At 46.4% G+C, this 115,343-nt stretch carries 100 protein-coding genes (2 of these 100 cut by a window edge); 61 read left to right on the forward strand and 39 right to left on the reverse strand.

The window, feature by feature from the left end; all coding sequences use genetic code 11:
- On the forward strand, nucleotides 1-1,756 hold the 3' portion of the coding sequence (locus SEDOR53_RS0107540; protein ID WP_232214734.1) for a VCBS repeat-containing protein. The gene continues 1,562 nt to the left of window position 1, outside the view; the window shows 1,756 of its 3,318 coding nt (coding positions 1,563-3,318); its start codon lies off the left edge, out of view; its stop codon occupies nucleotides 1,754-1,756.
- 6 nt (nucleotides 1,757-1,762) lie between these two features.
- Here SEDOR53_RS0107540 and SEDOR53_RS0107545 read toward each other — a convergent pair whose 3' ends face one another.
- The 3 genes from SEDOR53_RS0107545 to SEDOR53_RS0107555 form a co-directional block, all read right to left on the reverse strand.
- Nucleotides 1,763-2,695: a hypothetical protein gene (locus SEDOR53_RS0107545; protein ID WP_026769174.1), complete on the reverse strand. Its 933-nt coding sequence runs from the start codon at nucleotides 2,693-2,695 to the stop codon at nucleotides 1,763-1,765.
- Between the two features lie 69 nt (nucleotides 2,696-2,764).
- Nucleotides 2,765-4,081 carry a vanadium-dependent haloperoxidase gene (locus SEDOR53_RS0107550; RefSeq protein ID WP_026769175.1) on the reverse strand — a complete coding sequence of 439 codons (1,317 nt, stop codon included), beginning with the start codon at nucleotides 4,079-4,081 and terminating at the stop codon, nucleotides 2,765-2,767.
- An 11-nt stretch (nucleotides 4,082-4,092) separates the two neighbouring features.
- Nucleotides 4,093-7,650, reverse strand: coding sequence for a VCBS repeat-containing protein (locus SEDOR53_RS0107555; RefSeq protein WP_037361798.1), 3,558 nt, complete (start codon nucleotides 7,648-7,650; stop codon nucleotides 4,093-4,095).
- 128 nt (nucleotides 7,651-7,778) lie between these two features.
- Between SEDOR53_RS0107555 and SEDOR53_RS0107560 the strand changes: the two genes are divergently transcribed.
- From SEDOR53_RS0107560 to SEDOR53_RS0107575, 4 genes are all read left to right on the forward strand, one after another.
- Nucleotides 7,779-9,821 (forward strand): glycoside hydrolase family 65 protein, encoded by a 2,043-nt coding sequence (locus SEDOR53_RS0107560; protein ID WP_026769177.1) that lies wholly within the window; start codon nucleotides 7,779-7,781, stop codon nucleotides 9,819-9,821.
- A gap of 23 nt (nucleotides 9,822-9,844) precedes the next feature.
- Nucleotides 9,845-10,405, forward strand: a complete 561-nt coding sequence (locus SEDOR53_RS0107565; protein ID WP_026769178.1) for a hypothetical protein — start codon at nucleotides 9,845-9,847, stop codon at nucleotides 10,403-10,405.
- Nucleotides 10,406-10,482: 77 nt separating this feature from the next.
- Nucleotides 10,483-11,808: a vanadium-dependent haloperoxidase gene (locus SEDOR53_RS0107570; RefSeq protein WP_026769179.1), complete on the forward strand. Its 1,326-nt coding sequence runs from the start codon at nucleotides 10,483-10,485 to the stop codon at nucleotides 11,806-11,808.
- Between the two features lie 38 nt (nucleotides 11,809-11,846).
- Nucleotides 11,847-12,929 (forward strand): transporter, encoded by a 1,083-nt coding sequence (locus SEDOR53_RS0107575; protein ID WP_026769180.1) that lies wholly within the window; start codon nucleotides 11,847-11,849, stop codon nucleotides 12,927-12,929.
- A gap of 9 nt (nucleotides 12,930-12,938) precedes the next feature.
- Here SEDOR53_RS0107575 and SEDOR53_RS0107580 read toward each other — a convergent pair whose 3' ends face one another.
- Entirely contained in the window at nucleotides 12,939-13,988 is a 1,050-nt protein-coding gene (locus tag SEDOR53_RS0107580; protein WP_026769181.1) for a LacI family DNA-binding transcriptional regulator, read from the reverse strand.
- A gap of 127 nt (nucleotides 13,989-14,115) precedes the next feature.
- On the opposite strand from SEDOR53_RS0107580, the gene SEDOR53_RS0107585 reads away from it, so the two are divergent.
- The 4 genes from SEDOR53_RS0107585 to SEDOR53_RS0107600 all read left to right on the forward strand — a co-directional run bounded on the left by SEDOR53_RS0107585 (nucleotide 14,116) and on the right by SEDOR53_RS0107600 (nucleotide 20,757).
- Nucleotides 14,116-16,026 carry a DUF4350 domain-containing protein gene (locus tag SEDOR53_RS0107585; RefSeq protein WP_037360783.1) on the forward strand — a complete coding sequence of 637 codons (1,911 nt, stop codon included), beginning with the start codon at nucleotides 14,116-14,118 and terminating at the stop codon, nucleotides 16,024-16,026.
- Between the two features lie 177 nt (nucleotides 16,027-16,203).
- The gene (locus SEDOR53_RS0107590; RefSeq protein ID WP_026769183.1) at nucleotides 16,204-17,658 is read left to right on the forward strand and encodes a tagaturonate reductase; all 1,455 of its coding nucleotides are present in this window, start codon (nucleotides 16,204-16,206) and stop codon (nucleotides 17,656-17,658) included.
- A gap of 19 nt (nucleotides 17,659-17,677) precedes the next feature.
- Nucleotides 17,678-19,099, forward strand: a complete 1,422-nt coding sequence (gene uxaC / locus SEDOR53_RS0107595) for a glucuronate isomerase (protein WP_026769184.1) — start codon at nucleotides 17,678-17,680, stop codon at nucleotides 19,097-19,099.
- 32 nt (nucleotides 19,100-19,131) lie between these two features.
- On the forward strand, nucleotides 19,132-20,757 hold the full coding sequence (locus SEDOR53_RS0107600; RefSeq protein WP_026769185.1) for an NADP-dependent glyceraldehyde-3-phosphate dehydrogenase: 1,626 nt from the start codon (nucleotides 19,132-19,134) through the stop codon (nucleotides 20,755-20,757).
- A 97-nt stretch (nucleotides 20,758-20,854) separates the two neighbouring features.
- Here SEDOR53_RS0107600 and SEDOR53_RS0107605 read toward each other — a convergent pair whose 3' ends face one another.
- Both SEDOR53_RS0107605 and SEDOR53_RS0107610 read right to left on the reverse strand, forming a co-directional pair.
- Nucleotides 20,855-21,307, reverse strand: a complete 453-nt coding sequence (locus SEDOR53_RS0107605) for a YhcH/YjgK/YiaL family protein (protein WP_026769186.1) — start codon at nucleotides 21,305-21,307, stop codon at nucleotides 20,855-20,857.
- A 24-nt stretch (nucleotides 21,308-21,331) separates the two neighbouring features.
- On the reverse strand, nucleotides 21,332-22,357 hold the full coding sequence (locus SEDOR53_RS0107610) for a sugar kinase (protein WP_026769187.1): 1,026 nt from the start codon (nucleotides 22,355-22,357) through the stop codon (nucleotides 21,332-21,334).
- Between the two features lie 201 nt (nucleotides 22,358-22,558).
- Here SEDOR53_RS0107610 and SEDOR53_RS0107620 point away from each other — a divergent pair, with 201 nt between their 5' ends.
- From SEDOR53_RS0107620 to SEDOR53_RS0107635, 4 genes are read left to right on the forward strand one after another with little or no spacing between them, the layout of a single operon-like run.
- Entirely contained in the window at nucleotides 22,559-23,221 is a 663-nt protein-coding gene (locus SEDOR53_RS0107620) for a bifunctional 4-hydroxy-2-oxoglutarate aldolase/2-dehydro-3-deoxy-phosphogluconate aldolase (RefSeq protein WP_026769189.1), read from the forward strand.
- Nucleotides 23,222-23,223: 2 nt separating this feature from the next.
- Nucleotides 23,224-24,534 (forward strand): MFS transporter, encoded by a 1,311-nt coding sequence (locus tag SEDOR53_RS0107625; protein ID WP_026769190.1) that lies wholly within the window; start codon nucleotides 23,224-23,226, stop codon nucleotides 24,532-24,534.
- Between the two features lie 24 nt (nucleotides 24,535-24,558).
- Nucleotides 24,559-25,608: a PmoA family protein gene (locus tag SEDOR53_RS0107630; RefSeq protein WP_051416546.1), complete on the forward strand. Its 1,050-nt coding sequence runs from the start codon at nucleotides 24,559-24,561 to the stop codon at nucleotides 25,606-25,608.
- A 42-nt stretch (nucleotides 25,609-25,650) separates the two neighbouring features.
- Entirely contained in the window at nucleotides 25,651-26,121 is a 471-nt protein-coding gene (locus SEDOR53_RS0107635) for a YcxB family protein (protein WP_026769192.1), read from the forward strand.
- 7 nt (nucleotides 26,122-26,128) lie between these two features.
- Here the strand turns inward: SEDOR53_RS0107635 and SEDOR53_RS0107640 are convergent, their stop codons facing one another.
- On the reverse strand, nucleotides 26,129-26,557 hold the full coding sequence (locus SEDOR53_RS0107640) for a GNAT family N-acetyltransferase (RefSeq protein WP_026769193.1): 429 nt from the start codon (nucleotides 26,555-26,557) through the stop codon (nucleotides 26,129-26,131).
- A 143-nt stretch (nucleotides 26,558-26,700) separates the two neighbouring features.
- Between SEDOR53_RS0107640 and SEDOR53_RS0107645 the strand changes: the two genes are divergently transcribed.
- The 3 genes from SEDOR53_RS0107645 to rnc all read left to right on the forward strand — a co-directional run bounded on the left by SEDOR53_RS0107645 (nucleotide 26,701) and on the right by rnc (nucleotide 28,999).
- Complete coding sequence (locus SEDOR53_RS0107645) at nucleotides 26,701-26,937, forward strand: acyl carrier protein (protein WP_026751146.1); 237 nt, start codon at nucleotides 26,701-26,703, stop codon at nucleotides 26,935-26,937.
- A 93-nt stretch (nucleotides 26,938-27,030) separates the two neighbouring features.
- Nucleotides 27,031-28,284, forward strand: a complete 1,254-nt coding sequence (fabF, locus tag SEDOR53_RS0107650; protein ID WP_026769194.1) for a beta-ketoacyl-ACP synthase II — start codon at nucleotides 27,031-27,033, stop codon at nucleotides 28,282-28,284.
- Between the two features lie 4 nt (nucleotides 28,285-28,288).
- On the forward strand, nucleotides 28,289-28,999 hold the full coding sequence (gene rnc / locus SEDOR53_RS0107655) for a ribonuclease III (RefSeq protein WP_026769195.1): 711 nt from the start codon (nucleotides 28,289-28,291) through the stop codon (nucleotides 28,997-28,999).
- A gap of 74 nt (nucleotides 29,000-29,073) precedes the next feature.
- Here rnc and mce read toward each other — a convergent pair whose 3' ends face one another.
- The gene (gene mce / locus SEDOR53_RS0107660) at nucleotides 29,074-29,478 is read right to left on the reverse strand and encodes a methylmalonyl-CoA epimerase (RefSeq protein ID WP_026769196.1); all 405 of its coding nucleotides are present in this window, start codon (nucleotides 29,476-29,478) and stop codon (nucleotides 29,074-29,076) included.
- A gap of 101 nt (nucleotides 29,479-29,579) precedes the next feature.
- Here mce and SEDOR53_RS0107665 point away from each other — a divergent pair, with 101 nt between their 5' ends.
- From SEDOR53_RS0107665 to SEDOR53_RS0107680, 4 genes are all read left to right on the forward strand, one after another.
- The gene (locus SEDOR53_RS0107665) at nucleotides 29,580-30,797 is read left to right on the forward strand and encodes an IscS subfamily cysteine desulfurase (protein WP_026769197.1); all 1,218 of its coding nucleotides are present in this window, start codon (nucleotides 29,580-29,582) and stop codon (nucleotides 30,795-30,797) included.
- Nucleotides 30,798-30,847: 50 nt separating this feature from the next.
- Nucleotides 30,848-31,261 carry a Fe-S cluster assembly scaffold IscU gene (gene iscU, locus SEDOR53_RS0107670; protein WP_026769198.1) on the forward strand — a complete coding sequence of 138 codons (414 nt, stop codon included), beginning with the start codon at nucleotides 30,848-30,850 and terminating at the stop codon, nucleotides 31,259-31,261.
- Between the two features lie 54 nt (nucleotides 31,262-31,315).
- Entirely contained in the window at nucleotides 31,316-31,666 is a 351-nt protein-coding gene (locus SEDOR53_RS0107675; protein WP_026769199.1) for an iron-sulfur cluster assembly accessory protein, read from the forward strand.
- Nucleotides 31,667-31,898: 232 nt separating this feature from the next.
- Nucleotides 31,899-32,630 (forward strand): hypothetical protein, encoded by a 732-nt coding sequence (locus SEDOR53_RS0107680; protein ID WP_026769200.1) that lies wholly within the window; start codon nucleotides 31,899-31,901, stop codon nucleotides 32,628-32,630.
- Nucleotides 32,631-32,658: 28 nt separating this feature from the next.
- On the opposite strand, the gene SEDOR53_RS0107685 is transcribed toward SEDOR53_RS0107680, so the two are convergent.
- The 4 genes from SEDOR53_RS0107685 to SEDOR53_RS0107700 are packed head-to-tail and all read right to left on the reverse strand — an operon-like array spanning nucleotide 32,659 to nucleotide 35,629.
- Complete coding sequence (locus tag SEDOR53_RS0107685; protein ID WP_026769201.1) at nucleotides 32,659-33,318, reverse strand: response regulator transcription factor; 660 nt, start codon at nucleotides 33,316-33,318, stop codon at nucleotides 32,659-32,661.
- Entirely contained in the window at nucleotides 33,311-34,090 is a 780-nt protein-coding gene (locus tag SEDOR53_RS0107690; RefSeq protein ID WP_026769202.1) for a sensor histidine kinase, read from the reverse strand. Before SEDOR53_RS0107690 ends, SEDOR53_RS0107685 begins: the two co-directional genes overlap by 8 nt.
- Nucleotides 34,060-34,746, reverse strand: a complete 687-nt coding sequence (locus SEDOR53_RS0107695; RefSeq protein ID WP_026769203.1) for a hypothetical protein — start codon at nucleotides 34,744-34,746, stop codon at nucleotides 34,060-34,062. The genes SEDOR53_RS0107690 and SEDOR53_RS0107695 overlap by 31 nt, the downstream gene beginning before the upstream one ends.
- 40 nt (nucleotides 34,747-34,786) lie before the next feature.
- Nucleotides 34,787-35,629, reverse strand: coding sequence for a hypothetical protein (locus SEDOR53_RS0107700; protein WP_157576731.1), 843 nt, complete (start codon nucleotides 35,627-35,629; stop codon nucleotides 34,787-34,789).
- A 293-nt stretch (nucleotides 35,630-35,922) separates the two neighbouring features.
- Here SEDOR53_RS0107700 and SEDOR53_RS0107710 point away from each other — a divergent pair, with 293 nt between their 5' ends.
- From SEDOR53_RS0107710 to SEDOR53_RS17425, 10 genes are all read left to right on the forward strand, one after another.
- Nucleotides 35,923-36,198 (forward strand): response regulator transcription factor, encoded by a 276-nt coding sequence (locus SEDOR53_RS0107710; RefSeq protein WP_026769206.1) that lies wholly within the window; start codon nucleotides 35,923-35,925, stop codon nucleotides 36,196-36,198.
- Nucleotides 36,199-36,328: 130 nt separating this feature from the next.
- Nucleotides 36,329-36,553 (forward strand): helix-turn-helix transcriptional regulator, encoded by a 225-nt coding sequence (locus SEDOR53_RS0107715; protein ID WP_026769207.1) that lies wholly within the window; start codon nucleotides 36,329-36,331, stop codon nucleotides 36,551-36,553.
- Between the two features lie 181 nt (nucleotides 36,554-36,734).
- A complete protein-coding gene (locus tag SEDOR53_RS0107720; protein WP_198018844.1) occupies nucleotides 36,735-37,487 on the forward strand; it encodes an outer membrane beta-barrel protein in 753 nt (250 codons plus the stop codon).
- A 38-nt stretch (nucleotides 37,488-37,525) separates the two neighbouring features.
- Nucleotides 37,526-39,199 carry a carboxypeptidase-like regulatory domain-containing protein gene (locus SEDOR53_RS0107725; protein WP_026769209.1) on the forward strand — a complete coding sequence of 558 codons (1,674 nt, stop codon included), beginning with the start codon at nucleotides 37,526-37,528 and terminating at the stop codon, nucleotides 39,197-39,199.
- A gap of 115 nt (nucleotides 39,200-39,314) precedes the next feature.
- Nucleotides 39,315-40,037: a gliding motility-associated ABC transporter permease subunit GldF gene (gene gldF / locus SEDOR53_RS0107730; protein WP_026769210.1), complete on the forward strand. Its 723-nt coding sequence runs from the start codon at nucleotides 39,315-39,317 to the stop codon at nucleotides 40,035-40,037.
- 9 nt (nucleotides 40,038-40,046) lie between these two features.
- Nucleotides 40,047-40,211 (forward strand): hypothetical protein, encoded by a 165-nt coding sequence (locus SEDOR53_RS19050; RefSeq protein WP_157576733.1) that lies wholly within the window; start codon nucleotides 40,047-40,049, stop codon nucleotides 40,209-40,211.
- On the forward strand, nucleotides 40,204-41,808 hold the full coding sequence (gene gldG / locus SEDOR53_RS0107735) for a gliding motility-associated ABC transporter substrate-binding protein GldG (protein ID WP_026769211.1): 1,605 nt from the start codon (nucleotides 40,204-40,206) through the stop codon (nucleotides 41,806-41,808). Before SEDOR53_RS19050 ends, gldG begins: the two co-directional genes overlap by 8 nt.
- A gap of 10 nt (nucleotides 41,809-41,818) precedes the next feature.
- A complete protein-coding gene (locus SEDOR53_RS0107740; protein WP_026769212.1) occupies nucleotides 41,819-42,748 on the forward strand; it encodes a TerC/Alx family metal homeostasis membrane protein in 930 nt (309 codons plus the stop codon).
- The gene (locus tag SEDOR53_RS0107745; protein ID WP_026769213.1) at nucleotides 42,745-45,258 is read left to right on the forward strand and encodes a bifunctional UDP-N-acetylmuramoyl-tripeptide:D-alanyl-D-alanine ligase/alanine racemase; all 2,514 of its coding nucleotides are present in this window, start codon (nucleotides 42,745-42,747) and stop codon (nucleotides 45,256-45,258) included. The genes SEDOR53_RS0107740 and SEDOR53_RS0107745 overlap by 4 nt, the downstream gene beginning before the upstream one ends.
- A gap of 37 nt (nucleotides 45,259-45,295) precedes the next feature.
- Nucleotides 45,296-45,949 carry a lipoprotein signal peptidase gene (locus SEDOR53_RS17425; RefSeq protein ID WP_037360791.1) on the forward strand — a complete coding sequence of 218 codons (654 nt, stop codon included), beginning with the start codon at nucleotides 45,296-45,298 and terminating at the stop codon, nucleotides 45,947-45,949.
- Nucleotides 45,950-46,082: 133 nt separating this feature from the next.
- Here the strand turns inward: SEDOR53_RS17425 and SEDOR53_RS0107755 are convergent, their stop codons facing one another.
- From SEDOR53_RS0107755 to hemA, 8 genes are all read right to left on the reverse strand, one after another.
- A complete protein-coding gene (locus SEDOR53_RS0107755) occupies nucleotides 46,083-47,126 on the reverse strand; it encodes a hypothetical protein (protein ID WP_026769214.1) in 1,044 nt (347 codons plus the stop codon).
- Nucleotides 47,127-47,285: 159 nt separating this feature from the next.
- Nucleotides 47,286-48,572 carry a glutamate-1-semialdehyde 2,1-aminomutase gene (gene hemL, locus SEDOR53_RS0107760; RefSeq protein WP_026769215.1) on the reverse strand — a complete coding sequence of 429 codons (1,287 nt, stop codon included), beginning with the start codon at nucleotides 48,570-48,572 and terminating at the stop codon, nucleotides 47,286-47,288.
- A 144-nt stretch (nucleotides 48,573-48,716) separates the two neighbouring features.
- Entirely contained in the window at nucleotides 48,717-49,694 is a 978-nt protein-coding gene (hemB, locus tag SEDOR53_RS0107765; protein WP_026769216.1) for a porphobilinogen synthase, read from the reverse strand.
- A 130-nt stretch (nucleotides 49,695-49,824) separates the two neighbouring features.
- Complete coding sequence (gene hemF / locus SEDOR53_RS0107770) at nucleotides 49,825-50,757, reverse strand: oxygen-dependent coproporphyrinogen oxidase (RefSeq protein WP_026769217.1); 933 nt, start codon at nucleotides 50,755-50,757, stop codon at nucleotides 49,825-49,827.
- On the reverse strand, nucleotides 50,750-51,775 hold the full coding sequence (gene hemE, locus SEDOR53_RS0107775; RefSeq protein ID WP_026769218.1) for a uroporphyrinogen decarboxylase: 1,026 nt from the start codon (nucleotides 51,773-51,775) through the stop codon (nucleotides 50,750-50,752). The genes hemF and hemE overlap by 8 nt, the downstream gene beginning before the upstream one ends.
- Nucleotides 51,776-51,809: 34 nt before the next feature.
- Entirely contained in the window at nucleotides 51,810-52,505 is a 696-nt protein-coding gene (locus tag SEDOR53_RS17430) for a uroporphyrinogen-III synthase (protein ID WP_051416547.1), read from the reverse strand.
- A complete protein-coding gene (hemC, locus tag SEDOR53_RS0107785) occupies nucleotides 52,489-53,412 on the reverse strand; it encodes a hydroxymethylbilane synthase (RefSeq protein WP_026769219.1) in 924 nt (307 codons plus the stop codon). The genes SEDOR53_RS17430 and hemC overlap by 17 nt, the downstream gene beginning before the upstream one ends.
- Nucleotides 53,409-54,629 carry a glutamyl-tRNA reductase gene (gene hemA, locus SEDOR53_RS0107790; RefSeq protein ID WP_026769220.1) on the reverse strand — a complete coding sequence of 407 codons (1,221 nt, stop codon included), beginning with the start codon at nucleotides 54,627-54,629 and terminating at the stop codon, nucleotides 53,409-53,411. Before hemA ends, hemC begins: the two co-directional genes overlap by 4 nt.
- A 167-nt stretch (nucleotides 54,630-54,796) precedes the next feature.
- Between hemA and hemH the strand changes: the two genes are divergently transcribed.
- From hemH to SEDOR53_RS19300, 4 genes are all read left to right on the forward strand, one after another.
- Nucleotides 54,797-55,816: a ferrochelatase gene (gene hemH / locus SEDOR53_RS0107795; RefSeq protein ID WP_026769221.1), complete on the forward strand. Its 1,020-nt coding sequence runs from the start codon at nucleotides 54,797-54,799 to the stop codon at nucleotides 55,814-55,816.
- 103 nt (nucleotides 55,817-55,919) lie between these two features.
- Entirely contained in the window at nucleotides 55,920-56,471 is a 552-nt protein-coding gene (locus SEDOR53_RS0107800) for a CopD family protein (protein ID WP_026769222.1), read from the forward strand.
- Nucleotides 56,472-56,585: 114 nt separating this feature from the next.
- Nucleotides 56,586-59,924, forward strand: a complete 3,339-nt coding sequence (gene ileS, locus SEDOR53_RS0107805) for an isoleucine--tRNA ligase (protein WP_026769223.1) — start codon at nucleotides 56,586-56,588, stop codon at nucleotides 59,922-59,924.
- A 6-nt stretch (nucleotides 59,925-59,930) separates the two neighbouring features.
- Entirely contained in the window at nucleotides 59,931-60,884 is a 954-nt protein-coding gene (locus SEDOR53_RS19300; RefSeq protein WP_026769224.1) for a TraR/DksA C4-type zinc finger protein, read from the forward strand.
- 8 nt (nucleotides 60,885-60,892) lie between these two features.
- On the opposite strand, the gene SEDOR53_RS0107815 is transcribed toward SEDOR53_RS19300, so the two are convergent.
- On the reverse strand, nucleotides 60,893-62,713 hold the full coding sequence (locus SEDOR53_RS0107815; RefSeq protein ID WP_026769225.1) for an ABC transporter ATP-binding protein: 1,821 nt from the start codon (nucleotides 62,711-62,713) through the stop codon (nucleotides 60,893-60,895).
- Between the two features lie 63 nt (nucleotides 62,714-62,776).
- Here SEDOR53_RS0107815 and rbfA point away from each other — a divergent pair, with 63 nt between their 5' ends.
- Nucleotides 62,777-63,145 (forward strand): 30S ribosome-binding factor RbfA, encoded by a 369-nt coding sequence (rbfA, locus tag SEDOR53_RS0107820; RefSeq protein WP_026769226.1) that lies wholly within the window; start codon nucleotides 62,777-62,779, stop codon nucleotides 63,143-63,145.
- On the forward strand, nucleotides 63,145-64,356 hold the full coding sequence (locus SEDOR53_RS0107825; RefSeq protein WP_026769227.1) for an FtsX-like permease family protein: 1,212 nt from the start codon (nucleotides 63,145-63,147) through the stop codon (nucleotides 64,354-64,356). The genes rbfA and SEDOR53_RS0107825 overlap by 1 nt, the downstream gene beginning before the upstream one ends.
- Here SEDOR53_RS0107825 and SEDOR53_RS0107830 read toward each other — a convergent pair whose 3' ends face one another.
- A complete protein-coding gene (locus tag SEDOR53_RS0107830) occupies nucleotides 64,357-65,199 on the reverse strand; it encodes a transketolase (protein ID WP_026769228.1) in 843 nt (280 codons plus the stop codon).
- An 80-nt stretch (nucleotides 65,200-65,279) separates the two neighbouring features.
- Between SEDOR53_RS0107830 and SEDOR53_RS0107835 the strand changes: the two genes are divergently transcribed.
- Together SEDOR53_RS0107835 and frr are read left to right on the forward strand one after the other, a co-directional pair.
- On the forward strand, nucleotides 65,280-66,119 hold the full coding sequence (locus tag SEDOR53_RS0107835; protein WP_026769229.1) for an FkbM family methyltransferase: 840 nt from the start codon (nucleotides 65,280-65,282) through the stop codon (nucleotides 66,117-66,119).
- A gap of 26 nt (nucleotides 66,120-66,145) precedes the next feature.
- Complete coding sequence (gene frr, locus SEDOR53_RS0107840; protein ID WP_026769230.1) at nucleotides 66,146-66,709, forward strand: ribosome recycling factor; 564 nt, start codon at nucleotides 66,146-66,148, stop codon at nucleotides 66,707-66,709.
- A 14-nt stretch (nucleotides 66,710-66,723) separates the two neighbouring features.
- Here the strand turns inward: frr and SEDOR53_RS0107845 are convergent, their stop codons facing one another.
- Entirely contained in the window at nucleotides 66,724-67,593 is an 870-nt protein-coding gene (locus SEDOR53_RS0107845; RefSeq protein ID WP_026769231.1) for a DMT family transporter, read from the reverse strand.
- A 273-nt stretch (nucleotides 67,594-67,866) separates the two neighbouring features.
- Here SEDOR53_RS0107845 and mscL point away from each other — a divergent pair, with 273 nt between their 5' ends.
- Both mscL and SEDOR53_RS17450 read left to right on the forward strand, forming a co-directional pair.
- Nucleotides 67,867-68,286: a large conductance mechanosensitive channel protein MscL gene (gene mscL, locus SEDOR53_RS0107850; protein ID WP_026769232.1), complete on the forward strand. Its 420-nt coding sequence runs from the start codon at nucleotides 67,867-67,869 to the stop codon at nucleotides 68,284-68,286.
- A gap of 72 nt (nucleotides 68,287-68,358) precedes the next feature.
- A complete protein-coding gene (locus tag SEDOR53_RS17450; protein WP_037327423.1) occupies nucleotides 68,359-69,141 on the forward strand; it encodes a ScpA family protein in 783 nt (260 codons plus the stop codon).
- On the opposite strand, the gene dxs is transcribed toward SEDOR53_RS17450, so the two are convergent.
- Complete coding sequence (gene dxs / locus SEDOR53_RS0107860; RefSeq protein WP_026769233.1) at nucleotides 69,138-71,072, reverse strand: 1-deoxy-D-xylulose-5-phosphate synthase; 1,935 nt, start codon at nucleotides 71,070-71,072, stop codon at nucleotides 69,138-69,140. The two genes, SEDOR53_RS17450 and dxs, sit on opposite strands and share 4 nt — an antisense overlap.
- A gap of 115 nt (nucleotides 71,073-71,187) precedes the next feature.
- Here dxs and SEDOR53_RS0107865 point away from each other — a divergent pair, with 115 nt between their 5' ends.
- Genes SEDOR53_RS0107865 through SEDOR53_RS0107875 form a run of 3 tightly spaced genes read left to right on the forward strand, consistent with a single transcriptional unit; the run spans nucleotide 71,188 to nucleotide 74,331 of the window.
- A complete protein-coding gene (locus SEDOR53_RS0107865; protein WP_026769234.1) occupies nucleotides 71,188-72,237 on the forward strand; it encodes a sensor histidine kinase in 1,050 nt (349 codons plus the stop codon).
- A gap of 29 nt (nucleotides 72,238-72,266) precedes the next feature.
- Complete coding sequence (locus tag SEDOR53_RS0107870; protein ID WP_037360799.1) at nucleotides 72,267-72,998, forward strand: LytTR family DNA-binding domain-containing protein; 732 nt, start codon at nucleotides 72,267-72,269, stop codon at nucleotides 72,996-72,998.
- Between the two features lie 40 nt (nucleotides 72,999-73,038).
- On the forward strand, nucleotides 73,039-74,331 hold the full coding sequence (locus tag SEDOR53_RS0107875; protein WP_026769236.1) for a M28 family metallopeptidase: 1,293 nt from the start codon (nucleotides 73,039-73,041) through the stop codon (nucleotides 74,329-74,331).
- 1 nt (nucleotide 74,332) lies between these two features.
- Here SEDOR53_RS0107875 and SEDOR53_RS0107880 read toward each other — a convergent pair whose 3' ends face one another.
- From SEDOR53_RS0107880 to SEDOR53_RS0107890, 3 genes are read right to left on the reverse strand one after another with little or no spacing between them, the layout of a single operon-like run.
- Nucleotides 74,333-75,292 (reverse strand): ion channel, encoded by a 960-nt coding sequence (locus SEDOR53_RS0107880; protein WP_026769237.1) that lies wholly within the window; start codon nucleotides 75,290-75,292, stop codon nucleotides 74,333-74,335.
- A gap of 19 nt (nucleotides 75,293-75,311) precedes the next feature.
- On the reverse strand, nucleotides 75,312-75,923 hold the full coding sequence (locus tag SEDOR53_RS0107885) for an alpha-ketoglutarate-dependent dioxygenase AlkB (protein WP_026769238.1): 612 nt from the start codon (nucleotides 75,921-75,923) through the stop codon (nucleotides 75,312-75,314).
- Between the two features lie 20 nt (nucleotides 75,924-75,943).
- A complete protein-coding gene (locus SEDOR53_RS0107890; RefSeq protein ID WP_026769239.1) occupies nucleotides 75,944-76,789 on the reverse strand; it encodes a methylated-DNA--[protein]-cysteine S-methyltransferase in 846 nt (281 codons plus the stop codon).
- Nucleotides 76,790-76,906: 117 nt separating this feature from the next.
- Here SEDOR53_RS0107890 and SEDOR53_RS0107895 point away from each other — a divergent pair, with 117 nt between their 5' ends.
- Complete coding sequence (locus SEDOR53_RS0107895; RefSeq protein WP_037360801.1) at nucleotides 76,907-77,791, forward strand: AraC family transcriptional regulator; 885 nt, start codon at nucleotides 76,907-76,909, stop codon at nucleotides 77,789-77,791.
- A 99-nt stretch (nucleotides 77,792-77,890) separates the two neighbouring features.
- A complete protein-coding gene (locus SEDOR53_RS0107900) occupies nucleotides 77,891-78,880 on the forward strand; it encodes an aldo/keto reductase (protein ID WP_026769241.1) in 990 nt (329 codons plus the stop codon).
- A 7-nt stretch (nucleotides 78,881-78,887) separates the two neighbouring features.
- Here the strand turns inward: SEDOR53_RS0107900 and SEDOR53_RS0107905 are convergent, their stop codons facing one another.
- Both SEDOR53_RS0107905 and SEDOR53_RS0107910 read right to left on the reverse strand, forming a co-directional pair.
- The gene (locus SEDOR53_RS0107905; RefSeq protein WP_026769242.1) at nucleotides 78,888-79,859 is read right to left on the reverse strand and encodes a peptidoglycan DD-metalloendopeptidase family protein; all 972 of its coding nucleotides are present in this window, start codon (nucleotides 79,857-79,859) and stop codon (nucleotides 78,888-78,890) included.
- Between the two features lie 83 nt (nucleotides 79,860-79,942).
- A complete protein-coding gene (locus SEDOR53_RS0107910; RefSeq protein ID WP_026769243.1) occupies nucleotides 79,943-80,698 on the reverse strand; it encodes a geranylgeranylglyceryl/heptaprenylglyceryl phosphate synthase in 756 nt (251 codons plus the stop codon).
- 366 nt (nucleotides 80,699-81,064) lie between these two features.
- Between SEDOR53_RS0107910 and SEDOR53_RS0107915 the strand changes: the two genes are divergently transcribed.
- From SEDOR53_RS0107915 to SEDOR53_RS0107925, 3 genes are all read left to right on the forward strand, one after another.
- Nucleotides 81,065-84,421: a vitamin B12-dependent ribonucleotide reductase gene (locus tag SEDOR53_RS0107915; RefSeq protein ID WP_026769244.1), complete on the forward strand. Its 3,357-nt coding sequence runs from the start codon at nucleotides 81,065-81,067 to the stop codon at nucleotides 84,419-84,421.
- 184 nt (nucleotides 84,422-84,605) lie between these two features.
- The gene (locus SEDOR53_RS0107920) at nucleotides 84,606-86,345 is read left to right on the forward strand and encodes a GMC oxidoreductase (protein ID WP_026769245.1); all 1,740 of its coding nucleotides are present in this window, start codon (nucleotides 84,606-84,608) and stop codon (nucleotides 86,343-86,345) included.
- Nucleotides 86,346-86,347: 2 nt separating this feature from the next.
- A complete protein-coding gene (locus SEDOR53_RS0107925) occupies nucleotides 86,348-86,998 on the forward strand; it encodes a gluconate 2-dehydrogenase subunit 3 family protein (RefSeq protein WP_026769246.1) in 651 nt (216 codons plus the stop codon).
- Nucleotides 86,999-87,102: 104 nt separating this feature from the next.
- On the opposite strand, the gene metG is transcribed toward SEDOR53_RS0107925, so the two are convergent.
- Nucleotides 87,103-89,226: a methionine--tRNA ligase gene (metG, locus tag SEDOR53_RS0107930; RefSeq protein WP_026769247.1), complete on the reverse strand. Its 2,124-nt coding sequence runs from the start codon at nucleotides 89,224-89,226 to the stop codon at nucleotides 87,103-87,105.
- Between the two features lie 111 nt (nucleotides 89,227-89,337).
- On the opposite strand from metG, the gene SEDOR53_RS0107935 reads away from it, so the two are divergent.
- From SEDOR53_RS0107935 to SEDOR53_RS0107950, 4 genes are read left to right on the forward strand one after another with little or no spacing between them, the layout of a single operon-like run.
- Complete coding sequence (locus tag SEDOR53_RS0107935; RefSeq protein WP_026769248.1) at nucleotides 89,338-90,216, forward strand: SPFH domain-containing protein; 879 nt, start codon at nucleotides 89,338-89,340, stop codon at nucleotides 90,214-90,216.
- An 18-nt stretch (nucleotides 90,217-90,234) separates the two neighbouring features.
- The gene (locus SEDOR53_RS17455) at nucleotides 90,235-90,423 is read left to right on the forward strand and encodes a hypothetical protein (RefSeq protein ID WP_037327425.1); all 189 of its coding nucleotides are present in this window, start codon (nucleotides 90,235-90,237) and stop codon (nucleotides 90,421-90,423) included.
- Nucleotides 90,424-90,433: 10 nt separating this feature from the next.
- Nucleotides 90,434-91,354 (forward strand): LD-carboxypeptidase, encoded by a 921-nt coding sequence (locus SEDOR53_RS0107945; protein ID WP_037360804.1) that lies wholly within the window; start codon nucleotides 90,434-90,436, stop codon nucleotides 91,352-91,354.
- Complete coding sequence (locus tag SEDOR53_RS0107950) at nucleotides 91,351-92,295, forward strand: hydrogen peroxide-inducible genes activator (RefSeq protein WP_026769250.1); 945 nt, start codon at nucleotides 91,351-91,353, stop codon at nucleotides 92,293-92,295. Before SEDOR53_RS0107945 ends, SEDOR53_RS0107950 begins: the two co-directional genes overlap by 4 nt.
- A 3-nt stretch (nucleotides 92,296-92,298) precedes the next feature.
- Here SEDOR53_RS0107950 and SEDOR53_RS0107955 read toward each other — a convergent pair whose 3' ends face one another.
- On the reverse strand, nucleotides 92,299-94,287 hold the full coding sequence (locus SEDOR53_RS0107955) for a KUP/HAK/KT family potassium transporter (RefSeq protein WP_026769251.1): 1,989 nt from the start codon (nucleotides 94,285-94,287) through the stop codon (nucleotides 92,299-92,301).
- Between the two features lie 113 nt (nucleotides 94,288-94,400).
- Here SEDOR53_RS0107955 and SEDOR53_RS0107960 point away from each other — a divergent pair, with 113 nt between their 5' ends.
- The 5 genes from SEDOR53_RS0107960 (at nucleotide 94,401) to SEDOR53_RS0107980 (ending at nucleotide 100,073) form a co-directional block, all read left to right on the forward strand.
- Nucleotides 94,401-95,918 carry a hypothetical protein gene (locus SEDOR53_RS0107960; protein ID WP_026769252.1) on the forward strand — a complete coding sequence of 506 codons (1,518 nt, stop codon included), beginning with the start codon at nucleotides 94,401-94,403 and terminating at the stop codon, nucleotides 95,916-95,918.
- 11 nt (nucleotides 95,919-95,929) lie between these two features.
- Nucleotides 95,930-96,907, forward strand: coding sequence for a hypothetical protein (locus tag SEDOR53_RS0107965; RefSeq protein ID WP_026769253.1), 978 nt, complete (start codon nucleotides 95,930-95,932; stop codon nucleotides 96,905-96,907).
- Nucleotides 96,908-96,981: 74 nt separating this feature from the next.
- Nucleotides 96,982-97,641, forward strand: coding sequence for a phosphoribosylformylglycinamidine synthase subunit PurQ (purQ, locus tag SEDOR53_RS0107970; RefSeq protein ID WP_026769254.1), 660 nt, complete (start codon nucleotides 96,982-96,984; stop codon nucleotides 97,639-97,641).
- A gap of 18 nt (nucleotides 97,642-97,659) precedes the next feature.
- Nucleotides 97,660-98,112 carry a protein-disulfide reductase DsbD domain-containing protein gene (locus SEDOR53_RS0107975; RefSeq protein ID WP_026769255.1) on the forward strand — a complete coding sequence of 151 codons (453 nt, stop codon included), beginning with the start codon at nucleotides 97,660-97,662 and terminating at the stop codon, nucleotides 98,110-98,112.
- A gap of 17 nt (nucleotides 98,113-98,129) precedes the next feature.
- Complete coding sequence (locus tag SEDOR53_RS0107980; RefSeq protein ID WP_026769256.1) at nucleotides 98,130-100,073, forward strand: protein-disulfide reductase DsbD; 1,944 nt, start codon at nucleotides 98,130-98,132, stop codon at nucleotides 100,071-100,073.
- On the opposite strand, the gene SEDOR53_RS0107985 is transcribed toward SEDOR53_RS0107980, so the two are convergent.
- Nucleotides 100,074-100,640 carry an RNA polymerase sigma factor gene (locus tag SEDOR53_RS0107985; RefSeq protein ID WP_369751286.1) on the reverse strand — a complete coding sequence of 189 codons (567 nt, stop codon included), beginning with the start codon at nucleotides 100,638-100,640 and terminating at the stop codon, nucleotides 100,074-100,076.
- A 214-nt stretch (nucleotides 100,641-100,854) separates the two neighbouring features.
- Here SEDOR53_RS0107985 and uvrA point away from each other — a divergent pair, with 214 nt between their 5' ends.
- Together uvrA and SEDOR53_RS0107995 are read left to right on the forward strand one after the other, a co-directional pair.
- Entirely contained in the window at nucleotides 100,855-103,686 is a 2,832-nt protein-coding gene (gene uvrA / locus SEDOR53_RS0107990; protein ID WP_037360807.1) for an excinuclease ABC subunit UvrA, read from the forward strand.
- Nucleotides 103,687-103,709: 23 nt separating this feature from the next.
- Nucleotides 103,710-103,913 (forward strand): response regulator transcription factor, encoded by a 204-nt coding sequence (locus tag SEDOR53_RS0107995; protein ID WP_026769259.1) that lies wholly within the window; start codon nucleotides 103,710-103,712, stop codon nucleotides 103,911-103,913.
- A gap of 2 nt (nucleotides 103,914-103,915) precedes the next feature.
- On the opposite strand, the gene SEDOR53_RS0108000 is transcribed toward SEDOR53_RS0107995, so the two are convergent.
- Both SEDOR53_RS0108000 and glyA read right to left on the reverse strand, forming a co-directional pair.
- Nucleotides 103,916-104,323 carry a DUF4293 domain-containing protein gene (locus tag SEDOR53_RS0108000; RefSeq protein WP_026769260.1) on the reverse strand — a complete coding sequence of 136 codons (408 nt, stop codon included), beginning with the start codon at nucleotides 104,321-104,323 and terminating at the stop codon, nucleotides 103,916-103,918.
- A gap of 21 nt (nucleotides 104,324-104,344) precedes the next feature.
- The gene (gene glyA / locus SEDOR53_RS0108005) at nucleotides 104,345-105,625 is read right to left on the reverse strand and encodes a serine hydroxymethyltransferase (RefSeq protein ID WP_026769261.1); all 1,281 of its coding nucleotides are present in this window, start codon (nucleotides 105,623-105,625) and stop codon (nucleotides 104,345-104,347) included.
- 38 nt (nucleotides 105,626-105,663) lie between these two features.
- On the opposite strand from glyA, the gene SEDOR53_RS0108010 reads away from it, so the two are divergent.
- Nucleotides 105,664-106,719: a sugar phosphate nucleotidyltransferase gene (locus tag SEDOR53_RS0108010; RefSeq protein WP_232214735.1), complete on the forward strand. Its 1,056-nt coding sequence runs from the start codon at nucleotides 105,664-105,666 to the stop codon at nucleotides 106,717-106,719.
- Nucleotides 106,720-106,762: 43 nt separating this feature from the next.
- Entirely contained in the window at nucleotides 106,763-107,713 is a 951-nt protein-coding gene (locus SEDOR53_RS0108015; RefSeq protein WP_026769263.1) for a nitronate monooxygenase family protein, read from the forward strand.
- Here the strand turns inward: SEDOR53_RS0108015 and SEDOR53_RS0108020 are convergent.
- From SEDOR53_RS0108020 to SEDOR53_RS0108040, 5 genes are all read right to left on the reverse strand, one after another.
- Complete coding sequence (locus SEDOR53_RS0108020) at nucleotides 107,670-108,425, reverse strand: SDR family NAD(P)-dependent oxidoreductase (protein WP_026769264.1); 756 nt, start codon at nucleotides 108,423-108,425, stop codon at nucleotides 107,670-107,672. The genes SEDOR53_RS0108015 and SEDOR53_RS0108020 overlap by 44 nt on opposite strands.
- Before the next feature lie 76 nt (nucleotides 108,426-108,501).
- Nucleotides 108,502-111,183 (reverse strand): PKD domain-containing protein, encoded by a 2,682-nt coding sequence (locus SEDOR53_RS18530; RefSeq protein ID WP_026769265.1) that lies wholly within the window; start codon nucleotides 111,181-111,183, stop codon nucleotides 108,502-108,504.
- Between the two features lie 48 nt (nucleotides 111,184-111,231).
- On the reverse strand, nucleotides 111,232-111,966 hold the full coding sequence (locus tag SEDOR53_RS0108030; RefSeq protein WP_037360810.1) for a hypothetical protein: 735 nt from the start codon (nucleotides 111,964-111,966) through the stop codon (nucleotides 111,232-111,234).
- Nucleotides 111,967-112,219: 253 nt separating this feature from the next.
- A complete protein-coding gene (locus SEDOR53_RS18535) occupies nucleotides 112,220-114,838 on the reverse strand; it encodes a PKD domain-containing protein (RefSeq protein WP_026769267.1) in 2,619 nt (872 codons plus the stop codon).
- Nucleotides 114,839-114,849: 11 nt separating this feature from the next.
- A protein-coding gene (locus SEDOR53_RS0108040; protein ID WP_026769268.1) for an alpha/beta fold hydrolase crosses the window boundary here: on the reverse strand, nucleotides 114,850-115,343 show its 3' portion. 307 nt of this gene lie beyond the right edge of the window; 494 of the gene's 801 nt are visible here — the last part of the coding sequence; the start codon falls outside the window, past its right edge; it ends in the stop codon at nucleotides 114,850-114,852.

Genomic DNA, 115,343 nt, shown 5'->3' on the forward strand with positions numbered 1-115,343 from the left:
ATTACAGGGACCTGCCAATAACATCAATGCAATCGGATCCAGGCTGGTATTATTTGCCAATCATGGTATACGCACTTATGAGAAGTTCCCCGTAAGGGGTTTCCAGTCTAGCATGGAAGAGCCGTTGCACGTTGGGCTGGCAGACACCAGGGTTGATTCCGCCTTTTTGATATGGCCGGACCATAGTTTTCAAAAAATCAATATAGACCGCCCGCTTCAATCGTTCACGTATCAGAAAGGGTTACCCAAGTTTGATTATACCCGGATAACGGGTTATTGGAAAGAGGCAACAAGACCGGCAACAGATATCACTGCTCAAACCGGGTTGAATTACCTGCACCGGGAAAATCCTTTCAATGAATTCAACAGGGAGTCATTGATGCCTCATATGGTATCTACCGAAGGACCCGCACTGGCAGTTGCCGATATCAACCACGATGGATTGGAAGATGTATTCATAGGCGCCTCCAAAACATTTCACAGCGCGATTTTTCTGCAAACAAAGAATGGGAAATTCACGAGGGTCAAACAACCTACCATGGAACTGGATAGCATGTACGAAGATGTTGATGCCAGTTTTGTAGATGTAAACAATGATGGAAATATTGACCTGGTGGTAGCCAGTGGTGGCAATGAATATTACGGGCAGGATATACACATGAAACCAAGGGTGTACCTGAACGATGGTAAAGGCAATTTTACAAGATCGGAGAATGCTTTCGGAGATATTTATACAACCCAATCCTGTATTGTTCCCTGCGACTTCAATGGAGACGGGTATACAGACCTTTTCATTGGCGGAAGAGCAGTGCCCTGGCAATACGGACAAATACCCCGCTCTTATTTATTACTGAACGATGGTAAAGGGCATTTCAACGATGTAACGGAACAGTATGCCAAAGGGCTTTCTAATGTTGGCATGGTTACCAATGCCGTGTGGGCAGATATGGATGGAGATGGCAATAAGGATCTTATCGTTTGCGGAGAATGGATGGGTATTTATGCTTTCATCAACCATAAAACTTCTTTTGCCATCAAACAACTGACAGATAAAAAGGGATGGTGGAATTTTATTTTGCCTGTAGACATTGACCAGGATGGTAAGCTGGACCTGGTGGCCGGAAACCTTGGATTGAATGCCAAACTCCAGGCCAGCAAAGAACAGCCTGTTCGCATGTATTATAATGACTTCGATAATAACGGAACCAAAGAACAGGTGCTGACTTACTATATAGGAAAAGAAGAGATCCCGTTGGCTAATAAAGATGAATTGCAAAAACAATTACCCATTATCAAAAAGAAATTCCTGTATGCAGCCGATTTTGCCAACGCATCTTTAAAAGATATTTTCTCGAATGAAAAATTACAGGCTGCGCAAGTGTTTACGGCCGATGATTTTTCCAACACGGTTTTCTTAAACAAGGGCAACCTGAATTTTACAGCGCAGGCATTGCCCTGGCAGGCGCAGCTGAGTCCTTACCGCGATGCCGTAGTGGTAGATGCTAACGGAGACCATCTACCGGACATTTTGTTAACTGGTAACTATTATGAGAACAGTATTCAATTAGGCAGGTATGATGCAGATTATGGAACTATTGCCATCAACAAAGGCGGGGGCAGGTTCGAATGCCAGCCAATGAATGGGGTTATCTTAAAAGGGCAAACAAGGCATATCAGATCAATCAACATCAATGGTAAGCCTGCTCTTATAGCGGCGAGGAACAACGATAGCGCAATGGTTATACAATTTAAATGACCCGGATCAGAAGAAAATAGGGTAATATAACCTGGTGATCCACCGGGCAGAGTCTGGTTGCATCGACCGGTCTGTTACAAGTGATTGATAGGGTATGGCAGGTGAGGTTTTCCTGTAATCGTGTACGTAATTAGTTAGTTCCTGTTCCCCCTTCATAACCCTGGAAACACCGCCCGTAACCTCTGCCATTAAAATATTGCCCAATACCATTTTTTTCAAACGGAACAGTCCTTCAGAGGGCAGGTCTTTCTGGGTAGGGATCGCCACCATGGTTTCAAAACGGTCCGGACCATCCTGGTAAACATTCAGCATGGGATAATTGCGCTCCGTGCCACCCTTCGTTGCAATATAATTTTTCAAAGCATGAACCATTTCATATACCTCATTGGTGGTAGGATAATGCGGAAAAATTTTTTTCAGGGAGATCAATGAAGAGTCGGTGACCTTCTGCTGAATGATCTTCATCCCATATATATTTTCCTGCTTTTCGAGTATCAGTTTAGTAGTGTCCAGGAGCGCTTGTATGTTGGACTTTATAGCTGAAAACCTGCGGTATTGAGCAATCCTGGCAAAAGGGTTCGAAGAAAAACTGAATGTGGATGTCCACAACAATTGGGTGGAATCTGTTTCGGATGGAAGGATTTGCAGCAGCCCTTGTACAGAATCTGGTTGATGCGTAATAGTGGCTGTAAAACTGTTGAGGAATATATTGGAAACCCGGTAATGATAATTGCCAAAGTTGTAACGGTGCTCGTCTTCTTTTTTGCCAGGCCACCAGGTTGCCCATTTTTCTTTGTCGAGGATCATCCTGGATACCCCGTTTTCAGCACAATTGACGGCGATCTTATAGTTGAATACCTGTGAGCCGGGGATGAAAAAATAAACGGAAGCAATCAGGATAAAAAAAACAGCAGTAATGATCAAAACCCATTTTTTCATGACGAACATTTATGGAAGCTGAAATCGATTATGTGTGTAAAATAGGTTATAATCATGTAACCATCGCTTTTATTTGAAAGTGCTATTGTATAGTTTCCCTATCTGTTGCCCCTGTTTTTTTCCTTCCATGACGGCGCTCCGGAAATGGATACCTCCATATAAACGGCTGATGGCTGCTTCATCGGCCGCTGCCAGGATAGAAGGGAAAGAACGGTCCAATCCCAGGTATTCCAACTCGGTTGTATCGTGAAAGGCAATATTGGTTCCCAGTTGGGATGTCAGCACGGTTGCTACAGCAGTGGTAATCACACTATGTGCACTGGTATATTCGGGGAACGGCGGTGTTTGCAGTAATGCATTCCAGTTGGGATCTATATGCTCCCTGATCGCCGTTATAGGCCTCACCTTACGGCTGCGGAATTTTTCATCCCAGCAGGAAATAAACCCGTCGAAGATAGCTGCCGCCGCCAACGCGTAAATTCTTGCCGTTTTAACATCACTGGTTTTTGTTTGGTTGGTGAGAATAGCAGTAATGCCCATCCAGTGACCACCGGGTGTTGTTTTTTTTGTAGCGAAAGTAAAATGTCCCTCGTGCCCGGTTACAAAGGGGTTGTCATCCCAATAATGAGCGATGGTATCCCGCGAGGAGGTCATATTTTTTTTGACTGTATATACTTCCATGACTTCCTGGTAGAACGGACTGTTCTTTTGCCAATCGTAAGGTGGTGGTGGAACAGGTTTGAATTGCGCGGCAGAATCAAGCAATAATGGTTGGATCAGTTTCCAGTTGGGTTCTGTGGCATCTGCATAATCGGGAGGCGTTTGCTGCCACTTGCCCTGCTCTTTAAAGACACTGTACCTGGGCATGCCGCGGGTTTTCTTATAATTATCATGAGCCGCCCTTGCTATAATCACCCTTGCTATCGTATCGGCAAGTAAAAGCGAATTTTCGTAGGTGCGTGTCGGTATGCCTGCTTGTTGGAAGGCATCAAATAACTTTTTCTCCGTTATCACCAGGCTGTCTTTAGAGAAAGACAACGCTTCTGCCACACGGAAGAACGACCCCACAGCAGCCAGCGTATAATTGTATGCTTCACCTGCTACAGGCAGGGGCATGCGTCCAAACCCTTTCATGGAAGCCGCTATGGAATAGCTTCCCTGCTCTTTGAAGCGGATCGCTTCATAATAGGCCAGGTTGCTGTAAGCATAGACCCTGCTTGCAACAGGTGGAGTAAGTATATCACGAACGATTACTTCTGTAAGCCGGTGTACACATTGATGTTGTATAGCGGTTGTATCTATTGAAAGACCTTCTTTTTTCTGCTTACAGGCAACAAACACAACAATACATAAGCAGGCAGAAAAAACGGGGATACTTTTTTTCATATGGAAGCAACTTAATTGGTAATGACTCTTTTTTGTTTTTTGTTATTGACAATTTCAACCGATTGAATGGATGGATTGAGCATAATAAATCTTCCCGACTGCGACAAAAAGGATGACCCGAATCCAAACTCTTCTTTCCTTCTCCGTCCATTTTTTAGCGCTACCATAGCAAATGCATCGTCGGGTAGTAATGGAACGATCTTATTGTTTTGATGCCGGGATTGAAAGCATTTGAGCCAGGAGGCATTTTGTGCTGCCGCAATGGTTAGTTTGTTATTGGATACCAATTGTATCAGTGCTTTTCCATTACCCGGTATGTAAATACCACTCTCTAACAGCGAAAGAGGAGAAAAATTCCCTTTCCCGTCGCCTTTCAATAAAAGTCCGTTTAATGCATCATATCGCCCAAGTGGAGGCGCCATGGAGAATTCATTGCCATTCAGCAAAATATCCATGTTCCCATCGCCATCGAAATCATTGGTAACCATACCATACAAGGGTGCCCATTGCGCCTGTGGAGGTAACGTATGCAGTACGAACTGGAAATTTCCCTTGTTCTCTATCCAGCAAGACTGGAAACTATTGACCGATAGCTGCAATGCACCTGTAAGCTCCTGTTCGGAGAAAATATTTTTCATCTCGGTACGGGCATAAGATGCATAGTTGGGGAATCGTTCTTTCATCATGCTGATCTCTTTGATGAGCTCATCACGACTGGCTATGGGATATTCCTTTATCGTTTCATCAATACCCGAAGGAAGGTATGTACTGAATAGCGCATCATAGCTTCCATTGTTATCGAAATCCTTGGCATAAGCCCGGATGGGGAACTGTTCCGAAGGTTTCAGGAAACCGTTCGTGCCAAAATTTCCCAGCACATAATCCATGTCTCCATCATTGTCGATATCCGTTGCAGTAATACTGTTCCACCATCCCGTTGTATTTTGAAGCGGAGAAGAAACAATAGAGAATTTGCCTTTATTGTTTTTCAGGATGGTTACTGGCATCCATTCACCAACAACAATAAGGTCCGGCATCCCGTCATTGTCTATATCGGTCCAGAGGGCATCGCTTACCATGCCTATGTTTTGTAATGCGGGCGCCACTTCTTTCGTAACGTCGGTGAATATGATCTTTCCATCCTTGCTGTCGTTCCGGTAGATATAACTGCTAACAGGACTGGGATAACTGCCGGGTAATACCCTTCCTCCAACAAAAAGATCCAGGTCGCCGTCGTTGTCGAAATCTATTGCTTTTACACAACTTTTTGCTGTGAGGTTGATGGGAAATGCGGATGGATATTCTTTGAAATTTCCTTTCCCGTCATTAATGTAAAAATGGTCTGCATACACTTTTGACCCGGGCGGGTTTTCACTGCCGCCACTGGCAATGTACACATCCAGGTCGCCATCTCCATCTGCATCGAACAAACAGATGCCTGCATCATCCTGGTATTTCAGATCAGTTGTATCTGTAAATTTTCGTTGATAGAAAGAACCATCCGGTTTTTGTATGAACAGGGTGGCATAATTAGGCGAGCCACCGCCTATCAACAGGTCTTGCAAACCATCGCCGTTCACATCGCCGGCTGCCAGCGGCGGACCGTATTGCGATAGTTTATGAGGGATCAAACGCTGGATATTGAAGTCGATAAAATCTGCTTCGGAAGAAAGGAAATGTATGCCCGTCTTTGCAGTAATATCGGTAAACCAGCCTGGCGGTGAGCTATAGCCAAAAGGAGCGGCTTGCCGGTCGGCATTTTTACTATTGATGGTCAGTGTTTGATTAACAGGAACACGTTGTTGTACTTGTTTTTTTCCATTCGGCCAGGTCACTACTACTGAATCTATGATCGAAGTGCTGCCAACACCGAAGTGCGCAATGTTTTCAACGCTCGACATATAACCACGGTAGGGGGTGTACTCGTAAAATTGTTGTTTATCCTGGTAGTGCAGCCGGATAGTGGCTCCGAGACCATTCCTGTTCAACGTGTCGCCGCGTAGTTGTATGCGTAGAAAATTATGCTTATTGTCTTTGTGATCATTCAAAGTATTCTCGAGCAATGTGGCCTCCATATTGGTATTGTTAATGACCACATCTATGTCGCCGTCGCCGTCGAAATCTGCATAAGCCATTCCTGCGGAAAAAGTAGGAATATCCCATCCCCACTCTTTGGTTTTATCGGCAAAACTGAGGTTGCCATTGTTATGGAAGATATAGTTGCTGACCTTGACCGATGGCAGTTGTTTCAACATTTCCGAACGGGGTGTGTTGGCCACGGGCGATTTCCGGTATGCAATAAAATCAAGGTCCGACATATCTTTCGGCAATCCATTGGAGATGAGCAGATCTCTGAAGCCGTCATTATCTACATCAATAGCCAGGGGCGCCCAGCTCCAGTCGGTATGGGCAACCCCGGCATAATAAGCGATCTCGCTGAATGCCGGAGGTCCGGCCGAGCCGTCTTCCAGCGGCCTCGGCCCCAGGTTCAATTGCAGCGTGTTGCGCGGATATTGGTGCATGTAACCATACTGTGCAAAGTTTTGAAAGGTCTGGTACGAGATATCGTTCATCATTGTTTTCAACCTGTAATTGCCTGCGGGCGCCATATCCATTTCAATAATATCCGGCAGGCCGTCGTTATTGATATCGGCAACATCATTGCCCATGGCGTTTTTACTGGTGTGTTTAAAATATTCACTGCTTTTGTCGGTGAAGGTTCCGTTTTTATTGTTGATGTATAAATGGTTGTTGGAAAGATAATCGTTGCTTACATAAATGTCTTTCCATCCATCGTTATTGATATCGGTAATATTAACTCCCAGTCCATAACCTTCGATCAGAATGCCCGCCTCTTTTGAAACATCGGTGAATACGGGATGTTTCAAGCTGTCGTTCCATTCGTTACGTAATAATTTATCGGTATTGGGCCAGCTGCCATCTTTCCTGATCGGACGGAATTCATTGGGATAGGTTCCGTCCAGTTCATTCACCAGTAAATACACATCCAGGTCGCCATCGTTGTCATAATCGAAAAAAGCCGCCATTTGCGTACCGGCCGAGTCGGCCAGCCCGTATTCCGCCGCCTCTTCTTTGAAAACAGGAATACCGGTTTTTTTATCAACGCCCTGGTTGATATACAACAGGTTCTTCCTTTCGGATGCCGGAAGCAAAACAGATGCACATACATAGAGGTCCATTAATCCATCGTTATTGATGTCTATCACACTTACCCCTTTGCACCATTTTTGATTGCCGCCTACCCCCGCGGCCTCCGTTACATCCTCAAATTTCATCCCACCTTTATTGAGGTATAGTTTATTGGGAACCCTGTTGCCTGTAAAATAAATATCCGGCAAACCATCGTTGTTGAAATCACCTACGCCTACACCTCCTCCGTTATAGATATATTCATAGTTCATTACATTCAACGTGTCGTTTTCCACGATGAGGTTGTTGAAATGGATACCGCTTTTTTCGGGGTCTATTTCCCGGAACAGGGATTGCTTTTGTTTACACGAGAGGACAAAAAAAGATAAAGCAACATAGAGGAGTATATGTTTCATCATGCGTTTCATTAGACGGTGCAGGGCGCAAACACGTTGCAGTTAAGCTGGTTTACTTGCAGAAGATAGGTATAAATCCTATAAAATTGCTATCTTTTGAAGAAATTTTAGCGTACACTAACTGGATGAATATGAAACGTCGTATAATATTATTGACACTCTTATCGCTTGGCTGTTTAACAGGGCGGGTAGCAGGCCAAACGGCAGATGCATGGAAAATTACAGCCGATAAAATAGATCCGGCTTCCTACTATGGTGTAACGGTGGCTAATGGTATGATCGGTATTGTTTCTTCAGCCGAACCTTTTAAAGTAAAAGATGTGGTGCTGGCCGGCGCTTATGATCTGTATGGACGGGGAAGGGTCAGCAATTTCCTGAGAAGTTTTAACCTGTTGAATATGCAAATGGATATCGATGGCCATCGCATCGGTGCAGCAGACGCACAGCATATGCGGCAAGAACTCGATATGCGGCATGCGGGCTTTACTACTGTTTTCAGCTACCAGGATAAAGCCGATATCTCTTATACTTATTATTCCCTTCGCCATTTGCCGTTTACAGTATTAATGGATGTATCGATTACGGCAAAGAAAGACATCAGCATCACCAGTGCCAGTGTCATGGAAGCGCCCGATGCATTGAAAGAAGTACAAAATTATTATAATGAAATAGACAGACCGCATGTGGTCATTGGGTTATTGACCTCTTCTGCTAAGAGCCCTACCGGCAAATTGCTCATGTGTGCATCCAATACTTTTCTTTTTAGTGAAACACATGGACAGGAACCCAGAGTAATACATGAAATGTGGGATAACAATATGCACCTGATCAAATTCAGCAAGCAGATCAAAGCAGGAGAGACTTATCACTTTTCTATTGCGGGCACTTCCATTACATCGGCTCATCACGACGATCCGCTGAACGAGGCCGAGCGTATGACCATCTTTGCCAAGCTGGAAGGAAGGGAAAGGTTGATAGGTTTTCACAACAAGGCATGGGATGCTTTATGGCAAAGCGATATAGAAGTAGAAGGAGATGCGCAGGCGCAGCAGGACATTCACAGCATGCTCTATCATCTCTATTCTTTTGTGAGAGAAGGAACCGACCTGAGTCCATCGCCTATGGGGCTGTCGGGATTGGGTTACAACGGGCATGTTTTCTGGGACACAGAATTGTGGATGTATCCTTCCATACTGGTATTGCATCCTGAAATGGCGAGGAGCCTGGTAGAATATCGTTACAGGAGGCTGGAAGCCGCGCGGCGCAACGCTTTCAATCATGGATACAAAGGGGCGATGTTCCCCTGGGAAAGTGCGGCAAGTGGTGTGGAAGAAACGCCGGTATGGGCATTGAGCGGACCTTTTGAACACCATATCACTGCCTGTGTAGGCATTGCGGCATGGAATTATTATTGTGTTACACAAGACAAGGAATGGCTGAAAGAAAAAGGATGGCCCGTACTGAAAGAAACGGCAGATTTCTGGGCGAGCCGCGTAGAAAGAAATGGCCCTGGCAAATACGAAATCAAAAATGTGGTGGCGGCAGACGAGTGGGCAGAGAATGTAGACAACAATGCATGGACCAATGCGGCTGCGAAAGCCAACCTGCAATATGCCACAGAGGCCGCGAAAATATTAGGTGTTCAAGCCAACAGTGATTGGAAACAGGTAGCCGATAATATCCCCATTCTTAAAATGGACAATGGGGTAACAAAAGAACATGCCGCTTATCATGGCGAAGGGATCAAGCAGGCCGATGTGAACCTGTTGGCATATCCGCTGAAGGAGGTAACAGATGTGCGGCAAATCCGGAAAGACCTGAAATATTATGAAACAAGGGTACCGGAGCAGGGTACGCCCGCCATGACACAAGCCATATTTACTTTATTGTATGCCCGGTTAGGAGACGGGGAAAAAGCCTATCATTTTTTCAAAGATGCTTATCTGCCCAACCTGAATCCGCCTTTTCGTGTACTGGCTGAAACCAGGGGCGGTACCAACCCTTATTTCGCAACAGGAGCTGGTGGCATCATTCAAAGCATATTGATGGGTTTCGGCGGACTGGATATCACTCCATCCGGTATCCGGCAAGTATCTTCCAGCTTGCCGAAAAGCTGGAAAAGTCTTACGATCAAAGGGGTAGGGCCGGAAAAGAAAATCTTTACGGTGAAATAGAATTTGTGTTATATTTACACATAGTGAAGAAGATTGCTGCCATACTGCTACTGGCTATGCTGGTGTTCAATTGGGGAGGCCACCGATTGCTTACCGATTACCTGGAAACAAGGGCGGATGCACAATTGCGATCTCAGCTGGACAAGAGCGATTACAGCGAACAAGACCTGATCTACCTTAAAATAGTCGCTCCATTACCTTATGGCACCAATTCAGAAACCTTTGAAAGGGTAGATGGAAACATCGTCATCAATGGTGTGAATTACAGCTATGTTAAACGGCGTTTTTACAAAGATTCACTTGAACTGGCTTGTATTCCCAATACCATTAAAACAGGTATCCAGAATGCCAGGGATGAATTTTTCAAGTTGGCTTATGACCTCACGCATGCGCCTCAGGGAGCAAAAAAACAGGGTGCCAATTCTCTCGCATTTAAGTTTCTTACAACAGAATATTTCAACCAGGACAATGAATGGCATCTTTGCCCATTCAATCCTGCATCTGAATGTACATTTACAGATCGTGCTGTTGGTACGATACAGTGTTTTTTACCGGTAGCAGAACAGCCGCCGGACATTGCTTGATTTTATAGACGATGTTATTAAGCAATGTAACATCTCCTCTGGCAGGGAGATGTTACCTATTTTAATTCTATGTTATTATGAAACAAATCATCGGTATTGCGGTTGCCGCATTTTTTTTTGTGTCTTGTAATCAGCAAAAGGATTATCAAACCATCATACATAACCCCGGCTTGTATTCCAGAACTGTATATGAATTGAATACAGTGGTAATGGGGAATAATTTTAACCCTGTTGTAGCTTCACGTAATTATGCATATGCGGCTATCGCTGGTTATGAAGTCATAGCTGCGGGCGCCCCCAATCAATATCAGTCACTGGCCGGACAACTAAAAGGATTGAAATCCGTTCCCGGGCCGGAGGCCGGTAAAGAGATTGATTTCCCTTATGCAGCTTTGCTGGCGTATTGTAAAGTTGGAGAAGCCGTTACTTTCCCGGAGGGCAGTATGCAATTGTATGTAGACAGTCTGAAAAAAATGGCGAAGGATCATGGTATGCCAAAGGCAATGCTTGCAAACTCCGAAGCGTATGCACAAGCAGTAGGCAATGCTATTTTAGCATGGAGTAAGGGAGATAATTATGCCCAGACAAGAAGTGGAGAAAAATACACCGTCATCGATAGCCCGGGACGTTGGGTGCCTACACCACCCATGTATGCCCAGGCAGCAGAGCCTCACTGGATGGAAATACGTACCATGGTACTCGACAGTGCCAGCCAGTTCCGGCCGGTGCATCCGCCTAAGTTTGATATCAAAGACAAGAACAGTGAGTATTACCGCAATGTAATGATGATCAAACAGGCAGTAGACAGCCTGAATGATGAACAAAAACATATCGCTGCTTTCTGGGATGACAATCCATTTAAAATGAATGTCTCCGGCCATGTGATGTTCAGCACCAAGAAGTTTTCACCGCCGGGACACTGGATGAGCATTACAGGTATTGCTGCTCAAACAGCTAAAGCAGATTTTGCCACGGCTGTTTGTGCTTTTGCAAAAACCAGCATTGCTTTGTTCGATGCATTCATACACTGTTGGGATGCTAAATACTTATACAACACCGTAAGGCCCGAAACGGTGATCAATAAATATTTCGATCCCAATTGGCGCCCCTATTTACAAACACCTGCTTTCCCGGAATATACTTGCGGGCATTCCACTATTTCTTCAGCTGCGGCAGAAGCGTTGACCAGCGTGTTCGGTGATCATCTCGCCTATACCGATTCTACCGAACTGGAATTCGGTATTGCCAACCGCTCGTACAAATCTTTCCGTGATGCAGCAGAAGAAAATAACTGGGCCCGCTTTTACGGAGGTCTTCATTATCACAACTCCTGCATCGTAAGTACGAAATACGGCAAGATGGTGGGTGACCTCATCGTTGATCGGCTGAAGATGAAAAAATAAGTCGGCCTTATTATTATTTACAAACTAAACTACTTATTGTGAAACCTATACTCATATTCACTATTAGCGTACTGCTTATTTCCGTGCAAGCCTCTTCACAAGGCTGCGTAGCCATCCGCAGCATCGGCGGCATGTGCATGATGGAACATACCGGCGCAGATACTACAGAAAGCAAATGGATGTTCAATGCCAACAACCGGTATTTCAAATCTTTCCGCCATTTTGTGGGTACACAGGAACAGCCGCAGCGCATAGCAAATGGCACGGAAGTGATCAATCATTCCTACGCACTGGACCTTACACTTACCCGCATACTCGATAAAAGATGGTCGCTGGCATTCAATATGCCCATATTGTACAATGAACGCTCTTCTTTGTATGAACATGGCGGTAAAGAAAGACATACCACCAAATCTTTCGGTATGGGCGACGTGCGATTCACTGCATACGCCTGGATACTGGATCCTGCCAGTCACCACCGCTTCAACGCGCAGGCAGGGTTGGGCATCAAACTGCCTACCGGCGATTACAAATACCAGGATAAATTTTACACTGCAACGCCTGGTGTTACGGTGTACGGTCCTGTTGACCAGTCCATACAATTGGGCGATGGCGGCACAGGCTTTACTACAGAGCTGAATGCTTATTACAACTTATCACATCGTGTGAACCTCTATGGTAATTTTTATTATCTCATCAACCCTAGAGAACAAAATGGCGTATCTACAGCAAGGGGTGGAACACCTAGCCCAACTGCAGTTGCTTATGGAAGCGATGTGATGAGTGTACCGGATCAATACATGTACAGGTTAGGAGCAAATTTTCAGGTTAATAGGTTCACATTATCAGGAGGTATTCGCAAAGAATGCGTTCCTGCAAAAGACCTGGTTGGTGGCAGCAATGGATTCAGGAGGCCGGGATATGTAGTTTCGGTAGAGCCGGGCGTTACGTATGCGTTCAAAAAGATGAGCCTGTATGCGTATGTGCCGGTGGCTGTTAAGCGCGACCGCACACAGAGCGTGCCGGACATGATCAAAACAGATATAACAGGCACGTATGCACAAGGCGATGCGGCATTTGCAGATTATAGTGTTAGCATAGGTATGAACATCCGCTTTTAAAAAGAGCTGTTACAATTTTTTGGCCTTTTTTATGCGTTGAGATGATTCGCCGATGAGCAAACTGGGAGATAGCACTTGTGTGTTGAAAGTTTTTACAGGACGCTTGCTTTCGATCAACTCCAGTAAAAGGCTGGTAGCCAGCTTGCCTATTTCAAAGGCAGGTTGGCGTACCACCGATAAAGAGGGCGAAAGCAATTCGCTCAGGTCTATATTGGAGAAACCGATGAGCCCGATGTCTTCGGGCATGCGGATATTATGTGCTTTTAAATAACGAAGGCAATTGGTGGTCAGTGTATCGGAGCCGCCAAAAATAGCATCAGGTTTTTTTTGTTGGCTAAAAAGCTGATCCAGCGCTTGTTCCACTTCTTCGTAATCCAGTCCGCCGTGCCGACAATATTGTACGAGATCCGGATCGAAGGAGCGCCCGTTTTTGTTCAGCGCATTTTTATAACCCGCCAACCTTTCCCTGGTAATGGAGAGGTATTCTGCATTCATCAGTGCAGCTACCTGTTGATACCCGTGCTGTAAAAGGTAATGCGTGGCATCGAAAGCGCCGCGTGCATTGTCGATGGTTACTTTGTGTGTATCAATATTTTCTACGACCCTGTCGAAAAAAACGATCGGTAAGCCTTTATCATGCAACCCTTGCAAGTGCTGCAGGTCCTGCGTTTCAGCCGAAACGGAAATCAGTAACCCGTCAACCGAACGGGAAGCCAGGTACTGCACATTGCTCAGCTCGCGGTGGTAAGATTCGTGACTTTGGGTGATGACCACATTATAACCACGATCATACGCAATGGATTCTATCCCATTGATCACCTGCGAAAAAAAGTTGTTGGCTATTTCAGATACTACGATGCCGATGGAATGGCTGCGTTTTTCTTTCAGGCTAAGCGCGATGGGATTGGGCCTGTAATTGATCTTTTGCGCATATTCCAATACCTGTTTTTTGGTTTCGGGGCTGATCTCATAACTGTCGCGGAGCGCCCTCGAAACGGTGGAGGTGGACAGGCCGAGCGCTTTTGCAATATCTTTTATGGTAACTGCTTCAAATTTCATAGAGCAGCTTAAAATTAAACTATTTACAGGGTAAGCGAGCAGGAATCGATACCGGGAACGTTTGCGTAAAAATAGTAGTAAACAGATGAGTTTCTGTGCTGATAACTGAGTAGACTTGTCGCTAATTATGAAATATCGTCTCCACCTTTTTACGCTTCTGCTCATGATCAGCAGCCTTTCGGCAGGCGCACAGCGCTGGTCTGAACGCATGGCTGAAACTGTTATGCATCTCTGGCCCGACAGCATGGCCATGAAACCCGGCCACCCGGTAGGATGGTCTTACGACCAGGGTGTTGTATTGAATGGAATGGAACAGGTGTGGTTGCGTACGGGCAAAGGAAAATATTTCAATTACATACAAAAGAGTATGGACCTGTTTGTACAGAAAGATGGCAAAATACTTACTTACAAACAGGCCGATTACAATATAGACAACGTTAAGCCGGGATGCAGCCTCTTGTTATTGTATGAAGTGCTGGAAGAGGAGAAGTATAAAAAAGGAGCGCAGCTACTGCGTGAACAACTGGCAGGGCAACCGCGTACTAAAGAAGGCGGCTTTTGGCACAAGAAAAGATATCCCAACCAGATGTGGCTGGATGGCCTGTATATGGGAGAACCATTTTACGCGCAATATGCGCAGCGTTTCAATGAACCTTCTGCTTTCGATGATATTGCCAACCAGTTCGTATGGATGGAAAAGCACGCCAGGGATGCCAGAACAGGCTTGCTGTACCACGGATGGGATGAAAACAAAACAGAAAAATGGTCCAACCCTGCGAACGGACAATCATCACAATTCTGGGGAAGGGCCATGGGCTGGTATGGTATGGCGCTGGTAGATGTGCTGGATTATTTCCCGGCAGATCATCCGCGAAGAAAAGAATTACTCAGCATCCTGCAACGATACATCACAGCCGTTAAACAGGTACAGGATAAAACCAGCGGTATATGGTGGCAGGTACTGAACAAGCCCAATGAAAAAGGCAATTACCCCGAAGCTTCCGCTTCCTGCATGTTCGTATATACCCTTGCGAAAGCCTTGCGGATGGCTTATACAACAGATGCAACTACCATGACCGCTGCGAAGAAAGGATTCGATGGTATTATCAAAAACTTTATCACTGTTGAGAACGGACAGGTTAACCTGAACAAAGTGTGCCAGGTAGCCGGTCTCGGCGGTACGCCATACCGTGATGGCAGTTATGCTTATTATATCGGCGAGCCGGTGGTAACCAACGACCCCAAAGGTGTTGGAGCATTTATTCTTGCAGCCGCGGAAATGGAAAACCTGGCCGACCAGCAATCCGGCGTGGGCAAGGGCAAGACCGTGCTGCTCGATTATTATTTCAATAATGAAAGAAAGAAGAACAAAGAAGGTAATACGGTTCGGTTCCATTATATATGGGAAGATTGGGCGAATAGCGGCTTCTCTTTATGGGGCCATGTATTCAGGAATACAGGCGCTAAAACTGCATCGCTCGAAACAGCGCCTACGGCAGATAACCTGAAAAAAGCATCTGTATATATTATTGTGGATCCCGACATTCCTACAGAAAATCCTCATCCCAATTACATAGAACAGGCAGACATTACGGCTATCACCAATTGGGTAAAAGCCGGTGGCACACTGATCCTGATGGGCAACGACAGCATCAACGCAGAATTCAAACACCTCAATCAACTGGCTGCGCATTTTGGAATACAATTCAATGAAGACTGTGAGAATAAAGTAATAGGCAAGCAATTTGAAATGGGTATGATCAGGGTGAATGCAGGCAACCCCGTATTTAAAAGAGCCAGGCAGGTATACATCAAAGAATTATCTACCCTCAATGTGCAAGCGCCTGCACAGGTGGTGCTCACCCATAAAGGAAAGAATATTGTAGCTGTTTCGAAATTGGGCAAGGGCAAGGTCTTTGCTGTAGGCGATCCCTGGGTGTACAATGAATATACCGATGGAAGAAGATTGCCTGCGGATTATCAAAATTTTGAAGTGGCGCAGGATATCGCTGAATGGGCTTTGAAAGGAGAAAAATAAAAATCCAAACAAAAACGTCATCCCGAGCGAGCGAAGCGAGTCGAAGGAGCTGCTCGAAGGTTCAGGCAGCTCCCTCGGCTGCGCTCGGGATGACGTTCTTCGACTCGCTTCGCTCGCTCAGGATGACGAGCTAGGGATGACGGTCGAAAAGCAAAGCAGACATAAAATAAAGATTAAATGCAATTATCAAGATCCTTTTTAGAGGAAAAGGGAAAAGCACTCCCCGAGAAAGTATTACAATTTGGAACAGGTGTTTTACTGCGCGGATTGCCGGATTATTTTATCAACAAAGCGAATAACCAGCAACTGTTCAACGGCAGCATCGTAGTGGTAAAATCAACCAGCAATGGCGGAACAGATGCATTCAAACAACAGGAAGGTGTTTTCACGCAGATAGAACGAGGCTATGAAAATGGACAAGCGGTAGAAAGAACAGTAGTGAATACTGCCATCAGCCGCGTACTTTCTGCGCGGGAAGAATGGGAAGAAATATTGGCCTGCGCTTCGAACGAAGCCATGCAGGTGATCATTTCCAACACAACGGAAGTAGGCATTACCCTGATGCCTGAAGATGCACACGCAGAACGGCCGGTTTCTTTTCCGGGCAGACTGTTGCATTTTCTGCTGAAAAGATTTGAAACATTCAATGGCAGTAAAGAGGCCGGTATGGTGATCATTCCCACCGAACTGATCGTTGACAATGCCCATAAACTGAAAGCTATTTTATTGCAACTGGCTGAGATGAAAGGATGCAGCCGTGACTTTTGTAACTGGTTGCAGGAAGCCAACGATTTTTGCAATTCACTGGTAGACCGTATTGTGCCGGGCAAACTGGGTGCAACCGAAACAGCCGCATTGGAAAAGCAATTGGGGTATCGGGATGATCTGATGATCATGTCAGAATGTTATCGCTTGTGGGCCATCGAAACCAGTTCAGAACGTACTAAAAAAATATTATCATTCAGTGCAGCAGATGCAGGTGTAATACTGGCGCCCGATATTAATAAGTTCAGGGAACTGAAACTGCGGTTGTTGAATGGTACCCATACTTTTTCTTGCGGACTTGCCTGCCTGGCAGGATTCGCCACGGTGAAAGAAGCGATGCAGGATGAAACATTTGCAGCTTTTGTTGCCGGCCTGATGATGGATGAGATTGTACCCCTGGTAGCAGGAGGGAATATCAGTACGGAAGAAGCCCGGACCTTTGCCTCACAGGTGATCGACCGTTTCAGGAATACGTATATTGAACACTTGTGGATCAATATCACGGTACAATACACTTCTAAAATGGTGATGCGCAATATACCTTTGCTGGAGAAATATTTTGCGACAAACGGATCGGCGCCAACCCTCATGTCGCTTGGCTTTGCGGCTTACCTGCTGTTCCTGAAACCAGGTGCACCTTACAAAGTGGAAGACGATAAAGCGGGATTGATTGTTGCCTACTGGAACCGGCAGGATGAGCCGGGCTGGCTCGAAGCCCTGTTGTCTGATAAGTCAATATGGGGTAATGATTTGACAATCTATCCGGGTTTTGCAGAAACTATACATATGTATCTTGCAATGTTAACCGGCAGTGATGCAAGCGATATACTCCGGTCGGTTATGGATAAAAGATCAGAGAGTGTATAAATTTTTATAAAATCCCAGCATGAGAACATTTTTGGATGAAAATTTTTTGCTGTCAAACAAGACAGCGCAGCAACTGTATCACGAGTATGCCAAGCCCATGCCCGTGATCGATTATCATTGCCACCTGCCTCAACAGCAGATTGCAGAAGACCTTCAGTTTAAAAACCTTACACAAGTGTGGTTGTACGGCGATCACTACAAGTGGAGGGCCATGCGTACGAATGGAGTGGACGAAAGTTATTGCACGGGCAATAAAAGCGATAAAGAAAAATTCGAGCAGTGGGCAGCCACGGTTCCTTATACTTTACGTAACCCGCTGTATCACTGGACACACCTTGAATTACAGCGCTATTTTGGTGTGCATGATATCCTGAATCCGCAGACGGCCGGCAAAATTTATGATACCTGCACGGCATTGCTGCAAACGAAAGAATACTCAGTGCGTAACCTGTTGCGCAGGATGAATGTGAAAATGGTTTGCACCACCGATGATCCCGTAGATTCATTGGAGTATCACATACGATTAAAGGAAGAAGGCTTTGAAATACCCATCCTGCCTGCATTCCGGCCCGATCATGCCATGAACGTATCTAAGCCGGAACTGTTTAATCAATACCTGAAAAAGCTGGAGGCGGTGAGCAATATCTCCATCTCTTCTTTCGATGATTTCCTTTATGCATTGCAGAGCCGGCATGATTTCTTTGCATCGGCGGGATGCAGTGTTTCTGATCATGGATTGGAAGAACTCTATGCAGAAGACTTCACCGGATCGGAGATTGACAGTATTTTCAACAAAATACATGGAGGTAAACAACTGAGTGAAACAGAACAGCGCAAGTTCAAATCGGCCATGCTGGTGCATTTTGCCGAATGGGATTGGGAAAAAGGATGGGTGCAGCAGTTTCACATAGGCGCCATGCGTAACAATAATTCGCGCATGCTGCAGCAACTCGGGCCCGATACAGGTTGGGATTCGATTGGTGATTTTTCACAGGGAAGGGCTTTGTCGTCGTTCCTCAACAAACTGGACAGCGACAACAAACTGGCCAAGACGATCATATACAACCTCAACCCCGCTGATAACGAACTTATGGCTACCATGCTCGGTAATTTCAACGACGGATCGGTTGCAGGCAAAATACAGTTCGGATCGGGATGGTGGTTCCTCGACCAGAAAGACGGCATGATCAAACAAATGAATGCACTCTCTAACATGGGACTCATCAGCAAGTTTGTGGGCATGCTCACCGATTCGAGAAGCTTCCTGTCGTACCCTCGCCATGAGTATTTCAGAAGGCTGCTCTGCAACCTGTTTGGAGAAGAAATTGAAAATGGCGAACTTCCCGCCGATATTGAATGGGTGGGAACCATCATACAGGATATTTGCTACCGCAATGCAAGGAATTATTTCGGATGGCAATCGATGACACCTGAGCAATAGCGTATTTATTTTATCTAACAACCCTGAATGCAATGAGTTTTAGCGAGCAACTGAAAAACATTTTTGTAACCGAAGAAGAAATCCCTGCCGAATACAGGCTGGCGGAAGAAATTAACCAACGACTCTACCTGTCTAACGGTGAAATGAAGCAATGGAGCGGAGACGTGCATGAAGTATATTCTCCCATCTGCGTGAAAACCCCCAATGGACTGCAAAGAAAACTGATCGGCACTTATCCTGTCTGTACAGAGAAGGAAGCGTATGAAGCGCTGGATGCAGCAGTAGCTGCTTATGACAACGGCCGGGGACAATGGCCTACCATGAGTGTGGCCGACCGCATACAATGTGTAGAGAAATTCATCAGTAAAATGATGGAACAGAAATCCATTGTAGTGAAACTGATCATGTGGGAGATCGGTAAATCTTATGCCGACTCGGTAAAAGAATTCGACCGTACGGTTGAATACATTTATGCCACCATTGATGCATTGAAAGATGTTGACCGCGATTCATCGCGCTTTACCATTGAGCAGGGTATCGTGGCGCAGATACGCCGTTCACCGCTGGGCGTGGTGCTTTGTATGGGACCGTTCAACTATCCGCTGAACGAAACCTTCACTACACTGATCCCCGCTATCATCATGGGTAATACACTGTTGTTCAAACCTCCCAAACATGGTACTTTATTGCATTACCCTTTATTGAATGCTTTTAAAGAATGCTTTCCCAAAGGCGTGGTAAATACCATTTACGGCAGGGGTAATACCATTATACCCGGATTGATGAAATCAGGTAAAATCAATGTACTCACTCTGATCGGTTCCAGCAGGGTAGCAAACGAATTGAAAAAACTGCATCCCAAAGTAAACCGCCTGCGCGCCATCCTGGGGCTCGATGCCAAGAACGCTGCCATCATCACTAAAGATGCCGATCTGAAATTGGCTGTACAGGAAACTGTATTAGGTAGTCTTTCTTTCAACGGGCAGCGTTGTACTGCGTTAAAAATTGTCTTCGTGCATAAGCGTGTTGCAGATGCTTTTGTAAAAGAATTGTCTGCTGCAGTGAACAAATTGAAATTCGGTATGCCCTGGGAAGCGGGTGTAGCATTGACTCCGCTGCCTGAACCGCAGAAACCAGCTTACCTTCAGGAATGTATCCGCAATGCTGAACAACACGGTGCCAAAGTAATGAATGAAAACGGTGGTGCTGCGATGGAGTCTTTTGTATACCCGGCTGTATTATATCCGGTGAGTAAAGAGATGAAACTGTATCGCGAAGAGCAGTTCGGTCCGCTTATTCCCGTGGTGCCTTTCGACAGCCTTGATGAACCCATCGAATACCTAATCGAGTCTACACATGGTCAACAGGTGAGTCTCTTCAGCAATGAAAGTAAAGAGCTTGCCTCGCTGATAGACCCCCTGGTGAACCAGGTAAGCCGCGTGAATATTAATTGCCAGTGCCAGCGTGGTCCGGATAGCTTTCCTTTCACCGGAAGAAAAGACAGCGCCGAAGGAACTTTATCTGTATTTGATGCGTTGCGTGCATTCTCCATCCGTTCATTGGTAGCTGCGAAGCTGACAGAAAGCAACAAGCACCTGGTGAATGAGATCGTAGAAATACACGAATCGAACTTCCTCAGTACCAAGTATATTTTCTAAAACAACACGTCATCCCGAGCGTAGCCGAGGGATCTGCCCGAATGTTCAGCAGGTCCTTCGACTCGCTGCGCTCGCTCAGGATGACGTAATTAACAAATTATAGCTTCACTTTAATCACCAGCTTCTTGATCATGCCATCCCCAATCATGGGTGCATGCACGTCTTCGGGGTAAAAGATGGCGAACTGGCCACCGGTTAACTCGAAATAGGTATCCGGCGCATCATTATAAAATACAACGTCTTTTTCTTCGTTATACTCACCGCGTTGGTCCACACAGGAATCCCTGGGTTTCCAGCCGATCGTTTCACGGCCATTGATGCATACTTGTATATCGATGTGTTTATTGTGACATTCGAATTTGGCAGTAGACTCGGCTGCTGTTACACCCGGTTTATCGGAAACGATGGCTTTCAGGTGTTGGCCATCGATCTCGAATTTGCCGGTTTCCAGCGACGCGAGATTCTGTTTAGAAATGTACTCAAAAGCTTTGGCGAAAAGCGGATGCATGGATGCGTATTTTCCTGCACTGGCTAAACTGTCTATGATCATGTTGCTTCGTTTTGCGGGTAGAGATTATCGTTGAACCCTTCCGGAGCCATCGCCTTTCATGAGGTCTTTCACTTCGTTCAGGGTGGCATGGTTGAGATCGCCGGGAATGGTGTGTTTCAGCGCAGATGCTGCAACACCGAATTCGGCCGCTTCCTTCATAGGCATACCGCTGACGAGCCCGTAGATGAATCCGCTCGCAAAAGAATCGCCACTGCCCACGCGGTCAACGATGCGTACTTCGTATTGCCTGGTATGATAGAAGCTTGATCCATCGTAAACGAGTGCACTCCATCCGTTATCGGAAGCACTGTGGCTTTCCCGAAGGGTGGAAGCAATATATTTGAAACCGAATTTTGCTTTCATCTGCTGGAACACATCTTTATAACCATCGAGGTTCAATTCCCCCTTGGTAACATCGGTGCCCTTGCTCACGAAGCCCAGCGTGGTTTCGGCGTCTTCTTCATTACCAATGCATACATCTACATACTGACAAAGCCTGGTCATCACTTCACGGGCTTTTTCTTTGCTCCATAATTTTTTACGATAGTTGAGGTCGATGCTGGTCGTAATGCCTTTGGCTTTGGCCGCTTTCAAAGCAGCTTCGGTAAGCGCAGCAGCTTTATCGCTCAATGCAGGTGTGATACCAGTGGTATGGAACCAGTCGGCACCTTCAAATATCTTATCAAAATCAAATTCGCTGATCTCAACATCTGAAATAGAAGCGCCGGCACGGTCATACACCACCTGTGAAGCACGCATAGAAGCACCTGTTTCCAGGAAATAGATACCCAGACGTTTACCGCCACGGGCAATGAATTGCGTATCTACACCATAACGACGGATATGATTGATAGCGGCCTGTCCCAATGGGTTATCAGGTACTTTGGTAACAAATGTGCCATTGAGTCCATAATTGCAAATGGCAACGGCCACATTGGCTTCGCCACCTCCATAAGTTACATCCAAACTATCGGCCTGTACAAAACGCTCAAAGCCAGGGGTGGACAAGCGGAGCATGATTTCTCCGAGGGTAACAACTTTTTTCGGCATGTTGGTAAATTGATAATAAGTGAAGAAAGGTTTAGCAATCTGTTATGAGTTTACGAAACAGTGTTCAAATTTCTTTATTTATTTTGGGAAGCAGAAAGAAAGGATGGGCGTTTTAGTGCAAAAATTTCGCAAACGTTTGCGGAGAAAAATGACTGCAAATCCCTGTATTTCCAATAAACTTGTCGTCCCAATAAAAGCCATATGAAGAAAAAGGATCGCCTTTTGCAATTGATCCCTGAACAGGGTGTGTTACCATTATTTTTCAACAAAGATGTTGAAGTCAGTCTCCAGGTTTTAAAAGCTTTATACGAAGCCGGTATCCGGACAGTAGAATATACCAATCGCGGTGAAGCAGCGCTGAAAAATTTCATCGCTATGCGCCAGCTCTATGATGCGGAATTACCAGGTATGTATTTAGGCATAGGCACTATTAAGAACGGAGAGATGGCACGCAAATTCATCGATGCGGGTGCCGACTACCTGATTTGTCCGGGTCTTGTTCCTTCGGTAGCCGAAGTAGCCGATCAGCACGAAATGCTTTGGGTGCCCGGTTGTATGACACCTACAGAGATCATCAGCGCGGAAACACTGGGTGCGCGTATGATCAAATTATTCCCCGGAAATATTTTAGGTCCCGGGTTCTTATCTGCTATCAAAGAATTATTTCCCGATCTGTTATTCATGCCAACAGGTGGCGTGGAGCTCGACAAAGAAAATATTGCCGGATGGTTTAAAGCAGGCGTATGTGCAGTAGGCATGGGCAGCAAACTCATCACCAAAGCATTGCTGGAAGCGAAAGATTATGCACAGATCGTTGCAGCCACCAAACAGGTATTACACACTATTCAATCCATTAAAGCCTGATCATGTCATCAACCAACCCCATAGGAAAATACAGATGGACGATCTGTACACTCATCTTCGCTGCAACCACCATCAACTACCTCGACAGGCAGGTGATCAGTCTGTTGAAGTCGACCCTCTCTACCGAACTGCATTGGGATGATGGAGATTATGCCAATATTGAAATAGCTTTCAAATTGTTTTACGCGTTCGGCTTGCTGGGAGCGGGCCGGCTGGTAGATAAACTGGGCACTAAAATCGGTTATGCGCTGGCCACCGGCTTATGGAGCGTTGCCGCTGTATGCCATGCTTTTGCCACCAACGTGTTCAGCTTTGCAGTGGTTCGTTCGGCCCTGGGCCTTACGGAAGCGGGTAATTTCCCTGCTGCTATCAAAGGTGTGGCGGAATGGTTCCCCAAAAAAGAAAGGGCGTTGGCCACCGGCATCTTTAATTCGGGCACTAATTTCGGAGCCATCGTGGCGCCGTTGACCGTTCCTTTTATTGCCGCGCAGTGGGGTTGGAAATGGGCTTTCATTCTTACAGGCGTACTCGGATTTATATGGCTGATCTTCTGGTTCATTTTATATGAAGTGCCTAAGAAACATAAAAAATTATTACAGGCAGAGTACGACTATATCCACAGCGACGCAGATGAACAACCTGTAACAGAAGAAGAAACAAGCCCCAAGCTTTCCTGGGGAAAGCTGCTGGGTTACCGGCAAACCTGGGCATTCGCTTTGGGTAAACTGCTCACCGATCCCATCTGGTGGTTCTATTTATTCTGGCTGCCCGATTTCCTGCAAAGCCAGTATCATTTGAGCAACACAGCCATTGCATTGCCGGTAGCTGTAGTATATACCATATCTACTATCGGCAGTGTGGGCGGCGGTTGGATACCCCTCTGGCTCATCAGAAAAAACTGGCCGGTGTACCGCGCCCGCAAAACATCGATGTTCTTTTTTGCATTGTGTGTAATACCCATCATATCGGCCCAGTTGCTGGGAGGCATCAATATGTGGTATGCCGTACTGGTGATCGGTTTGGCGGCTGCAGCACACCAGGCATGGAGTGCCAACATCTTCACAACGGTAAGTGATATGTTCCCTAAGAGAGCAACGGGTTCCGTTACCGGAATCGGCGGCATGTTCGGCGCATTGGGAGGCATTGCCTTATCATGGCTGGTACAAAAAAATATGTTCGTGCATTACCGCGCCATTGGCAAAATTGAAGTGGCATACTATATCATGTTTGCCGTATGCGGATCGGCTTATGTGCTGGCATGGCTGGTGATGCATTTCTTGATTGGTAAACAAAACAAACCCATCCAGGCTTAACCTTATATTCAATACTACTTAGTTATGTTCAAGACCCATTCATACAAATGTTTGCTGGCAGGTGTTCTTTCATGGAGCCTGCTGCAGTCCACTGCACAGTCACGCCAGGCCATGATAACGGTACAACCCGATGCAGCGCAACGCAAAGTGGTGATCACGGCCGACGGAAAACCCTTTACCAGTTTCGTGTATACAGATACCATTGAGAAACCGGTATTGTATCCTATTTATGCAGGGAACGGACAAACAATCACCCGTGGATTTCCCTGGAAGCCGGAACCACATGATCCTACAGATCACCCGCATCACCTGGGATTGTGGTTTAACTATGAGCGGGTGAACGGACTTGATTTTTGGAACAATTCATTTGCTATTGCTGCCGAAAAGAAAGTGCATTATGGATGGATCAAAACGAATGAAGTGGTGAGTACGGAAAGTGGTAAGCAGGGAAAGCTGGTGTATACCGCCCGCTGGGTAAACCAGCAGCAGGATGTATTGCTGAATGAGAAAACCACCTATCTGTTCAGCCAGGAGAATAATGAGCGTATCATTGACCGCATCACGGAACTGACAGCCGTGCAGGACGTGGCTTTCCCCGACAGCAAGGACGGGTTGCTGGGTTTGCGGGTGGCGCATGAACTGGAACTGCCCATCACACAAACCAAAGAATACAAAGACGCGCAGGGGAATATTACCAAAGTGGCTGCTACAAAAGATGCGACAGTAACAGGTAACTATCTTACATCGGCAGGAAAAGAAGGCGATGCCGCCTGGGCCACAAGGGGCGAGTGGTGCATGTTGTACGGCAAGAAAGGTAATGATACCATCAGCATTGTGATCATGGATCATCCGGGAAATCCCGGCTATCCTACTTACTGGCATGCACGTAATTATGGGTTGTTTGCGGCCAATCCATTGGGACAAAAAGTATTTTCAGAAGGGAAAGAAAACCTCAATTTCCGTTTAAGGAAGGGGCAGTCCGCCACTTTCCGTTATCGTATAGTGATTGCTGCCGGCGATAAGCGGCTGAGTAGTATACGGATCAATCAACTGAAGAAAAATTTTACGAAATAGAACGGAAGTTAATTTCGCTATTTTTGCGCCTCAATCCAAGGCATGCAATACAGTTTCTCTTACGATAAAAGAAAGGTCATACAGGCTTTACGCTACCATTTTGCACAGAAACAGGATTTGAGGATATTGATTGTACTGGTCAATGTATTTGCGATTGTATCCGGCATTCTTTTCTATACCAAAAAGATCAGGCCCGAGCCCTTTTTGCTGGGTTCATTGATCTGGCTGGTGTTGATGGCTTCGTTCTGGTATTTTTTACCCAATACCATTTATAAGCGCTCCGCCACTTTCAAAGAATCGTTCATCATCGATTTCCGGGACACAGATATCAGGCTGGAAAGCGAGCACGGCTATGTGCTCTGGAAGTGGACCCAATTCAGCAAATTTTTCGAAAGTCCCCATTTCTTTCACCTCTATTTCGATGCCCGCTCTTTTTTCCTGATCCCCAAAGACAATATGGGAGATGAGATGAGGCATGAGCTGCGGGGATTACTCAAGAGTAAGTTAGGGTAGGAAATTTTTACAGTGCCTTATGCATCTCAAAATGGGGGATAGTGACTTCCTGGAATTCTTCCCCATGGATCTTATAGCCCAGTTTTTCGTAGAAACCAACGGCTGTTTTACGGGCGTGCATGGTGAGGCGATGGTACCCCCTGTCGCGGGCTATGTTTTCGGCAAAACTCATCAAAACCCGGCCAATGCCCTTGCCTTGTAGAACGGAGCTGACGGCCATCTGGCGTAAACGGACGGTTTTGGGGGCCGTTTGCGTTAAAATACAACAGGCTTCCAGCTTATCTTCCTCGAAACAGCCGATGAGGATGTCGTTTTTCTCCCTTTCCAGCTCTTCTTTGGTAAAATCCAGTCCCAACGGCTTGCGCAACAGGTGGTAACGCAGGTCGACCATCTGGTGGTATTCCGTGCTGTTATGGTCTATGAGTTTTAACGGCATAGCAATAGTTAGCTTTACAAGATAGTGATCATTTTGCGAAAAACATACCCCAAAACCCAGGGGGTGTGAAAACAAAAATGCGTTAAAACATTGCTTATTTGACAAAAAGTATATTTTTGCGGCTGTAACAAAAACTTTTTACAATGTCAGACATCGCAACAAGAGTTAAGAAAATCATCGTTGATAAATTAGGGGTAGACGAGGCGGAGGTTACCAATGAGGCGTCTTTCACTAACGACCTCGGTGCAGATTCTTTGGATACCGTTGAGTTGATTATGGAATTCGAGAAGGAATTTAACATCTCCATCCCCGATGAGCAGGCTGAAACCATTACCACTGTTGGTCAGGCTGTTGCTTACCTCGAAGAACACGCTAAGTAAGATCTACACTATTTTGGAATAATTAAAATCCGCCTTTCTGCGGCGCTCTAAGGCCAGGAAAGGCGGATTCTCACTTAATAAATAGGTTTGTCCATGCAATTAAAACGAGTAGTTGTTACGGGAATCGGTACATTAACGCCGGTAGGCAATAATCTCAACGATTATTGGAACGGATTGATCAATGGAGTATCCGGCGCAGCTAACATTACTTTGTTTGATGCATCTAAGTTCAAAACCCGTTTTGCCTGTGAGATCAAGGGCTTTGATCCTACCCAGTTCATGGACAGGAAAGAAGCGCGCAAGCTGGACCGCTTTGCCCAATTGGCATTGGTGGCCAGTGATATGGCTGTTGCAGATGCCGGTATCAGTAAAGAGAATGTAGACCCCGACAGGGTGGGTGTGATTTTTGCCAGTGGCATTGGCGGTCTCACCACTTTCCAGGAGGAAGTGATAGGCTTTGCAAAAGGCGATGGAACACCCCGTTTCAACCCTTTCTTCATTCCTAAAATGATATTGGATATTGCCGCAGGCCAGATTTCCATGCGCCATGGATTCCGTGGTCCCAATTTCGCTGTGGTAAGTGCCTGTGCATCAAGCACCAATGGCATTATTTCGGCGGTGGATAACATACGCCTGGGCAAGGCTGATATCGTACTCGCCGGTGGATCGGAAGCAGTGATCAGCGAAGCCGGTGTAGGCGGTTTCAATGCTATGAAAGCCATGAGCGAACGCAACGACGATCCCGCCACAGCCAGCCGTCCTTACGACAAAGACCGTGACGGTTTTGTAATGGGAGAAGCTGCCGGCGTACTGGTACTGGAAGAATATGAGCATGCGGTAAAACGCGGCGCGCATATCTATTGCGAAATAGCAGGTGGCGGCGCTACTGCCGATGCTTACCACCTCACAGCCCCACATCCGGAAGGACTGGGCGCAAGGAATGTGATGATTGCTGCCTTGAAAGATGCAGGCATGCAAGCCCATGAGATCGACTACATCAATACACATGGAACCTCTACACCACTGGGTGATGGCGCAGAAGTGAAAGCCATCCGGGAAGTTTTCGGAGACCATGCTTATGAACTCAATATCAGTTCTACCAAATCCATGACCGGGCACTGCCTGGGCGCTGCGGGCGTTATCGAAGCCATTGCCTGCATACAAAGCGTGGTACACGATATGATACCTCCTACCATCAACCACTTTACCGATGATCCGGACCTGGATCCGAGGCTGAATTTTACATTCAACAAAGCGCAAAAGCGCGTAGTGAATGTGGCATTGAGCAATACTTTCGGATTTGGCGGACATAATGCCTGCGTGATTGTGAAAAAATTCGTAGCTTAAGGTTGTGCAATTTTTCAAAGCATTATTTGGCAAATCGGGCGATGCTTCTTTTGAAAAACAACTGAGAAATGTTTTGGGGATGAAGCCGGGCAATCTGTTGCTGTATAGAACAGCGCTGAGCCATCGTTCGGTAAAAGAAACGCCCGATGAAAACAACGAAAGGCTTGAATACCTCGGCGATGCCGTATTGAGCGCGATAGTGGCCGATTACCTCTTCAAGCGTTATCCTTACAAAGGCGAAGGCTTTCTCACCGAGATGCGCAGCAAAATGGTGAACCGCCAGCAACTGAACGATATCGCCCTCAAAATGGGATTGCGCAAACTCACTTTTTACAATAAGTTCGACAGCTCGCTCAAAGGCAGCCAGATATTTGGCAATACGCTGGAAGCATTGGTAGGCGCGGTTTACCTCGACAAAGGGTATGACCGGACCCACCACTGGGTACTCAAGCACATTGTCATCGCCCACATGTTTGTAGACGACCTGGAACAGGTAGACATCAACCTCAAAAACAAACTCATCGGCTGGGCCAGTAAAAACAGCCGAACCCTTTCTTTCGACCTCGCCGATGAAAAAATGGAAGGCAACCGGCGCCTGTTCACCATGAACGTAGTGCTCGATGGTGAAATACTGGCACAGGGAAAAGGATATAATAAAAAAGATGCAAGTCAGGCTGCCGCGCAAGTAGCATTGGAAAAGTTGGGACTTTCCTAATGCGCACGTCATCCCGAGCGCAGCCGAGGAATCTCACGAAGCTTTCAGCAGCTCCTTCGACTCGCTTCGCTCGCTCAGGAAGACGTTTCCTGGCAGAGTTCAATTAACACTCCATTCGTATCTTTTGGATGCACAAAACAAACTAATTTATTGTCCGCACCTTTTTTTGGAACGGGATTCAGCAGGGTAAAGCCTGCATCAGACAACCGTTTCATTTCAGCCTCAATATCAGCCACTTCAAAAGCGATATGGTGCATGCCCTCTCCTTTTTTTTCTATGAAACGGGCAATAATGCCATCCGGACTGGTGCTTTCCAACAATTCAATCTTGGTTTCGCCTTTTTGAAAAAAAGCGGTGTTCACCTGTTCCGATGCAACATTTTCCACCTTATAACAGGGGGTATTGAGCAACTGCTCGAAAAGGGGAATTGCTGTGCCGAACTGCTTCACTGCCAGGCCAATATGTTCTATTTTAAGCATAGGGTTCCTTTAAATGTAGTACCTTTACGATATGGGGAAAAACCGTATACCACGCTGATCCCCGCCAAATTTATAGAACCTATTCCACTATTTTTGCACCCATGTTAAAGCTACCGATTTACCTGGATAACAATGCCACCACTCCCATGGACCCGCGCGTGCTGGAAGCCATGATGCCTTTTTTTACCGATCATTTCGGCAATGCCGCCAGCCGCAACCACCCTTTCGGATGGGAAGCGGAAGAGGCTGTTGATTATGCCCGCGAACAGGTAGCCAAACTAATCGGCGCCGACCCCAAAGAAATCATTTTTACATCAGGCGCTACGGAAGGAGATAACCTGGGTATCAAAGGGGTGTTTGAAATGTATGCGAGCAAGGGTAACCATGTGATCACTTGTACTACCGAACACAAAGCGGTACTGGATACCTGTAAACATATTGAACGTTCAGGAGGCGAAGTGACTTACCTGAATGTGAATGCAGAAGGTTTGATAGATCTGAAAGAACTCGAAGCAGCCATCAAACCTACTACCATCCTCATTGCTATCATGTATGCCAATAATGAGATTGGTGTGATACAACCGGTAAAAGAGATCAGCGCTATAGCCCGCAGGCATGGTGTTTTGTTTTTCAGCGACGGAACACAAGCCGTTGGAAAAATTCCGGTTGATGTGAATAAAGACGGCATTGACATCATGGCTTTCTCTGCACATAAAATGTATGGTCCCAAAGGTGTAGGCGCTTTGTATGTACGCCGTAAAAACCCGCGTGTGAAAGTAACCGCACAGATGGACGGCGGCGGACACGAGCGTGGCATGCGCAGTGGTACACTCAATGTTCCCGGCATCGTTGGTTTTGGTAAAGCATGCGAACTGGCCCGCCTGGAAATGGCCGAGGAATCGGTACGACTGGCAGCGCTTCGCGATAAACTGGAAAAAGCATTGATGGCGCTGGAAGAAGCTTATGTGAACGGAAGCCGCGAGCACCGCTTACCCCATGTGGCGAATATCTCTTTCAAATATGTGGAAGGAGAAGGGCTGATGATGGGCTTCAATAAAAGCATCGCGCTTTCATCCGGTTCGGCCTGTACTTCGGCTTCACTGGAACCCAGCTATGTGCTGAAAGCATTAGGGTTGGGCGATGACCTTGCACACAGTTCTCTGCGTTTCGGATTGGGGCGCTTCACTACTGAAGAGCAAATTGATTATACCATCAAGGCGGTGAGTGAGACGGTGCTCAAATTGCGCGAGATGAGTCCGCTCTGGGAAATGTTCAAAGAAGGAGTGGATATGGATAAAATAGAATGGGCACATCATTAATCAATGGCTCGGTTTTGAATTGTAAATTTTGATTTTTTAATAATAATAACATGGCATATTCAGAAAAAGTAATCGATCACTACAGCAATCCTAAGAACGTAGGCACTTTAGACAAAGCTAAAAAGAACGTAGGTACCGGACTCGTTGGAGCTCCCGAGTGCGGAGACGTGATGCGTTTACAGATTGAAGTGGATGAAGCCGGTATGATCACCGACGCCAAATTCAAAACATTTGGTTGCGGCTCTGCTATCGCATCTTCTTCACTGGCCACCGAATGGCTGAAAGGCAAATCAGTTGACCAGGCTGTGCAGATAGATAACATGGACCTCGTAGAAGAACTGAACCTGCCACCGGTAAAGATCCACTGTTCTGTACTGGCAGAAGACGCCATCAAAGCGGCAGTGAACGATTACCGCAAGAAAAATGGATTGGAAGAATTGGTGTTTGAAGAAAAGATCCATTGATAGTAATTGCGCAATTGCTCAATACGCAATGGCTCGATTTTAAATTTTGATTTTATGGTAGCAACAGATAATGGCATATACGTAACAGAGAAAGCGAAGCAGAAAGTGCTGCAGCTGATGCAGGAAGCAGGTGTGGAAGGAAATGCTGATTATTTCCTGCGTGTAGGTGTGGTAGGAGGTGGGTGCTCCGGGTTGAGCTACAAGCTGGATTTCGACAACGAGGTTAAACCCGGCGACCAGGTTTTTGAAGACAATGGCGTGAAGATCGTTACCGATCTCAAAAGCTTTTTATACCTCGTGAATACAGAACTAGATTTTTCCGACGGACTGAACGGAAAAGGCTTCTTCTTCAACAACCCGAATGCCAGCCGCAGTTGCGCGTGTGGAGAGAGTTTTGCGGTATAACCTGAACCCACATAAATAGTTGAAGGCCGGAATGTATAGTGCATTCCGGCTTTTTTTTCGGCATTGTATCGTGAATAACAGGTAATTGGAGCGCATTTGCTTCGGGTCAAACCCACATCAAGCCCACAGTATTCCCACACCAGTCCACTTTTAATGTGGTTTATTGTATTTAATGATCGTTTTAATGTATATTTAAGCATAATCAATACCGGATCAACTCAAAATCAATCAGATGGCAAGGGTAACCAATAATGGCGTAGCAGGGATGATTGGCAACGTTGTATTTTATAGTGTTGATGGGAAACAATATGCCAGGGCCAGGCCCCGGAAACAATCAAAATCCACCCGGAAAAGAAAACAAACCCCGGCGAATGACCTTTTCGGAATGGTATCGGCTTGTGGTTCTTCGCTGATCTCTTTTTTGGCAGAGCGGCTGTTGTTCTCCCCAAAATTGTATGGGTGGAATGCACTCCGGGGATGGATGAGGAATTGTTATGCGCGTAATCATGGAGCACAATACTGGCCTTTGTCGGTAGTAGAAAGTGGTCACTGCCAGATCAATAAAGCCGTTGATCTAAGGGACAGGTTCAGAGTACCCGTTGAAGTAACAGACAGGGGAAATGGTAAAGTGGAAATCGAAATAGGCAGCGTCAATCCGGCGAAAGACATCAGTGCTCCATCCGCTACCTGGGCTGTGAATATCAAGTTCATGCTATTCGCCACCGCATTTGGAACCACGCGGTCAATGGTAAAAGAAGCAGTTACCGAATACCTATTGCCATACGAGAACAAAATACATCCGGCCAAAAAATTTGTCCTTGACAGTGGGGCTTCAGCGGAAGAAGTGGCAATTGTAGTGATAGCGCTTGAATACAAAATGAAAGACGCCATTTTGATGAATGAATACAACCGGATTCCCCGGCACTTGCCTGCTGCTGCCATTGCCATGGGGAGATTAAGGTGAATGGATCACGGAAACATCTCTTCTTGCTTCACAATAGCACCATACCGTTTTTTATTGCATACATGACCAGGCCGACCCGAGTAGTTACGTTTAACTTTTTGAATAAAGCTTCTCTATAGCCATCCACAGTTCGCTCACTTACAAACATTTCAGATGCAATGGCTGCATAGCTTTTTTCACTGCAGGCCAGCTGCAGGAATTCTGTTTCCCTGGGTGTTAGTTTAAACAACTGGCTGGCATGACTGTCCCTGTCGGCAAACAGATGTATGGAGCTTACGATTTTCTTAGACACCAGATCATTGTAAAAGAAGCCCTTGGCGATCAGCTCTGAGAAAGCTAGTTTAAGTTCATCAGTATCGGCGTCTTTAAGAATATAGCCTTTGGCACCGGCTTTGATCATCTTGATAATTGCAGTATCAGAGTCCATGGTACTCAAGGCCAGAATCCTTGTCTCCGGGTAATTTTCAACGATCCACTGTGCTGTTGCATAGCCATCCATTTCGGGCATTGCAATATCCAGTAGCACCAGGTCCGGCGCCTTGCCTGCCCCTACTTGTTCAATGAAGTCCTTTCCATTTTCAGCCTGCATGACCACCTGGTAATTGGGCATCAGCCCGATGAGCATGGACAGACCATTCCTGAAAAGGCTGTGATCGTCTACAATCGCTATCGTAATAATGTTACTCATAAGGAATGTTAAGTTGTATAGTGGTACCCTTGCCTATGGCGGAACCAATGATCGCTTCACCTCCGATCATGACTGTCCTTTTAGTAATGTTTTGCAGGCCAAGGCCATTCCGGGTATTGTTAACGGCATCAAAACCTTTACCATTATCGGTGATCTGAATCTGAAGTTGCTGTTGATCAAAAAGAATCGCAATGATTGCCTGGCTTGCCCCCGAATGCTTTAATATATTATTCAGTATTTCCTGCACTGTCCGGAAGACGACCAGCCGCCTGGCGGCTCCCAATACCGGCGTTTCGCCTGTTACTTCTAATGTACAAACCAAAAATCTTGTTTTGTTAATACGCTCCGTTTCCTGCCTGATCGCCTGGACCAGGTCCATCTGGCTAACCCGGTCACTACTCAGACTTTTGGCGATATCGCGTAAATCCGTCATGGCCCGCCCGATACTTTCCTTCGCCATAGCAAGGACACCCTTGGGGTCACTTAGACTGGACTCCGCAATATTAAGCTGCACCTTGGCCAGACTTAATATCTGACCCACATTATCATGAATTTCCTGACTGATGGCTTCAAAGGTCTGCTCCTGTATTTCCAGTTGCGACTGCAAAATGGCAGCCTCGTGTTCTTTCTGGATTTCAAAAATACTTTGTTGGTACTGGAATTTTTTCTTCTGGTACCTGACTATCAGAAATGCGCCGACAGCAATCAGCAGTATGAACATCGCCATTACGGTGATGATGACTAACGGTATTTCATTAAGCGGATCTGGCATAAATAAGCATAGGTAAATGTTGCATACATTAGATCGTTGAGTACACTCATCAGTATCCTCAGGCTACCGAACCCCAGTTCCCTTGCTGAAAGTTTATTCCTGATGATAAAATTAAAGGCGCCGAAATACGGGATCTGGCAGGTATAAAAAACCAATAACGCTGATACGATCCAAAACACAGGCCGCCGTTGCAGTTGGTGTGCATTTTCATCCTCAATTAACTGGTACAAATACGCCACCGACAGGATCACTGTCAGCAAACTGGCTGCGATGATGTTGTAACTGTTCCAGACAAAATTCCCTTTTTTGAAAAAATCCGTAATAAGAATATTCGATGCAAACCAAAAAAGTGCGTACCCAACTATGAATACCGGAATCCATTTGCGGATGCGCGTTATTGTAATAATGGCATAAAAAAAATAAAGGTGCCATACGGTTTCTATCAACACAAAGACATTCAGTATTTTCCAGTTGTTGCCAAGGTAAAAGCCGGCCAGGTATGCCCACAACTCCGAAATAAATGTTAAGGTGTTTAACCACGCGAAGCTTTTTAAGTAGCGGGGCGATGGGGTTGTGTAACTGATCGCCAGCATGCTGATACTGCTTAACAGCAGTATCAGCAGGTATGCATCGGCAAAGGGGTTTCGAAAAGGCATTGTCCCAACAAAATAGCCAGATTTTCTTCATGAATTTGTTTTATTTTTTTCTTGATCCCGCCCCCCCATTACAAAAGTCCGGGCAAGGCAGGCCGGTATCTGTATCACCGATAATCCTCTTGGTATTATAGCATTTAACGAAATCTATGGGCTTGTTTTTGCAGTCATAGAATATGAAATGTATCAGAAGTTGATTGCCAACAGGCTTTAAGCCATCAGGTCCGGTAATCTTCTCATCTGGTTCATAGGCAACAAACCTCACACCCACTCCATGTACGATCCCTTTCAAACAGCCCGTTTCAAGAGTGTCATAAAGTTGCTTTATATTATCCTTTGAATAAAACAGAGAAATGGTTTCCTGGCGACCATTTGCTGTCATTGCAACATCGGATTCTGACTTTTTTTTGAATTCGTCCCGAAAGTTTGCCAAAATATCTCCTGTGTCCTTCAACGGATTAAGTCTTGCTTCATTCAACCCGTATTCAATTTTTTGATAAGCCCCCGGCTGATCTGAATATAAACCCTGGCCAGAGAGGTCAAGCATTGTTGGAACGAAAACCAAACTCAGTTCACACGATTTATTGGCTTCTTGGGCGAAATAGATCCGGAGCCCAGACGCATTATTATCGACTGCCTTTTTGAAGATCTCCTTCAAGTCACCATAGTTGAGTGGAAATTCCTGGGGAAAATTACTCATCAGGAATTTTCTTTTGATGTTTCTGAAATTCGCTTCCCGTCCAGATGAGCGGACATTATCGTTTATTATCATTCTGGGCATTTGCAGACCAGAACAATTACAATTACAAGTACTTGGTGGTTGTGCCGATAGGGCGTTTATGCATAATAGAAAAGGCAAACTGAAAAGTAGTTTTTTAAGTTTCATCTTTAAAGGTTTTAGGTGGTTAAAAATATGTAATGCAATGATTGGAAAAATCGCGTAACAATACAAGCCCGGTTATTCACTGTTTTATCCCGGGAAAAACCCCGGGGTAAAAAAAGGGCAAAAGTGCCCGTTGAATGGATGTTATGCAGCAAGTAGGTTTGTGCCATTATCAAAACGCATTGTATAAGGCTTCGCTTTATAGAACTGAACTCGCCAAAATCAGGACAATCCAGTAAGTAGGGGAGAGTATAGAGCCTTAATGTTAATATTTTATAACCACAAACCCTGCATTAATGGAATCGTTTACGCAACAAACTGAAATAATATGTAAAAATGGTGTTATGCTGAACGGGTGTTCATTAACCCCTAAAGAATCAGAGGTATTGGCATTGCTTTCGGAAGGTGCATTAAATAAGGAGATCGCTTCCTTTCTGGGAATTTCTCTTGAAACAGTAAAAAAACATAATGCCAATATTTTCAGAAAAATAAATGTACGTAACAGAGCAGAGGCTGTTGGTTATGTTCGTTATAAAAAAACAGAATCTGCAAATAGCCCGTTGGTGGAATGAACAATCGTTACAAATGGTACCCTTAAGTGCTATTGGTTGGTTTTAGTTTGTTTCCCATTTTTACATAGTCATTATCCGGTATCCTTCTCCCCCTCTAAAAGTTTCATTATGAATGTAAAAAACATCATGCATGGTGCACCTGAACAAACTAACCCACAGGGAGCAGGAGATCATTCAGATACTCATAAGGGGTAAGCTGGATAAGGAAATAGCAGATGAACTGGATATCTCCCTCGATACGGTAAAGAAACACAACAAAAGCATTTACAAAAAGCTCAACGTCAGAAACCGCTCCGAAGTGATCGCATTGATCAACACACTCGATGTGAACGATTTTTTTTTCGAGCGAGCGTAAGAAAAAGAAAAGCTAAGTAAATATTGAACGATGATTTTAAACAACTCCCAAAAGGAGAAGGCACTGTATTGCTAAAACCCAACCGCATATGCTTATTCAAAAAAGAAACAACTGTCTGCCAAGAGGCCCCTGCAGCCATACCTGCCAGCAGTTAACCGATTCTTCATCCAAATTCATTTACATGAAACATTTTCAACGACTCCTTTTTCTTCTGATATTACTGGCAAGCACCATGCAGGCAGCACTGGCGCAGCAGGGCAGAAGAATGGACTCTTCTCAAACGAGGTGGCGATTGGGAGTTGTAAATGGATCGTCTTTCAACTGGTTTACAGATGAACAACCCCATTCCGGTTTTGCCATTGCCTACAACGCCCATTTCCTGGTGGATTATTTTATCGGGAAGCGCTGGTTTATACGGGCAACGGCCGGTTACACCGGTTATGGCGGACAACTGACCACTTTTAAAGATGATACCCGTTACGGCTTTGATCCGATGTTTACTTTCAAGAACGTAAAACAAAGCCAGTATATCATCCACAGTATTGATAGCTGGCTAAGCCTCAATTATGAGATCCCATCTGCACAGCAGTGGAAATGCAACCTGGGCGTTGGCGTAGGGATGGCCAACAATGTTGGTGAATACGAACAATACACCAAAACCGGCGAATTCGTTCAGGGTATCTATGGTTCCGTATTCGGTAACCAGTATACCGACCTGTTCGAACCCAACTGGTACCATGCCAATGCCACTGCTGAAATCCTGCTTCCGTCGAAAAAAATCAACTGGCTGATCCAGGGATCCTATATCGTAGGATTGACAGGCGTAAGGAAAAGTTATTCCTATATCGAGTACCCGGGAGTAACGGGCAGCATCCGCACCGATGCTTTCCAGCTCAAACTAGGTATATCGAAACGCCTTAAACACAAAAAATAAACAAACAAGCAAACCCTTTACTCATTCAAACTCATTTTATGAAAAAAGACTTCATTTACTCGTTGCCCCGCATCACGGGCCTCATGCTCATTGCATGTATGCTCTTTGCAGTGGGCTGTAAGAAAGACACTTTCAACGAAAAAGACGCTCTGCAGTCGCAGAAAGACCTGCTGGCCTATAAGTACGGGCTGGAAACGCAACTGGAACAATTGAGACAGCAAGGCGCTTCAGCGTTGGCACAGTTGCAATATAATTTTGCCGTACAACAGGATGCAGCGAAGCAGCGTTTGGCCGACAGCCTCAGCAGGTTATATCAAAGGTACCTCGACAGTCTTACTAAAGCGAACAGCCGATATACCGACAGTGTAAGCAGGGTCAATGCCAACAAGCGCAACATATCGGTTACAGTTACCGATGTGGTTACCAACCAGCCCGTTGCAGGTGCAACCGTAACCATTCCAACCCTGGTAGGGTCTGTATTACAGGTGAGCACTGATGCTAATGGTATTGCCGTTTTCCCCGCCAACGGAAATATCAATGTTCCCAACCCCGCCTCAGCCATTGTTACAAAAACAGGTTATGCCAGTGGCTCTCTCTCTTACGGCATATTGGGATCGGGTTCTGTAATCGGTACAGCTACTATCCAAATATGGAACCAATCCAATGCCCGTAATACTATTAAGGGAACGGTATCTATCCAGACAAATTTCATTAATCCAACCCCTGAATTTGCATCTGGTAAGCTGATCAATGTCTACTCATGGGTTAATGTCAATGGAAATACACAGCGATTCGACTGGTCATCATTAACCGATGCCAATGGTAATTACGCCATCAGTGTACCTGATTTGCCCAACGGCGGGGTTTTCAGCTATTCTATGAGCAAATTCGATAGTACGGCAACCCTGGCGATCAATGGATTTTTACCCGGAATAGACAGTATACCTTCTGTACAAAAAGTACCGGCCACTTTCTATTTGGGATCTCAATTGGGACTTAGCTCATTGCCCAGAGGGGTTAATGGAACTTTTGTTCCTCCTGTTGTTGCGCGTTATCATGCGGTTACTCCCTTAGATAGTAATGGTAGGGCTTATTATTTTAAAGGACTTTCCTTTAATGCGGTAGGCCCAACTCCTACTAACCCATCAAATGGTATTTTTGTTGCTCCCAATTTTAGTGTTTCCAATGCAAGATCCGTAGATGCAAATGGCAATTTCAGTGCTTTTATTGGTGCTAAATTTGCAGGAACCAGCAATTCCAATACAGACAGTTTGCAAGCCACGTTTGTAGATATTTTGGGGAATAGCGATAATTATTGGAATAGGACTCCGTCACTTTATTTCTTTGTTTCAAGTGGCCCCAACAAGAGTTTTACCATCCAACCCAATGGGCCAGCTGGGCCAAACACGCAGCAAAATACTACTTCTCAGTCTTTCTCTGCAACAACCAATTATTTTTTGATTACTAAACGGACTGGCGGACAAGCTGCTACCAATTATTATGATCCTGCCGGATGGGGTATTGTAAACTTATTTCCTTCAGGGAATATTAATACTATAGTGAATAATACCGCGCTGAAACAGTTTAGTTCTGTTAATTCATTTAGCTATAGTCCTAATGGTTCCATTACTACCATTTCGGTTATGGGAGGACAAACTGTTATTCAAGACCTGACTTTTGGTACTGGGCAACTGAACCAGGTTGTTCGTTAAACCTTTTCGTAGTATTTATTCTCATTGTGCAGTTTCCGCGGGGCCTTTTGGCCCTGCGGTTTTTTATGGGATATATACTCATCATAAATCAGCCATTTGCATTAGTTTTGACGCTATGTGGATGATCTGCAAAAAAGAATGGCAGCAGTTTTTCAGCAGTCTTACGGGATATATTGCACTGGCAGTGTTCCTCCTGATCAATGGGTTGTTGCTCTTTGTTTTTCCCGATAGCAATATCCTGGACTTTGGCTATGCTTCGTTGGGCAGTTTCTTCAGTCTGGCGCCCTGGGTGCTTCTATTTCTGGTGCCTACAGTTACCATGCGCAGCCTGGCCGATGAATACAAGCAGGGTACATTTGAACTCCTCAGCACCCTTCCATTGAAACCTTCACAGATTGTATGGGGCAAATTTTTTGGTGCATTGCTGATTGTGGTCTGCGCGTTGGTGCCCACCATCATCTATGCATTATCTGTGCAGCAATTGAGCATCACCGGAGGAATAGATATCGGTGCAACAACCGGTAGTTATATCGGATTGATTTTTCTTGGTGCCGTATTTACAGCGGTAGGAATATGCGCCAGCAGCTTTACGCAAAATACGGTAGTGGCATTCATCGCAGGTGCCTTTGTTTGTTTCCTGTTGTACAATGGTTTCGACGCCATCAGCAAATTACCTGTATTCAATGCGGGCGCTGATTATTACATTGAAATGCTGGGCATCAATTTTCATTACCGGAGCATCAGCAGGGGCGTGATAGACCTGCGTGACCTGGTGTATTTCATCAGCATCATTGTTTTTTTCCTTTTCATCACCCAAAGAAACCTCGTGAGGCGTTAACCATCAACGATGAAGCAATCAGCAGCAAATAAATACTGGTGGATAGCACTGACAGCTATTTTTGTAGCGGTTGTTTATCTCTCTTCTTTCATTCATGAACGGATAGACCTCACTGCTGAAAAAAGATACAGCCTTTCACCCCGCCACTACCCGTTTGTTAAAAGATATGAATGAAGTAGTGCAGGTGCAGGTATTCCTTACAGGTGACCTGCCATCCGACTATAAAAAACTGAGCCTCGCTACCAAAGAACTACTGGAAGAATTCAACAGCCTCTCCGCCAACCAGATTCGCTTCAGTTTTGAAAAACCGGGCGAAGGCATTCGAAATGATACGGTGAAGATGGCCCTGTACGATAGCCTGGCCCACTTAGGTGTGGTATTTGAGAACAATGAATCTGTTTCTGCACGCAATGAACAATCTACCAACAGGCTCATCATCCCTTCAGCACTGGTTACTTTGGGTCATCACAAACCCATCGCCATTGACCTGCGCAGCAGCCGCAGGATATACAAGCAATACAATGTGATCACCGACCAGCCGCAGGAAGATGTGGAAGCTACGCGCAATGCGGCGGAAGCCTTGCTTGAATATAAATTTGCTAATGCCATTGACAAGCTCACCCGCAAATACGTACCTACAGTAGTTTATGCAGTAGGCAACGGAGAACCCATTGACATGAAAGTGAATGATCTCGGTGAGAGTTTGCGCAACGATTACAAGCTGGCCATCTTTGACCTCAAAAAAGGTTTTCCCGATGCTTCCCAGATAGATGCACTGATGATCGTGAAACCTACGGAAACATTCTCTGATGAAGACAAACTGAAACTCGATCAGTATGTAATGAATGGCGGCAAGGTCATTTGGTTCATAGATAAACTTCATGCGGAGCTCGACAGCCTCATGCGCAGCAGAGCCGAGTACACCGCTTATGACCGGGGGCTTAACCTGGATGATCTCCTGTTCAAATATGGCGTTCGCATCAATGGAGATTTGTTGCAGGACCTGAACTGTTCCAAGATACCCCTTGTAACAGGAACGAATGCCGACGGCTCTCCCCGTATGCAACGCATCCCCTGGCCTTACTATCCTTTTTTATCGGCACACAGCGATAATCCGATTTCGAAGAATATCGACAGGGTACTGCCTTTGTTTCCGTCGAGCATTGACACGGTGAAAGCGGTTGGTATCAGTAAAACCATTTTACTGGCATCAGATACGAACAGCCGGCGGCTGGCTTCACCTGCCATTGTAAGTATCAATAGCGTGAAGAATAACGAGGATTTCATGAGCTTCAACCAGAGCTATGTGCCCGTAGCAGTGTTGCTGGAAGGGAAGTTCCATTCCTTTTTCGCAAACAAAGCCGGTATCGGTTTGTCAGACTCGGTGCAGCGCGCCAGCGGCAGGGCTTTTCTTTCCAGTGCCGCGAAAGAAAGCAAGCAGATCGTTGTATCCGATGCAGATATCGTTACCAATATGGTGAGTAATACCATGGGGCCCCTGCCAATGGGTGAATTGCCCCTGGAAAATTACCGCTTTGCCAACCGGGAATTCTTCCTCAACTGCATCGATTACCTGGTAAGCCACAACCAGCTTTTTGAGAGCAGGAACAAAGACCTGGTGCTGCGGTTGCTCGACAAACGCAAAGTAGAAGAACAACGAAACACCTGGCAGTTCCTGAACATTGTATTGCCCATTGCGCTGGTAGTACTGGTGGGTCTTCTATATCAATGGAGACGGAAAAAGAAATACGGTACTATCTTTACATCCTAAGCATATTTGCATGACCACCGACCAGCTTGTTTACCTCATCTTCGGCATTGTACTTGTACTGGCTATTGCGTTGGACCTGGGCTTGTTAAGTAAGAAAAACGCAGTGATCACCATCAGACAAGCACTGCTCCAAACCCTTTTCTGGGTGGTGTTGGCCATGGCTTTCTTTGCTTTCCTGTGGGTAGAAGAGGGCTCCAAATTATCTTTTGAATACCTCAGCGCCTACCTGATGGAATGGAGCCTGAGTATCGACAATATTTTTGTTTTCATTCTCATCTTCACCGCTTTCAAAGTAAAGGAGAAATATTATCCGCGGGTATTATTGGCAGGCATACTCATGGCCATCCTGTTCCGCATTATTTTTATCACGATCGGAGTAGCACTGGTGGAACGGTTCAGTTGGGTACTCTATATTTTCGGCGCATTCCTGTTGTACACGGGTTATAAAATGTTTACCAGCAATGAAGAAGAACAATTTGAACCGCATGATACTAAAATATATCGCTTCCTGAAAAAATACCTCCCGCTGGCTCCTACAGATGGAAACGGCAAATACATCATCCGGGTGAACGGCAAGCCGGCGTATACTACTTTATTTGTGGTGATTGTGCTGCTGGCCAGCATCGACCTCGTATTTGCACTGGATTCCATTCCGGCGGTGATGGGTATTTCAAGGGATAAACTGATCATCTATACGTCCAACACCTTTGCCGTATTGGGATTGCGCTCGCTCTTTTTCGTTTTGCGTGGCGCCGTATCACAGTTCGAGTACTTGCAACAGGGTATTGCCATTGTGCTGGTATTCATCGGTGCAAAAATGCTGGGAGAACATTTTATCAGTGAATGGATCGATAAAACAGCACAGGTATTCATTTCACTGGGTGTGATAGTAGCTTGCATCAGCGGATCGATCGTATATTCTATTTACCGGAAAAAATGATCACTTACCAGGTTCAACATATAGCCGATATCATACATGCCGAAGGGCCTGTTACCAGCCATGCGGTGATTGAACACCTGCTGATCGACAGCAGGAAAGTGGTGTTTCCCGGAACTTCCCTGTTCTTTGCTATTACAGGGCCGCGGCGTGATGGACACCAGTTCATAGCTGAAGCGTATGAAAGAGGCATCCGTTGTTTTGTAGTAAAAAAAGAGTTTGATGCCCACTCCTTTGAACAGGCAACTTTTTTAAAAGTGCCCGATGTATTATTAGCCCTTCAGCAACTGGCGGCATATCATCGCAATCAATTCAATATTCCGGTGATCGGCATCACCGGCAGCAATGGTAAAACGATCGTCAAAGAATGGCTGTACCAGTTGATGCATGCCAACCAGCACATCGTTCGGAGTCCGCGCAGCTATAATTCCCAGATCGGTGTTCCGCTCAGTGTATGGCAAATGCAGCCGGAACATACGCTGGGTATTTTTGAAGCAGGCATTTCTGCTGCGCATGAAATGGACAAACTGGAACCTGTGATCAGACCCACCATTGGCATCTTCACGAATATCGGCGAAGCGCACAGGGAAGGTTTTGAAAATGACCGGCAGAAAGCAAGGGAGAAAGCACAACTTTTTTCACACGTTACACAATTGATATTTTGCCGCGAAGCCCTGGCACCGGCTCTGTATCCCGATGGGAAAGACCGCGCATTTTTTCAACCCGATTGTAATTTCTTCAGTTGGAGCCGTATCGAAAATGCTACGCTGCGCGTCACAACCGAAGAAAAACAATCCGGACAAACCTTTATCACTGCGCAATACCAGCAAAGAGATATCCGTATAACAATACCTTTCACCGACCGTATTTCAATCGACAATGCCATCACCTGTTGGTGTGTGCTGCTGATGCTGGGATATGATGAAGCAGAGATACAGCAACAGATGCTGCAACTGGAACCTGTAGAAATGCGCATGCAGTTGAAGAAAGGAGTGAACAATTGTTACCTGCTGAACGATAGCTATAGCAACGACACTTCATCGCTCTACCTGGCCCTTGAATACCTGAAACAACAGGCAGGCGGGCATCGCACCACGTTGATCATATCCGACATCCTGCAATCGGGACAACCGGAAGAGATATTGTATCATGAGTTGGCTGAACAATTGGTGTTACACGATATTGACCGTGTTATAGGCGTTGGACAAGCCATATCCCGTTACAGGCATTTGTTTGAGCGGGTAATGCAGAACGCGGAACGCGGAACGCAGCATGCAGCGCAGTTTTTCGATTCTACAGAATCTTTTTTGCAACAGGCCAATACCAACCAGTTCAGGGATGAATACATACTGCTGAAAGGTGCGCGTGTGTTTGCTTTTGAACGCATCAGTCATTTACTGGAACAGCAGGTGCACCAGACTGTGATGGAGATCAGCCTTACGGCCATGATCCATAACCTGAAAGAATACCAAAAGCATTTACAACCGGCCACCAAAGTAATGGCCATGGTAAAAGCGTTCAGCTATGGTAGCGGCAGTGCAGAAGTGGCTAGGGTGTTACAGTTTCATAAAGTAGATTACCTGGCAGTAGCTTATGCAGATGAAGGTGTTGAGTTGAGAAAGGCCGGCATCAGTTTACCCATTATGGTGATGAATGCCGATGAAGCCAGTTTTGATTCGTTGGTCACTTACGACCTGGAGCCTGAGATCTATTCTTTTTATATCTATCATGCTTTTCATCATTACCTCAACAGCCAGGGCATTGGCCAGTTTCCTGTACACATCAAATTCAATACGGGGATGAACCGGCTGGGGTTTGAGACCGGTGAAGCGAAAGCCATTTGTGTGCTGTTGCATGAACATAGGACCATGGTGGTGAAGTCGGTATTCAGTCACCTCGCCGGAAGCGAAGACCCGGACCTGGATGCATTTACCCATGAGCAAGTGGCACTGCTGGAGCAGGCTTGCCTGGTGATGCAACAGCAATTGGGCTATGATTTCATCAAACATATTTCCAATACGGCTGCAATTTTACGCCACCCCCGTTACCAGTTCAATATGGTGCGGTTGGGTATTGGTTTATATGGGGTGGACAGCGCGAACGACCAGACCTTATCACTGCAGCCGGTGGCTAGCCTGCGCACGACCATCGCACAACTGCGAAAGATTGGCAAAGGAGAAAGTGTGGGCTACAACAGGAAGGGCGTGGTGCAGCGCGATAGCATCATCGCTACCATCCGGATCGGCTATGCGGACGGGTACAGCCGGAAAATGGGCAATGGAAAGGCGCAGGTATACATAAGCGGGCAAAGAGCACCCGTCATCGGCAATATTTGCATGGATATGACCATGGTGGATGTGACCGATATAAGCAGTGTACGGGAGGGTGATGTGGTGGAAATCTTCGGGCATCACATTGGTATACAGGAGTTGGCTGCCTGGGCGGGGACCATTCCTTACGAAGTGATGACGGGTATCAGCCAACGGGTGAAAAGGGTGTATGTAGAAGAGTAATGAATCCTATCTTTGATTGGTTTTTAAAATAAAATAAGTGAAAGCAAAACATGTGTTTTTTATCATCCTGGGGGTGATACTGTTAGACCAGGCATTAAAATTTTACATTAAACTGAATTATTATGCAGGCGAAGAACATGCCGTATTAGGCAGTTGGTTCAACCTGCATTTTGTAGAAAACGAGGGGATGGCCTGGGGTTGGAAATTCGGCGGCGGCTTTGGAAAAATTGCCCTGACCTTGTTTAGGCTGGTGGCCGTAGTTTGGGGTACTTTCTTATTGAAAGACTTTATTCGAAAAAAATACCATCGTGGATTTATTGTCTGCGCAGCACTGATCTATGCAGGCGCCTTGGGAAACCTGATCGACAGTTTGTTTTATGGATTGATTTTCGATAACAGCAACCAGTTCTCACAAAACATTGCCCGGCTGTTTCCTCCGGGAGGCGGATATGCCGGTTTGTTCCACGGTAAAGTAGTGGACATGCTGTATTTCCCTATAATCAGAAATGCGCATTTCCCATCATGGGTGCCTTTCTGGGGTGGGGAAGAGTTTGAATTTTTCCGCCCGGTATTCAATATTGCCGACGCTTCTATCTCTCTTGGCGTGATCCTGATCCTTATCTTTCAAAACCGGTTCTTCAAGAAAGAACAGCTTATGAAAAAGGCTACCCTTGAGCAGGGCAGCCTTTGATTGAATCGTCACCCTGAGCGAGCGAAGCGAGTCGAAGGGGCTGCCGAGGGATCTGCCCGAACTTTCAGCAGGTCCTTCGACTCGCTTCGCTCGCTCAGGATGACGACCTCGCTCAGGATGACGGCGTTTTGTTTTATTTAATCGTTGCTGTTTTTAAAGTAATGGCCTGCGTGGTTCCTCCGCTTCTCGGGAACACCTGATCAACCAATCCTGTTCCCCTTGCATAATAAGCGGTTCCTTCTGCAATCTTGGTAAAGCCTGTTGTGCTGCCTGAGGCCTGGAACTGTATTTCACGCTTCATTGCAATTACATCGGAATAAGTGGTTCCGCCGGCAACATAAGGTGTGCCTTTCTGTATCACCGTAAACAATGCCTGGGAAGTACCGGATTGCCCTTTATACCAGGAAGTGCCTGGCTGTGACACAGTCCAGGTATCGCCCACATTTGCGCTTTCTTTCATGAACGGGTAACTGATATAACTCTTGGCCACTGGAACGATCGAATCCAATACCGTGGTATAGTCGAACTCGATGGTACTGTACGCATAATAATTGCCCTTGCCATCTTTAGCGAAATAATAACTTGCTTTGTTGTTCATACTATCCACCTGCTGGAACTCAAAATAAGTAAGCGTATCGATGGGATAGGTATTGGTAAGTACAGTAGTGGTGAACCAGTTGGGCGGTGTTTGAAGTGGTGGTACAAACTGGTACGTCCAGCTGGACCCGAAAGTATTGGGAAAATAATCATTGTTGGCGCCAGGATTGGCAGATGAAAGCGAGAATGTACAAACACTACCATTGAAGGTTAATACAAAACCGCTTTTTTGTGGCAGGATGGGTTTACCTTTTGCCCTTACTTTAACCAGTACGGCGCCTGTTTGTGTTGCGAAGCCGGAATCGATGAACCATAGACCGTTTACGGTATCACTGGTGATCTTATATTTGCCCTGGGCGGTGAAATTTACATTAACCAATGCGTAGTTGCTGTCGCCTACAGACTGCCCTACCACATAGCCTCCTTTGACTATGATATTTTTACAGTTGCCGGCTGAATCGGTGAGGGTTCCCTTGGCGCTACCGCCGAGTCCCGTGGTTTCGAGACTTAGCTCCTTGGAACAGGCGCTGAAGAAAATTGCAATGAGAAAAAAAGAAAAAAAGAGGGTAGTTTTTTTCATGGTTCTTGGATTGTTGGATACTGGTGCTGATTTCAAGAGTGAAATTTAACGAATTACGCAGCCCGGTTACATTAAATTAGTCGTTTTTTATAATTGTTACTCAATAATTTAATGAAAATCGGCCAGCTTAACCGCAAAATCGGCTATGTATAGCAAAAATCATGCTATTTCTTTCAGGCTCTCAGCTGCAGCTTCGATGGTCTGGTCGATATCGGCTCTGGTGAGTGCATTGTTCAGGAACCAGCTTTCAAAAGCAGAAGGAGGCAGGTAAATACCTCTTTTGAGCATGGCATGGAAAAACAGCTTGAACAATTCATTACGGGCAGCCGCGGCGCTGGCAAAATCAGTCACGGGATGATCGCTGAAATGCACACTGATCATGGAACCCAGGCTGTTGATCACATAGGGAATACCAGCAGCTTTGAGTACCTTGTTGAGGCCCGTGTGCAGGTAGCTGGTCTTTTCATCCAGCTCCTGGTAGATAGCGGGGTTCTGTTTTAATTCCTGTAACAGGGTGTAACCGGCGATCATGGCAATGGGATTACCACTCAAAGTGCCCGCCTGGTATACATTACCCAGGGGAGCTATTTTTTCCATGATGGCTTTTTTACCTCCGAATGCACCTACCGGCATACCACCTCCTATCACTTTGCCGTAAGTAACGAGATCGGCGGCTATGCTTAATTTTTCCTGGGCGCCCCCGGAAGCCAGCCTGAAACCGGTCATCACTTCATCAAAGATCAATACCATGTTTTCCTCATCGCATATGGTGCGGAGTCCTTCCAGGAATCCGGGCTGTGGTAAAATACAACCCATATTGCCGGCAACGGGTTCTACGATGATCGCTGCTATTTCATTTTTATGTGTTGTTACCAATTGTTTTACTGCTTCCAGGTCGTTGTATGCACAGGTAAGCGTATCGTTGGATACGCCGCCTGTTACCCCCGGAACGGTCTGGATATTGAAAGTAGCTACACCACTGCCCGCTTTAACCAGGAAGGCATCCGCATGACCATGATAGCAACCTTCGAACTTGATGAATTTATTCCTGCCGGTATATCCCCTCGCCAGGCGAAGGGCGCTCATGCAGGCTTCGGTACCGCTGCTGACCATGCGTATCAGGTCTACATTGGGAGCCATGGACCTGATCAACTCGGCCATCTCAACTTCGAGCAGGGTAGGCGCTCCGTACGAAGTGGACAATAATGCTTTCTCCTGGATGGCTTTGACTACGGGTTCATAAGCATGGCCGAGGATCATCGGCCCCCATGAAGCGATATAGTCTATATATCTGTTGCCATCAGCATCATACAAATAAGCGCTTTTTGCTTTTTCAATAAATAAAGGCGTACCACCTACACTTTTAAAAGCCCGCACAGGCGAGTTTACGCCGCCGGGAATACTTTGTTGCGCGCGTTCGAAGAGGAGTTTGCTTTTTTCGTACATGGAGTTGTTTTCTAATTGTAAAAGTTAACAATGGCACGTCATCCCGAGTCTCCTCGAGCGTCATCCCGAGCGCAGCTGAGGGATCTGTCCGAGTGTTCAGCAGCTCCCTCGACTCGCTTCGCTTGCTCGGGATGACGTGCTAAATTATTGGGTCAATAGCTTTACTGCGTCTTTTGCAAAATACGTGGCGATCAAATCGGCACCGGCTCTTTTGATCGAAGTCAGGCTTTCGATGATGGCTTTGTTTTCATCGAGCCACCCGGCTTTAGCTGCGGCTTTGATCATCGCATATTCGCCGCTCACATGATAGGCGCTCACAGGCACTTCAACAGCATTTTTTATTTCACGGATGATATCGAGGTAAGCCATTGCGGGTTTTACCATCACAATGTCGGCGCCTTCTTCAATATCCATCAATGTTTCTTTGATGGCTTCGGTGCGGTTAGCATAATCCATCTGGTAAGTTTTCTTATCACCGAAACCAGGCGCACTGTCCAGCGCATCGCGGAAGGGACCGTAAAAACAGGAAGCATATTTGGCGCTATAACTCATGATGCCTGTTCCGGTAAAATGATTTTCTTCAAATGCTGTTCTGATGGCGCCAATGCGTCCGTCCATCATATCGCTCGGCGCTACAAAATCGGCGCCTGCTACGGCATGGCTCAGGCTCATCCTTACCAACGCTTCTACCGTTTCATCGTTTACGATCTCACCATCTTTTACAATACCATCGTGGCCATAAGAAGAATAAGGATCCAGCGCCACATCGGTCATCACAACCATTTCAGGAACGGCATCTTTGATAGCTTTGATGCTGCGTTGCATGAGACCGTTTTTATTCCAGGCTTCTTTACCTGTATTGTCTTTCCATTCGTCTTTGCATTTGATGAACAGCAACACGCATTTAATACCTAATGACCAAAGCTCTTTCACTTCTTTCACCGTAAGGTCCAATGACCTGCGATGATAGCCCGGCATGGATGCAATCTCTGTTGCGATATTCTCTCCTTCATCTATGAATAACGGAGCAATAAAATCGCTCGGCGTTAAAATAGTTTCTGATACTAAAGAACGAACAGCAGCAGATTTTCTTAGTATGCGATTGCGTCTTTGTAAATACATATATATGATTTAATTAGTCATTTTATCTCCGTCATCCTGAGCGAGCGCAGCGAGTCGAAGGACCTCATTAAGTCTTCAGCAGGTCCTTCGACTCGCTGCGCTCGCTCAGGATGACGTATTATTTGTATCATTAAACCCACGCTCTTGGTTGTAAGCAAATTTTCAATAACTCTTCTTCCTTGCTTCCTTTCTTGGGTTGATGATCGTACACCCATCTCGCTCTTGGCGGTAAGCTCATCAAAATACTTTCCGTTCTGCCGTTGGTTTTGAGTCCGAAAATAGTACCACGGTCGTGGATGAGATTGAATTCTACATAGCGACCCCTGCGGATCTCTTGCCATTCTGTTTCTCTCGCGCCGTATGCATGCTCTTTTCGTTTTGCAACGATGGGCAGATAAGCCTCCAGGAATGCATTTCCGTTGGCTTGTTGAAAAGCGAACAACTTCTCCAGTTCGTTTTCATCTTTAGGGCGAAGGTGATCGTAGAATATACCACCAATGCCCCTGGTCTCTTTATTGCGATGCAGGTTCACAAAATAGTTGTCGCACTGCGCTTTGTATTTCGTGTAAAGATCCTGGCCAAACGGATCGATACTGTTCTTCAGCGTCTGGTGAAAATGACGGGCATCTTCTTCAAACAAATAATAAGGCGTGAGGTCGGTGCCGCCGCCAAACCACCGGTCGATAATGTTTCCCGATGCATCGTACAATTCAAAATAGCGCCAGTTGGCATGAACGGTAGGCACATAAGGATTCAGCGGATGGATCACGAGCGACAGTCCACAGGCAAACCATTGGTCGCCATCGAGCTGTAGCTGGCTGCGCATGGGAGCATTTACTTTACCACTCACCACAGAAGTATTGACACCACCTTTTTCAAACACAGCTCCATCGCTGATGACGCGGGTCTTGCCACCTCCGCCTTCTTCGCGCTTCCATTGGTCTTCTTTGAAAACGGCATTTCCATCAACATCTTCCAGGCCTTTGCATATACGGTCCTGCAAGCTGTGTATATAATCTATCCAGCGGTCACGAAACAAAATATGATGGTGCTGTTCAGGCATGACGGTATGCTTTCACAGTATCAACAAAAGCCCTGGCATGGTCTACCGGTACATTCGGCAGGATGCCATGACCCAGGTTGGCAATATGGTTTCCCGGTCCGAATGCAGCGAGCATCGCTGTTACTTCCTTGCGGATAACCGGAATGGGTGATAAGAGTTTGGCCGGATCGAAATTTCCCTGCAGTGTAACCTGCTTGCCCGCCAGTTGCCTGGCCACAGTGGGTTTGATACACCAATCGATACCCAGTCCATGCGCTCCTGTAGCCGCCATCTCATCCAGGCTATGCCAGGCGCCTTTGGCAAAAATGATCACAGGGGCTTTGTCCTTCACGGCAGCAACGATCTGCCTGATGTATTGCAGTGAGAGGTTTTCAAAATCATCAGGACCCAGTAATCCACCCCAGCTGTCGAATAGCTGCACTGCATCGGCACCGGCGCGAATTTGTCCTTGCAGGTAAGCGATGGTGGTATCGGTGATCATCTGCAATAATTGATGGGCCAGTTCCGGTTGTGTATAACAAAAGGCCTTTGCTTCATCAAATGTTTTGGAGCCTTTGCCCTGCACCATATAACATAAGATGGTCCAGGGAGCGCCGGCAAAACCGATCAGGGGCACGCGGCCATTCAGTTCCTGCTTGATGAGTTTGATGGCATCCAATACATAACCGAGGGTTTCTGTTATTTCAGGTACGCGGATGCGGTTCAGGTCGTTCTTTGTTTTAATTGGATCGGGCAGCCAGGGGCCTTTGCTTTCCACCAACTGCACTTCAAGTCCCATGGCCTGTGGTACTACCAGTATGTCTGAAAACAGGATGGCGGCATCTACACCAATGATGTCAACCGGTTGCAAGGTAATCTCGCAGGCCAGTTCCGGTGTTTGACAACGTTCAAAGAATCCATACTTTTCACGCAATACCATGTATTCGGGGAGGTATCTTCCTGCCTGGCGCATCATCCATACAGGTGTTCTTTCAGTGGGCTCTCCGCGGAGTGTTTTTAATAATAGATCGTTCTTCATTTTACATCTTTTTTCATCGTCATCCTTCGCTCGCTCAGGATGACATTATTGCTTTTCTTATCAACGCTTCTTTATCGGGGGAGTCTCCCACCTTCACAGGATTGCTGCAATATTTTTTCACAGCCGCTTTTGTTGTATTGCCTATTGCATATACTACCGTATGTTCGGGCAATTTGTTTAGCTTGAAAAAACTGTCAACTGCACTCGGACTGAAAAATACCACTGCATCATAGGCTTTGTCCACTTTGTGTGGCAGCAACCTTGTTTGGTATACCGTTATTTCATTGACCACTATGTTGTGTTCCTGCAATTGATGTGGAAGTTCATCGCGGCGGTTATTGCCGCAAAAGAAAAACACTTCTTCGGGACTGTCTTCTATAATGGCATCGGCCAATGCCATCGCATGATCGGCTGTTGCAGTAATTGACTGTGCGCCGAAATAATCCGATACCAGTTCCTGTGTTTTATGACCAATGCAGTAGATACGCCATTCGGGCACCTGCTGATCCAGCATATCGGTAACCGCTTTCACCGCATTCATACTGGTGAAGACGATTGCAGCCCTTTGCAGTGCAGCCTGTTCTATCTCCTGTTGCACTTCCACATCCTCAATGGCTTCCGTTTCAATGAACGAAATGGCTTCCAGCTCAATATTTTTTGATTGAGCTGCGCGAACCAATGCAGCGCTCACTGGCCGGGTAGATAATATGGTTTTACGAATGGGTTGCATTGCGAATGGCAGCTACTATTTCGCCGGCTCCCTGCTCCAGCAGTTGGGTGGCGGCAGTTATACCAATGCCCGTGCTTTTTTGCACGGGAACCTGGATAGCTGTTTCTAACTTTTGTTTACCGTCGGGTGAAAGGATATTGCCACGGAATAAAACAGTATCATTGGATAATTCAGCCAGGGCACTGATAGGTGTGGTACATCCGCCGAACAAACTGCGGAGAAAATCTTTTTCGATTTGTGTGCATAGTGCAGTAGTTGCATCGTTCATTAAAGCACAGGCATCGGCTACTGTATGTTCATGCTCCCTGCATACTACCATGATGGCTCCTTGCGACGGAGCGGGCAGCATCCAATCCAGTTCTATGGCATTATCGGGCCGCAGGCCGATGCGCTCCAGCCCGGCGGCGGCAAAAATGGCGCCATGCCAATTGCTTTCTGCCAGCTTGCGCAACCGGGTGTTCACATTACCGCGCAAACTTTCTATACGATGATGCGGATAATGGTTGAGCCATTGTGCTTTCCTGCGGGTGCTGCTGGTGGCAATGGTGAGGTCATTCGACTCACTCGGCTGCGCTCGGGATGACGAAGGAACTAAAATATCTTTATACGAAGCCCTCTTTAGCACGGCAGCTTGTATGATGCCTTTTGCCGGTTGTGTTGGTACATCTTTCATAGAATGCACCGCGATGTCTATGCGTTTATTCAAAAGAGCTGCGTCGAGGGTCTTGGTAAAAATGCCCTGCACACCTATTTCATACAACGGTGTTACCAGGTCGAGGTCGCCATCACTTTTCACCAACACCAGCTCACTGGATATACCATGTTGTTTCAGTTGTTCCTGTACCAATGTAGCCTGCCAGACAGCCAATTGACTGTCGCGCGTGCCAATTCTTAATAGCTTGTTCATCTTATAGTGCTGCTGGTCATGAAATCATTGATCGCCTCTATATAGTGGCAGCCGGGTTGGTGCTGGTGGCGCATTTTCAAGGCCACATTGTTCACCACTTTCTGTATGGCAGCTTTGTTGATAGGTGTTGAAGATAATTGCTGGTGCGCCGAGCGGAATATTTCACAACTGTACATGTCTTGCAGTTTCTGCTTGACCGCTTTCAATACCGGAACATGGCTGCGCAGACTGAGCCATTCTTCGAATTCGGCTTTATGTGTTTCAATGATGGTCAGCGCTTTGGGCACTTCTGCTTTTCTTTTCAGCAATGTTTCATCGTTGATCTTTGACAGGTCATCCACGTTGGCCAGGGTAATATGTGCTAAAGTGCCGGCCGCAGGTTCAATATTATTGGGGATAGACAAGTCGATCAATATCTTGGGTGTACTGTTGATCAATTGTTGACGGGTGATGACCGGACTACTGGCATTGGTAGCCACAATGATGACCGACGCATCCTGTACCTGTTGTTCCAATGATTCGTAAGGAGCAGCTTTCAGTCCCATTTCATTTGCCAGCTCCACTGCTTTTTCTGGTGTGCGGTTGATCAACACAATGTCTTTGATACCCAGGTAATCGATCAGGTTCTTGCAGGTATTGCGACCGATCTTGCCGGTGCCCAACAATAGTATCTGTTGGCTGCTATGATCAATAAGGCGTGATTTAAGGAATTGAATGGCGGCAAAAGAAACAGAAATAGTACCTCCGCTGAGCGCCGTTTCATTCTTGATGGTTTTAGAAGCCTGCAATACGGTGTTGAATAACCTTTCCATGAAAGCGCCGATGCAGTTTCTTTCTTTGGCGAACTTAACGGCCTGTTTCATTTGTCCAACGATCTCATAATCGCCCAGTATCTGGGAATCGAGACCGGCGCCAACTGCAAAAATGTGGTTGATGGCGTCATGGCCTTGCCTGATATAACATCCTTCGGTAAAAACAGCGGCTGAACCTGTGGTTACACTGCACAATAATTCAATTAATAAAGCAGCATTGTCGGCCAAGCCATAAATTTCAGTACGGTTACAGGTACTGAGCACAAATACTTCCTGTAATCCATACAGGGAAGCTTTTTGCAGGAGCGTTGCGTATTGATCGGGCCCTACAGCAAACTGACCGCGGATATGCGCATCTGTTTTTTTATAGTTGATACCTGCCACAAAAAATTGATCAATAGCCATGCTTTCCCTTCTTACTGATAATAACTACGCAAAGGTATCGTCAACAGTTTCTAAAAGGGTATGATTTCCGTCAATTCATTGTCATTTCTCTGTCACAATACAAGAAGCGCTATGAATGCTGTTCTTTTGCCGCTTCCTGATTACATTTGCACACACACAATTATATTATGCCCGAACCTGTTAAAAAAGCTTTATTGTTGATGAACCTGGGATCGCCGGACTCAACGGAAGTAAGAGACGTAAGAAGATACCTGAATGAATTCCTGATGGATGCAAGGGTCATAGACATTCCTTATATCCTGCGTACCATATTGGTGAAATGGCTCATCGTTCCTAAAAGAGCGCCCCAATCTGCTGAAGCGTATCGTACCATCTGGACCAAAGAAGGGTCACCCCTGATCGTACTCACCCGGCAATTGCAGGAAGCATTGCAGCAACAGACCAGTGTACCTATTGAAACAGCCATGCGTTACGGCAACCCTTCACCGGCACAGGCTTACGAACGTTTGCTAAAGGCCCACCCGCAACTGGAAGAAGTGATACTGCTGCCGCTGTATCCTCATTATGCCATGAGCAGTTTTGAAACGGCTGTAGAATATGCAAAAGAGCAACTGGCAGAAAAATCCTATCCTTTTAAGCTAAGCATTATACAGCCTTTTTATAATGAGCCGCATTATATTCATGCATTGGCCGAAAATATCAGGCCCTGGCTGGCACAGGAATATGATCATATCCTGTTCAGCTACCACGGTGTTCCGGGCAGGCATATCAGGAAAAGTGATACAACGGGCTGCCATTGCCTGCAATCGGCCCACTGTTGTGAAACGCCTTCTCCTGCACATGCTACCTGTTATCGTCACCAGGTATTTGAGACCACGAAACTGGTAACGGGGGAGCTGGGTATACCGCAAGACAAATACAGTATTTCTTTCCAGTCGCGACTGGGCAAAGGATGGCTGGAACCTTTTACAGACATACGTTTGGCCGAAATGCCGAAAGAAGGCATCAAAAAACTGCTGATCCTTTGTCCGGCTTTTGTGAGTGATTGCCTGGAAACGCTGGAAGAGATTGAAGAGCGGGGAAGAGAAAGTTTCATGAACGCCGGGGGAGAGTCGTACAAGATGATTCCTTGTTTAAATACCCATCCTTTGTGGGTGCAGGCAGTAAGAGAAATCACTGGTGTTTGATTTTTGTTACGTCATCCCGAGCGCAGCCGAGGGACCTGCCCGAACCTTCAAGCAGCTCCCTCGACTCGCTTCGCTCGCTCGGGATGACGATAAAATAAATGCTATGTACGTATACCTGAAAGCTCTTCACATCATCTTCGTCGTAACCTGGTTTGCCGGCCTTTTCTACATGCCACGCCTGTTCATTTATGCAACGGAAGCAGCAGAACAACCAGAACTGGTGCGTGATATCCTGCACAAACAGTTTTTTGTTATGATGAAACGGTTGTGGTATGGCATTACCTGGCCCTCCGCCATACTTACCCTGTTATTGGGATTGAGCGTGCTGTTCAATGGCGGGTGGGACAAGCTGCTGTTTGAGCCTGCCGGCAGGTGGTTATTGCTGAAATTGCTTTTTGTACTGTTGCTCTATGTATATCATTATTCACTGCATTGCATCTTCAAACAGGAAATGCGGGGAATATTCAGGTATAGTTCCCAGCAATTGCGCATCTGGAATGAAGTAGCCACCATTTTTTTAATTGCTATTGTGATGCTGGTAGTGGTGAAGCAGGGCATGAGCCTTGTATGGGGATTGATTGGATTGGTGGTGTTCATTGTATTGCTCATGAGCGCTATCAGGATATACAAACTGATCCGGAAAACGAAAACCTAAGTTGGCGGTAATGTATATAAAATATACCGCATACGACCTCTGTTTTCGCCCTTATTTGTACCTTCGCAAACATTTTTAATCATTGACAGCTAACCGATCGAACGGAGAAATCGTATGAGTGCGAAATACCAGGAATTTTCAGGGTTGGATCTGCCCTCTATAGAGCAGGAAATACTGGCCAAATGGAAAAGCGGACAGGCATTTGAACAGAGTGTATCATTGCGTGAAGGGAAGACGCCCTTTGTGTTTTATGAAGGTCCGCCCAGCGCCAACGGTATGCCTGGTATTCACCATGTGATTTCCCGTACGCTGAAAGACATGGTATGCCGCTATAAAACCATGCAGGGTTACCAGGTAAAAAGAAAAGGAGGCTGGGATACGCACGGATTGCCGGTAGAGCTGGGCGTAGAGAAAGAGCTGGGTATTACCAAAGAAGACATCGGCAAAAAAATATCGGTAGAAGCGTACAACCAGAAATGCCGCGAAGCGGTGTTGCGTTATAAAGACAAGTGGGATGAGCTTACCACCAAAATGGGCTACTGGGTAGACCTCAATGATCCCTATGTTACTTTCGAGAACGATTATATTGAAACGCTTTGGTGGATATTGAGCGAATTGTACAAGAAAGGTTTCCTGTACGAAAGTGTAAGCATACAACCTTATTCGCCTGCAGCGGGAACCGGTTTGAGTTCACATGAGCTGAACCAGCCCGGTACCTACAAAGATGTGAAAGACACCAGTGCGGTGGCCATGTTCAAGGCGGTGAAAAATGAACGCTCACGATTCTTATTCGATGCGGCTGGTTCGGATGAAGTGTTCTTTTTAGCTTGGACTACCACGCCCTGGACATTGCCATCTAACCTGGGCCTGACCGTGGGAGCGAATATCGAATATGTATTGGTTAAGACCTTCAATCCCTATACCCATCTCCCCGTTAATGTGGTACTTGCCAAAGCCTTGCTGGGCAAGTATTTCAAGCCGGAAGGAGAGAGTAGTGATTTCGACGGTTACCATGCAGAAGTGAAACTATTACCCTGGAAAATCCTTGCCACATTCAAGGGAAAAGACATAGAAGAATGCAGGTATGAACAATTACTGCCTTATGAAGCCAATAGTCCGGCGCATGCAGGCGGAGATCCGTTCAGGGTTATCGTGGGTGATTTTGTAACTACAGAAGATGGTACCGGTATCGTGCATACGGCTCCGGCATTTGGTGCGGATGACTACAAAGTGGGACAGAAATACAATATCGGTATCCTTACCATGGTAGACCGTGAAGGAAAATTTGTAGACGGATTGGGTGAGTTCAGCAATCGTTACGTAAAGAATTACAAAGACGATCCGAACTACGAAGATGTGAATGTAGACATCAGCGTAAAACTCAAAAAAGAAAACAGGGCCTTCAAAGTAGAAAAATACGAACACAGTTACCCGCATTGTTGGAGAACAGATAAGCCGGTGCTCTATTATCCGCTCGACGCCTGGTTCATCAAAACCACAGCGGTGAAAGACCGGATGGTGGCGCTGAATAAGACCATCAACTGGAAACCCAAATCAACCGGCGAAGGCCGTTTTGGTAACTGGTTGGAGAACATGGTGGACTGGAACCTCAGCCGCAGCCGTTACTGGGGTACGCCTTTACCCATCTGGCGTACCGAAGATGGAAGCGAAGAAATATGCATCGGATCCATTACCGAATTAAATGACGGTATCCGCAAAGCCAATGAAGTATTAGGTGGCGATGTGAACAAACATTACCTGCACGAAGGTATACTCGACCTGCACAAACCTTTTGTGGATGAGATTGTACTGGTAAGCACCAAAGGCCAGCCCATGCACCGTGTGCCCGACCTGGTGGATGTTTGGTTCGACAGCGGCGCCATGCCTTATGCACAATGGCATTATCCTTTCGAGAACAAAGCATTGGTGGATAAAGGAGAAGCTTTCCCTGCCGATTTTATTGCAGAAGGGGTGGACCAGACACGCGGATGGTTTTATACCCTGCATGCCCTGGCCGTGATGTTGTTCGATAGTGTGGCATATAAGACTGTGGTGAGCAACGGACTGGTGTTGGATAAGAACGGTAACAAGATGAGTAAGCGCCTGGGTAATGTGGTGGATCCTTTCGATACCATCAAAAAATACGGGGCCGATGCCACACGCTGGTACCTCATCACCAATGCCTCTCCCTGGGATAACCTCAAATTTGATATTGCCGGTATACAGGAAGTGCAGCGCAAGTTCTTCGGCACTTTGTATAATACTTATCAATTCTTTGTACTCTATGCCAATGTAGATGGCTTTGCATTTAAAGAAGCTTATATACCGTTGGCAGAAAGGCCGGAGATCGATCGCTGGATATTATCGTCACTGAACAGTTTGACTAAAAAAGCCACTGCCGCCATGGATGATTATGAACCCACGCTGGCAGGAAGGGCGATAGAAGAATTTGTAGACGAGCATTTGAGCAACTGGTATGTACGCTTGTGCCGTCGCCGTTTCTGGAAGGGCGAATACGAGCGGGACAAGATCAGCGCTTACCAGACTTTGTATGAATGCCTGGAAACCATTATCCGGTTAATGGCTCCCATTTCTCCGTTCTTCAGTGATGCGGTGTTCCGTCATCTCAACGCAGTAAGCAAAAGATTTAAGGTGGAATCCATTCACCACGCCGATTACCCGGTTGCCAACGAGCAGGCGATAGACAGTTTACTGGAAGAACGCATGCAACTGGCGCAGGATGTTTGTTCGCTGGTATTATCGCTTCGGAAAAAAGTCAACATCAAAGTACGCCAGCCTTTACATAAAGTATTGATTCCTGTATTGGATCCGGCGATGAAAGAACAGTTGTTAAAGATCGAAGACCTGATCAAGGCAGAGGTGAATGTGAAGGAAATGGAATACATCACTGAAACAGAAGGTGTGATCAGGAAAAAGGTCAAACCCAATTTCAAAGCACTGGGTACCCGCATGGGCGCTAGAATGAAAGCGGTAGGGGCAGCCATCGGGGCGTTCAGCCAGCAGGACATTGCCACGATCGAAAAAGAGGGAAAGTACGTCCTTACGATCGACGGCGAGGAGGTATTACTGGAACTGAGTGATGTGGATATTGCTGCGGAAGACATACCCGGATGGAGTGTTGCCAGCAAAGGCAGCCTGACGGTGGCACTGGATATTACTATTACGGAAGACCTGAAACAGGAAGGGGATGCCCGGGAATTCGTCAACCGCATACAAAATATTAGAAAAGAAAGCGGTTTTGAACTCACAGACCGTATATTCGTAGATGTGCTTGAGACAGCGAGTCTGAAGCCCTCTATTATTAAATATAACGATTATATTTGCCGCGAAATTTTGGCAGATGTCATTGAATGGAAGCCCGAAATTGAGGATGGCATTGAAATTGAAGTCAATGACGCACTGCTGAAAGTGGTAGTAAACAAAAAAGGATAAAAGCGTATGGCTACTAAGAAACCTGCTTCTAAGAAAGCGGCCCCAGCCAGGAAAGCTCCGGCAAAACCTGCCCCCAAGAAGGCAGCATCTAAGCCAGCCCCTAAAAAGGCAACCCCTGCAAAAAAAGCGGCAGCCAAGCCTGCGCCTAAAAAAGCAACACCCAAGCCGGCTCCTAAAAAAACGGCTCCTGCAAAAAAAGTGGCGGCCAAACCGGCACCCAAAAAACCAGCAGCTAAACCTGCTCCTGTTGCTAAAAAAGCGGCCCCGGCTAAAAAGGCCCCGGTTGTTAAGGCGGCTCCTGCCAAAGTTGCAGCCAAGCCTGTAGCGAAGCCAGCTGCAAAACCAGTACCGGCTCCGGTAGTTAAACCTGCGCCCAAGCCCGTTCAGCCACCCGTGCTGAAGAAGCCTGAAGTTAAACTGCCTCCGGCTCCGCCCGTTAAACCGGTTCGCAAGCCTTTGGAACCCATCAAGGATATCAAAGTGCCCAAGACCAGTGTAAAAACAAGTGTTCCTTATCACCCAGGTTATACCCCTTTGGAAAAAAGGGCAGACACCGCAAAAAATACAGACCCCCTCGTGAGATACAGTGATGCAGACCTCAATGAATTCAAAGAACTGATCAACAGGAAATTGGAGGCAGCGAAAAAAGAGTTGACCTATTTACAGGGATTGATCACCCGCAAAGATGAAATGGGCGGCGATAACGATGACGCCCGTTACATGACCATGGAAGATGGCAGCATGAGCATGGAAAGAGAGCAACTGAGCCAGATGGCCAGCAGGCAGATCACTTATATCGATCACCTGGAGAAAGCGCTCATGCGTATTGAAAATAAAACCTATGGTATCTGCCGTGTTACCGGTAGGCTGATAGACAAAGCCCGCTTGCGCGCAGTGCCGCACGCTACTTTGAGTCTCGAAGCAAAACTGGGACTGGTGAAGCCAACAACGGAGCAGTAGTGATGTGATTATTTCACTTCCTGCATTTCTACCAACTTGCGGTAAATGCCTTGCTGCGCTAATAAAGCTTCATGCGTACCTCTTTCGGCGATCTCTCCTTTTTGTAATACAATGATCTCATCGGCATGACGGATGGTAGAAAGCCTGTGGGCAATGACGATAGAGGTCCTGTTTTGCATCATATTATTAATGGCATCCTGTACGAGCTTCTCGCTTTCCGTATCCAGGGAAGAAGTGGCTTCATCCAGGATGAGTATGGGTGGGTTTTTCAACACGGCACGCGCAATGGTCAGGCGCTGTCTCTCACCACCACTGAGTTTGCTGCCGCGGTCGCCGATATTGGTATTGAAGCCTTCTTCTTTTTGCTTAATGAACTGCAATGCATTGGCTACCTGTGCCGCCTGTTCTATTTGTGCAGCATCGGCATGCTCCATACCCAATGCAATATTATTGGCAATGCTGTCATTGAAAAGAATGGGCTCCTGTGTTACAATGCTCATAAGGCTTCGCACTGAATGCAATGAATATTCCTTGATGTTCACCCCATCGATCAGCAGTTCACCCGAACTCACATCATGAAAACGGGGGATGAGATCGGCCAGTGTGCTTTTTCCGGCGCCGGACGATCCCACCAGGGCAATGGTTTTACCCTTTTCAATTTTCAGGTTGATATTTTTCAGGATGGTCACATCATCATAGGCAAAACTAACATTGCGAAACTCGATATGACTGTTGAAACTGTGAATCGTTTGCGCATCGGTTTTATCGGTAACCGTAACCGGTGTTTTCAATATGTCTTCGATACGTTGTATGGCAGCGCTGCCCCTCTGCGCATTATAGAAAGAAGTAGACAAAGACTTGGCCGGGTTGATGATCTGGGTGAAGAAAACAATATAAGTGAGGAAACCGTCTACCCCCAATCCAGCCTGGTGATTCAGTACCAGCTTACCGCCGAACCAAAGAATACAGGATAATACCAGTACGCCCATAAATTCAGACATGGGCGAAGCCAGGTCGCGGCGGAAAGCCATCTTGTTCCGGATATGATTGAGTGTCTTGTTGGTAGCAAAAAACTTATTACCGATAATCTTCTCTGCGTTGAAGGCTTTGATCACCCTCAACCCGGTAAGTGTTTCATCCAATATTGACATCAGGATGCCCAGTTGTTCCTGTGATACGCCCGACTGTTTTTTGAGGGAACGGCTCACCCGTCCGATCAGGAAACCGGTGAGTGGTAACAATACCATCAGGAACAGCGACAAAACAGGACTGATAATGACAAGAAAAACAAGGATGATCAGGATATTCAAAGGATCACGGATAAGTCCTTCCAGTGTCCCAATAATGCTCCATTCGATCTCGTTCATATCGTTGCTCATCCTGCTGATGATATCGCCCTTGCGCTGCTCGGTAAAAAAACCGATGGGCAATTGCAATATCTTGGCGTAGAGATCGGCGCGCAGCCTGGTCATGACGTGGTTGCGTATAGGCGCCAGTACCCGGTAAGAAAAATAAGTGAACAGGTTCTTGAAAAAAATAGAGACGATGATGATCACACAAATGGCTCCCAGGGCATATTCCGGTCCGTTTAGTTGGATGAGCTGCCCCAGGAAGTATTTGAGACTGTTGGTCACTCCTTCGGTGCTGAAAGCAAAAGCCGGTTTGGCAATCAGCATTTTCTCTTTGCCAAAAAGCATTTGCAGGAAGGGGGCCAGCATAGCCAGTGAAACGAGCGAAAAAATAACCGATAACAGGTTGAATACAAGATATAGAACGATATTTTGCTTCTGGTTCCGCAGGTAAAAAAATATCCTCGAAAAACGCTTCATAGGCGATAAAATCTTTAAAACACAGCAAAGTAACTACTTTTACAGTCAATCAATTGTTAGAATATGGAGGAAGGAAAAAGACAAAGACAGGTGGCCGGTGCACTGCAGCAGGAGTTGAATGAGATATTCAGGCACCTCAACCTGTCAATGATCGATGGAGGGATGGTTTCCATCTCATCGGTGAAAGTGACGCCCGACCTGCTCGAAGCCCGTATTTACCTGAGTCTTTTCCAGGTGAAAGATGCGGCTGCCGCTATGAAGACCATTGAGTCGAAAGCCTGGGAAATCAAAAGGGAACTGGTGAACAGGGTCAAGCACCAGTTGAGAAGGATACCGGTATTGCAATTTTACCTCGATGATACGCTTGATTATGTTTTCAGGATGGAAGACGTTTTCAAAAAGATCAATGAAGAGAAAAAAGGCGATTCCTGATGAACCTGCTCTTTGCCTGGCGTTATTTCTGGTCTAAGAAATCAACCAATGCCATCAATATCATTGCATGGATCAGCATCGCTGCCATTGCAGTGGGTAGTGCTGCGCTCATTATTATATTGAGTGTATTCAATGGCTTTGAAGGATTGGTGAAAAGTCTCTATGTAGATTTTTATGCCGATATGCGCATTGTTCCGGCGAAGGGTAAGACCTTTTTGCTGAACAGAGAACAGGTAGCCGGTATCAGGGCCACTTCCGGAATAACAACACTGGGTTTTATTGCAGAAGAAAAAGCCTTGCTGGTAAACGGCGAGCTGCAAACCATCGTATACATCAAGGGCGTGGATGAACAGTTCACGCAACTCAACAAGATCGCAGCGCATATAAAAAGAGGCCGCTTTGAAACAGGTACCACCGAAGCGCCCACACTGGTATTGGGTGTGGGTATTGAAAATGCAATAGCGGCAGACGTTACTAAAAAAGGATATCCGCTGACGCTTTATATGCCCAACAGGCAGGCGGCGAGGTTTGGATCGGCAGACGGACTCAATGCTTTCAATGCTTTGGCAGCCGGTACTTTCATGGTGCAGCAGGACTTCGACAACAAATACGCTTTTACCAACCTGGCATTCTTAAAATACATGCTGAATATGGGGCCGGATGAATACAGCGCCCTTGAACTGAAAATAAACGGCGATCCCGATCAGATCAAAACAGCCTTGCAAAAGCAGTTGGGGAATGATTATACCGTAGAAACACGTTACGAACAAAACCGCAGTTTGTATGCAGTGATGCAAATGGAAAAATGGGTGATCTACGGCATCTTGTCACTTATCCTGATAGTGGCGGCTTTTAATATGGTGGGTGCACTTACCATGCTGGTACTCGAAAAGCAAAAAGATATTGCGATCCTCAAAGCATTGGGCGCCAATGATCAGAACATTGAACGCATTTTCTTGTCGGAAGGATTGTTATTGGCAACGGTTGGAGGAGGTGCAGGCATTGTGCTGGCCATCATTATATGCTGGCTGCAAATGAAGTACAAACTGATCAAACTCGGAGGCGATACTTTCATCATCGATTATTACCCGGTGCAAATGATGCCCACCGATTTCGCATTGGTAGCCTGTACCATAATGATCATCGCATTGCTGGCAGCGTGGATACCATCACGCAAAGCAGGAAGAGACCAATTGTCTTTGAAAAGCTGATTAATAATCTCCTAAAGTCTCAGGCAATTGCGCCAGCGCTTTGGCCAGTTGCTCATCGTTGGGAGCAATGCCGTGCCATTCGTGGCTGCCTTCCATAAAATCAACGCCTTTACCCATTTCCGTTTTCATGAGAATGCAAATGGGTTTACCCTGACCGGTGAGCGATTTGGCTTTATCAAGTGTGGCGATCACATCATCCATATCATTGCCGTTCATTTCGAGCACTGTCCAGTTGAAAGCTTCAAACTTTGCATGAAGATCATCGAGCGACAATACTTTTTTAGTAGGACCATCGATCTGCTGGCCATTCCAGTCAACCGTAGAGATCAGGTTGTCTACTTTATTATGGGCAGCAAACATAACGGCTTCCCATATCTGGCCTTCCTGCAATTCGCCATCGCCATGCAATGAGAATACCAGTTGCGGATCTTTGTTCAGTTTTTTACTGAGGGCAGCGCCTATGGCAACGCTCATACCCTGACCCAGCGAACCACTCGCGATGCGAACACCGGGTAAATGTTCATGGGTAGTAGGGTGACCCTGCAAACGGGAATTGATCTTGCGGAAACTGGCGAGTTCCTTTACATCGAAATAACCGCTCCGGGCAAGTGCTGAATAATATACAGGTGAAATATGGCCGTTAGACAGGAAAAACAGGTCTTCCCCTTTACCATCCATGGCAAACTGCGTATTGTGTTTCAGCGTATGAAAGAAAAGCGCAGTAAAAAATTCGGTGCAACCCAGTGATCCGCCGGGGTGGCCGCTTTGTACAGCATGAACCATTCTTACAATATCACGCCTGATCTGGCTGGCGGTGTCTTTCAATTCCTGTATGCTTGCCATAGAGTTGATCAATTATGGCCGCGAAGATAAAAGCTAAATGGAGATGATTTAATATTATTTTTACCCGCTAAACACCAAACATGTCGATATTCAGTTATTTGAAAGCCTCTTTTGAAAGGAAAAAAGCGCGCCGTTATTTCCAGGATTTCGGTTACCGTGTCGACCGGTTCGACCTCGAGCGTGAAGGAGTGGTGGAGTACGCCAACTGGTTGAACCCGCTGGTGCCCCCCAAGAAGCTTACCCAGCAGGAAGTGGATTTCTTCAGGACTGTGATCAGGGAAGGTGGAATGGCTATTGATATTGGCGCGAATACAGGTGATCTCACCGTTGCCATGGGTATTGCTGCAGGTGCAGCAGGACTGGTACTGGGCCTGGACCCCAATACACAGGTGTATGCCATCCTCGAAGCCAATGCCCGGTTGAATAAAGACAAATCGAAAATCGTGCCCCTTCCTTTTGCTGCAACACCGGAAGACGGGGAATTTTATTTTGCTTCATCGGAAGCTTCATTCAGTAATGGAGGGCTGGTTGACAGTGAGCGCGATGCTACCCACGGAAAATTCAAATTAAAACAGAAAATCAGGGGTGTTAACCTCGAAAAATACCTGCAACAGCACTACCCGGAATGGTTGCCCAAGCTGTCTTTTATCAAAGTAGATACAGAAGGGCATGACCTCTCGGTTTTAAAAACCATTGAGTCACTGATAGCTGCGTATAAACCTGCGATTGCAGCAGAAATATTCCCTACGCTTACCAGGGAAGACCGCACCGCCATGTATAATTTCCTTGCTGGTTTCGGATACCGTGTGTACGATGTGCAACATTTCGACACGGCCAAACCATTGAATAAAATATTGCTGACAAGGCCGGAAGACATGGCCGCACCCGGTACAGCATCAAATGTTCTGGCAATTATTTAGATTTGCCCGGTCAAAAAAACAATTATATGTCAGAAGATCTGGATTTGATATTAGCCGATACCGAGGATACCATGCGCAAAGGGATCAACCACCTGGAGTCGGAGCTGGGTAAGATCAGGGCGGGTAAAGCTAGTCCTACTATGTTAGACGGCATTACCGTAGAATATTATGGTGCGCCCACCCCCATTGCGCAGGTGGCCAATGTGAGTGTATTGGATGCGAGAACCCTCAGCATTCAACCCTGGGAAAAAAACATGGTACAGCCCATTGAAAGGGCCATCATGGCGGCCAATATAGGTGTTACGCCACAGAACGATGGTGTGATCATCCGCATTTTCATGCCCCCTTTGACGGAAGAACGACGCAAGGAGTTGTTTAAAAGAGCCAGTGCAGAAGGAGAACAGAGCAAAGTGGCTATCCGCAATGTTCGTCGCGATGCTATTGAACAGGTGAAGAAACTGCAAAAAGATGGTATGAGTGAAGATGCGGCGAAAGACGCCGAGAAAACCGTGCAGGACCTGACCGATAAATTCATTGCACTGGTTGATAAGCACCTGGCTGCTAAAGAAAAAGAAATGATGGCGGTATAGAGAGTTGGCAACTGTCAACTCTTTTTATTCACCAGGTATACACCCGATAAAATAATTCCCAGGCAGAGCATCTGCCAGATGTTCACCGACTCCCCATCCCAAAGTCCCCATAACACTGCAATAAAGGGGATACCGTAAGTTACCAGTGAAGCAAATAAAGTTCCGGCTCTTTTTACCAGCATATAAAAGAGAATCGAGGCAAACGCCGTTCCCATTGCGCCCAATACAAATGCAGCCAGGGTAGAACGTTGAACTGTCCAACTGCCCAACGGTAGTGAAAAATAATGGTTGAAATATAGAATAATAAGACAGGGAATGATGAGGAAAGTGAATGCCAGTGAGGCAATGTTCAAAGAACCTACACCCTGCAAATGCCTGCCCACCATGTTTACGTTGATGCCGTACAGCAAGGTAGCCAGTAATACGAGTGCTGCATAAGAAAGGGATTGCAGGCTGATGGTGCCGGAAGCGCGCATGAGCAGACAAAGTCCGATGAAACCAATGATCACACCGACCACTTTGCTGGTGGTTACTTTTAACTGGAAGAAGCCTACACCAACGAGGATCGTAAAGAGGGGTGTCAATGCATTCAGGATGCCAACGAGTGAACTGTCCAATTTGATCTCTGAAATGCAAAACAGGTAGGCCGGAAAAAAATTACCGATGAGTCCGGACAGGATGACCAACGGCATTTTATTCCTGGGAACCTGCAATAGGGCTTTGCGTGCAAAGGGCAGGAGTACCAGTCCGGCGCTGAGAATGCGAATGGAAGCTACCTGGTAGGGTGATAATGCCACCATACCGGCTTTCATCAATATAAAAGAGCTGCCCCATATAACGGAAAGAGCAATAAAAATGCCCCAGTTGATTAATTTGTCTCGCAAGGGTTTAGATTTCTTCAAAGATGCGCCGGATTTTTTATTTATCTATTCCACTCGTCAATTTATTCCGCGATTCGTCATCCTGAGCGAGCGAAGCGAGTCGAAGTACGTTATCCTGAGCGAGCGCAGCGAGTCGAAGGAGCCGCTGAGGATTCAGGCAGATCCCTCGGCTGCGCTCGGGATGACGATCGAGGATCACTTGGGATAAAAACCCGGTTAAAGGCTTGGAGGTTTCTGGGAAATATGTCTATATTGTCATATTAAAATCTATACACTATGGGATTCGTCAAAGAATTTAAAGAGTTTGCCACCAAGGGCAACGTCATGGACCTGGCTGTCGGTGTGATCATCGGCGCCGCCTTCGGTAAGATCGTCGATTCGGTGGTGAACGACCTCATCATGCCGGTTGTGGGCATTATTTTCAAAGCCGACTTCAGCAATCTCTATGTGGCATTATCAGACAAAATAACACCCGGACTCACCCTGGCCGAAGCCAAAAAACTGGGGCCTGTGTTTGCCTGGGGTAATTTTGTAACGGTGGTATTGAACTTTATTATCCTGGCTTTTGTAATATTCATGCTGATTAAAGGCATGAATCGCCTTAAGCGCAAGGAGGAAGCCGCACCCGCTGCGCCACCTGCCCCCACTACTTCAGAGAAACTGCTCACAGAGATCAGGGATGCATTAAGAAAATAAGTTGCCCATCAGGGAATGGGGAGTTTGGGGTTAAAACCTCACTCCCCACTCTTTTTCTTATTTTCGCAGCAAATGAATACTACCACTTACCAGATCAAGTTAGACCAGTTTGAAGGCCCGTTCGACCTTCTCTTGTTTTTTATAGAACGGGATGAACTGGATATTTATAATATTCCCATTACACGGATCATCAATGATTTCCTGGAATTTATTCACCAGGGAGAAAAACTGAACATTGAACTGAGCAGTGAATTCATTCTTTTTGTTTCTACGCTCATGCGCATCAAAGCCAGGCTGTTGCTGCCACGTAAAGAGATCGATGCCCAGGGTAATGAAATAGATCCGCGCCAGGAACTGGTTGACAAAATACTCGAATACAAACGGTTCAAAGAAGCGGCGGTGCAGATGGCAGAGATGGAAGCTATTCGCATGCTCATGGTAAAGCGCGGCAACCTGCAGAAAGAATTGTCGGAGATCGGCGAAGAATCTTCAGAAGGAACCGAAATACAGAACATTACCATGTTCAAGCTGATGAAAGCTTTTGAAAAGGTAATGCAAAGGGTGCACGACAGGCAGAATAAACCGGTGCATACGGTTGTTCGCTACAATTATACCATGGAAGGGAGCCGCGATTATATGCTCGGCTTCATTGAAAAAGAAAAGACAGTAGCGTTTGAAAAAGTATTCGAAGTTTGCGAAGACCGTATCCATGCCATCTTCCTCTTTCTTTCCATCCTTGAATTATCACAGCAACGTTACATGAAGCTGATGGTAGGAGAAGGGCGCAACAATTTCATTGTAGAATGGAATGATAACCGTGCGGAAGAAATAGGCGAAGAAGAAGCCCAAAATTAAACGCCGGCCGATACGCTGACTTTCACCGTCTCTTTCATCATATCCCTTACAGCATCTGCAATACCTTGCGCATCATACGCACATTCGCGATGCAATTCTTTGGGTGTACCATGTTCTACCAGCCTGTCAGGTATGCCCAGTATCCGCAGTGATGCTTTGTACCCGTGCGCGTTCATGAACTCCAGTACTGCACTGCCGAAGCCACCTACTACTGTACCATCTTCCACTGTTACCACCTTGCTGTACTGACTGAATACTTCATGGAGTAATTCCTCGTCGATGGGTTTTACAAAACGCATATCATAATGCGCAGGATCAATGCCCTGTGTGCGCAATTCACGAATGGCGGCAGTAGCAAAGTTGCCCGGATGACCGAAGCTGAGTATGGCTATTTCTTTACCGGTTTTCAACCTGCGCCCCTTGCCAATGGTAATGGCTTCGAAGGGTGTTCTCCATTCGGGCATAACGCCTTCTCCGCGCGGATAACGGATAACAAAGGGCGATTGATTGCTTTCGAGTTGTGCCGTGTACATGAGGTTACGCAGTTCCTGCTCATTCATGGGTGCGCTGACGATCAGGTTGGGAATGCAACGCATGTAAGCGATATCGTAGCAGCCATGATGAGTAGGTCCGTCTTCGCCTACCAACCCTGCGCGGTCGAGACAAAAGACCACAGGTAATTTCTGTATGGCTACATCATGCACTACCTGGTCGTAGGCGCGTTGCATGAAAGAAGAATAAATATTGCAGAATACCCGCATACCCTGGGTAGCCAGGCCGGCGCTGAGTGTTACGGCGTGCTGCTCACAAATGCCTACATCAAAAGCCCTGTGCGGCATTTTCTCCATCATGAATTTCAGGGAAGAGCCGCTGGGCATGGCCGGTGTAACGCCCATGATGCTGCTGTTTTGTTCGGCCAGTTCAATGATGCTATGTCCGAATACATCCTGGTATTTGGGAGGCTGGGGTGTTTCTATTTTTTTCTTGTAGATCTCGCCGGTCACTTTGTCGAACAAACCGGGCGCGTGCCATTTGGTTTGGTCCTTTTCGGCCAATGCATAACCCTTTCCTTTCACTGTAACGATGTGCAGGAGTTTGGGACCGGGCATTTCGCGGAGGTCTTTCAATGTATCTACCAGCTTGGTAATATTGTGGCCATCGATAGGACCGAAATAACGCAGCTTGAGCGATTCAAAAAGATTACTGCTCTTGCTCACCATACCCTTCATGCCAGCTTCCAGTTTGCTGGCCATATCCCTGCTGAAGTTCTTACCCACAGGCAGCTTGCCCATCAGGTTCCATACTTCATCGCGCAAGCGGTTATAAGTGGGTGAAGTGGTAATATCGGTGAGGTATTCTTTCAGGGCCCCTACGTTGGGGTCGATGCTCATGCAGTTGTCGTTGAGGATGATCAGCAGGTCGCTGTCGGCCACGCCGGCATGGTTCATCGCTTCAAAAGCCATACCCGCAGTCATGGAGCCATCGCCGATGATGGCCACCGATTTGCGGTGCTCGCCCTTGTATTTGGCGGCCATGGCCATACCCAGGGCGGCAGATATAGAAGTAGAAGAATGACCTACGCCGAATGTATCGTAAATGCTCTCGCTGCGTTTGGGGAAGCCGCTGAGACCTTTATACTTGCGGTTGGTGACAAAACTATCGCGCCTGCCGGTAAGGATCTTGTGCCCATAAGCCTGGTGCCCCACATCCCATACCAATTGATCGTAAGGTGTATTATACACGTAATGAAGGGCTACACTAAGTTCCACTACGCCCAGGCTGGCAGCAAAATGCCCGCCATGAACGCTTACGATGTCGATTATATACTGGCGCAGTTCATCGCAGACCTGTTGCAATTGCTCACGGCCGAGTTTTTTGAGATCGTCGGGATGGTTGATGGATTGTAGTAAATGACCGGGTCTGATCTCCATTCAGGCAGAATTTAAAATGTAAAAATACGCTTTTGCACCAAACAGATACCGATTTTGCCTTTAATCAAATTTCCGGGATACGTGGGGAAATAATCCCTCTATATTTGTTCTTAACATGAGAAGCAGAAAAGTGACATTATATTGGTGGTGCCAGGTGGGGGGGTGGTTGTTCTACGGACTGACCATGATTTTCTTCGCATTTATCTTTGAGAACCCGACCAATAAAATCTTTTACCCCAAGACCGGCGTAACCATCCTCATGGGTATTGCCTTCACGCATTTACTGCGTGCACTGATCATACGCTTCAAATTGAAGCCACCTGTTGTTGCGCAGAAATGGTGGCTGCTCACGGTGGTGGTGGTGGGTATCATTGTGGTCTACAATTTCGCCAACAGTCTCATGGCCGAATGGCTCCATCTTTATTTACCCGAGAAAAAAGTATCGGTGGAGAAACGATTCCTTATCAACCTGCTCTTCGAATCGCCTCTGATATTGGTATGGGTTTCTATTTATTATGTATGGCATTATGTGGAATTGGGTACCAAAAGCGAAATACAAAAAGTGCGGCTGGAAAGCCTGGTAAAAGAGCTGGAGTTGAAAACAATCAAGTCGCACATCAATCCGCATTTTATTTTCAATGCACTCAACAGTATAAGGGCGCTGGTGGATGAGAATCCGGAACGGGCGCGGACGGCCATCACCGAACTGAGCAATATACTCCGCAGCAGCATGCTGGCCGAAAAACTCGAAACAGTTCCTTTTGAAAAAGAATTGAGCATCGTTAAAGATTACCTGGCCCTTGAACATATTCGTTTTGAAGACCGTTTGCAAGTGGCGTATGATATCGATGAAGATACCCTCGACCAGCCCGTTCCGCCGATGATGCTGCAAACCCTGGTAGAAAATGCCATCAAGCATGGTATCGGAAAACAAAAATGCGGGGGACTTATCCGTATCATTTCCGATTTCAAAGACAACCATCACGAACTGATTGTGCAGAATACGGGCCAGATGAATGGCAATGCCAGCAATGACGGCTTCGGTATCAACAGCACCCATAACCGGCTCAAACTGCTTTTTGGTGTACAGGCCACTTTCTCCATTCGCGACCTGGACGACAGCATGGTGGAAGCCAAAGTGATCATGCCCGTAAAGGAATTGTAATTCATAAATTCTATTCATAAATTAGCAATATGGCGATCAAAGCAATTATCATTGATGACGAAAGGCTTGCACGCAACGAACTTAAAAAGTTGCTGCAAGACCACTCCGATATTGAGATCATAGAAGAGGCGGCCAATGTAGACGATGGCGTGGAAAAGATTGAGAACCTGAATCCAGACCTGATTTTCCTGGACATACAGATGCCCGGCAAAACCGGGTTCGACCTGCTGGCGGAACTGGAAAAAGCACCCAGGGTGATCTTCACCACAGCTTATGATGAGTATGCTATCAAAGCATTTGAAGTGAATGCGCTGGATTACCTGTTGAAGCCCATCGAACCCAAGCGGCTGGCCGATGCCATCCAGAAATTGCAGGTGGAAATATTCAAGGAAACGGTCGGTGTAAACGGAATCAACCGCGGCCCGCTGACAGAGCTCGACCAGGTATTTGTGAAAGACGGCGAACGCTGCTGGTTTGTGAAGCTGGGCGAGATACGTTTGTTTGAAAGTGTGGGCAACTATGCCAAAGTATTCTTCGGCACCCATAAACCCCTTATCCTGAAATCACTGAACGCACTCGAAGAAAGACTCGATGACCGTATGTTCTTCCGTGCGAACCGCAAACACATCATCAACCTTCGCTGGATTGAAAAGATAGAACCTTATTTCAATGGTGGGTTGCTGGTAGACCTCAAGGGAGGAGAAAAAATAGAAGTTAGCCGGAGGCAAACAGTGAAGTTTAAAGAAATGATGAGCTTATAATTGCTCCAGATTCCTTCAAATCAGAAATCATACATCAGAAATGAAAAAAATTATTTCGGTGTTGTTGTCTTCACTGGCAGCAACATTTTCTTTTGCACAAACATCGGCCGACCAGGTAATCCAGGTTAAAGAAGTGGAGCGCATAGAACGCACTTTGTCAGCGGATGATATGGAAGGGCGGCGTGTTTTTACGCCGGGGATTGAAAAAGCAGCGGCTTTTATCGCTTCTGAATTCAAGCAGACCGGATTACAAACACTCAAAAACAGCGGCACTTACCTGCAATCTTTTTCCATGGTTCGCCCGAATCTTTTGGGTGTTAACTGTTCTTTCGATGGCGCAACCGTTGACAGCAGGAATGTGATCGTGTTCACTTGTAAGCCCGAACTAACTATCAATGAGCGTTCAGGTTACGAAACAGTTACCGTGGCAGCAAATGATAATATACGCAGCGTGGTAGGCAAAGTGCTCAATGGGAATAAGAATTACCTGGTACTGGTAGACACCAGTTTTGGCCACTTGTTCGGCAATCTTACCCGCATGAAATCGGCCCTTTTCAAAACAGATAAGAATGTAGTGTTCGTACTCACTACCCAAAAACCGGCTGCTTACACGATCACGGCCAAACATGAGATCACGGAAATGAAACTGGCCAATGTGGTAGGCGTACTGCCCGGCAAGAGCAAGCCCAATGAGTATGTTATTTTTTCCGGGCACTACGATCACCTGGGCATCAATACCCGGAATATGGTCAATAACGACTCTATCTACAACGGAGCCAATGATGATGCGGCAGGCACTACAGCAGTGATGATGCTGGCTAAATATTTCAAGGCATTGAATAATAACGAACGCACCCTCATTTTTGCTGCTTTTACAGCAGAAGAAGCAGGAGGATTCGGAGCCACTTATTTTTCAAAACAATTCAACCCCGAAGAAGTGAAAGCCATGTTCAATATTGAAATGATTGGAACAGAAAGCAAGTGGGGAAGGAATTCTGCTTACATCACCGGGTATGAAAAAACAGATATGGGCAAGATACTGCAAGACAACCTGCAAGGAACCGGTTTTAATTTTTATCCGGATCCTTATCCCGATCAACAATTATTCTATCGCTCAGATAATGCTACCCTTGCGCGTTTGGGCGTTCCTGCGCATACGATCTCTACATCGAAGATGGACAGCGAACCCAATTACCACAAAGCGAGCGACGAAATAGGAACGCTGGACCTCGATAACATGACCATGATCATCAAAGCCATTGCATTGAGTTCAAGAGGTATCGTGAACGGAAAGGAAACGCCTTCGCGGGTAGATACTGCCGGGTTGAAATAGATCAGTTCATTATTTCATGCACGTTCAGTTTGTGCAATTCCAGGATGGTGACGCTGCCATCCTCACTCTCCCGGTACATGGGTACGAACTTGCGGTTAAAGAGTATTTCGTTGTAAGTGTAGGAAGTGCGATGCTGAACAAAGTTGGAAAATACATCGTCGAACCCTTTCAGCATAACATACAATTCCACATCAGCATTTTTCATATCGTCTTCGGTAAAACCGGAGAAGGGACTGTTCTCGTCTATGGGGTGCACAACGGTCCAGCTCATGGGCATACTTTCCACGCGGGATCTTTCCAAGTTCAATGAAAAGTACTTGTACATGAGCGCATCGTTTTCCAACACCTGCATGCCCACATTCAGCCTTACTTCCAAATCGGTAAGGGTATGTTTGTCTTTGATAGCAGCAAAACGGAACATAATGCCTGTACCGTTTTTATACGGACCAACCAATGCATGATCGCTGAATGCCAGGTAGCTCCTGGGTTTGGAGAAACGTCCATAGATCAAACCGGTAGCAATGGCCAGTGATAAGAAGCCGGTCAGTGCTTCGAGTCCGGATACCAGGCTGGCTCCATCGCCAACGGGATAAATATGCCCGTAGCCAACAGTTGTGAAAGTCTGTGTACTGAAATAAAACAGTTCCTTGAATATTTTCCACTGATCGCCAGCAGGCAGCCCCGACATTTGAGATGGCCCCAACAGGTAATAAACAACAGCGAAAACAAAATTGATGACAAAATAAAACAGCACAATGATGCTGATGAATTTCCACTGGGGCAGGGTAAGCATGTCGTGGAATATGCTTACCCTTTTCCAGAAAGGCATGCCTTCTTTTACCAGGTTATAACTGCCGTCTTTATTGATGAACCGGCCGCCCAGGATCTGGCTGGTATTGGTGGTGAAACCAATATCGTTGTTTGGCTTTGAAAAAGGATTGATTTTTTTATAAAGAGACATATTGCCGGGTTTGAGAAACCTAAAGATCGTAAATGGTTCTGAAAGTAAGATTGATTCTGGGTTTTGAAACCAGTTTGGTAGGAGGCAGGCGATGCAGCCAGTGCGTTTGAGTAGCCCCTTTCATTACAAGTAGGCTGCCAGATTCTAAAACAAGGGCAACTTTTTCACCTGTTCTTTTGTGTTTGAAAGCAAATTTCCGTTCGGCGCCAAAACTGAGAGAAGCAATGGTGGTATTGATTCCCAACGATTTTTCATCGTCGCTGTGCCAGGCCATTCCTTCATCACCATTGTGATAGAGGTTAAGCAGACAGGAATTGAAAACAGTCTCTGTTTGTTCTTCTACCAGCGCTTTTAATTCAAGTAGTTCTTTGGTCCAGATAAGCGCCTGCTTAGTCACATTAGAGTAGGTGTAGGCATAGTTGCTGTTGCCATACCAGGCTACTTTGCGCTTGGTAATAATGTGTTTGCCGAGAATGATGGCTTCATCGTTTTTCCACTGGATGTCTTCCAACAAGCGATCAAAATAATGATCGCTTGCTTTTCTTGACAACAACTTCCCAAAATAATTGACGATGCCGTCTTTGGGAAGCAGGTTGGTGGTTTCATTTATGCTATTGCCGAATAAATCCATCTTTTCAAATTTTAGGTGCATTACGTATGCAGTGTCCGGGCGGCTTCCCAGCCAATGATCGCTGTTTTGCGGGTAGGTCCCCACATATAACCGCCAAAGATGCCGGTCGATTGAATAACGCGGTGACAAGGGATGAGGTATGCCACGGGGTTACTTCCGATGGCTGTTCCAACGGCCCTCGCTGCATGGGGCTGCGCTATTTGTTGTGCAATAGTACCATAAGTTGCCAGCCGCCCCAAAGGTATCTTGAGCAGTGTTTCCCAGACTTTTAATTGAAAATCGGTGCCTTTGAGGTGCAGCTTCACCTGGCCGAGGTTTTTCCAGTCCTGCGTAAAAATGTACAACGCATTTTGCTGGATCATATCCACTACCTGCCTGAACTGCGCATGAGGAAACTGTTTGCGCAGCGCTTCAAATGATTGCTCCGAGTCATCGGCAAAAGCCATATAACAAATGCCTTTGGGGGTAGAAGCCACGAGGATATTGCCAAAAGGACTTTCTGCAAAACTATAATTGATGGCCAGGCTTTTTCCCCCGTCGCGGTATTCGGCAGGCGTCATGCCTTCTATATGAATAAAAAGATCATGCAGGCGGCTGGTTCCGGAAAGTCCCGTTTCATAAGCTGTTTCGAAGAGGGTAGCTTGCTCTTCTTTGAGCATTTTTTTGGCATGGGCGATACTGATGTATTGCAGGAATTTTTTCGGACTGGTGCCTGCCCATTCCGTAAAAAGCCGTTGAAAATGAAAGGGACTCAGATGTACTTTTTCTGCAATTTCATCGAGGTCGGGCTGCGAACGGAAATTTTCCCTGATATAATCAATGGCCGCTGCCACACGTCCGTAGTTGATATTTTCCTGGTCGTTCATGGGTGTTAATTATAAAACAAAACTAAAACGCATAGGGTAGCCATAAAACCCGAAACTTGCGAAGTTGAAGTTGTTTAAATTTGTATAGCAATCGAAAACATCCTGAGAGCGCAACTTATGCAAACAATCGAAGATTTTTACAGAGACAAATTCAATATTCTTCCGGCCAACCTGCACGAAGGCATGGGACATTTCAACGTTTTTCAAATGGAGAAATGCAAGAACAAAGTCGTGTACAGCCGCAGGGATTTTTACAAGATCAGCCTGATCCGCGGACATAACCTGTACCATTATGCCGATAAGAGCATTGAGATATCCGGTACTACGCTGATCTTTTTTAACCCGCTGGTTCCTTATGCCCTTGAATCTTTATCGGATGACAAGACCGGTTTTTTCTGCATCTTCTCCAAATCCTTTTTTGCCGACAGGATACGGAATGAATTCGGCGACCTGCCGATGTTCAAACCAGGCGGCAATCCGTCCTATATACTCAACAAGGAACAGGACAGGGAAGTGAGCCAGATATTCAACAAGATGCTGAATGAAATGCAATCGGATTATGCGTTCAAGTTCGATCTGCAGAAGAGTTATGTTACCGAGTTGATCCACTACGCACTTAAAATGGGGCCTTCCGAAAGCCTCTGCCGGCACACAGATGCCAAGGCGCGCATCACCGCGGTATTTACTGAATTGCTGGAAAGACAGTTCCCCATCGAAAACACATCGCAGCGATTTGATATGCGCTCGGCAGTCAACTTTGCCGAGCAGTTGGCAGTACATGTGAATCACCTGAATAAAGCTGTGAAGGCAACCACAGGTAAAACCACCACAGGCGTAATAGCAGAAAGGCTGGTGAGTGAAGCCAAGTCTTTGTTGAAGCACACCGATTGGAATATTGCCGAGATCGGTTACTGCCTGGGTTTTGAAGAACCATCGCACTTCAACAATTTTTTCAAGAAACAAACGCAGGTAACACCGTCGTTTTTCAGGAGTTTGAATTAGGATTGAATTTTGTAATGAATGGTTTCAATCAGGTAATAACTGTCTTGACAGGGTCTAATAATTTTACATGACAAAACAATTCATCTTAAACAGATCATTATGAAATCAAAAAAATTGGGTAGTCAGGGTTTGACCGCTTCTGCAATAGGATTGGGTTGCATGGGCATGAGCGATTTTTATGGAAAGAGAGATGATGAAAATTCCTTGAAAACTTTGCACAGGGCCCATGACCTGGGCGTGCGTTTCTGGGATACAGCTGATATGTATGGTCCTTTTCACAACGAAGAACTGATTGGAAAAGCGTTGAAAGGTATTCGTAACGATATTACGCTGGCTACCAAGTTTGGTATCGTCAGGTATCCGGACAATCCTTCGGCAAGGGGTGTTAACGGCAGACCCGAATATGTGCGGTCGGCCTGCGAAGCCAGCCTCAAAAGATTGCAGGTAGATACCATTGACCTGTATTACCAACACCGGGTAGATCCGGAAACGCCTATTGAAGAAACCGTAGGGGCCATGGCACAACTGGTAGCCGAAGGTAAAGTGAGGGCGATTGGTTTGTCTGAAGCTTCGCCGCAAACCTTGCGTAAAGCGCATGCTGTTCATCCTATCACTGCACTGGAGACAGAATATTCGCTCTGGAGCCGTGAACCGGAAGATGAATTACTGCAAACCTGCCAGGAGTTGGGAATTGCGTTTGTGGCGTATTCTCCATTGGGCCGTGGATTTCTTACCGGGCAATTGAAAAGCTTCGATGACCTGGCGGAAGATGACTGGAGAAGGTTTTCACCCCGTTTCCAGGGAGAGAATTTTCAAAAGAACCTGGAGTTGGTGCGAAAGATACAGGACCTTGCTACTGAAAAAGGTTGCACTCCTTCGCAATTGGCGTTGGCATGGGTAATGGCGCAGGGAGATCATATTTTCCCTATTCCGGGCACCAAGCAAATCAAATACCTCGAAGAGAATATCGGTTCATTAAAAGTTTCCCTCAGTAAAGAAGATTTGAAAGCGATTGATGCAATAGCACCCCGCAATGTAGCCGCAGGTGACCGCTATCCCGAAGCTTCTATGAAAACAGTGAACAGGTAAGAAGTTTTTATAAGGCAGGAGATGATATTTTATCATTTTTTACAGGTGAATAATCGGCTTTAAGCTGACCGTTCACCTGTATTTGATCGAAATAACATTTCACCCCCGTGGCTTTGTTTATATCCTCTGTATTCTGGATATGAAAATGCAAATGAGGTTTTGATGAATTGCCTGAGTTCCCGCAGAGTCCCAGCAATTGTCCCTGTTTTATTTTTTGATCCTGCTTTACCTGGATAGAATGTTGTTTGAAATGGGCGAAGAACAAGTATTCATTTTTTTCCGTTTTAATAATCACGCTATTCCCAGGGCTATAAGCCGGGTTCATAACACCCGGTTTATTGTCTTTGATGCCATCCACAACCAATACAACCGTACCATCACAAGGGGCAGTCAGCGGCTTGCCGAAGGCATAATAATCTTCATTGGTTTGTCCATCTGTTTTGTATGAATGCCCTTGTTCATCCGTTATCTCTATATCAAAGGCATTTTTCTGTACGGTAGATACCACATGATAATTTTGCTCTTTGGTATCGCCACCCCAAAGAACAGTCCATACACCTGTGAAGGGTAATTGGAGCTTGGTCTGGTTCCGGTCTATTTGGGGAAGGGGTTCGTCAACAAAGGCTTTTACCAAAAAACCATTGATTTTATGATGCTCATCCACAGAAATGTTTACGGCGAACAAAGCCTTTTCAAAATGAGTTTTATAAGAAGCGAAAGTCGACTGGTACTTTGTGAATTCCCGCTGTTTGATTTTACCAGCCTGTCGGTATAAGCCCGACAGGAACGCGTTGGTTTTATCTATTGGAAGCGCTTTTTGCATCTCAACGGAAAACATGGCAAAAATGCTATCGCCCTGCTGTGTGTTGTACAGCTGTTCAAATTGATCTGCAATGGTTTTGTAAACAGGGCCTTCGGTTTGTGCGTTGGTAATCAGCATACAAAAAAAGAAGTTAGTGGTACACAATAAACGTTTCATATTTTCAAATTTCGTTTTGAAAACAAATAGTATACACTTGCTGCATATGGGCAGACTGATGGGGGGATATTTTAACTACGCAGCTATACCTGCACAGGAATACTGTGCACGGCTGCGCTCAATTCTTTGATCAGTGTAGGATCTTTTTCAATCGCATTGCCCACTACAATCACATCGGCTCCTGCCTTGCAGTTGAGATAGGCTTTAACGGGATCAATAATGCCTCCGCCGATGATCAACGGCACTTCAATGTGACGCGCTACTTTCTCTATCATGGATTCAGGTATGGGCCGCTTGGCGCCGCTGCCTGCATCCATGTAGATGAGTTTCATTCCCAGCATTTCTCCCGCCATGGCCGTACACATGGCAATATCATTCTTGTCGGCCGGAATAGGCGTTGCGTTGGAAATATAAGACACAGTGGTGGGCGCCCCTCCGTCGATGACCATATAACCGGTGGGCATAATCTCGAGCCCGCTTTTCTTTACAAAAGGAGCGCTGATCACATGCTGACCAATCAACAGTTCCGGGTTGCGGCCAGATATGAGTGAAAGATATAATAACGCATCGGCATATTTACTCACCTGGGAAGGCGAGCCGGGGAATAAAACAACAGGAATAGCGCAGGAAGCTTTGAGCTGGCGGATGCAATCGTCGAGGTGACTGGAAATGACCAAACTGCCGCCCACGAAAAAATAATCGACTTTAGCATCAGTGGCCAATCGCACCAGTTGCGCGATCTTTTGGTCATCTACCTTATCGGGGTCGATCAATACCGCAAAAGATTTCCTGCCCGTTCTTTTCTTCTCTACAAATTGGTTGTACAATGCTTGCTTCATTCAATATTGGATAGATGCTGTTGCAAAAATGCAAAAAAATCCATGGAAAGATACATATTTCGGTAGAAGTAGCTGCCTGGAGCGTTTTTTGTGTTTGTAAAAGGCTTAAGCCCTCGGAATCCGGCTTTTTTATTTACGAAAAAAAGTTCATTTAAACTACAAAAAGATCAAAAATATTTCTACCATGTGTGCATTTTCCAGCAAATGCAACCCTGATTGGAGGTACGAAAAAATCCACATGCCTTATCCACAAGCAGTGGATATTTCCGGCCTTGAATTGTGAAAATGGAAAGATATTTTCGTCAACCGCTTAACAATTCGTTAACCAGGGACTAAACCAACAAACCCGCTAAAAACTATACTTACATGGCTAACCCACGCACTTCCAAAGGTTTACAGTTCAGCCGCCGCTTTACAGCAGAGGGTGTAAGCCCTTTTGACCAGTTCGAATACGATTACCGCGACAGTGTTATCAAAAACCCTAATGGTGAAAAGGTTTTTGAAATGAACAATGTAGAGGTTCCGAAACAATGGAGCCAGATCGCAACGGACATTCTCGCCCAAAAATATTTCCGCAAAGCCGGGGTACCCCAGCCAGATGGTTCGGTAGGCAGGGAAACCAGCGTAAAACAGGTGGCACATCGTATGGCCAATTGCTGGCGTGTGTGGGGAGAGCGTTACGGGTATTTCGCATCGGCCAAAGATGCACAGGTGTTTTACGATGAGTTGGTATACAGCATCCTCAACCAGGCTTGCGTACCCAATTCACCCCAATGGTTCAATACCGGTTTGCACGAGAGCTATGGCATCACCGGCAAACCGCAGGGTCATTATTTCGTAGATCCCAAAGATGGTAAACTGAAAAAATCCACCAACGCGTATGAGCGCCCACAACCCCATGCCTGTTTCATTCTCAGCGTGAACGACGACCTGGTGAATGAAGGTGGTATCATGGATCTGTGGACCCGTGAGGCCCGCATTTTCAAGTACGGATCAGGCGTAGGTACCAACTTCTCACAGATTCGTGGTGGTGGAGAGAAGTTAAGTGGAGGGGGTACTTCAAGCGGACTGATGAGCTTTCTCAAAATAGGTGACCGCGCTGCAGGCGCTATCAAGAGCGGCGGCACTACACGACGGGCAGCCAAAATGGTTTGTCTCGATCTGGATCACCCCGAAGTAATGGAATTCATCAACTGGAAAGTGCAGGAAGAAGATAAAGTGGCCGCATTGGTAGCTGCAGGATATGATAACAGTTACGAGGGAGAAGCGTATGCTACGGTATCCGGACAAAATTCAAACAACTCTGTGCGCATCCCTAACAGTTTCTTTAAAGTGCTGGAAGAAGGCGGCGACTGGGAACTGAAAGCGCGTACCGATGGCCGTGTGATGAAGAAAGTGCCGGCAAGAGAAGTGTGGAGCCAGATCTCTTACGCAGCATGGCGTTGCGCCGATCCCGGAACACAATATGATACTACCATCAACGAATGGCATACCTGTCCGAAAGGCGGCCGCATCAATGCATCGAACCCCTGCTCGGAATACATGTTCCTCGACAATACGGCCTGTAACCTGGCTTCCATCAACCTGCGCAAGTTTCATGATGATGAGACCAATGTGTTTGATGTAGCAGGTTTTGAATATACTACGCGTTTGTGGACTACCGTACTGGAAGTATCTGTGTTGATGGCACAATTCCCTTCTAAAGAAGTGGCGCAACTTTCTTACGATTACCGTACACTCGGACTCGGCTTCGCTAACCTGGGTTCTATGCTTATGGTGAGTGGTATTGCTTACGATAGTGAAGAAGCCCGTGGTATTGCAGGTGCTATATCTGCTATCATGACGGGTATCGCGTATAAAACATCTGCAGAGATCGCTGCCTTCCTTGGCACATTTGATAAATACGAGGAGAACAAAGAAGACATGCTGCGTGTAATGCGCAACCACCGCGCCGCTGCTTATGATGCGGAGGATGCGTATGTAGGTATTGAAATCAAACCACAGGGTATCAAAGCCACGCATTGTCCCGATTACCTGTTGAAAGCCGCTACCCGTGCATGGGATGAAGCGGTTCAGTTAGGCGAACAGCATGGCTACCGCAATGCGCAAACAACTGTGATTGCACCTACCGGAACCATTGGCCTGGTAATGGATTGCGATACTACCGGTGTAGAACCTGATTTCGCATTGGTGAAATTTAAAAAATTGTCAGGCGGTGGTTATTTCAAAATCATCAACCAGTCGGTTCCACAGGCATTGAAGAACCTTGGCTATAATGCTAAAGAAGCGGAAGCCATTGAAAAATATGCAGTAGGTGCTGCGAGCTTTGAGGGCGCTCCTTTCATCAATCCGCAAAGCCTGAGTGAGAAAGGATTTACTGCTACTGAGATTGAAAAACTGAACGGCGCTGCGCGATCTGCTTTTGAGATCGGTTTCATCTTCAACCGTTTTATACTGGGTGATGAATGTATGCAGCGTTTAGGCTTTACAGAAGCGCAGTACAGCGATTGGAATTTCAACCTGCTGGAAGCGATCGGTTTCAGCGAAGCAGAAATTGAAGCAGCCAATGATTATGTATGTGGTACCATGACGGTGGAAGGTGCTCCTTATCTCAAAGACGCGCACCTGACGGTATTCGACTGTGCAAATAAATGCGGCAAGAAAGGAGAGCGTTATATCCACGCGTATGGACATATCCGTATGATGGCGGCTTGTCAGCCTTTCCTCAGCGGCGCCATTTCCAAGACCATCAACCTGCCACATGAAGCAACAGTAGAAGAGATTGCGGACTGTTATTTGCTGAGCTGGCAACTGGGATTGAAAGCCAACGCCCTTTACCGCGATGGTTCCAAACTGAGCCAGCCGTTGAGCAATAAATCTTCCGATAAAAAGAAAAAATCGGCGGAAGCAGAAGAAGAAAAAGTGGCTGTTGCAGATACGGCTTCCAATATTGTAGACATGAGCCAGCTTACAGTAGATGAATTGCTGGATGAAGTACACAAACGCATGCAGGCTTCTACCGACACCAAGCTGAAGCGCCAGTTATCGCTCATCGTAGAGAAAAAATCCTTGCCTGCCAAGCGCAGGGGTTTTACACAGAAAGCCAAAATCGGCGGTCAGGTATTGTTCCTCCGCACAGGAGAATATGCAGATGGTACACTGGGTGAAATATTCATAGACCTGGCGAAGGAAGGCTCTACGCTGCGCAGCTTCATGAACTGTTTTGCCATTGCCATTTCTGTTGGCTTGCAGTACGGTGTTCCGTTGGAAGAGTTCGTAGAGAAATTTGTGTTCACTAAGTTTGAGCCGGCTGGTATGGTAGACCATCCCAATATCAAGACTACTACTTCACTGGTTGATTTTGTATTCCGTGTATTGGCTTATGAGTACCTGGGCCGTACAGACCTGGTGCATGTGCTGGACAGACCGCAGGTAGGCAACCTGGGCGATGATGATGGGGATGCCACTTTGCTGGGCAAGCCAGAGTTGAGCAGCATAAGAGTAACAGCGCCTTCGGCCAATGTTACACCGGCTGCACAACCGCAAAAATTACAGCGAGCAGCCGCACCTGTTAAAGCAGAAGCAGGGTTAGATGCTGTGAATGCTGCTGCTAAAAATATGCAGAGTGATGCACCGGCTTGTAACACATGCGGACATATTACCATTCGCAGCGGTACCTGTTACAAGTGCCTGAATTGCGGTAACAGCATGGGTTGCAGTTAGGCAAACGGACGTCTCTTTGAAAACATATATACGCTAACCCTGAAGAGGCCGCTATGCAAATAGTGGCTTTTTCATGCATGCAATCTTTTGCTAAATCGTTTTTTTCTTTTTAAAAACACGCATGTATTAACTCAAAAAGCTTTACTTTCATTGCTCTAACGAACACACTTCAAATTGTTGTTTTATGGGTGATCTTCAGATCAAAAAAGAATCTAAAAAGTATGATGCTGTCATTGTAGGATCGGGCGCCGGTGGTGGAATGGCTGCCTATATGCTGGCCAAGGCCGGTCTCAAGGTCTGCCTGCTCGAAGCAGGGGCCGATTACGATCCTAAAATTCATTCTTCTCAATTTAAAAATCCCTGGGAATCGCCCCGTCGTGGTGCCAGCACCAAGTTTCGCCCATTCGGCGATTTCGATGGCTGTTTCTGGGGATGGGATATTGATGGAGAACCTTATACAATGGCCGAAGGAACCAAGTGGGAATGGTGGCGCGCGCGCATGATCGGCGGCCGTACCAATCACTGGGGAAGGATATCATTGCGTTTCGGTCCGAAGGATTTCAAACGCAGAAGTATTGATGGATTGGGTGATGACTGGCCCATCAGTTATGACGACATCAAACCATATTATGATAAGGTAGATAAGTTGTTGGGTGTATATGGCTCTAATGAAGGATTGCCCAATGACCCGGATGGTATTTTCCTGCCACCGCCCAAGCCCCGCTTGCATGAACTGATGATCAAGAAAGCAGCTACCGGCATAGGTATACCGGTAATCCCATCCCGTTTGTCGATCCTCACCAAGAAGATCAATGATGAGCGTGGGGCCTGCGTGTATTGCGGACAGTGTAACCGTAGTTGTAAGCTCTATGCCGATTTTTCTTCTTCTTCAGCCCTGGTAATTCCCGGTGCTACAACAGGTAACCTGGATGTGATTACACAGGCGATGGCCCGTGAAGTATTAACCAATGCAGAAGGACTGGCAACCGGTATTTCTTATGTGAGCAAAAGAGATATGATGGAATACCAGGTGAGTGGCCGTGTTGTGATACTCGCTGCCAGCGCTTGTGAAACGGCCCGCTTATTGCTCAATTCCAAATCAACCCGCCATCCGAATGGCCTGGCCAATGAGAGCAATGTGGTGGGCAGGTACCTGCACGATTCAACCGGTGCTGCACTGGGTGGTGTATTGCCACAGCTTTTCGGCCGTAAACGTTACAATGAAGATGGGGTGGGCGGTATGCACGTATATACCCCCTGGTGGCTCGACAATAAAAAACTCGATTTCCCTCGCGGTTATCATATTGAATATTGGGGCGGCATGTCGCAACCGGCTTATGGCTTTGGTTTTGGCCTGGAAAATCTCAATGGTAAATATGCCGTGAATGGTAAAACCAAAGAGACGGGCGGTTACGGTGCTTCCCTGAAAGAAGATGCGCGTTTCTTTTATGGCGCCAATGTTGGTATGGCAGGAAGGGGAGAAGCCGTAGCGAATTACAATAACCTCTGCGAGATAGATCCCAATGTAGTGGACAAATATGGTATCCCTGTTTTGCGTTTCAATGTAAAACATTCCGACTACGAGATCAAGCAGGCCAAGCACATGAAAGAGACCTTCAAGGAAATCATGCACAACATGGGTGCCGTGATTACCTGGGGCGGCGATGATAATGAGAAGAATAATTACGGATTGAGTAACCCGGGTAATATCATTCACGAAGCAGGAACCGTACGTATGGGAGCCGATCGTAAATCGTCGGCGCTCAACAAATGGAGCCAGGCACACGATTGTAAAACATTGTTCTGTGTAGATGGCAGTCAGTTCACTTCACAGGCCGATAAGAACATTACCTGGACCATCCTTGCGCTCTCCATGAGGGCATCTGAATACATCATCGATGAAATGAAAAAACAAAACTTATAACAATGGACAGAAGAAAATCCATTAAAGCCCTGGTAGTAGGAACCGTATCCACTGGCCTCATCATTGAGGCTTGTAAGCCAGGCGAAAAGAAAGCAGCAACTGCGGTTGCCGATACGGGTGCAGACGCTGATCGCATGCAGGAAGAAAAGGATTACCTGAAAAAACTCAACGATAAATTCTTCACGGCACAGGAAATGGCCACACTTACAGTGCTGGCAGATATCATTGTACCCAAAGATGCAGTGAGTGGCAGCGCCAGTGATGCCAAAGTGCCCGACTTCCTGGAGTTCATCGTAAAAGACATGCCCAAACACCAGACGCCTATGCGCGGTGGCTTGCGCTGGCTCGATGTACAATGCCTGAAGCAGTATGGTAAAGCATTTACGGATTGTGATCACCAGCAGCAAATTGCCATGGTAGACCAGATCGCTTATCCAGCCAAGGCAAAACCAGAGATGAAACAAGGTGTATCTTTCTTCAATCTCATGCGCAATCTTACAGTGACCGGGTTCTTTACTTCCGAAATGGGTGTGAAAGACCTGGGGTATAAAGGCAACACGCCCAATCAATGGAATGGTGTTCCCGATGATGTGCTGAAACAGTATGGACTTGCCTATAGCGAGAAGGAGCTGAAAGAATGCGTCAGTTTTTAATGGCTCAATAGCCCTATGCTCAATGAGCGTATATCATAAAACAATGGCTCAATGGAAATCTTCTTCCATTGAGCCATTGCATATTGAGCCATCGGGTCATTATTTTAACTCACTGTGCTTCCGGAATTGATTTTGTCTTCCGGATTGATAAAGTGCAGCTTGCCATTGTCTTCGGCCATTAATATCATCCCATTGCTTTCAATACCGCGCATTTTACGCGGAGCGAGATTGGTAACCACGGTTACCTGTTTACCTACGATCTCTTCCGGTTTGAAGTGAAGCGCAATACCCGAAACAATGGTGCGTGTCTCAGATCCCAAGTCTACCTGCAATTTCAACAACTTATCTGCTTTCTCTACTTTTTCTGCGCTTACAATGGTGCCAACACGCAGGTCTATCTTTGCAAAATCATCGAAAACGATTGCTGATTTCTGATTGCTGGTTGCTGATTGTTCGGGTGTCATTTGTTTTGTGTTGACTGCTGGCGCTTCTTTGGTTGCACTGGCAGATTTGAGTTTTTCTATTTGCGCATTGATCTCATCGTCTTCTATCTTTCTGAACAATAACTCGGGGGCCCTGAGCGAATAACCTACGCTCAATAATTTCATACTACCGGCGTTCTCCCAGCTCAGCATTTTCTCTACCACCTTCATCATGTGCAGCATTTTTTTAGCCGTGAACGGAAGGAAAGGGTTGATGAGGATGGCCAGGTTGGCGGTGAGTTGGAGGCAGATGTGCAGGCAGTTATCGATCAACTGCTGCACTTCCGGCTGCGCTTCCAGTTTCTTTGCCAGTATCCAGGGCTCTTTTTTCTGCATATACTGGTTACCAATACGAGCCAGGTTAATCACTTCAAACAAAGCCTCACGAAAACGGTATGCTTCCAGTAACTGTTCTACTTTTTCTTTTGTTTGTTTGATCTCAGCAATGGTTTGTGCGTCCAACCCATCGGCTACAGCTGTGTGATAAGGGGGAACTTTTCCTTTACAGAGTTTGTGCATGAGCACAAAAGTTCGGTTCACAAAATTGCCGAAGATGCTTACCAGTTCACTGTTATTGGCATCCTGGAATCCCTTCCAAACAAACTCGCTGTCTTTGGTTTCGGGGGCGATCTGCGTTAAATAATAACGCAACACATCGGCCATCTGGCTTCCGCCATTTTCTTTGCGGATGAAATCGTTGATATAATCCTGCATCTCGAGCTTCCAGTTGCGGCTGGTGCTCATTTTGTCGCCTTCCAGGTTCATGAACTCGTTAGAGGGAATATTGTCGGGCAGGATATTGCCATGCAATTTCAGCATCACCGGGAAAATGATGCAGTGGAAAACGATATTGTCTTTTCCGATGAAGTGAACGAGTTTGGTGTCTTTATCCTGCCAGTAGGGCGTCCAGTCTCTGCCATGATCCAATGCCCATTGCTTGGTAGCGCTGATATAACCGATGGGCGCATCGAACCATACGTACAATACTTTCCCTTCCGCATCGGGCAATGGTACTTTAATACCCCAGTCGAGGTCGCGCGTAACAGCCCTCGGCTGCAGGCCGCCATCGATCCAGCTTTTGCACTGGCCTAAGACATTGGCGCGCCAGTCTTCGGCATGCTCTTTCAATATCCATTCCCGCAGGAAATCTTCGTGCCGGTTGAGTGGCAGATACCAGTGCCTGGTTAATTTTTTTACCGGGGGCTTACCGCTGAGGGTGCTTACAGGGTTGATGAGCTCGTCCGGACTCAAACTCTTTCCGCAACGTTCGCATTGGTCGCCATAGGCATTCTCGTAACCGCAATTGGGACAAGTGCCTTTGATATAACGGTCGGCCAGGAAGCTTTTGGCTTCTTCGTCGTAATACTGCTCGGTCTCTTTTGTCTCGAGGTCTCCCTTCTCATTCAATGCTGTAAAGAATTCCTGTGCCGTCTGGTGATGGATAGGAGCGCTGGTTCTGTGGTAAATATCGAATGCAATGCCCAGTTCCCTGAAATTCTCTTCAATGATGGGATGGTATTTATCAATAATGGCCTGGGCCGTAGTGCCTTCCTTGGTGGCCTGTATGGGAATGGCAGTGCCGTGTTCGTCGCTTCCGCACACAAATACTACATCGCGCTGTTGCGCTTTGAGGTAACGTACATAAATATCGGCAGGCAAATAGGCCCCGGCCAGGTGGCCGATGTGCTTGAGGCCGTTGGCATAGGGCAACGCTGCCGTGATCAAATATCGCTTCGGATCCTTCATAATGTTTCTTCCTGTCTTTATAGGGAATTGCAAAAATAAGATATGTAGCGGATTTGGATATTCGGGAAGTTTTTGTAGGTTTGATATCATTTTAATATCAAAATAATTCTTATGGAAAAGATTCGAAAAGGGATACCCGGTTTCGGAGCCTTATTGGTGGCTCTTGTCATACTGATACTCAACATCAGCCTGATCATCCAGTCTGCTTCCGGCCCGGCCAATCCGCCCGCTGTGGAAATATTTTTCATTGTCCTTGGCTTTATTGCGATTGTTGTGGTGTTGAAGGGGCTCATCATCGTACAACCCAATTATGCGGTGGTGCTTACTTTTTTTGGTAAGTATGTAGGAACTGTCAAAGAGAATGGATTGTTGTTTGTGAACCCGCTGTTCACACAGCAGAAAGTGAATCTCCGTTCGCAGAGCCTGGAAAGCGCCAAGCTCAAGGTGAACGATAAAATGGGTAACCCCATTGAGATCGCCGCCGTGATCCTGTGGCAGATACAGGACACTTACAAAGTGGTGTTCGACGTGGTGAGCTTTTCGCAGTACATGATCAACCAGAGCGAAGCGGCCATTCGCCACCTGGCTTCTATTTGTCCGTATGACAACATTGAAGATGAACACGCACCTGTAACGTTGCGTGATGGTGGTGAAAAAGTAACGCAGTTACTGGAAAATGAGCTGAACGAGCGACTGACCAAAGCAGGGATCGTTATTACGGAGGCACGCATCAGTCACCTGGCTTATTCTCCCGAGATTGCAGGCGCTATGCTGCAAAGACAACAGGCCACGGCCATTGTAGCTGCCCGCACCAAGATCGTGGAAGGTGCGGTAGGCATGGTAGAGATGGCATTGGAATTGCTGTCGAGAAAACAGATCGTGGAACTGGACGAAGATAAAAAAGCTTCCATGGTAAGTAACCTGATGGTAGTACTTTGCGGTGAGAAAGCGGCTACCCCTGTGCTGAATACAGGCACGCTTTACCAATAACAGGCTCAAACAGGCACATTGAACAAGAAATCATTTGTATTGAGGATCGACGCGCAAACCTATTCCCAGTTGGAGAAATGGGCGGCCGATGATTTCCGGAGTGTGAACGGACAAATAGAAATGCTGATCGACAAAGCGTTGCGGGAAGCCGGCCGGAAGAAGGAAACCATTGCCCATATCAACAAACCCAAACCTAAAAATAAGTAACCCAATATTCATGATCAGGATCCCTCCTTATTTATCGCCCGGAGATACGATTGGCGTTGTTTGTCCCGCTGGTTTCATGCCCGCCGATAAATCAGCTACTTGCTTAACAGTACTGCAGGCATGGGGTTATCGTGTAAAAGTTGGAAAGACCGTAGGCCACCAGTTCCATTATTTTTCAGGCACCGATGCAGAACGGGCTGCCGACCTGCAGGAAATGCTGGATGATGTATCCGTGAAAGCAATCCTCTGCGCACGTGGCGGATACGGTTTGAGCCGGATCATCGATGCACTTGATTTTACAACATTTGCGCAACACCCCAAATGGCTGATCGGCTTCAGTGATGTGACCGTTCTGCATGCCCATATACACGAACAATTGAAAATAGCCACACTGCATGCACCAATGGCGGGCGCTTTTAATGAAGGAGGCTATGAAAATGAATTTGTACAATCACTCAGGGCTGCCCTGACCGGTAAGCCCGGCAATTACAGTTGCGTCCCTCATCCCTTTAACAAAACGGGCATTGCGAAAGGGCAGTTGATCGGCGGCAACTTATCCCTGGTTGCTCATTTGGTTGGCAGCCGATCGGCTCTTCATACCGAAGGAAAAATACTTTTCCTGGAAGATATCGGTGAATACATTTACAATATCGACCGCATGATGATTCAACTGAAACGAAGCGGTATGCTGGATGGCCTTGCCGGATTGATCATCGGCGGTTTTACGGAGTTGAAAGATACCCTGTTTCCCTTCGGACAGGAAATAGACGCCATATTGCATGATCATTTACGCTCGTTTAATTACCCGGTTTGTTTCGGATTTCCTGTAAGTCATGCAAAAGAAAATTATGCGTTGAAAGAAGGAGTGGATCACCTGCTGCAAGTAAATACTGATAAAGTAATACTGGCGGAGCAAAATTTATCAATATGACTTTTGTGCAATTGGAATACATCATCGCCGTGGATACCTGGCGGCATTTTGCAACAGCCGCAGAACATTGCTTTGTATCGCAACCCACACTCAGTATGCAAATACAGAAAGCAGAAAAAGAGTTGGGCGTTAAAATATTCGACAGAAGCAAGCAACCTGTCATCCCCACCGAGATGGGCCGGGAATTGATTGAGCAGGCGCGTAAGATCATGGCAGAGAAGAAGCGAATGGATGAGATGGTAAATGCGAAAAAGGGTATCCTTTCAGGTGAACTGCGTATGGGCATTATTCCTACACTGGCACCTTACCTGCTGCCTTTGTTTTTGCAGCAATTCACTAAAAAATATCCGTTGGTAAAATTGATCATCAATGAAATGATGACAGACCAGATCATCTCCCGTTTGCGCGACGGAAAGATAGATATGGGTATACTCGTTACGCCTTTGCAGGAAAACGGTATCAAAGAATACCCGCTTTTTTACGAAGAAATGATGGCCTATGTTTCCAAACATCATGCGGCTTATAAAAAAACATACGTGCTTCCGCAAGACATTCACCCCGATAAATTATGGTTGTTAGAAGAAGGTCACTGTTTCCGCGACCAGATCATGAACCTCTGTGAGCTTCAAAAAGCCAGCAAGAGCGCCAATAATTTCGAGTATGAGGCCGGCAGCATCGAAACACTGCGAAGAATGGTGGAATTGAATGACGGTATTACCATATTACCCGAATTAGCCACGATGGACATGGGAGCGCGCCAGCAAAACCTCATCCGTCATTTTAAAAAACCTGCCCCTATGCGTGAAGTGAGTATGGTAGTGCACCGCGATTTTGTAAAGAAGCGATTGATCGACATCCTCCAAAAAGAAATTATATCGGCCATACCGGAAAAGATCAGGAAGAATAAGCAGCAAAACGTAGTACCGATAGGAGACCGTTGATGATTATTCAAACTCCCCGCCATCCATATAAACCCGCTTAAGGTTGAATTTGGATACGGGCGCTACGATTAATGGAAATTTCTCAATGGTTACGCTACTGGGATCCAGGCCAAAACCTCTTTCTTCGCCCAGGCTGATCTCCTTCAGCCAGAAATATAATTTCATGATCACCCGCTCAATAATAGGAAGCTCATTATCCTGGCTCAGGTATTTTTCCAGTACGATGAACTGAAAATCGCCCACCACGTTGTTCTTTTCAAGGCTTTCATAGCGACTGGTGATGTTCACTTCTTTGTTGTTAACCAGCTCCGCCACCACTTTCTTGAACATGAGGTTGATCCTTTGCTCTACCCGGAATCCCAATCTGAATTCAACGCGTATGATGTCGTTCGGAATGATGTGTTCCACGCTGAATTCGCAGGTGTAAGGATCATCCAGCACATCCACGTGAACAAACCAGTATATATCTGCGCGCTTTGGTTTTTTATTGAGGATGGAATAGATGATCTTATGCTCGATCTCCTTGGGGTTATTGGCGCTGGTCATGTAAACCAGGTGGGTGGCATATTTAGGGATGGTCCTGTCGTTACTCAACTCCTGGATCATAGGAATATAATGCTCCATCCGCACAAATTCCACATAACGGTTCTTAATCTTGCGGCTGCGGAACCATACATACATTACCAGGAACAATCCGCCGCCAACGATCAACGTTACGAAACCACCGTGCATGAATTTCTCCAGGTTGGCAATGAGAAAAGAAGATTCAATGGCAATATATACAACCAGGTAGAGATAGATCCAACCCGGCAATACCCGCCGGCTCACCAGGAAATTGGCAAAGAGTATCGACGTGCTGATCATACACATGGTAATGGCCAATCCGTATGCCGCACCCATATTGGATGATTTCTGGAAATACAACACAATACCCGTACAACCTATATATAACAGGAAACTGATACCAGGTATATACAGTTGTCCTTTTTCTTCGGTGGGATAATGGATTTTCATCTTGGGCCAGAGGTTCAGCCGCATGGCTTCACTGATCAATGTAAACGATCCTGATATCAACGCCTGGCTGGCAATAACCGCTGCCACGGTAGAAATGATAACGCCCGCCAGCTTGAACCAGTGCGGCATAATGCCGATAAAAGGATTGAATCCGTCGGCAATGACCTGCGATGGAATGACCTGCCCTTTATAATTTGCGAGTAACCATGCGCCTTGTCCGAGGTAGTTGAGTATGAGGCATGTCTTTACAAATATCCAGGACACACGGATATTACCCCGGCCACAATGTCCAAGGTCGCTGTACAATGCCTCAGCGCCGGTGGTACAAAGGAAAACAGCACCCAATAGCCAGAAACCTTTGGGATAAGTAGTAAGTAAGTCTATGGCGTAATGCGGACTCAACGCTTTCAGTATGCCGAGATCATCTACCAGGTGTGAACAACCCAATACAGCCAGCATCACGAACCAGATGCCCATGATGGGACCAAACATTTTTCCAATAGAAGCAGTACCAAACTGCTGCATAAAGAACAACAGGGTAAGAATTCCCAGTACAATGCCGATAATGGTGTTTTGTTCGATGTCGTGAAACACAGGTAATTGCCTGAGTCCCTCAATGGCAGAAGTAACGGTGATAGGAGGCGTGATGATACCATCGGCGAGCAGGGCAGCGCCACCCAGCATAGCGGGGATCACGAGCCATTTGCGGCGCCTGCGCACAAGCGCATACAGGCTGAAAATACCACCTTCCCCTTTGTTGTCTGCTTTAAGGGTAAGGATCACATACTTCACAGTTGTTTGTAAAGTCAATGTCCAGATGATACAGGAAAGCGACCCCAAAATGAGGTATTCACTGATTACCCGTCCGGTAATAATTTCATTGAGAACATAAAGAGGGGAAGTACCAATATCACCATAAATGATTCCCAATGCAATGATCAGTCCTGCCGTGGTGACCTTGTTGAAATTCTTACTCACGAACGATGGTTGTTGCTTTAAAACTATTGATCCTTGAACAAATGTATGGCAAAACGCCGAGTAAAGGATTCCTCGTACTTTTCCTATATTTTTGATAATAAATCCAACCCAAGATGACTAGACTGGTAGCGTTGTTGTTATGCAGTATGGCTTTATGCGGTGCACAGGCCCAGCGGATCACGTATTCCGAACCCGACAGGGACGATGCACGCACCCTCAATTTTGAAGTGATGGGTAAAATGAATGGCCGTATACTGGTATATAAAAGTTACCGCGACCAGTATTTCATTTCTGTGTTCGACAACGACATGAAGTTGGTGTCTAAGAACAAACTCGATTTTTTCCCCGAACGCGTGCTGAATACCGAGTTCATTCAGTATTCCGATTTCATGTATGTTTTCTATCAGTACCAGAAACGCAGCGTCATGTATTATATGGCTGCACGGATCGGCGCCGATGGTAAGAAAATAGGCGATGTGATCCCGTTAGATACTACAGCCAATATTAATTATACCTCCAACACCAAGATCAACTCCCTGATATACAGTGAAGACAAGCAAAAGATCATGGTGTTCAAGATCAACAGCCACAACGACCGCACCTACCTGGTAACCACCAGCCTTTTTGATAAAGACCTGAAGCTGCTGAAAAAAAGCTATACCAGCATTCCGATGCCGCAGCGGAACGATTTTCTTTCTGAATTTACGCTCGACAACGATGGCGATATGGTTTGTGTGAAAGCTTCCGGCACTTCACAAAATGATAACCTCAACAAGATTACCCTGCTTACCAAGCCGGCCATGCAGGATGGGTACACTGCCGCTGATCTGAAGCTCAATAATATCTATCTCGATGATATCAGGATTAAGGTAGACAACCTCAATAAACATTACCTGCTCTGTTCTTTCTTCAGTAAACTGAGGCGCGGTAATATGGAAGGGCTTTATTATTGTTTGTGGGATAAGCAACAGGGGAAGGAGATGCTGACTGCTACTACCGTATTCTCCGATGAATTCAGGGCCGATGCCAAGAGTGATGGTAATTTAAAAGCTGCTTTCAATGATTTCTTTCTGAAGAATGTTGTACTGCGTAAAGATGGCGGATTCCTGGTAATGGCAGAATCGGCGTATACTACTTCGAGGGGGAATCCGCTGAACCGTTGGGATTATCTCTACGGATCGCCTTACTGGATGCCGATGGATTATTATTCCTGGAACAGCCCCTGGGGTTATTATCCCTGGTGGCGCTATGGCGCTTTCAATAATGCACTTACCCGTTATTTCGCCGATAATATTGCAGTGATCTCTTTCGATCCATCCGGAAAAATGGAATGGAGCAATGTGATACGCAAATCGCAGTATGATGATAACACGGACAACTTCATTGGTTATGGTATGATGAACAGCGGCAGCGAAATTCATTTTATCTTCAACATGCAGGAGAAGCGTGATATGATATTGTTTGATCAGTCGATCACACCGGATGGACAGATCAACCGTAACCCCACCTTCAAGAATATGGATAAGGGATATGACTTCATGCCGCGCCATGCCAAACAGGTAGGAGCCCACCAGTTGGTGGTGCCCTGCCAGTACAGAGGATATACTTGTTTTGCCAAAATTGAATTTTAATACAGCTTCCAGTGGTCTTTTTATTCAGAGATAAATCCATCGCCAACATTTTTTTTCTGTCGGTGCTGAGCATTGTGGTGCACCTTCATTTTTTTTCCAGTGTACCTGTAGTGATTACCGACCAGCACGATGGCCTGATTTCCATGGTATTGACAAGCTATATTGCCGGCCAGCCACAGACTGTATTGTTTGTATTATATCATGTTGTAGTGCTATTGCAAGCCCTGCGGCTGAACATGGTGCTGAACGACCAGCGGCTGTTTCATCATTATACATATATGGTGGCCATGAGTTATGTGCTGTTATCGGCCATCCTGCCGCAATGGTGCAGTATTTCTTCGGCGCTGGTATCGAATTCGTTGCTCATCTGGATATTCACCAAACTTTGCAAACTGTACAATAACCCTTCACCCAAAACATTATTGTTCAATACCGGTTTGATCGTGGGTGCCACCATTCTTTGTTATCATCCTACAGCTGTGCTGGTGCTGGCGGTATTGTTCGCTTTAACGGTAGTGCGGCCTTTCAGGCTGGCGGAATGGCTGATACTGCTGATGGGCACTTTGCTTCCTTTTTATTTTCTTTTTTCCTGGCTTTTTTTGAGCGACAGGCTGGCCGGTTACGGTAATTTTCTGCCCAGGATCAGGGTCGGCCTTCCCATTTCGCATTGGGATACCGACCTGGTGGTGAGCCTTGCTTACCTGGCCCTGTTATTCCTGACGGGTTTTTATTACTGGCAGGTAAGTATGGGGCGTATGGGCATCCAGATCAGGAAAAACTGGGGGGTAATGGTAGTGATGCTGCTGATCGTATTGCCCGTTCCGTTTGTCTTTAAAAATGCAGGAATAACTGCTTCTGTTATGAGCCTGGTGCCGTTGGCGGCCTTCAGTTCCAATGCATTTTCGGGGCCCAAGCGCCTGCTTTTTCCCAATTTCCTGTTTTGGTTAGCCATTGGGGTGATCATATACCATAATTGGCACCTGGTATAAAATTAGATACTCCTTAACGGGAGCCTTAACAGAAGAGGTCGTACCTTTGCACAACCAAATAAATGTACCCATCCATGAAATTCGGCGTTGTAGTATTCCCCGGTTCCAATTGTGACAGAGATATGCAGGATGCCCTGCAGCACGACCTGGGAAAGGAAGTGATCATGCTCTGGCATAAAGACAAGGACCTCAGTATGTTCACTACGGAAGATTGTATTGTGTTGCCAGGCGGGTTTTCCTATGGCGATTATCTCCGTTGCGGAGCCATTGCCCGATTCAGTCCCATGATGCAAAGCGTGATTGATTTTGCCAACAGGGGCGGGAAAGTATTGGGGGTATGTAACGGATTTCAGATACTCTGTGAAAGCGGACTGCTGCCGGGCGTATTGTTGCAAAATGCCAATCAGCAATTTGTTTGCAAGAACGTATTCATCAAACACCAGGATGAGCAGGCGTTGAAAATACCAATTGCGCACGGAGAAGGAAGATACTATGCCGATGAGGCAACCCTTGCCGCACTGGAAGCGAACAACCAGGTACTGTTCCGTTATTGTGATGAGAATGGTGCAATGAGTAACGCCAGTAACCCCAATGGGGCCATTAGGGATATTGCCGGTATCTGTAATCCAGGCAGGAATGTATTTGGTATGATGCCACACCCCGAAAGAGCTACTTCGCCGGCATTGGGTAATATCGATGGCAGGAAAGTATTTGAAATACTTGGATTGAACTGATAATATAAAAAGTTCCTTATGAAAAAAACGATTGCTACGTTTGTATTGAGTTTTATTGCTGTGATTTGTTTTGCACAAATGTCCAACCCGGTTAGCTGGACCTATGAAGCGAAGAAAAAATCAGCCGATACGTATGAAATCGTTGCTACTGCACAGGTAGCGCATCCCTGGCATATCTATTCTCAGAATACAGGGAAGGGCGGACCTATTCCAACGCAGTTCAGTTTTAAGAAGAACCCACTGGTTAGTTTGTCAGGCAAGCCTAAAGAAGTAGGTAAGTTGGAAAAGGTATACGACAACAACTTCAAAACAGATGTGTTGTTCTATTCCAACAAAGTACAGTTCGTGCAAACCATTAAAGTAAAAGGTGCTGCCAAGACGAACTTGAGCGGAACGGTAGAGTATATGGTGTGTGATGATAGCCAGTGCCTTCCTCCCACAAAAAAATCTTTCGAACTTAAGCTGCAATAATAATTTTACCTGTTGCGATGAAAAAACTATATACATCCTGTATTGCTGTTTTCGCATGCCTGCTGGTTACTGCACAGGCAACGGACAGCCTGCTGCATTGGAAAGTAACCGCTAAAAAAACAGGCGAAGGCTTGTATGAATTATCGGCAAAGACGACTATTCCTGCCGGATGGCTCCTGTATGGAAACAATAGTGATATAGAAGGATTGGAGACGGCTCCTTTTGCATTCTCCTATGAAAATGCCAAAGCACAGGGAGTAGCAGCTTTTGATCGAGCGCCTGAATTGGTGAAAGACCCTGTCTTTGACAACAAACAGGTGCGTGTTTTCAAAGACCATGTTGAAATAAGGCAGCAGGTAAAGATACAAGGGTATGTACCCGCCGTATTGAAGGGCACCATGAATGTTTATTTGCGCAAAGGAGATGAATTCAATACATCGGAACAGGCTTTTGAAACTGCATTGGAAGGAGGTGTAGCAGCAGCAAGTACAGCCGATACGAAGATACGGTTAGAGCAGGTAGACCTGCGGCATCCGCAAAAAGCTTGCGGTGAACAGAATCATATTGCGGATAACGGGTTGTGGACTGTTTTTTTCCTGGGGTTCATGGGCGGATTGATTGCTTTGTTAACACCCTGTGTGTTTCCCATGATACCGGTAACGGTTTCTTTCTTCACCAAGAAAGCGAATAATAAAAGGCAAGCCATCCGGAATGGTATATTGTATGGGTTCTTTATTTTCCTGATCTATGTATTGGCCAGCATTCCTTTTCATGTGCTCGGGAATGTGCAGCCAGAGATATTCAATAATATTTCTACCAACTCCTGGCTCAACATTATCTTCTTTATCATTTTCATCTTTTTCGCGCTTTCTTTCTTTGGCTTTTTTGAGATCAGTTTGCCCGGAAGCATCGCCAGCAAAGCCGATTCCAAGAGTGGATTGGGCAGCATCGGCGGTATATTCTTCATGGCACTTACACTGGCCATTGTTTCGTTCTCCTGTACAGGTCCGATCCTGGGCTCTTTGCTGGTGGGCTCTTTAAGCGGAGGTGCCTGGCAACTGACGGCCGGTCTTGCAGGCTTTGGCCTGGCGCTGGCATTGCCGTTCGGATTGTTTGCGATATTCCCCAACTGGTTGCAATCGCTGCCCAAATCGGGTGGCTGGCTCGATACGGTTAAAAAAGTATTGGCTTTTGCAGAAGTGGCGCTGGCATTCAAGTTTCTTTCCAATGCCGACCTGGTAATGCACTGGGGCTTACTCAAACGCGAAGTGTTCATTGGTATATGGATATTGACCGGGCTGGGACTTACGCTGTATCTTTTTGGTATACTTCGCCTGCCACATGATTATAAAGGAATGAAGATCGGCAGGGGCAGAAAAATAGCGGGGGTTATTGCATTAGTCTTTACCCTTTACCTGATACCCGGTGTTACCCAATCGAAATACGCGAACCTGAAATTCCTCAGTGGTTTTCCGCCCCCGTTGAGTTATAGCGTTTATGGCAAAGAAAATGTACACGGCAAAGGATTAGAAGCCAATGTGATGAACGATTATGCAAAAGCCCTGCAAATGGCCAGGGAACAACACAAACCATTGCTGATCGATTTCACCGGATGGGCCTGTGTGAATTGCCGTAAAATGGAAGAGAATGTATGGACGCAGCCCGATGTGTACAATTACATCAAAGAACATTATATACTGGTTTCACTTTATGTGGATGATAAAGAAAAACTGCCTGCTGAAAAACGGTTCACTTATCAAACAAAAGAAGGCGCTAACAAAGACATTGTATCAGTAGGCGATAAATGGGCAACCTTTCAAACAGAAAACTTCAACCAGTCTACCCAACCGCTTTATGTAGTACTCGATACAGATGAGAAACTGATCAATCATCCGGTAGGCTATACACCTGATGCGAAAGAATACCTCAGTTGGCTTAAATGTGGTAACGGGGATAAGTAATCAGAGAGCGATCTGTTTTTCCAACATCATTTTGCGCATGTTGATGAGGCCGTAACGCATGCGGCCTAATGCAGTGTTGATGCTGCAATTGGTGATTTGCGCGATCTCTTTGAAACTCATGTTGGCATAGTGGCGCAGGATGATGATCTCGCGCTGTTCTTCTGGTAAAAGGTCCAGCATGCGGCGTACTCGCTCGTGGCTTTGCCCGCGTACCAGTTTGCTATCAGGACCTTCCTCCGTGAGTTGCAGTACTTCAAAAATATCTTTATCGTCGCTGGTCCTGATGGCCGGCGTCCGTTTGATCTTCCTGAAATGATCCACGCAAAGGTTATGTGCAATACGCAAAGCCCAGGGAAGGAATTTGCCTTCTTCTGCGTATCTTTTGTTGCGAAGGGTATCGATGATCTTGATGAAAACATCCTGGAAAAGATCCTCTGCCAGGTAGCTGTCTTTCACAAAGAAAAGTATGGAAGTGAACACCTTTTCTTTGTAACGGTTCACGAGTGTTTCGAAGGAGCCAATATTGCCCTCCTCCTGGAAGGAAAGTATCAGTTCGGTATCAGACATGCAGTCCAAAGTTTTCATGATATGGGCATTTGAATGGGCGAAAAAAACAGTAGGATATTGGATATTAAAATTTTCCAACTTCAAAATAGGCATCTTTTCTACCTGCATTCCTTTTGTGGAAAAGATTGTTTTTAAGGGTAGTAGTTATGCACATTTTTAAAGATGTGTGGAACGGTTAGGAAAGCATCAGGAATGTTTTAATTTGCTAAATATTATGGCAACGAAAACAAAGGCGGCAGGCAGTAAATCATTGAACGGAGCAGACGACAGCATCATTGTAAAAGGTGCCAGGGTGCATAACCTCAAGAATGTAACCGTTGCATTTCCCAGGAATAAACTTATTGTGGTTACGGGTGTATCGGGCAGTGGTAAATCTTCACTGACCATCGATACGCTTTTTGCAGAAGGACAGCGCAGGTATGCCGAGAGCCTGAGCGCTTATGCGCGCCAGTTCATGGCCCGCATGGTGAAGCCTGATGTGGATTATATCAAGGGACTTTGTCCCGCTATTGCGATAGAACAGAAAGTGATCACCCGCACACCCCGCAGTACGGTAGGCAGCATGACGGAGATCTACGATTACCTGCGTTTGCTGTATGCCCGTGCGGGCAAAACCATTTCCCCCATCAGCGGGCGGGAAGTGAAGAAAGACGATGTAGCTGATGTGCTGGCTGCCATCACACAATTAAAAGCAGGATCGAAAGTGGTGATCCTGGTACCTTTCAAGCAGCATGCTAAAAGAGACCTGCGTGAAGAACTGAACATACTCATGCAAAAAGGTTTCTCCCGTATTTACATGCGCCATGCCGATGGTAAAGACAGCCAACTGTTGCGCATTGAAGAACTGCTGGAGCTGAACGACAAACAACTGAAAGCGCAATTATCGGCCCAGGCCATGGTGCTGATCGATCGTGTTGTTACCAAGGCCTTTGACCAGGATGACCTGCACCGGCTTTCCGATTCCATCGGCACTGCATTTTATGAGGGAGAAGGCAATACCTATCTCGAAGTGGATGGAGAAAATTTACATCATTTCAGCAACCAGTTTGAGCTCGACGGGATGCAGTTTGAAGAACCGGTGCCGAACCTGTTCTCGTTCAACAATCCTTTCGGCGCCTGTCCAACCTGCGAAGGCTTCAGCCAGGTATTGGGCATCGATGCCGACCTGGTGATACCCAACCGGCGGCTCAGTGTATACGAAGGAGCAGTTGCTCCGTGGAAAGGAGAAAAACTGGGTTGGTGGAAAGAGCAGTTTATCAAAGGTGCGGCCCAATTCAATTTTCCCGTTCACAAACCCATAGCCGAACTCACCGCTGTACAATACGAGCAATTGTGGAATGGACATGGTAAGGTGTATGGCATCCACGATTTTTTCAAAGAAGTAGAACAGAACCTGTACAAAGTGCAGTACCGTGTGTTGCTGAGCCGTTACAGGGGGCGCACCATTTGTCCGGATTGCAAAGGCTACCGCCTGCGCAAAGAGGCGCTCTATGTAAAGGTAGGCAACCATCATATTGGCGAATTATGCACCTGGCAGGTGCGCGACCTGAAAACATGGTTCAATGCATTGACATTATCGGAGCACGATCAGCAGGTGGCAAAAAGGATCCTGCTTGAAATACACCAGCGATTGCAAACACTCATCGATGTGGGATTGGGTTATCTTACACTCAGTCGCCTGGCCAATTCGCTGAGTGGCGGTGAAAGCCAGCGTATTCAACTAACCAGGAGCCTGGGCAGTAACCTTACCAATTCTCTCTATATACTGGATGAGCCTTCTATTGGCCTGCATTCCCGGGATACGGAAAGACTGATCGCTGTATTGAAATCGCTGCGTAACCTGGGTAATACGGTGGTGGTAGTGGAGCACGATGAGATGATGATGCGTGAGGCAGATCATATCATCGATATGGGACCATTGGCTTCGCATCTTGGAGGGGAAGTGGTAGCGGCCGGTAATTATGCAGAACTGGTGGCCAATCCCCGAAGCCTTACTGGTAAATATTTATCGGGCGAATATAAGATCGAGCCGCCTAAATCGGTGCGTAAATGGCAGCGATACATCAGGGTGGAAGAAGCGAGTCAAAATAACCTGAAGCATATTACGGTTGATTTTCCCCTGAATCTTTTATGTGTGGTGAGTGGTGTTAGTGGAAGCGGTAAAACAACCCTGGTGAAACAGGTATTGTATCCTGCATTACAGAAATTGAAAGGAGAATTCGCCGATAAAGTAGGCATGCACAAAATGATCAGCGGCGATGTAGATGCCATTGCACAGATAGAGCTGGTGGACCAGAACCCGATCGGCAAATCGTCGCGCAGCAACCCGGTAACCTATATCAAAGCGTACGATCATATACGTGATCTCTATGCCCGGCAGCCGCTATCGAAGATGCGCGGGTTCCAGGCTAAACATTTTTCGTTCAACGTAGATGGCGGCCGCTGCGATACCTGTAAGGGAGAGGGAGAACAGGTAGTTGAAATGCAGTTCCTGGCCGATGTGCACCTCACCTGTGAATCCTGTGGTGGCAAACGTTTCAAGGAGGAAGTATTGGAAGTACAATATAAAGGCAAATCGGTGTACGATGTGCTGGATATGAGCGTGGATGATGCCATTACATTTTTCAGTGAAGAGAAAGCCATCCGCCAGGCCATACAACCGTTGCAGGACGTGGGACTGGGCTATGTGAAACTCGGACAAAGCAGTGATACCCTGAGCGGCGGTGAAGCCCAGCGTGTGAAACTGGCCAGTTTCCTGGGTAAGGGGAAAGGCATCGGGCATGTGTTGTTCATTTTTGATGAACCCACTACCGGCCTTCATTTTCATGATATTAAAAAACTGCTGGCTTCCTTTCATGCCCTCATTGAACAGGGGCATTCACTGATCGTGATAGAGCACAATACCGATGTGATACGTTCGGCCGATTGGGTCATAGACCTGGGACCAGAAGCAGGGGATGCAGGGGGGCAATTGGTGTATACCGGTCCACCGGCGGGGTTAAAAAAAGTGGGTGAAAGCCATACGGGACGCTTCCTAATGTCCTAAATATTGGTTTTATTTGTACTACTATGAAAACACCACTTAGACCCAAAGAGATCCAAATCATTAAACTCATCTGCCGGCAATACTCTACCCGTGAGATCGGTGAGAAAATGGGCATCAGCCATCGTACTGTGGAAGGATGCCGCGAAAGAATCCTCGAAAAAACAAGAGCAAAGAACATGGTAGGCATCGCCCTTTATGCCATCAAAAACGGCATCCATAAGGTTTGAATCTATCGTAACCTGTCGGCGCTTTTAACCAGTTTTTCGTCTTTATAAATGCCCCTGATGGCCAGGAGGTAGAAGACAGGTATTGCAAAGCTGAAGATGGAAGTCAGTGCAATGCCACCGGAATCGTATTGCTTGGTTCTGGAAAAAGCCAGTCCCAGGTAAAGGATGCTTCCGGCAAAACCAGCCAGTCCCAACTTGAGCTGCAGTCCGCGGTTTTTATACAGGAAGATATCGATCAATGCTATTACCGCTATAGCTACAGCCAGGATCATCAGGTAAGTACTGCTCACTGCGGTAAAGTCTTCGGCCGGTGTATTGCCTTTACTGCCAATGTAAAAGGGCAGCTTGAGGGTAGTGAAGCCGCATATACCGGCGAACAGTAGCCAGAGGCTTTGAATACGTTGCACCATAAACAATTAGGATTTTGATTTTTACCCCATTTCAGGATATAATACGAACTGGGTCATGAATTCGTTCACTTCTTGTTTCACTTTGCGATGCAGGGCTTCATCGTCTGCATTCATCAGCACGGTATCAATGGCATTTACCACAAACTGCATATCGGATTCTTTCATGCCACGACTGGTGATGGCAGCCACACCAAAACGAACGCCCGATGTAACAAAAGCGCTCTTGTCATCATAAGGCACCATGTTCTTATTGGCGGTGATATCGGCGTGCTCCAATACCTGTTCTGCTTTTTTACCGCTGATGTTCTTGTTGCGGAGGTCTATCAGCATCAGGTGGTTGTCGGTACCACCGCTGATGATCTGGTAACCCTTATCGGTAAAAGCTTTGGCCATAGCCTGTGCATTTTTTTGCACTTGCTGTTGATAGGTCAGGAATTCGGGAGTGAGTATTTCTCCGAAAGCCACTGCTTTGGCTGCGATCACGTGCTCCAACGGACCGCCCTGTGTTCCGGGGAATACGGCCATATCCATCAGGTTACTCATGAGGCGCAGGTTGCCTTTAACATCTTTGAGTCCGAATGGGTTCTCAAAATCTTTTTTCATCATAATCACACCACCTCTGGGTCCGCGCAGGGTCTTGTGTGTGGTAGAAGTCACAAAATGACAGTGGTCGAAGGGAGATTTCAGTAATCCTTTAGCGATCAGTCCGGCAGGGTGGGCAATATCAGCCATTACAAAAGCGCCTACTTCATCGGCTACTTTACGGATGCGGACATAGTCCCAATCGCGACTGTAAGCGCTGGCACCGCAGATGATGAGTTTGGGCTTGATCTCGCGGGCTTTGGCTTCCAGCATATCGTAGTCAACCAGGCCATCTTCTTTTCCTACCCCGTAAAAATGCGGTTTGTAGAGCTTGCCGCTGAAGTTAACAGCCGAGCCATGGGTAAGGTGACCGCCCATGCTCAGGTCGAGTCCCAGTATATCATCTCCCGGCTGCAGGATGGCCAGCATCACTGCTGCATTGGCCTGCGCGCCGCTATGGGGTTGTACGTTGGCATACTCTATACCAAAAATGGCTTTCAGGCGGTCGATGGCCAGCTGTTCTGTCTGGTCTACGATCTCGCATCCACCATAATAACGACGTCCGGGGTATCCTTCGGCATATTTGTTGGTCATCACATTTCCCATCGCCTGCATCACCTGCAGACTGGTGAAATTTTCAGAGGCGATCAGCTCAATGCCCCTGCGCTGCCTTTCTAATTCCTTTCTGATGATGTCGAATACCACGGTGTCTTTTTGCATATTGGTAAGAATTTGCGGCAAAAATAAATCTTAATTGATTGCCCGGGCCAGTTAATTTATACCTCAATAGTTTTCCCTATTTTCGGCTCTCCATTGAGATCATGAAAGCCATCATCCCCGTTGCGGGGGCCGGAACCAAGTTGCGGCCCCATACTTACACCCAACCCAAGGCCTTGATACCCATCGCCGGCAAGACCATATTGAGTTATATAGTAGATCAATTGCATGAGACGGGTATTCATGAGTTCATTTTCATTGTGGGGTACCTGGGCGAAAAGATCCAGGATTATGTAAAACAGACTTACCCGAACCTGATCACGCATTTTGTTTACCAGAACGAGCGCCAGGGAACGGGCCATGCCATAGAACTTACCCGCAGTATTGTAGGAGATGATGAGGTTTTTGTGGCGTTGGGCGACACCATCTGCGAATACGATGTAAAAGAAGTGGTGAACAGTCCCTATAGCATGCTGGGCATCAAAAAAGTAGACGACCCGCGTAATTTTGGTGTAGCTACTGTTGGCGAAGATGGTTTTATTGAACAGGTGATAGAAAAACCGTCGATCCCCAAAAGCAATATGGCCCTGGTGGGGTTGTATAAAATAAAAGAAACACATTTTCTTTTCGAATGTCTCCATCACCTGTTTACACAGAACATCAGAACTTACGGTGAATACAACCTTACCGATGCGCTGGACTGCATGATTGGCAAGGGCGCTAAATTCCAGGCTTTCAAAGTAAAGAACTGGTTCGATTGCGGCAGGAAGGAAACCCTGCTTGAAAGCAATGCCACCCTGCTGAAAAAATTCGGCGGCAATGTAGGAACAGACCACTCATTTAAAGATACCATCATCATACCACCCGTTAGCATTGCGCCGGGCTGCGATATTTCCAATTCCATCATTGGTCCGCATGTAGCCATCGGTGCCAATACCACTATCAAACATTCCATCGTGCGCGACAGCATCATTGGTTCTTTTACCAGCCTGTATGAAGTGGTGCTTGACAACTCGCTCATCGGCAGTGATGCATCTGTAAAAGGGTTGAGCCGGAGTTTGAATATCGGCGATAATACGGAGATTGACTTTGGTTAATGGCTCAATGACGTGTTATATTCATTGCGCAATTAAAAATATTATGAGCAACGTTATAACAAGACTGTTTAACATTGAGTACCCCATTGTTCAGGCCGGCATGATCTGGGCCAGCGGGTGGAGGCTTGCCAGTGCAGTGAGCAATGCCGGGGCATTGGGATTGCTGGGAGCCGGCAGTATGTATCCGGAAGTATTGCGCGAACATATCCGAAAATGCAAAGCTGCTACCAACAGGCCATTTGGCGTCAATGTGCCTTTGCTATATCCCGATATCAAAGATCTCATGGATATCATCGTGGAAGAGCAGGTGCCCATTGTGTTCACCAGCGCCGGCAATCCCAAAACATGGACCGGCTTTTTAAAAGAAAAGGGCATTACGGTGGTGCATGTAGTGAGCAGCAGCTTGTTTGCACAAAAAGCCGCGGCAGCAGGTTGTGATGCAGTGGTAGCGGAAGGATTTGAAGCGGGCGGCCATAACGGGCGGGAAGAGACCACCAGTTTTGTATTGATCCCTGCTGTGCGCGATGCAGTAACCATACCTGTTATTGCCGCCGGTGGCATTGCAACCGGAAAACAGATGCTGGCAGCTATGGTGCTGGGTGCTGATGGTGTTCAGATGGGAACACGTTTTGTTTGTACGCCCGAAGCTTCATCACACCTGGCTTTTAAAGAAGCGATCGTAGCTTCGGTTGAAGGCGACACGCAATTGGCGTTGAAAAAAATTGTTCCGGTAAGACTGCTGAACAATGCATTTTATAAACAGGTAAAAGAAGCAGAGCTGCGCGGAGCCAGTGAAGAAGAATTAAAACGACTCCTGGGCAGGGCCCGCGCCAAGAAGGGTATGTTCGAAGGCAACCTCGATGAAGGCGAGCTGGAAATAGGTCAAGTAAGCGCGCTAATTAAAGACATCAAACCCGCAGCCCAGGTGGTAGAAGAAGTTTGGAACGAATTTATTTCTGAAAATAAAAACTATTGGCCTGCGCAAGACAGGTAACCACCAGGTCGTTGATACAAACATGGTTCGGTAAAGTAGCAGCGTAATATACAATGTCTGCTATGTCTTGTGCACGCAAGGGCTCGAAGCCTTCATATACCTGTTTGGCTTTTGTTTCATCTCCTTTGAAACGCACCATCGAAAATTCTGTTTCTGCCGCGCCGGGATGGATGGCTGTTACTTTGATCTTATGCGGAAGCAGGTCTACACGCATGGCCCTGCTGATCGCATCTACTGCATGTTTGCTGGCACAGTAAGCATTTCCTTCTTTGTAGACTTCTTTGGCAGCTGTGGAACCGAGGTTGATGATATGACCTTTCTTCCTGTCTGTCATATAAGGCAGCATGGCCTTGGTTACATAGAGTAGCCCCTTTACATTGGTGTCGATCATGGTTTCCCAATCGTTCAGGTCGGCGTTTTCAAAACTATCGCGCCCCAATGCAAGCCCTGCATTGTTCACGAGTACATCAACAGATTGCCAGGCATCGGGTAAATTACTGAGCGCATCAAAAACCTCCTGCCGGTTTTGAACATCGAAAGCCAGGGGCAGCACTTCTATTCCATGGTGAATGCGCAGCGTATCTGCCAGCGCTTCCAGCCTGTCTTTCCTGCGACCTGTGATGATGCAATTCCATTTCGCTGCTGCGAATGTTTCTGCAATGGCTTTTCCAAAACCCGATGTGGCGCCTGTTATGAGGATGGTCTTGTTCATATTGCAAAGATAAAATGAATTGCTCAATAGCTCAATACTCAATGGCTCAATGAAGGGAACATGATTAATTGAGCCATTATCTGATTAATACGGTTGTACCTTTTCTGAGCACGTTTTTACCGGTATAATCCACTCCCTGGGTTTCATACACATAGGTTCCGCTGGCCTGTTTTACGCCGGAGAAAGTACCATCCCACCCCTTGCCGGTTTCTGAAGTAGAGAACAACAATTGTCCCCATCGGTTGTAAATCCTGAAATAGAACAATTGTTTGATACCTACCATGATGGGTTTGAGTATGTCGTTCCTGCCATCTCCATTGGGCGAGAAAGCACTGGGAACAAATATTTCAGGCCCCGTTTTGTAAATGCGAACCGTCATCATATTTTCTCCATAACAACCGATGCTGTCGGTAATACGCACTTTATACCGGATAGAATCTACCGAAGCGGGTATAGTAGCAATTGGGTTGGCAATGTGTGGGTTGTTGAGCCATGTAGCGGGGAACCAACTGAAAAGGGTACCTGAGCCTGTTGCATTCAACTGTAATGGTTGATTGGCCAGTATAGAGGTATCACTTCCGGCGCTGACGGTAATAGGTGGTATAACAGTTACCATTACGGTATCGCTCACGGGCTTGGGACATTTGGCCGCACTGGTATCGCGTACCGTGAGTATGTAACGGGTAGTGCGTACAGGACCTGCAACAGGATTCAGGGTGTTGGCCAGGATCATACTTCCGGCAGGTGACCAACTGAAGACACTGGCATTGGAACTCGCATGCAACGGTACACTGTTGCCATAGCAGATGGCGGTATCGCGTGAGAAAACAGATATAACCGGATAGGGAACTGTTTTTACCTGTATCTGTGCATTGGCCTGACATTTCCCCAGGTTGGCTACCACCTGGTAAGTGGTATTGACCAACGGACCTGCCAATGGATTCTTAATGGTGGTACTGTTCAATCCATAAGCGGGACTCCATCGATAACTCAAGGCGTAGCTGACAGGATGCAATGTGACGGAATCGGTAGCACAGATCGTGGTATCAGGACCCAACTGCACCGTAATATAATTCAACACATTCACTTTTACCGAATCTGAATTGATACAACCATTGTCATTGATGGTAACAATATAGCTCGTAGTGTCTTTTGGAAAGACCAATGGATTCGCCGTGTTCGCCATCAATATGCGGGCCCGATTGGCCGCATTGTTAGGTACCCAATTAACTGTTGCGCTGTTTGAGGTGTTTACTTTCAATGCCAATGTATCGATACTGCAGATCAGTGTGTCTCTGAAAGGAAGATTAACGGTTGGCTTATCGGCTACATTCAATACCTGCGTGATAGAGCCGCGACAGCCTTTGCTGCTGGAAACCACCAGCGTAACTTTCGCGTTCATGGGAGCCGGATATTTCCAGGCGCTGTCTTTACTGGTAGCCGTATCTGCCAATGTGGTAGTATCACCAAAATTCCAGCGCCAACTGGTTACGGCGCCGTATTTCGCTATGGTAGCATCGGAGAATTGATAAGGGTTGAAATAACAGCTTCCCTTGATATTGAATTGAGGTGTAAAGCCCGGATATATTTTCACGGTGGCAGTAGTAGAATCCTGGCAGCCGGCCGCATTGGTTACTTTCAGTTTTAAAACATAAGTGCCGGTATCCTGGTATTGGTGCGTGGGGGTTGGTTGTGTTGAAGTGGTATTGTTTTTTTCTCCAAAGTCCCAGAGATAGGAGGTAATGGGACTGGCCGCCTGGTTTTCAAAGTAAACAGAAGAGCTGTCGCAGTTAACATAAGTGGGTTTCAACTGTGCAGTGGTAAGCTGGCAGTCTTTTACAATGAGCGTAAAGTCTTTCCTGTGGATAGAGATGGGTATTTTATTTCTCCATTCAGTGATGCAAACGGTTACAACATACCGTCCGGTTGCTGGGGCTCGCCCAGATATAATGCCTGTAACCGGATCGATGGTTACATTAGGCCCCAATGGCTGCGCACCACTAAATCCCGAAACATAGTTAATGTTATTGAAAGGTGGAGAACTGTAATTGGTTGAGCCTGCGCTCGTCGTATTACCTCTATCATATGCGGCACAAAAAGCGTAAGACAAAGAATCTCCAGGGTCGGGATCGGTTGCACTAAAATCTAGTTTAAACGGAGAGGCATTACATATAAGCGTGGTGTCTTTTAATGCAAAGACCGGGCTGGAATTGTTACCCAATGAAAGCTGACTGGTACCGGGTATCTGACAGGTATAGGTGGCGCCATCGGTAATGTAGCTAACACCTGGTATCTGTACCCCCTGTAAGTTATCAATCCCGTAAGTTCTGCAACAGGTCTGATATGCCACTATGTACCCGGCAGCAGTATTCGGTAGTTCAATGGAAGAAATGGTATAGCTGCCTATTTGATAACAAACGCTTGGCGGATTAGTAATGCAAGGATTAGGAGTAGTGATTGCCAGTTGTTGAAAGCCTCCGGTCAACTGGGCAGTCAGTTGCGATCCGTACTGGGAAGAAGGAGATGTGTTATTGTAAACATTCAATAATACACTTGCAGGCAGCGGTGCTACCCCTGTACCACCGGGCGGAGGGGGTGGATTGCACTCCCTGAACAACCTCAGCGTAATACTATATCTTGAACTCCCGGTTGCACTTCCCGGACCTAAGTATTTGTAATAAATTTCCCCACCGGCTATATGCCCTGCAAAAACATGAGTAGAAAACAATAAGGATAAAAAGAAGAATAGTTTTTTCATGCTGAAATATGAAAGTACAGCATCTGCAAGTTAGCATTTTGATAAAACTCATGGGTTCAATCTACCCATGGCAACAATGGCAACGGGCAGGTTGCGCAATTCTTTAGAATAATCTTTAGAGAGTGGATGTCCCGTACAATATTCCACCGCCACCAGCACAATAGCAATATCCCCGGCCTGCGCACCAGTATCGAGCAGCATCTTTTTAGGAGGAAGCATTTGTTGGGAATAAGGAACCAGCCACTGTTCTTCTGCCACCACAGTATGGTAATGATTTTTGTCGAAAGCTGTAGCCGCAGCCACCGCTTTGATATTTACAGCTGTCGTTCCTTTCGGCGCTTTTACACCACGCCTGGGATCAAGCGCATCCATAAACAGTTCAATTTTACCCATACCGGTATCGGTTACTGAGAGGTTGGTTCGCAAGTGCCCGGCCAGGTTGGCCTCGCGGTTCAACTGGCACATATCGCCACCATTTACGACCAGCTTCCATTCCGGCGCCTGGTGGTAATAGGCATATTGATTGCGCATCCAGCCACGGACGGTATTGTAAGTTGCCAGCCGGAACGGATACAGGAAGCGGTTACGAACGGCTCCCATCATATCAGAGCCACAGGTTGAAACCAGTCCGAAAATACTGGTAGTGGCCACAGTACCGGGAGAAGGTTGCTTTCTGCGGGGGCGCGGACTAGGTTTGGACCGCATGTATTGCTGGCCATTCATGGTGTATAAAACAACGGGGCCCACCGTTCCATTAATGCCTTTATCAGTATAACGTGCCATAAGCATGTATTTGCCGGGCCGAACCTTACTGTGTATTTACAGGGAACTTGCCCGGGTTTAACAGAGATTAATAACACATTAAATATACATTAAACACACAGTAAAACAACATAAATGTGGTTCTAATGTGGATTTAATGTGGTTCAACTATGGTTTTGATCCCTGCAAAACCCCTGTGTCTTATAAGGAATTAGCTTTACAAAAGTGGAGATATTACGCAATACGCTTTACAAAGAAGCAAATAGCAAAACCTTCAACGAATTAATACAACAGTCCCTTTCCGGAATACAACTTTACCCATGTAATCAACTCCCTCGGCTATGTAGACATAAGTACCCGGGGCCTGGTTTACACCATTAAAAGTGCCGTCCCACCCTTTACCTGTTTCACTGGTGCTGAATAGGATTTGTCCCCACCGGTTCAATACCCTGAAATACCGCAACGTGCTGATGCCTACGATCATGGGTTTCAACAAATCGTTCTTGCCATCTCCATTGGGCGTAAATGCACTGGGCACGAATATTTCAGGCTGCGTTTTGAAAATGCGCACCACTATATCATCTTCTCCGTAACATCCGCCTGCACCATAAGCCAGCACCCGGTAGCGGATAGAATCGATATCAATACCCAGTTGTGCAACCGGGTTGGCAATATTAACCTGGTTGAGTCCGGTTGCAGGCACCCACAAAAAACGGTTTGCCATAGGTGCAACAGCATTCAATTGTAAAGGCTGATCTGCTACCACCGAAGTATCTTTTCCCGCATCTACCATGATCATAGGAATAACGGTAACATTTACAGAATCGCTCACTGCCTTGGGGCAAGCGCCTGCTGCGGTATCGGTAACTGTGAAAAAATAACGGGTGCTTTTTCCCGGACCTGCAACGGGCGTCAATGTACGCGTGTTGATGAGTGAAACAGCAGGCGACCATTGATAATTCGTGCCGGTATAAGAAGCCTTGAGCGATACCCTTGAACCATAACAGATGGTTGTATCGGGTATGGCCATTCGCGCAACGGGGTAAGGAGATACTTTTACAAAGATCTGTGCCGAAGCCTCACATTTGCCCAGATTGGCAATAACAGCGTAAGTGGTATTACCAGCCGGACTGGCCAGCGGGTATTTGACCAATGGATTATTAAGCGATGCAACCGGTGTCCACTGATAACTCAATGCATGACTGATAGGATGCAGATGGAATGTATCGGTGGCGCATACAATGGTATCAGGTCTTAATTGTACCGTGATATAAGACAACACGTTCACGGTAACAGTATCGGTATTGGTGCAGCCGTTGTCGTTCAAGCTTACTATATAACGGGTAGTGTCTTGCGGGAATACAAGCGGATTGGCGGTATTGGAATGGAGGATGTTTTTGTTGGGAAGCCAGGAAAAACTCCCGTTACCCTTCACGTTAATGGGAAGCGTATCGATGCTGCAAATCAGTGTGTCATGAAAAGGGATAGCAATGAACGGTTTATCTCTCACGATCAATGTTTGAAATGCAGTGTCAATACATCCTTTGCTACTGGTTACAATGAGCCGTATATTGCTGGTATCGGGTTGCTTATATGTGTAAGAAGGATTTTGCCGGTAAGAAGTATCCTTGCCATCGGTAGAAGCATCATTAAAATACCAGGACCAACTGTTGATCACGCCATACCTGGCAAAGCTGGCATCGGTGAACTGGTAGGGTTTGAAATAACAACTGCCCTTTACGGTAAATGCTGATTTGAATCCCGGGTATACCATCACTTTGGTGCTGTCGCTTCCCGTACAACCTTTAGGTCCTTTGATGAATAGCCGAACCATATAAGTGCCGGTATCTGTATAAACATGGCTAGGAGTAGGTGTTGAGTCTATAGCCGGGCTCCGCGGGTCGCCAAAATCCCATCGATAGCTTGTGATGGCCGATGAAACTGAAAGATTTTCAAACTTCACGAGGTTGGTATCACAACGAACGATCCTGGAAGGAAGAACAGCTTCTGCAATATCACAGTTCTGCACTTTGAGAATAAAATCTTTTCTGTGTTCAGAAATAGCATTCCCGTTGCGCCATTCCGTAACGCATACATTGACCACATACTGTCCTTCTGGCGGGGCAATTCCTTGAATCATGCCTGTTTTTTCATCAATGCTAACGCCTGGCCCCAAAGGTTGTGCACCGCTGTATGGATATGCATAAGGAATAGGGATCAATGAAAGGACAGCAGCCGGCGGTTGGTTGTTGGAACCGCTCCTTGAAGTATAAGCATTGCAGAAGGCATAACTGAGCGAATCGTTGTCGGCATCGGTGGCACCGAAATCGAGAGAGAATTTACGGTTGGCACATACGAGTGCGGTGTCTTTGATGTTGAAAGTAGGACTGCTGTTGTGGCCTATTGGCAGTGTATTTCTTCCGGGTATATGCGTTACATAATTACTACCCACTGAACTGGGTTGTGACAAACCCGAAATATTATCGATGCGGCAACAACCGGTGCGCGACAGTGTATATCCACCGGTATTATCAGGCAGGGTTACGGTATTGGTGTACAAAGCCACCTGGTAACAAACATTTACATTCCCCACCAGGCAAGGGAAAGCGCCAGTGTTGAGTATAAGCGTGCTGATGGCTCCTGAAATAGGCAGTGGAACAGTTTTAATGAGGTTATTGTTTTCATCATAGACGCCCACGTTCACCTGTTCCCTTTCGAGGAGCGGACCTGTAGAAAAGCAATCCCTGAAAAGCCGTAAAGTGAGGAGATAATTGCTGCTGCCGCCACCGGCATCGCCCATGTATTGATACATCAATTCACCTCCGGCAATATGCTTGGCAATAGCAGGCAAAGAAAATAGTACAATGCTTATTATGAAGAGCAGTTTCTTCATAAGCGGTACAGCTAACTTTTGATAAAAGAGAGCAGGTTTTGATTTAATAATATCGGCGCCTCCCACATACTCATGTGGCCTACGCCCTCAAGTATATGAATATACGATTTTAAAGGTAAATGCGTTTGTTTTAAAACATCGTTCATGGGAGCAGCTACGTCTGCTGTTCCTATAACGAATAAAACAGGCAGCGGGTTGCTTTTCAATACATGGGTCCTGTCGGGCCGGTCACGCATGGCTGCATAATACTGCTGCAATGCATGTGTAGAAAAACCTGCAGCAGCTGCGATGAGGTTTTCTATTTGTTCGGGATGTGTTTGTTTGAATGCCGGTCCGAATAAATTAGGAATGGTTGTTTTCAGGAATTGCTGGCCACCATAAGTTTCCATGAGTTCAATACCCCGGGTACGGTTCTGTTTTTTCTCGGTACTATCGGCAAATGCGGTGGAGTGTACCAATCCAATGCCCGTTAACAGCGCGGGATGCTTTTCTGCAAAAGCCAGCA

The sequence above is a fragment of the Asinibacterium sp. OR53 genome (assembly GCF_000515315.1).
Taxonomy (GTDB): domain Bacteria; phylum Bacteroidota; class Bacteroidia; order Chitinophagales; family Chitinophagaceae; genus Sediminibacterium.

Coding starts and splice junctions, on each gene's coding strand:
- SEDOR53_RS0107545 (WP_026769174.1), bottom strand. CDS start 2,695: ATGAAAAAATGGGTTTTGATCATTACTGCTGTTTTTTTTATCCTGATT.
- SEDOR53_RS0107550 (WP_026769175.1), bottom strand. CDS start 4,081: ATGAAAAAAAGTATCCCCGTTTTTTCTGCCTGCTTATGTATTGTTGTG.
- SEDOR53_RS0107555 (WP_037361798.1), bottom strand. CDS start 7,650: ATGATGAAACATATACTCCTCTATGTTGCTTTATCTTTTTTTGTCCTC.
- SEDOR53_RS0107560 (WP_026769177.1), top strand. CDS start 7,779: ATGAAACGTCGTATAATATTATTGACACTCTTATCGCTTGGCTGTTTA.
- SEDOR53_RS0107570 (WP_026769179.1), top strand. CDS start 10,483: ATGAAACAAATCATCGGTATTGCGGTTGCCGCATTTTTTTTTGTGTCT.
- SEDOR53_RS0107580 (WP_026769181.1), bottom strand. CDS start 13,988: ATGAAATTTGAAGCAGTTACCATAAAAGATATTGCAAAAGCGCTCGGC.
- SEDOR53_RS0107585 (WP_037360783.1), top strand. CDS start 14,116: ATGAAATATCGTCTCCACCTTTTTACGCTTCTGCTCATGATCAGCAGC.
- SEDOR53_RS0107590 (WP_026769183.1), top strand. CDS start 16,204: ATGCAATTATCAAGATCCTTTTTAGAGGAAAAGGGAAAAGCACTCCCC.
- uxaC (WP_026769184.1), top strand. CDS start 17,678: ATGAGAACATTTTTGGATGAAAATTTTTTGCTGTCAAACAAGACAGCG.
- SEDOR53_RS0107600 (WP_026769185.1), top strand. CDS start 19,132: ATGAGTTTTAGCGAGCAACTGAAAAACATTTTTGTAACCGAAGAAGAA.
- SEDOR53_RS0107605 (WP_026769186.1), bottom strand. CDS start 21,307: ATGATCATAGACAGTTTAGCCAGTGCAGGAAAATACGCATCCATGCAT.
- SEDOR53_RS0107610 (WP_026769187.1), bottom strand. CDS start 22,357: ATGCCGAAAAAAGTTGTTACCCTCGGAGAAATCATGCTCCGCTTGTCC.
- SEDOR53_RS0107620 (WP_026769189.1), top strand. CDS start 22,559: ATGAAGAAAAAGGATCGCCTTTTGCAATTGATCCCTGAACAGGGTGTG.
- SEDOR53_RS0107625 (WP_026769190.1), top strand. CDS start 23,224: ATGTCATCAACCAACCCCATAGGAAAATACAGATGGACGATCTGTACA.
- SEDOR53_RS0107630 (WP_051416546.1), top strand. CDS start 24,559: ATGTTCAAGACCCATTCATACAAATGTTTGCTGGCAGGTGTTCTTTCA.
- SEDOR53_RS0107635 (WP_026769192.1), top strand. CDS start 25,651: ATGCAATACAGTTTCTCTTACGATAAAAGAAAGGTCATACAGGCTTTA.
- SEDOR53_RS0107640 (WP_026769193.1), bottom strand. CDS start 26,557: ATGCCGTTAAAACTCATAGACCATAACAGCACGGAATACCACCAGATG.
- SEDOR53_RS0107645 (WP_026751146.1), top strand. CDS start 26,701: ATGTCAGACATCGCAACAAGAGTTAAGAAAATCATCGTTGATAAATTA.
- fabF (WP_026769194.1), top strand. CDS start 27,031: ATGCAATTAAAACGAGTAGTTGTTACGGGAATCGGTACATTAACGCCG.
- mce (WP_026769196.1), bottom strand. CDS start 29,478: ATGCTTAAAATAGAACATATTGGCCTGGCAGTGAAGCAGTTCGGCACA.
- SEDOR53_RS0107665 (WP_026769197.1), top strand. CDS start 29,580: ATGTTAAAGCTACCGATTTACCTGGATAACAATGCCACCACTCCCATG.
- iscU (WP_026769198.1), top strand. CDS start 30,848: ATGGCATATTCAGAAAAAGTAATCGATCACTACAGCAATCCTAAGAAC.
- SEDOR53_RS0107675 (WP_026769199.1), top strand. CDS start 31,316: ATGGTAGCAACAGATAATGGCATATACGTAACAGAGAAAGCGAAGCAG.
- SEDOR53_RS0107680 (WP_026769200.1), top strand. CDS start 31,899: ATGGCAAGGGTAACCAATAATGGCGTAGCAGGGATGATTGGCAACGTT.
- SEDOR53_RS0107685 (WP_026769201.1), bottom strand. CDS start 33,318: ATGAGTAACATTATTACGATAGCGATTGTAGACGATCACAGCCTTTTC.
- SEDOR53_RS0107690 (WP_026769202.1), bottom strand. CDS start 34,090: ATGCCAGATCCGCTTAATGAAATACCGTTAGTCATCATCACCGTAATG.
- SEDOR53_RS0107695 (WP_026769203.1), bottom strand. CDS start 34,746: ATGCCTTTTCGAAACCCCTTTGCCGATGCATACCTGCTGATACTGCTG.
- SEDOR53_RS0107700 (WP_157576731.1), bottom strand. CDS start 35,629: ATGAAACTTAAAAAACTACTTTTCAGTTTGCCTTTTCTATTATGCATA.
- SEDOR53_RS0107710 (WP_026769206.1), top strand. CDS start 35,923: ATGGAATCGTTTACGCAACAAACTGAAATAATATGTAAAAATGGTGTT.
- SEDOR53_RS0107715 (WP_026769207.1), top strand. CDS start 36,329: ATGGTGCACCTGAACAAACTAACCCACAGGGAGCAGGAGATCATTCAG.
- SEDOR53_RS0107720 (WP_198018844.1), top strand. CDS start 36,735: ATGAAACATTTTCAACGACTCCTTTTTCTTCTGATATTACTGGCAAGC.
- SEDOR53_RS0107725 (WP_026769209.1), top strand. CDS start 37,526: ATGAAAAAAGACTTCATTTACTCGTTGCCCCGCATCACGGGCCTCATG.
- gldF (WP_026769210.1), top strand. CDS start 39,315: ATGTGGATGATCTGCAAAAAAGAATGGCAGCAGTTTTTCAGCAGTCTT.
- SEDOR53_RS19050 (WP_157576733.1), top strand. CDS start 40,047: ATGAAGCAATCAGCAGCAAATAAATACTGGTGGATAGCACTGACAGCT.
- gldG (WP_026769211.1), top strand. CDS start 40,204: ATGAATGAAGTAGTGCAGGTGCAGGTATTCCTTACAGGTGACCTGCCA.
- SEDOR53_RS0107740 (WP_026769212.1), top strand. CDS start 41,819: ATGACCACCGACCAGCTTGTTTACCTCATCTTCGGCATTGTACTTGTA.
- SEDOR53_RS0107745 (WP_026769213.1), top strand. CDS start 42,745: ATGATCACTTACCAGGTTCAACATATAGCCGATATCATACATGCCGAA.
- SEDOR53_RS0107755 (WP_026769214.1), bottom strand. CDS start 47,126: ATGAAAAAAACTACCCTCTTTTTTTCTTTTTTTCTCATTGCAATTTTC.
- hemL (WP_026769215.1), bottom strand. CDS start 48,572: ATGTACGAAAAAAGCAAACTCCTCTTCGAACGCGCGCAACAAAGTATT.
- hemB (WP_026769216.1), bottom strand. CDS start 49,694: ATGTATTTACAAAGACGCAATCGCATACTAAGAAAATCTGCTGCTGTT.
- hemF (WP_026769217.1), bottom strand. CDS start 50,757: ATGCCTGAACAGCACCATCATATTTTGTTTCGTGACCGCTGGATAGAT.
- hemE (WP_026769218.1), bottom strand. CDS start 51,775: ATGAAGAACGATCTATTATTAAAAACACTCCGCGGAGAGCCCACTGAA.
- SEDOR53_RS17430 (WP_051416547.1), bottom strand. CDS start 52,505: ATGCAACCCATTCGTAAAACCATATTATCTACCCGGCCAGTGAGCGCT.
- hemC (WP_026769219.1), bottom strand. CDS start 53,412: ATGAACAAGCTATTAAGAATTGGCACGCGCGACAGTCAATTGGCTGTC.
- hemA (WP_026769220.1), bottom strand. CDS start 54,629: ATGGCTATTGATCAATTTTTTGTGGCAGGTATCAACTATAAAAAAACA.
- hemH (WP_026769221.1), top strand. CDS start 54,797: ATGCCCGAACCTGTTAAAAAAGCTTTATTGTTGATGAACCTGGGATCG.
- SEDOR53_RS0107800 (WP_026769222.1), top strand. CDS start 55,920: ATGTACGTATACCTGAAAGCTCTTCACATCATCTTCGTCGTAACCTGG.
- ileS (WP_026769223.1), top strand. CDS start 56,586: ATGAGTGCGAAATACCAGGAATTTTCAGGGTTGGATCTGCCCTCTATA.
- SEDOR53_RS19300 (WP_026769224.1), top strand. CDS start 59,931: ATGGCTACTAAGAAACCTGCTTCTAAGAAAGCGGCCCCAGCCAGGAAA.
- SEDOR53_RS0107815 (WP_026769225.1), bottom strand. CDS start 62,713: ATGAAGCGTTTTTCGAGGATATTTTTTTACCTGCGGAACCAGAAGCAA.
- rbfA (WP_026769226.1), top strand. CDS start 62,777: ATGGAGGAAGGAAAAAGACAAAGACAGGTGGCCGGTGCACTGCAGCAG.
- SEDOR53_RS0107825 (WP_026769227.1), top strand. CDS start 63,145: ATGAACCTGCTCTTTGCCTGGCGTTATTTCTGGTCTAAGAAATCAACC.
- SEDOR53_RS0107830 (WP_026769228.1), bottom strand. CDS start 65,199: ATGGCAAGCATACAGGAATTGAAAGACACCGCCAGCCAGATCAGGCGT.
- SEDOR53_RS0107835 (WP_026769229.1), top strand. CDS start 65,280: ATGTCGATATTCAGTTATTTGAAAGCCTCTTTTGAAAGGAAAAAAGCG.
- frr (WP_026769230.1), top strand. CDS start 66,146: ATGTCAGAAGATCTGGATTTGATATTAGCCGATACCGAGGATACCATG.
- mscL (WP_026769232.1), top strand. CDS start 67,867: ATGGGATTCGTCAAAGAATTTAAAGAGTTTGCCACCAAGGGCAACGTC.
- SEDOR53_RS17450 (WP_037327423.1), top strand. CDS start 68,359: ATGAATACTACCACTTACCAGATCAAGTTAGACCAGTTTGAAGGCCCG.
- dxs (WP_026769233.1), bottom strand. CDS start 71,072: ATGGAGATCAGACCCGGTCATTTACTACAATCCATCAACCATCCCGAC.
- SEDOR53_RS0107865 (WP_026769234.1), top strand. CDS start 71,188: ATGAGAAGCAGAAAAGTGACATTATATTGGTGGTGCCAGGTGGGGGGG.
- SEDOR53_RS0107870 (WP_037360799.1), top strand. CDS start 72,267: ATGGCGATCAAAGCAATTATCATTGATGACGAAAGGCTTGCACGCAAC.
- SEDOR53_RS0107875 (WP_026769236.1), top strand. CDS start 73,039: ATGAAAAAAATTATTTCGGTGTTGTTGTCTTCACTGGCAGCAACATTT.
- SEDOR53_RS0107880 (WP_026769237.1), bottom strand. CDS start 75,292: ATGTCTCTTTATAAAAAAATCAATCCTTTTTCAAAGCCAAACAACGAT.
- SEDOR53_RS0107885 (WP_026769238.1), bottom strand. CDS start 75,923: ATGGATTTATTCGGCAATAGCATAAATGAAACCACCAACCTGCTTCCC.
- SEDOR53_RS0107890 (WP_026769239.1), bottom strand. CDS start 76,789: ATGAACGACCAGGAAAATATCAACTACGGACGTGTGGCAGCGGCCATT.
- SEDOR53_RS0107895 (WP_037360801.1), top strand. CDS start 76,907: ATGCAAACAATCGAAGATTTTTACAGAGACAAATTCAATATTCTTCCG.
- SEDOR53_RS0107900 (WP_026769241.1), top strand. CDS start 77,891: ATGAAATCAAAAAAATTGGGTAGTCAGGGTTTGACCGCTTCTGCAATA.
- SEDOR53_RS0107905 (WP_026769242.1), bottom strand. CDS start 79,859: ATGAAACGTTTATTGTGTACCACTAACTTCTTTTTTTGTATGCTGATT.
- SEDOR53_RS0107910 (WP_026769243.1), bottom strand. CDS start 80,698: ATGAAGCAAGCATTGTACAACCAATTTGTAGAGAAGAAAAGAACGGGC.
- SEDOR53_RS0107915 (WP_026769244.1), top strand. CDS start 81,065: ATGGCTAACCCACGCACTTCCAAAGGTTTACAGTTCAGCCGCCGCTTT.
- SEDOR53_RS0107920 (WP_026769245.1), top strand. CDS start 84,606: ATGGGTGATCTTCAGATCAAAAAAGAATCTAAAAAGTATGATGCTGTC.
- SEDOR53_RS0107925 (WP_026769246.1), top strand. CDS start 86,348: ATGGACAGAAGAAAATCCATTAAAGCCCTGGTAGTAGGAACCGTATCC.
- metG (WP_026769247.1), bottom strand. CDS start 89,226: ATGAAGGATCCGAAGCGATATTTGATCACGGCAGCGTTGCCCTATGCC.
- SEDOR53_RS0107935 (WP_026769248.1), top strand. CDS start 89,338: ATGGAAAAGATTCGAAAAGGGATACCCGGTTTCGGAGCCTTATTGGTG.
- SEDOR53_RS0107945 (WP_037360804.1), top strand. CDS start 90,434: ATGATCAGGATCCCTCCTTATTTATCGCCCGGAGATACGATTGGCGTT.
- SEDOR53_RS0107950 (WP_026769250.1), top strand. CDS start 91,351: ATGACTTTTGTGCAATTGGAATACATCATCGCCGTGGATACCTGGCGG.
- SEDOR53_RS0107960 (WP_026769252.1), top strand. CDS start 94,401: ATGACTAGACTGGTAGCGTTGTTGTTATGCAGTATGGCTTTATGCGGT.
- purQ (WP_026769254.1), top strand. CDS start 96,982: ATGAAATTCGGCGTTGTAGTATTCCCCGGTTCCAATTGTGACAGAGAT.
- SEDOR53_RS0107975 (WP_026769255.1), top strand. CDS start 97,660: ATGAAAAAAACGATTGCTACGTTTGTATTGAGTTTTATTGCTGTGATT.
- SEDOR53_RS0107980 (WP_026769256.1), top strand. CDS start 98,130: ATGAAAAAACTATATACATCCTGTATTGCTGTTTTCGCATGCCTGCTG.
- SEDOR53_RS0107985 (WP_369751286.1), bottom strand. CDS start 100,640: ATGTCTGATACCGAACTGATACTTTCCTTCCAGGAGGAGGGCAATATT.
- uvrA (WP_037360807.1), top strand. CDS start 100,855: ATGGCAACGAAAACAAAGGCGGCAGGCAGTAAATCATTGAACGGAGCA.
- SEDOR53_RS0107995 (WP_026769259.1), top strand. CDS start 103,710: ATGAAAACACCACTTAGACCCAAAGAGATCCAAATCATTAAACTCATC.
- SEDOR53_RS0108000 (WP_026769260.1), bottom strand. CDS start 104,323: ATGGTGCAACGTATTCAAAGCCTCTGGCTACTGTTCGCCGGTATATGC.
- glyA (WP_026769261.1), bottom strand. CDS start 105,625: ATGCAAAAAGACACCGTGGTATTCGACATCATCAGAAAGGAATTAGAA.
- SEDOR53_RS0108015 (WP_026769263.1), top strand. CDS start 106,763: ATGAGCAACGTTATAACAAGACTGTTTAACATTGAGTACCCCATTGTT.
- SEDOR53_RS0108020 (WP_026769264.1), bottom strand. CDS start 108,425: ATGAACAAGACCATCCTCATAACAGGCGCCACATCGGGTTTTGGAAAA.
- SEDOR53_RS18530 (WP_026769265.1), bottom strand. CDS start 111,183: ATGAAAAAACTATTCTTCTTTTTATCCTTATTGTTTTCTACTCATGTT.
- SEDOR53_RS0108030 (WP_037360810.1), bottom strand. CDS start 111,966: ATGGCACGTTATACTGATAAAGGCATTAATGGAACGGTGGGCCCCGTT.
- SEDOR53_RS18535 (WP_026769267.1), bottom strand. CDS start 114,838: ATGAAGAAACTGCTCTTCATAATAAGCATTGTACTATTTTCTTTGCCT.